The organism is Nostoc sp. CCY0012 (assembly GCF_963920855.1).
Classification (GTDB): Bacteria; Cyanobacteriota; Cyanobacteriia; order Cyanobacteriales; family Nostocaceae; genus Cyanocohniella.
The window spans coordinates 1-90,916 of record NZ_CAWUDM010000012.1 but is presented as its reverse complement, the minus strand read 5'-3'; the positions used below and the strand labels follow the sequence as shown (position 1 = coordinate 90,916).

44 protein-coding genes and 1 pseudogene are annotated in these 90,916 nt (G+C 40.6%); 31 read left to right on the top strand and 14 right to left on the bottom strand.

The features are described 5' to 3' along the window. On the top strand, positions 1-800 hold an 800-nt coding region (locus ACM0OS_RS05175), incomplete at its 5' end, for an HAD family hydrolase (protein ID WP_414542096.1). 3 nt (positions 801-803) lie between these two features. Here ACM0OS_RS05175 and ACM0OS_RS05170 read toward each other — a convergent pair. Beyond that, entirely contained in the window at positions 804-1,940 is a 1,137-nt protein-coding gene (locus ACM0OS_RS05170) for a substrate-binding domain-containing protein (RefSeq protein ID WP_414542095.1), read from the bottom strand. A 431-nt stretch (positions 1,941-2,371) separates the two neighbouring features. Here ACM0OS_RS05170 and ACM0OS_RS05165 point away from each other — a divergent pair, with 431 nt between their 5' ends. From ACM0OS_RS05165 to ACM0OS_RS05145, 5 genes are all read left to right on the top strand, one after another. Beyond that, positions 2,372-6,184 (top strand): GAF domain-containing protein, encoded by a 3,813-nt coding sequence (locus tag ACM0OS_RS05165; protein WP_414542094.1) that lies wholly within the window; start codon positions 2,372-2,374, stop codon positions 6,182-6,184. A gap of 636 nt (positions 6,185-6,820) precedes the next feature. Then, positions 6,821-8,944, top strand: a complete 2,124-nt coding sequence (locus ACM0OS_RS05160) for an acylase (RefSeq protein WP_414542093.1) — start codon at positions 6,821-6,823, stop codon at positions 8,942-8,944. Between the two features lie 72 nt (positions 8,945-9,016). After that, a complete protein-coding gene (locus tag ACM0OS_RS05155; RefSeq protein WP_414542092.1) occupies positions 9,017-10,048 on the top strand; it encodes a FecCD family ABC transporter permease in 1,032 nt (343 codons plus the stop codon). Continuing rightward, positions 10,045-11,085, top strand: coding sequence for a FecCD family ABC transporter permease (locus tag ACM0OS_RS05150; RefSeq protein ID WP_414542091.1), 1,041 nt, complete (start codon positions 10,045-10,047; stop codon positions 11,083-11,085). The genes ACM0OS_RS05155 and ACM0OS_RS05150 overlap by 4 nt, the downstream gene beginning before the upstream one ends. A gap of 18 nt (positions 11,086-11,103) precedes the next feature. Next, on the top strand, positions 11,104-11,955 hold the full coding sequence (locus tag ACM0OS_RS05145) for an ABC transporter ATP-binding protein (protein WP_414542090.1): 852 nt from the start codon (positions 11,104-11,106) through the stop codon (positions 11,953-11,955). A gap of 55 nt (positions 11,956-12,010) precedes the next feature. On the opposite strand, the gene ACM0OS_RS05140 is transcribed toward ACM0OS_RS05145, so the two are convergent. Further along, positions 12,011-12,937 carry an iron-siderophore ABC transporter substrate-binding protein gene (locus tag ACM0OS_RS05140; protein WP_414542089.1) on the bottom strand — a complete coding sequence of 309 codons (927 nt, stop codon included), beginning with the start codon at positions 12,935-12,937 and terminating at the stop codon, positions 12,011-12,013. A 225-nt stretch (positions 12,938-13,162) separates the two neighbouring features. Next, positions 13,163-15,880 carry a TonB-dependent siderophore receptor gene (locus ACM0OS_RS05135; protein WP_414542088.1) on the bottom strand — a complete coding sequence of 906 codons (2,718 nt, stop codon included), beginning with the start codon at positions 15,878-15,880 and terminating at the stop codon, positions 13,163-13,165. 617 nt (positions 15,881-16,497) lie between these two features. Here ACM0OS_RS05135 and ACM0OS_RS05130 point away from each other — a divergent pair. The 16 genes from ACM0OS_RS05130 (at position 16,498) to ACM0OS_RS05055 (ending at position 64,952) form a co-directional block, all read left to right on the top strand. After that, the gene (locus tag ACM0OS_RS05130; RefSeq protein WP_414542087.1) at positions 16,498-21,822 is read left to right on the top strand and encodes an amino acid adenylation domain-containing protein; all 5,325 of its coding nucleotides are present in this window, start codon (positions 16,498-16,500) and stop codon (positions 21,820-21,822) included. Positions 21,823-21,837: 15 nt separating this feature from the next. Beyond that, complete coding sequence (locus ACM0OS_RS05125) at positions 21,838-26,409, top strand: SDR family NAD(P)-dependent oxidoreductase (RefSeq protein ID WP_414542086.1); 4,572 nt, start codon at positions 21,838-21,840, stop codon at positions 26,407-26,409. Positions 26,410-26,495: 86 nt separating this feature from the next. Beyond that, entirely contained in the window at positions 26,496-27,584 is a 1,089-nt protein-coding gene (locus tag ACM0OS_RS05120) for an LLM class flavin-dependent oxidoreductase (RefSeq protein ID WP_414542085.1), read from the top strand. A gap of 6 nt (positions 27,585-27,590) precedes the next feature. After that, on the top strand, positions 27,591-32,309 hold the full coding sequence (locus tag ACM0OS_RS05115; RefSeq protein ID WP_414542084.1) for an amino acid adenylation domain-containing protein: 4,719 nt from the start codon (positions 27,591-27,593) through the stop codon (positions 32,307-32,309). Positions 32,310-32,323: 14 nt separating this feature from the next. Next, positions 32,324-33,334 carry a TauD/TfdA family dioxygenase gene (locus ACM0OS_RS05110; RefSeq protein WP_414542083.1) on the top strand — a complete coding sequence of 337 codons (1,011 nt, stop codon included), beginning with the start codon at positions 32,324-32,326 and terminating at the stop codon, positions 33,332-33,334. Between the two features lie 29 nt (positions 33,335-33,363). Continuing rightward, a complete protein-coding gene (locus ACM0OS_RS05105; protein WP_414542082.1) occupies positions 33,364-37,944 on the top strand; it encodes an amino acid adenylation domain-containing protein in 4,581 nt (1,526 codons plus the stop codon). Between the two features lie 5 nt (positions 37,945-37,949). Next, entirely contained in the window at positions 37,950-42,620 is a 4,671-nt protein-coding gene (locus ACM0OS_RS05100) for an amino acid adenylation domain-containing protein (protein WP_414542081.1), read from the top strand. A 17-nt stretch (positions 42,621-42,637) separates the two neighbouring features. Further along, complete coding sequence (locus ACM0OS_RS05095) at positions 42,638-45,898, top strand: amino acid adenylation domain-containing protein (protein WP_414542080.1); 3,261 nt, start codon at positions 42,638-42,640, stop codon at positions 45,896-45,898. Positions 45,899-45,909: 11 nt separating this feature from the next. Next, on the top strand, positions 45,910-50,544 hold the full coding sequence (locus ACM0OS_RS05090) for an SDR family oxidoreductase (protein WP_414542079.1): 4,635 nt from the start codon (positions 45,910-45,912) through the stop codon (positions 50,542-50,544). 81 nt (positions 50,545-50,625) lie between these two features. After that, entirely contained in the window at positions 50,626-55,500 is a 4,875-nt protein-coding gene (locus ACM0OS_RS05085) for an amino acid adenylation domain-containing protein (protein ID WP_414542078.1), read from the top strand. An 11-nt stretch (positions 55,501-55,511) separates the two neighbouring features. Continuing rightward, complete coding sequence (locus ACM0OS_RS05080) at positions 55,512-56,561, top strand: TauD/TfdA family dioxygenase (protein WP_414542077.1); 1,050 nt, start codon at positions 55,512-55,514, stop codon at positions 56,559-56,561. A gap of 33 nt (positions 56,562-56,594) precedes the next feature. Beyond that, positions 56,595-62,390 (top strand): amino acid adenylation domain-containing protein, encoded by a 5,796-nt coding sequence (locus ACM0OS_RS05075; RefSeq protein WP_414542076.1) that lies wholly within the window; start codon positions 56,595-56,597, stop codon positions 62,388-62,390. Between the two features lie 47 nt (positions 62,391-62,437). Beyond that, positions 62,438-63,868: an aspartate aminotransferase family protein gene (locus ACM0OS_RS05070; RefSeq protein WP_414542075.1), complete on the top strand. Its 1,431-nt coding sequence runs from the start codon at positions 62,438-62,440 to the stop codon at positions 63,866-63,868. 84 nt (positions 63,869-63,952) lie between these two features. Then, positions 63,953-64,249, top strand: a complete 297-nt coding sequence (locus ACM0OS_RS05065; protein ID WP_414542074.1) for a class I SAM-dependent methyltransferase — start codon at positions 63,953-63,955, stop codon at positions 64,247-64,249. Next, a complete protein-coding gene (locus ACM0OS_RS05060; RefSeq protein ID WP_414542073.1) occupies positions 64,250-64,708 on the top strand; it encodes a hypothetical protein in 459 nt (152 codons plus the stop codon). A gap of 25 nt (positions 64,709-64,733) precedes the next feature. Beyond that, a complete protein-coding gene (locus ACM0OS_RS05055) occupies positions 64,734-64,952 on the top strand; it encodes an MbtH family protein (RefSeq protein ID WP_414542072.1) in 219 nt (72 codons plus the stop codon). Here ACM0OS_RS05055 and ACM0OS_RS05050 read toward each other — a convergent pair whose 3' ends face one another. After that, on the bottom strand, positions 64,953-65,546 hold the full coding sequence (locus tag ACM0OS_RS05050) for a Uma2 family endonuclease (RefSeq protein WP_414542071.1): 594 nt from the start codon (positions 65,544-65,546) through the stop codon (positions 64,953-64,955). Between the two features lie 181 nt (positions 65,547-65,727). Between ACM0OS_RS05050 and glyS the strand changes: the two genes are divergently transcribed. From glyS to ACM0OS_RS05025, 5 genes are all read left to right on the top strand, one after another. Then, the gene (gene glyS, locus ACM0OS_RS05045) at positions 65,728-67,878 is read left to right on the top strand and encodes a glycine--tRNA ligase subunit beta (RefSeq protein ID WP_414542070.1); all 2,151 of its coding nucleotides are present in this window, start codon (positions 65,728-65,730) and stop codon (positions 67,876-67,878) included. An 83-nt stretch (positions 67,879-67,961) separates the two neighbouring features. Next, entirely contained in the window at positions 67,962-69,338 is a 1,377-nt protein-coding gene (gene murD, locus ACM0OS_RS05040; protein WP_414542069.1) for a UDP-N-acetylmuramoyl-L-alanine--D-glutamate ligase, read from the top strand. Positions 69,339-69,710: 372 nt separating this feature from the next. Beyond that, on the top strand, positions 69,711-71,309 hold the full coding sequence (locus tag ACM0OS_RS05035; RefSeq protein ID WP_414542068.1) for an ankyrin repeat domain-containing protein: 1,599 nt from the start codon (positions 69,711-69,713) through the stop codon (positions 71,307-71,309). A gap of 144 nt (positions 71,310-71,453) precedes the next feature. Continuing rightward, positions 71,454-74,627, top strand: coding sequence for a DEAD/DEAH box helicase (locus ACM0OS_RS05030; protein ID WP_414542067.1), 3,174 nt, complete (start codon positions 71,454-71,456; stop codon positions 74,625-74,627). Positions 74,628-74,653: 26 nt separating this feature from the next. After that, the gene (locus ACM0OS_RS05025) at positions 74,654-75,493 is read left to right on the top strand and encodes an SWIM zinc finger family protein (protein ID WP_414542066.1); all 840 of its coding nucleotides are present in this window, start codon (positions 74,654-74,656) and stop codon (positions 75,491-75,493) included. Between the two features lie 45 nt (positions 75,494-75,538). Here ACM0OS_RS05025 and ACM0OS_RS05020 read toward each other — a convergent pair whose 3' ends face one another. Next, positions 75,539-76,318 carry an MBL fold metallo-hydrolase gene (locus tag ACM0OS_RS05020; protein WP_414542065.1) on the bottom strand — a complete coding sequence of 260 codons (780 nt, stop codon included), beginning with the start codon at positions 76,316-76,318 and terminating at the stop codon, positions 75,539-75,541. Positions 76,319-76,444: 126 nt separating this feature from the next. On the opposite strand from ACM0OS_RS05020, the gene ACM0OS_RS05015 reads away from it, so the two are divergent. Then, positions 76,445-76,648, top strand: a complete 204-nt coding sequence (locus ACM0OS_RS05015; RefSeq protein WP_414542064.1) for an RNA-binding S4 domain-containing protein — start codon at positions 76,445-76,447, stop codon at positions 76,646-76,648. Positions 76,649-76,712: 64 nt separating this feature from the next. On the opposite strand, the gene ACM0OS_RS05010 is transcribed toward ACM0OS_RS05015, so the two are convergent. The 5 genes and pseudogenes from ACM0OS_RS05010 to ACM0OS_RS04990 all read right to left on the bottom strand — a co-directional run bounded on the left by ACM0OS_RS05010 (position 76,713) and on the right by ACM0OS_RS04990 (position 81,440). Continuing rightward, positions 76,713-77,720: a S66 peptidase family protein gene (locus tag ACM0OS_RS05010; RefSeq protein WP_414542063.1), complete on the bottom strand. Its 1,008-nt coding sequence runs from the start codon at positions 77,718-77,720 to the stop codon at positions 76,713-76,715. Between the two features lie 367 nt (positions 77,721-78,087). After that, positions 78,088-78,474 carry a nuclear transport factor 2 family protein gene (locus ACM0OS_RS05005; protein ID WP_414542062.1) on the bottom strand — a complete coding sequence of 129 codons (387 nt, stop codon included), beginning with the start codon at positions 78,472-78,474 and terminating at the stop codon, positions 78,088-78,090. A gap of 47 nt (positions 78,475-78,521) precedes the next feature. After that, positions 78,522-78,974, bottom strand: a pseudogene (locus ACM0OS_RS05000) (response regulator transcription factor); the annotation flags it as partial. A 150-nt stretch (positions 78,975-79,124) separates the two neighbouring features. Continuing rightward, positions 79,125-80,081 carry a GTPase Era gene (era, locus tag ACM0OS_RS04995; protein ID WP_414542061.1) on the bottom strand — a complete coding sequence of 319 codons (957 nt, stop codon included), beginning with the start codon at positions 80,079-80,081 and terminating at the stop codon, positions 79,125-79,127. Between the two features lie 231 nt (positions 80,082-80,312). Beyond that, positions 80,313-81,440 (bottom strand): succinylglutamate desuccinylase/aspartoacylase family protein, encoded by a 1,128-nt coding sequence (locus ACM0OS_RS04990; RefSeq protein WP_414542060.1) that lies wholly within the window; start codon positions 81,438-81,440, stop codon positions 80,313-80,315. A 256-nt stretch (positions 81,441-81,696) separates the two neighbouring features. Between ACM0OS_RS04990 and ACM0OS_RS04985 the strand changes: the two genes are divergently transcribed. Next, complete coding sequence (locus tag ACM0OS_RS04985) at positions 81,697-84,201, top strand: BsuBI/PstI family type II restriction endonuclease (protein ID WP_414542059.1); 2,505 nt, start codon at positions 81,697-81,699, stop codon at positions 84,199-84,201. A gap of 76 nt (positions 84,202-84,277) precedes the next feature. On the opposite strand, the gene ACM0OS_RS04980 is transcribed toward ACM0OS_RS04985, so the two are convergent. The 3 genes from ACM0OS_RS04980 to ACM0OS_RS04970 form a co-directional block, all read right to left on the bottom strand. Continuing rightward, positions 84,278-84,943, bottom strand: a complete 666-nt coding sequence (locus ACM0OS_RS04980) for a DUF2834 domain-containing protein (RefSeq protein WP_414542058.1) — start codon at positions 84,941-84,943, stop codon at positions 84,278-84,280. 12 nt (positions 84,944-84,955) lie between these two features. Continuing rightward, positions 84,956-86,053, bottom strand: a complete 1,098-nt coding sequence (gene hrcA, locus ACM0OS_RS04975; RefSeq protein ID WP_414542057.1) for a heat-inducible transcriptional repressor HrcA — start codon at positions 86,051-86,053, stop codon at positions 84,956-84,958. A gap of 409 nt (positions 86,054-86,462) precedes the next feature. After that, complete coding sequence (locus ACM0OS_RS04970; RefSeq protein ID WP_414542056.1) at positions 86,463-86,822, bottom strand: rhodanese-like domain-containing protein; 360 nt, start codon at positions 86,820-86,822, stop codon at positions 86,463-86,465. 219 nt (positions 86,823-87,041) lie between these two features. On the opposite strand from ACM0OS_RS04970, the gene ACM0OS_RS04965 reads away from it, so the two are divergent. Beyond that, positions 87,042-88,700 (top strand): DUF3352 domain-containing protein, encoded by a 1,659-nt coding sequence (locus ACM0OS_RS04965; protein ID WP_414542055.1) that lies wholly within the window; start codon positions 87,042-87,044, stop codon positions 88,698-88,700. Between the two features lie 401 nt (positions 88,701-89,101). Further along, on the top strand, positions 89,102-89,365 hold the full coding sequence (locus tag ACM0OS_RS04960; RefSeq protein WP_414542054.1) for a hypothetical protein: 264 nt from the start codon (positions 89,102-89,104) through the stop codon (positions 89,363-89,365). A gap of 1 nt (position 89,366) precedes the next feature. Here ACM0OS_RS04960 and ggt read toward each other — a convergent pair whose 3' ends face one another. Continuing rightward, entirely contained in the window at positions 89,367-90,863 is a 1,497-nt protein-coding gene (ggt, locus tag ACM0OS_RS04955) for a gamma-glutamyltransferase (protein WP_414542053.1), read from the bottom strand. Positions 90,864-90,916: the final 53 nt, after the last annotated feature.

Here is a 90,916-nt window from a genome sequence, read left to right as displayed (position 1 = left end):
GAAAGAGGCAGGGGGGCAGGGGGCAGGGAGCAGGGGGGAAATTTCTTCGTTACTCCCAACTCCCAACTCCCAACTCCTCATTCCCCACTCCCTACTCCCCATTCCCCACTCCCTACCAAATTAAAGGAATTAATGTGTTACCAAGTTTTCAAGCCGCAATTTTCGACATGGATGGTTTGCTTTTTGATACGGAAAGCATTGCTCGGTGGGCTTGGAAACAGGCTCTCAGTAATTATGGTTATATCATGAATGATGATTTATACCTAAAAATTGTCGGTCGGGATTTGTCATGGCGGGAAAAATTACTCAAAAAGAAATATGGGGATAGCTTACCTTTTAATTCTGTGACCGCAAAACGCATTGAAATAGGCGATGCACGAGAAATCCAAGAAGGTCTACCATTAAAGCCTGGTGTCTTAGATTTGCTGAAGCAACTCAGTAGCCTGAATGTCACTATTGGATTGGCAACCGGAACAGACCGTGTGAGAGCCATCCGCCGGTTGACAAATGCTGATATTCACCAATACTTCACTACCATTGTTACCAGTGAAGATGTTGCTGAGGGCAAACCTGCACCAGATATTTTTTTAGAAGTCAGCCGCCGGATGAATATTCCACCTATGGAGTGTGTAGTTTTTGAAGACTCATGTGTAGGTGTAAAAGCTGCCTTTCAAGCAGGTATGTGTCCTATTATGATTCCCGATATAGAACAGCCATCTTGGGAAATTACAAATTTGGCTTATCGCGTATTTAACTCTTTAGAACAAGTAAGCGAATTATTAGCAGAAATTAAAAATTAAAAATCAGTCCTCAATTGTAGCTACAACTTCCCCAGTTTGGCTAGTATTATAACCGCCTATGGCTTCTAACTGTGAGAGTACCCGGCGATGTCCTAAAGTGCCTAATAATTGTTGTACTGGAGCTTCGTCTAAGTATGACTTGAGAACCGCCAAATCATAGCGTGATTCTTGTAAAGGGATAAATCCTAACCCAAAGGCGGCGGCTACAGATGCAGTGCTGATACCAGATGTAACTTTTCCACTAGCCACTGCTTGGGCTACTTCTAGATGTCCGTGGACAATGTGGTCAAATCCCTTGACGGCTGTAAAAGGAATATTGGCATTGTTAAGCGATCGCTCTAAGACTTGGCGACTACCTGAACCTTCTTCGCGGTTGGCAATGGTCACACCAGGTTGTGCTAAGTCTGCAATAGTTTTCAAACCTAGAGGATTATTTGGCTGAGTTAATATTCCTTCCTCCCAAACCCCAAGATTAATTAGTACAGCCGCCGCGCCCTGAAGAACAGAACGCACAAAAGGAGTATTAAATTCTCCAGTGTGGGGATCGTACATATGCATCCCTGCAAAGTGAACTTCTCCCCGACGTAGGCGGTGCAATGCCGTCATACTATTATCTAAGGTCCAATGTACCCTCAAATTAGGATGCCAACGTTCCGCAGCCCGCGCCCACAAAGATAAAGCCGGCGCACAACCAGCTAAAATCACCGTCTGATGCAAATTTCCGGGATCATCTAAGAGTTGGACACGAATTGTCTTTGTCCCAGGCAGGCGATCGCCTTCACCATCAGCTGGTACCATCTCTGTACGGAAAGCATCTTGACCAATCAAGGGATGAGCAATCCATTGTTTGCCAACTTGAGCCAAAATTAACCGTAAACGCTGACCTAATGGCACATTGTAAGCGGGTACGGCTTCTATTTCTGGTAAATCTTGCTCTAACCAAAATAAATCTTCCACCTGACAACCCAGGGCCTTTGCCAACCGCAGGGCGATGGTGGTGGATGGTGCATATTGCCCTGATTCCACACCACTAATAGTTTGACGAGTCACGCTAGCCAAATTAGCCAAATCTTGCTGACTCATACCCAAGCGGATTCTCGTTTGCTTTAATTTGTTGCGAAGTTCGTCCTGTTTTACCACGTCTTAGTTTTGTGCGGTTATCCTTTTCTTTAAATTAGCGTGAATGGGAGTGCGGTTTATCGAATCCAGTGGGATCTTGGTCAGGCACTCTAGCCGCAGGTAATAATAAGATCATTCCCATTACCAAGAAGCAGAGGAGCAGGGGAAGCAGGGAGAGCAAGCCCTGCCCGTTCGCGCAGCGTCTCGCAGAGAAGCCGTGGAACAGAGCGGAACATAAGTATAAAGCCCCGCCCACTCCGGCAAGCTCACTGTGCCACCTGCGATGCCCTGAGCTTGCCGAAGGGTCGAACTGCTCAGTGCGCCGCTTCTGGGGCGCTCTTGCTGGGGCGAAGTAACAAGCTCCGTCTCAGCTTTCCCCCTTGCTCCCTGCCCCCTGCCCCCCTGCCTCTTTTGACTTTCCAGCCTTCTACTCGCCCATTGACTCAAAGTCCATGACTGAAACTTCCCCTAAACCCATTGCAACCACCACCCCTTTACCTGCAAATGAAGGAGAACGCTTAGAGGCACTGCGGCGATACAATATTCTCGACACCCCAGCGGAAGTTGCCTTTGATCGCATCACCTCTTTGGCAGCGCGTTTATTTAATATGCCGATGGCGCTGGTTTCCCTGGTTGACGAATCGAGAGGCTGGTTTAAATCTTCCTATGGCATTGATCTACGTGAGGTGCAGCGAGATGCAACTATTTGCAGCTTGACGCTGTTATCTAACGAGGTTTTAGTCATTCCCGACACCAGGCAAGACAATCGGCTCGCCTGTAATCCATTTGGACAAAATGAACCGGGTTTGCGGTTCTATGCCGGCGCACCATTGCTGACTCCAGATGGCTTCAACTTAGGCGCTCTTTGTTTGTTAGATACACAACCGCATGATGGCTTAACTAATGAACAAAAAGCTGCCCTGGCGGATTTTGCCGCAATGGTGATGGATGAACTAGAACTACGACTGGTAGCCAGTAAAATTGCTCAAATCGATGCAGCGTTGCTAGAAGTGACTCAAGGTGTTTCTGCTGTCACGGGTGAAGCATTTTTCTTGGCTTTGGTAGAACATTTGAGTCAAGTTTTGGGGGTTGATTATAGCTACATTGGTTTGGTGGACGCAGATCAGCAGGAAGCAATTCGGACGATCGCTGCCTGTGGACATGGGCAAATCATCGATAACTTTGAATACCTTCTGCATGACACCCCTTGCCGGGAAGTACTTCAGACAAAAAAATTGTGCTGCTATCCCCATCGAGTCCAAACTTTGTTTCCCAACGCGCCTTTGCTGAAACCTCTCAAGGTGGAAAGCTATGTAGCGCTTCCCTTTTTTGACACAACAGGCGTACCTATTGGACTACTGGGCGTGATGGATAGCAAGGCATTGACAAATGTACAGCTTGCCGAATCCCTATTAACCATCTTTGCTCTGCGGATTGCCACCGAACTGGAGCGACAACAAACAGAAACAGCACGGCAACAAGCCCAGCAGGAGTTGGAGCGTTTAGTTGCCCAACGAACGGCTGAATTATCCCAAGCAAACGAATTACTCCACTTGGAGATTGCGGAGCGCCAGCAAGCCGAAGCTGATTTGGAAACAGAACAGGAATTACTCAAAGTGCTGCTTGATAATGTGCAGGCAGGAATCGTAGCGTGTAATGCTGAGGGAATTTTAACTTTATTTAATCGAGCCGCCCGAAAATTTCATGGTTTGCCGGAGCAACCACTACCACCCGATGAATGGGCAGAATACTATGACTTGTATTTACCCGATGGCACAACGCTGATGCCCAAACACGAGATCCCGCTATTTCGAGCATTACAGGGCGAAATAGTTGAGAATGTGGAAATGGTGATTTCACCCACACAGGGAAAGGCAAAGACGCTGCTTGCCAGTGGACAGTCCATCGTTGATAGCCAGGGCAAAAAACAGGGGGCAGTCGTTGTCATGCATGACATCACCGAACGTAAACAGGCAGAAGCCGAACGCGCCGAATTGATCCGGCAGCAGGTTCACGAGCAAACTGCACGCATCAAAGCAGAAGCCGACCAGCAACTATCAGCATTTCTCGCAGAAGTCAGTACAGTACTAGCATCCTCATTGGATGATGAATGTACTCTCAAAAGTGTGGCCAATCTGGTGGTGCCATTCTTTGCGGACTGGTGTACCATCGACCTGCTGGAAGACAATCAATCCATTCATCGGGTTGCAGTGGCTCACTGTGATCCCACGAAAGTGGCATTGGGCTGGGAAATTCATCGTCGATATCCCAGACACATCGACGAAACAGAGGGATTACCCAAGGTACTGCGAACTGGGAAAACCGAAATAGTGTCAGAAATTCCCGATGCTGTATTGGAAATGGTGGCTCAAGATTCTGAACATTTACAAATATTACGCGAACTGGGCTTAAAATCTGGTGTGATCTCACCATTGATTGCCCGTGGACAGATTTTAGGGGCAATTACCTTTGTCACGGCTGAATCTCATCGCCGTTATAGTCCAGCAGATGTATCCTTAGCAGAAGACATCGCCCATCAAGCAGCGATCGCCATTGATAATGCTCGCCTCTACCTGGAGGCACAGCAGTCGCAACAAGCCGCAGAAGAATCGGCCGAGCGCATTACCCGGCTTCAGTCTGTAACGGCTGCTTTTTCGGAATCGCTGACTCCCATCCAGGTAGCAGATGTAATTGTAGATCAAGGAATTGCGGCTCTAGGCGCTAATTATGCCCTTGTGGCTTTAGTGAATGACCGTGGCACTGAACTCGAAGTCGTCCGCAATGTGGGCTGTAAACTAGAGCAACTCAACGGTAGTCAGCGTTTTTCACTCGATGCGCCTGTGCCTTTAGCAGAAGCCGTACGCACCGGACAGCCGATTTGGGCAGAATCATCACAAAAACGAGCAATGCGCTATCCGCATCTCAGGGAACAGTATCAGCAGTACAACTTTGAAGTCTGGATTTCCATTCCCCTGATGGTTGAAGGTCGAGCCATCGGAGGCATATCCTTTGGTTTTATGGAGCCGCAACAGTTGGATAGGGAGCAACAAGTGTTTATCTTATCCCTGACCCAACAATGCGCCCAGGCGATTATCCGTACCCGCCTCTACGAAGCAGAGCGAACAGCCAGAAATGCCGCCGAAACGGCCAACCGAGTCAAAGATGAATTTCTCGCAGTGCTGTCCCATGAGTTGCGATCGCCTCTCAATCCAATTTTAGGCTGGTCAAGGCTACTTCAGAACGGCAAGCTAGATCAAGCGAAGACGGCACAAGCCTTGGCAACTATCGAGCGCAATGCCAAGCTACAATCGGAACTGATTGAAGACTTGCTTGATATTTCCCGGATTTTGCAAGGAAAACTCAGTTTGAATGTCAGTCCAGTAAATTTAGCATCGACTATTCAAGCTGCCCTGGAAACCGTGCGACTGGCAGCAGAAGCTAAATCCATCACCATAGAAACAAGTTTGGCATCTCAGGTGAAACTTGTCTTAGGAGACTCTACTCGCTTGCAACAGGTAATGTGGAATCTGCTTGCCAATGCCGTTAAATTCACTCCCGCAGGCGGTAAGGTTGAGGTGCGACTAGAGCAGATAGATTATCATGCTCAAATCACCATCGGCGACAACGGCAAGGGCATTGCTTCAGATTTTTTGCCATACATCTTTGACTACTTTCGTCAAGCCGATAGTACTACAACACGTAAGTTTGGCGGATTGGGATTAGGATTGGCCATCGTACATCATCTTGTGGAATTACATGGTGGCACCGTTGAGGCAGATAGCCCCGGTGAAGGGCTAGGAGTCACTTTTACCGTCAGGTTACCACTCCAGCCCATAAGTTCAGCAGCAAATCAAAAGGAGCAATTTTCCCAGTCATCTGTCAATTTGCAAGGCGTTCAAGTGTTGGTGGTGGATGATGATACCGATACACGAGAGTTGATTGTGTTTTTGTTAGAGCAGGCTGAGGCCAGTGTCATTTCAGTAACTTCAGCCAGTGCAGCCTTGGCAGCATTAACACAATCCCCACCGGATATCCTCATCAGTGACATTGGAATGCCAGATATGGATGGCTATATGCTAATACGGCAAGTGAGAGCTTTGCCACCAGAACAGGGCGGGCAAATACCGGCGATCGCACTGACTGCTTACGCTGGCGACTTTAATGAAAAACAAGCTCTCGCTGCTGGCTTTCAACGTCATGTAGCAAAACCTGTGGAACCCAATGAGTTAATCAACGCGATCGTCACATTGCTCATGGAACAATAATTAGCCGGAATTGAGATGACAAGTCTGCAATTAACCTAGCTTTCCTGAGCAGGAATTTCCCAACTGTCTCTTCTCGATAAATAATCATTTTCAGGGTGAACGCTCATATCTGCATAAAGGTCATACTAAGGAGTCGCGCAAAAATAACTTGAACACTTTTAATTGGAAAGTAAGGCTCACAGCCTACTCCAGATTAAATTTGTACAACTTATTTTTACATGATGCCTAAGTTGCGTTCAAACATAATATTTCTACTCCCTACTCCCAGCCCAAGTTACTAGTTTGGCAGCTTTACTCAGATTTATTGATAGTATTTTGCTTTTATTCTTTAAAATAAAATCATCTGAAGCAAATTTAGAGCAATAAATATTTATGACATTGATTGTAGATTATAGCTAAAACCAGCTGTATTCTAGAATAGATAACAAACCTATTTACCCATAATAACAAAAGCTGGCAATTCATACTCGTATAATCTTGACACAGGTTCTGTTTTATTTTAGTGTTTATTAGTAATAACTTTCATTTAATTTCCAAGCCTTTGCATCTTGTACTGTTGCTGCCTGCATAATTTGCAAGAAAGTACCCCCTGGGCATATACGGGCGAGTAGCCTTTAATCTGTAACTATAAATAAAATGCTTTTTACGGCTAAAACTCAGCTTGATAGTCCTTTAAGCTGGCAGAAACAATTAAAAAGATTTTTACCTTTTCTACTCACCATCATATTTACGGTGGTAGTGAGTAGCCAAAGTATCAGCTCTGCACCCAAAAATACAGAAATTCTCTGGGATACCTACGGCATACCTCATATTTACGGTAAAAATACCCAAGGTGCTTTTCAAGCCTTTGGTTGGGCGCAAATGCAAAGTCACGGTAACTTGCTGCTACGCCTTTACGGACAAGCACGGGGACGGGCTGCGGAATATTGGGGAGAGGAATATCTAGATTCAGACAAATGGGTATTGACAATGGGCGTACCTAAAAGTGCGAGTGCTTGGTATCAAGCCCAAAGTTCTGCTTTTCGTAGTTACATAGATGCCTTTGCCAAGGGAATTAATACTTATGCCCAAGAGCATCCCGATTTAATTGATGATGAAGTAGAAGTAGTTTTACCTGTGACGCCAGAGGATGTATTAAGTCACCTGCAACGGGTACTGCTTTTTACTTTTATAGTCAATCCGGAGAGTGTTGCAGATCTCAGCCAGTCCCAGTCTCCAGGAGCCTCTAATGGTTGGGCGATCGCTCCAAAACGATCTGCTAGTGGTAAAGCGATGCTGCTAGCCAATCCTCATTTGCCTTGGGGAGATTTATTTTTGTGGTACGAAGCACAAATTACCGCCCCAGGTATTGATGCTTATGGGGCAACATTGGTGGGCATTCCAGTGTTAGCGATCGCCTTCAACGATAATTTAGGTTGGACTCATACTGTCAATACTCACGATGGCTGGGATGCCTACGAACTGAAATTAAAAAACAACGGTTATCTCTTTGATGGCAAAGTTCGCCCCTTTCAAACAGCAAACTTTCCATTAAAGGTAAAGCAAAAAAATGGCTCGTTGCAGGAGCAACTATTCTCAGTCAAAAGTTCTATTCACGGGCCAGTTATTACGCAGAAAAATGGTAAAACCGTGGCCCTGCGAGTTGTGGGACAAGACAGTCCGGGTGTTTTAGAACAGTGGTGGGATATGGCCAGATCTAAAAATTTCACCCAATTCCAAAAGGCACTGCAACGCTTACAACTACCGATGTTTACCGTCATGTATGCCGACCGTGAGGGGCATATTATGCATTTATTCAACGGTCTGGTTCCCGTGCGTCAAGCAGGAGACTTTGCATACTGGCAAGGTATAATTCCCGGCGATACATCCAAAACCTTGTGGACTAAAAATCACCCTTACCAAGATTTACCCAAAGTCATTGATCCTCCAAGCGGTTGGTTACAAAATGCCAATGATCCACCTTGGACTACTACTTTTCCCCCAGCTATCAAAGCAGACGACTACCCACCTTATATGGCTCCACGAGGGCCAATGTACTTCCGGGCCCAAAGTTCCGCTTTGATGTTAGCTGAAGATAAAAGCATTTCTTTTGCAGAAATGATTGCCTATAAGCATTCTACAAAGATGGAACTGGCGGAGCGGATTCTAGATGATTTAATTGCAGCCGCCCGACAGCAAAAGGATGAATTAACACTCCACGCCGCCGATATCTTAGCAGCATGGGATCGCAAAGCCGATGCTAATAGCCAAGGGGCTGTACTGTTTAATTTCTGGTTGGAAGATATAGATTTTGATACCTTGTTTAGCACTCCTTGGAACGAAAAATCGCCACACACAACACCTAAAGGCTTGGCTGACCCTAAAAATGCCGTAAAAGTACTGACAGAGGCGGCGAAAAAAGTAGAAAAAGCTTATGGAAAACTAGATGTCCCTTGGGGTGATGTCTTTCGGTTACAGTATGGCAATTTCGACTTACCTGCCAACGGCGGTGATGGTTATAACGGCATCTTCCGTGTAGTGAATTTCGCTCCAGCAGGTAATAGGCGCTTTCGACCAGTTGCTGGTGATTCTTATGTTGCAGCTGTTGAGTTTTCCCAACCAGTCAAAGCAATGGCTCTCACTAGCTATGGTAATGCCACTCAACCTCATTCACCCCATGTTGGCGATCAACTGGAATTTTTTGCGCGCCAGAAGTTACGTCCGGTATGGCGAACCCAAAAAGAAATAACCACTCACTTGGAGGAGCGCCAAGTATTTTAACTACAAGCTAGGAGGTTCCTGAAAATCCCAAAACTTCGGTTTTGATTAGATATAGACTCATCAAGGCTAAATATGGCAAAAGCAACCACAACTTTACCAAGAAAACTGAAACAGCCACAAATATCACCTTTAGTTGGTCTTGTTCTGGGACTAATTATCCTGCTCATCAGCTTGGTGTACAGTGTGACTCTAGGTGCAGCAGAAATACCTTTAAGGCAGATTTTGGCATCCTTTGTCACCTTTGACGGTTCCTATGATCACCTAGTGATTCAGACCGTGAGATTACCGCGATCGCTAGTTGCTCTTTTGGTAGGTGCAGCCTTAGCAGTATCTGGAGCCTTAATGCAAGGTTTGACGCGCAACCCTTTGGCAGATCCCGGTATTTTAGGCATTGAGTCGGGGGCTGCATTGGCTGTGGTTGCCACAATTTTTGTGTTTGGCAGCTCCTCCTTGGGGGTTTTGACCGTTGTGGCCTTTTTGGGTGCAGGCGTAACAGCAATGTTAGTCTACTTCCTGGGTTCTCTGGGGCGAGGAGGCCCGACACCACTGAATCTGACAGTTGCAGGTGCGGCGCTCACGGCTTTGATTTCTTCCCTCACCACGGCTATTCTGATTGTCAGTCAACGCACCTTAGAAGAAATTAGATTTTGGTTAGCTGGTTCTCTGGCAGGACGAGATTTTAATATTCTCTTGCAAGCATTACCTTTCGTTGTTATTGGCTTAGTAGTGGCCTTTGCCCTGGGGAGACAAATTACTACTATGAGTCTTGGTGAAGATGTGGCTAAAGGTTTAGGTCAACAGACAGCTTGGGTGAAAATCATGACAGCCATCAGCGTTGTTTTACTGGCGGGGAGTTCAGTATCTCTTGCTGGGCCCATTGGCTTTATTGGCTTAGTTGTTCCCCACATGGTGAGATTTTTCATCAAAGCTGATTATCGGTGGATTTTGCCTTATTCTGCCGTATTAGGGGCAACTTTACTTTTAATTGCAGATATTGCCGCCCGGATATTACTTAAACCCCAGGAATTACCTGTGGGAGTCATGACAGCACTGGTTGGTGCGCCCTTTTTTGTCTACTTGGCTAAATCAAAGGTGAAAAAATGAAGGTTGATTGGCTCGTCATCCGTTCTGAGACGATATCTTTTCGGATAGACCGACGCGTACCATTGATGCTGCTATGTCTGGTAGTAGTTATTGGGGTAGCGATGGTGATCAATGTGGGTAGGGGTGAATATCCAATTTCGCCCTTAGATATTATCAAAACTATATTAAATCTAGATACAGGCAACCCAGACCATGCTTTCGTGATTCACAACCTGCGTCTACCTCGTACCCTTGTCGCTTTTATGGTGGGAGTGGCACTAGCAATTTCTGGCACTATTTTTCAAGGACTGACACGCAACCCGTTGGCTGATCCCGGTATTATTGGCATCAATGCCGGTGCGAGTCTGGCAGCAGTGACAGTAATTATTTTATTTCCTTCAGCACCAATTTACACTTTGCCGCTATCAGCCTTTGCAGGCGCTCTATTGATGGCGATGCTCATTTACTCCTTAGCCTGGAACAATGGTAGTTCCCCCATTCTGTTAATTTTAATGGGTGTGGGGTTGTCTGCGATCGCCAGTGCTTTCACCAGCTTGATGATTACCTTTGGCGAAATCTACAGCGTCAGTGATGCCCTTGTATGGTTGGCTGGTAGTGTTTATGGACGCACCTGGGAGCAAGTCTTTTCTTTCTTACCTTGGTTAATTGTTTTCGTCCCGATGGCGTTGACATTGGCAAGACATTTGAACATTTTAAATTTAGGAGATGATGTTGCCAAAGGCTTAGGTACTCGTGTGGAATGGCAACGTGGTTTACTCGTGCTAGTGGGTGTAGCCTTAGCTGGTGCAGGGGTCGCCACTGCGGGAATGATTGGTTTTGTGGGTTTAATTGCACCCCATTTAGGCAGACAGTTGGTAGGGACAAATCATGAAGGCTTGATTCCTACTTCTGCATTGTTAGGGGGAGTGATTGTAGTGGCGGCAGATTTGCTAGGAAGAACCTTGTTTGCACCTATTGAAATTCCTTGTGGGGTGGTAACAGCTGCTATCGGCGCTCCTTATTTTTTGTATTTGTTAATTCGTAACCGTAAAAAATAAACCTGGGAAATATTAATTATGCAAGGATTATCAACCAAGAGTCTGTCTTTAGCTTACGATGGTGCGCCAATTATCCGTGACTTGAATTTAGCAATTCCTTCCGGAAAAATTAGTGCTTTAGTTGGTGCCAACGGTTGTGGTAAATCAACGTTATTACGAGGTTTAGCAAGATTGCTGAAACCTTGTAGCGGTAAAGTATATCTTGATGGCACTTCAATTTTCAATCTTTCTACCAAAGAAGTTGCACAGCAGTTAGGAATTTTACCCCAAAGTCCAGTTGCACCAGAAGGATTAACAGTCAGAGATTTAGTGGCACAAGGACGTTATCCTTATCAAAATTGGTTGCAGCAGTGGTCAGCAAAAGACGAACAAATTGTCCAACAATCACTAGAAATTACATATCTATTAGAGTTGGCAGATAGAGCATTAGATACTTTGTCTGGTGGACAACGCCAACGAGCTTGGATTGCAATGGCACTCGCTCAGGATACAGATATTTTACTATTGGATGAGCCAACTACTTTTTTAGATTTAGCCCATCAAATAGAGGTTTTGGATTTGTTAGATGAGTTAAACCATACTCAGGGAAGGACTATTGTCATGGTGTTGCATGACTTAAATCAGGCTTGTCGTTATGCAGATTATCTAGTTGCTGTCAAAGAAGGTCGAATTTTTACGGCTGGGGAACCGAATCAGGTAATGACTGAGGAGATGGTAAAAGAGGTTTTTGGGTTACAGTGTCGTGTTGTTCCTGATCCAGTTGTGGGAACCCCAATGTGTGTTCCCATAGGACGTAAGGGAGAAAGGACATTACAAATTCCGGTACATTCCCAAAGGAAATCCCACAACGGGAGCAACGCGATCAAGTGAGATCGTCGTGAAATTATCTGGGGGAGCGACAGGGTTGTTTTGTTCCCTCAAATAGTTAATAAGTCAGATATTTAAATAGGTCATCAAGTAGCTTATTTATTCCCAAAAATCCGTATGTCCACCATCTATTTTGTTGCACTTCATACACCCGATTTGTTTGAGCAGCATTAAGTGTAGACAAAAGCGGACTTTGCAAAAACGATAGTGCCGCATCCTGATTTCCACTTAGATTCATGACAAACAAAATATCAGCGTCATACTTGTTTAATACTTCGATACTTGATACTAAAGTCTGTTGTTGTTGGTTGGCTAGTTTAGGTATAAGTCTAATACCAAGGTCTTGAAAAACTTGATTATAAGTTTCATTTTCTGAATATGTAGCGATGACACTTTCGGAAAAAAGATTAATAACTGATACCTCTATTTTTTGTAGACGATCACCCATCAAATTTTGCAACTTTCTAACTCGTTCATAATATTCAGAAATAACTTCCTCTGCCTTTTCACTTTCACCTAGCACTTGAGCAATAAAACGCAGATTTTCTTTGAAAGAGTAATTCAGTCCTGGCAAATCTACGACAACGGTAGGCGCGATCGCCGATAACTGGTTATAAAAACTTTTCTGGTATTCACGCATCAAAATTAAATCGGGTTTGAGCTTGATAACTCTTTCTATATTAGGCTGATTTCCAGTACCAATTATCTCTATACCAGCCGCTTCATCATTAGTTACACCTCGGAATAAAAAGTCGTACTGTGGAAAATAACTTACTGTACCAATTGGTTTGACACCCAGAGATAGCACGGGATCTAAAAGCCCAATATCATTTAATACAATGATTCGCTGTGGTTTCACAGGAATTATTGTTTCACCCAAAGCGTGTTTGACTACTCTTGTGGCTACTGGTAGAGAAGATGTAGATAAGGTGTTATCAATTGCATTTGGCGAAATATTATGATGGCAAGCTAAAAGCAAAGCCATAGTCACAATTCCTAGCAAAAATGATTTTAAATAACGATACACTTTAATCTTTTTCCTCTTTCTATTGTGGTCAAAGCTTAAATACAACTCATCGTATAATTGTCAATAGTGTGCTGGAAATAACTGTATTTCTATTAGCGTTAAAATTTATGGCAATGACGGTAAGAGGAAGCCTCTACGTGTCTATAAGTTTAACGACAAACGTAGTGGCTCCTATAGTATTAACTACAATTCAAACGAAATTGTCCCAATAACTTTGAATGGCGCACCGGGAATAACTGTATTTCTGCCAAATTCAAATGTATCGAAATACCTGACACCAAACAGGTTTTCAATATTAATAGCAGCTCTCCAATTATTTCGTCTGTAATAAATTGCCGCATCAGTTCGCAAATAACTAGGTAATACGAAAGTATCGTCAAAATCGTTGCTAGGAATATCACCACCTACTCTATCGGAGAGGTAGTATAACCCCAAACCAAAACCTAAACCTTGCAAATTACCTTGGCGAAATTGATAAGTCGTCCAAAGACTGGCTTTGTGTTCGGGTACTCTTGGTATTCTAGAACCAACCCTCAAATCATTACTTTGAGTGACTTTGGCATCCGTATAACCGTAAGCAGCAACGATATTCCATCCAGGCAAAATTTCGCCAGATATATCTAGTTCAATTCCTCGACTTCTTTGTTCTCCAACAGGAATACTAAAACCATCAGGATCATTGGGATCGGGTGTAGCAACATTTGTTTTAGTAATTTCATAAGCCGCTAAAGTAGCTGACAGCCTCTCATTAAAATCAGCTTTGACACCCACTTCATATTGATTACCACGTTCAGGCGGCAAAAATGTCCCGTCAACACGTTGAGCAAAATTTGGTGCAAAGGAACGACTATAACTTGCATATAGCGAAATCGGTTGAATTGGCTGATATACAACACCAATTCTGGGTGTGAATGCTTCATCATACTGAAGGGTACGAGTATCTGTGAGTCGATCAAACTGATCTTGATCAACAATGTCAAAACGACCTCCTAACAGTAACTTAAAATTGTCTGAAAATGCTATTTGGTCTTGCAAATAAACGCCTAATGTCTCTACTGTAAACTTCCCATCTCGAACTACATTTGTGAATTCGGAAACAGCAGGACGGGGAATAGCATTGTAAACTGGGTTAAAGATGTTTATCGATGGAGTCAACCCTGCCGGTAGCCTTCTTTGGGAACCATCAAACTTTTGTCTAACAAGATCAAGTCCAAATAAGAGTGTATGTTCAATTGAACCTGTATTAAACTTACTAACAATATCTGTTAGTAGAGAGTATGTTTCACGGTAATCATCGTTGGAACGGAAGTTGCGTGGTAGTTCACCCGTTTCTTCGTCTACCTCAAAAACCTGGGCGCGGTAATCAAAGGCATCTTGTGAAGTGTAGCGAAACGCATTGCGGAGCGTTAATTTGTCGCTAAAACGATGCTCTAGGCGATAGCCTGTATTCGTCTCCTCTACTCTACGTTCATCTCCTGGTTCACCCAAGAATCTACTAGTAGGAATATTAGCAATACCTCTGCCAATAGCAACTATCCCAGTGTCAAATGTGCGCTTGTCATTAAGATAGCTGACATCAAACAAAAGGTTAGTTTGCTCACTTAGTTTCAAATCAAATACTGGTCCGAAAAAGAATCGCTCACTATTGACAAAATCTCGGAAACTTCCAGAATTTGTATAAGCAGCATTCAATCGATACAGCAATGTTTTATCTGGGTTGAGAGGGCCTGACAAATCAATAGCAGAACGATAGTAACTAAAGTTACCTACAGAAAATTCACCAGAATAATAAGGAATATTCAGAGGTTTTTTCGTGACTAAATTAATGATTCCTCCTGGTTCAGCATTTCCATATAACACAGAAGCTGGGCCTTTGAGGACTTCTATCTGCTCAAGATTGGCGAGTTCTCGCAATGAGTCAGGTGTTTCTTTTAAACCATCACGAAAAGTTGAACCAGAACCAGATTCAAAACCCCGAATATTAAAATTGTCAACTGACCCTGCAAAACCAACGCCCTCTACAATACCGCTTACGTTACGAATTGCGTCTGTCAGGCGAATAACTTGTTGGTCTTTTAAAACTTGTCTAGGGATTACCTGAATCGATTGGGGAATATCACGAATTGGGGTATCGGTTCTAGTAGCCCCTGATGCTTGTGGTACACGATATGTATCTTGTTCACCCGTCACCACCAATTCAATTGGTTCTTCATTTTCAGGTGTCTCGGCTGTGGGTTGTTCGGAAGGGGTTTCGCTGGTTGGTGGTGTTGGTTGGGTTTGGGGAGTCTCACTGGTTGGTTGTTCTGCTGGCGCAATCTGGCTAGTAGTGGATGTAGTTGGTGTCACCCCAAAAATTAAGCCTTCATCACCATCAAACAACTCGACTGTTGGCGCACCAGTTTCACCAATGACTGTCACCCGAATTGTATTGGTATCCAGGTTGGTTACAGTAATTGCTGTAATTCCCGCGAATGGTCTTTCTTGATTAAATGCATCACCACTAGATAGACGCAATTGAGCATTGGGAATATCTACAGTAAAATTATTACCCTCACTCTTATTTAAAGGTTGTAATTTTTCTCCTTGAGTCGTTTGTAAAATTATCTCCAGTTGTTGATCGACTGAATTTAGTTGGACTCCGGTCACTTGCACAACTTCTGGTGCTTGAACTAGTCTTGCAGAACTTGTGTGTGGAGACTCAACTTGACTTAGCCGCAATATCTTGTTTAAAGGCTCATGTAACTGATTTGACGTCTCTATAGAACTATTTTTTGTATCAGTTGATGTTCGTTCTGGTTGCTTTTGAGAAACTTTCACCTCTTCACTCCAAGCAGGAGTTGCTAACACCAAGGCAACTGAGCCTGTTAGTAACAGGCTTTTTAATAACATTTGTGGTTTCATGAATTTCCTCACACCTAACCAAGAGAATGAAAATAAACTGTTGGCGATTTTTACCTAGATACTTATTGCAATCTATTATTAGTAGATTGATTAAGCCAGAGTATTAGTTTATCAAAAATTAGTTCTATAAGATACATAGTTTTTGCCGAATATTGTCAATAAATGTAGATACTTTTAGTCTTCTCTGACATTAAAAGTATGTTTATATACAAATATGCCTTGAATAAATCTCACTGAAACTCAACCCTAAAATTCTTACTGTAATCATTTCAGGGCTGATATAACTCGTATGCTGCCTGTTTAAGCGTGTTTTTACAATAACATCTACCACAAGAAGTACTTTTGTCAACAAACCTGAGTGAGAAACCAAGACTCTAGGATGAAGTTTTGCTAAGTATAAAAATAAATAGGAATAACTAGCATTAATGTGATATGAATATATTGAGAATAAGTTGTAAGAAGAAATTTTTAACTACATGACCTGAGGAAATAGCTGAAATCGGGCGAAACCAAGACTTTGCGTGAATTTGATTTGGCAAAGAAGTCTACAAATCGCTAGTACAGCCTCGGATACATAACGGATGACAGTTACACTCCAGAAATAGGTATAGACGTTAATGCCTGAAAATAAGAATGCTCAGAACAGTAATGCCGGGAAAGGCATTTGCGAATTTTCTACTGTTGTTGAACTTTTGCGTTATAGAAGTAGCCTCCAGTCCGAACAACTGAGTTATACATTCTTAGGGGATGGGGAAACCCCAAGCGATCGCCTGACCTATCAAGAGTTAGATAGATGTAGTCGAGCGATCGCCTCGCAACTGCAAAGCTTAGGATTAAGTGGTGAACGGGCCCTGCTGCTTTATCCACCAGGAATCGATTACTTACCAGCCTTTTTTGGGTGCCTGTATGCCAACGTAGTGGCTGTTCCCGCTTATCCACCCCGCAATCACCGTAATACCCCCAGAATTTTAGCGATTTTAGAAGATGCTCAAGCAGCGGTCATTCTGACGACAACTACTATTTTGTCCCAGATGCAATCTCTGTTTGCCGATAAATTTGATATAGATAATATTCACTGGCTAGCCACCGATAATCTCACCCCTGACATAGAAGCAGACTGGCAAGAGCCTGTGATCAATACAGAAACTTTAGCCTTTTTGCAGTACACATCTGGCTCTACCGGCACACCTAAAGGTGTCATGCTCAGTCATGGCAACCTGCTACATAATGCCCTTGTGACTCGCCAATATATGGAACATTCTGCCAGTAGTAAGTTTGTCACCTGGCTACCTGTTTATCATGACATGGGTCTGATTGGCGGTGTACTGCAACCTCTATATGGCGGCTTCCCTTGTATTATGATGCCGCCAGCGGCTTTCCTCCAGCGTCCTTACCGTTGGTTAGAGGCCATTTCTCGTTACGGCGGGACTACTAGTGGCGCTCCCAACTTCGCCTACGAACTTTGTATTGAAAAAATTACCCCCGAACAACGCTCAACCTTAGATTTAAGCAGTTGGAGTGTTGCTTTTAACGGTGCTGAACCCATTCGTCAAGAAACTCTAGAGAAGTTTGCCGCCACCTTTGCTGAGTGTGGGTTTCGTCCAGAAGCTTTTTATCCTTGTTATGGCATGGCAGAGGCCACTTTGATGGTATCTGGTAGCATCAAGTCTGCGCTGCCAAGAAGTATATCTCTGCAAAAGACCGCTTTAGAGCGCAACCATGCAATAAATGCAGTTGCCAACAATGAGAATCCAATAGCATTAGTAGGTTGTGGTCAAGTTGTACCGCAACAACAGATTGTAATTGCCAACCCAGACACCTTAAACCGTTGTGACACCAACGAAGTGGGAGAAATCTGGGTATCTGGCCCTAGTATTGGTCATGGTTACTGGAACCGTCCACAAGAAACAGCCCAAACCTTTGGTGCTTACCTGCAAGACACAGGCGAAGGGCCATTTTTGCGGACTGGAGACTTAGGCTTTCTGCACAATGGCGAACTTTTCATTACAGGTAGAGCCAAAGATTTAATCATCATCAGGGGACGCAATCTTTACCCACAAGATATTGAACTAACCGCAGAATCTAGCCATAAAACATTACGTTCAGGAAGTGTAGCCGCCTTTGCTGTAGAGGTGGAAAAAGAAGAACGACTAGTAGTTGTACAAGAATTAGAATTTCGTGCCAAACCGAATATAGATGAAGTGACGGCTGCTATTCGGCAAGCGATCGCTCAAGAACATGAAATACAAGTTTATGCCGTAGTTTTGCTCAAAGGTGGTACGATTCCCAAGACTTCCAGTGGTAAAATTCAACGTCGGGCTACCAAAGCAGGATTTTTAGCAGGGACATTAGAGGTTGTTGGTAGCAGTATTTTGGAAATTACCCAGACAACCACAGCCAAAAATTGTCTGACACGCCCAGCATTACTAGCAGTAGCAGTAGAACAACGACAGCAATTATTAAATACCTATTTACAAGAGCTAGTAGCACAGGTAATCAGAGTCAAACCTTCTCAGGTAGACCGAAAACAACCTTTGAGTAGTTTAGGTCTAGACTCCCTCAAAGTTTTCGAGTTAAAGAACCGAATCGAGATTGATTTTGGTGTATCTATATCTGTAGCAGACTTCTTTGATGGTGCTGGTATTGCTGAGTTAACCACCCAAATACTAGACCAAGTTAATAACAATCTGACTAGTACATACCTACCTATATCTAAAGTAGAGACAGACACTAACCAACATCCATTGACCTTTACACAACAGCAGTTGTGGTTTATCAATCAACTCCAACCTGGGATGGCTACATATCACATTCCTGTAGCTATTCATCTCACAGGAAGGCTGGATGTGTCTACATTGATTCGTAGCCTCAACGAAATTATTCAAAGACACGACATCTTACGCACCAGTTTTGAGGTAGTTAATGGTGGACTCATCCAAAAAGTTGCAGATACAGTCACATTAACCTTGCCAGAAGTGGATTTGCGCCATTTGGCTGATGAACAGCAGCCGACGGAAGTCCAAAAATTATCCTTACAAGAGGTTCAATCATCTTTTGATTTAGGACAAGCACCGTTATTACGAGCAAAACTGCTGCACTTACAAGCAGAACAGTCAATATTAATTTTGACTCTACATCACTTGGTTGGTGATGGTTGGTCAATCAAAGTTTTAATTCAAGAATTAACGACAATTTATCAAGCTTTTGCTGATGGCAAGCCTGCACCATTACCTCAACTTCCTGTACAGTACAGCGATTTTGTGCATTGGCAACGTAACTCATTGCCAGATGAAGTTATAGAAAAGCATTTAGCTTATTGGCGGCAACAATTAGGCGGCAATCTCCCCATACTACAACTACCAACCGACCGTCCTAGACCGCCAATCCAGACTTTTAGAGGAGCGCAGCAGAAGTTTGTCTTATCCAAAGCTTTAACTGAGGCTATCAAACAGTTAAGCCAGCAGGAAGAAACTACTTTATTTATGACCTTGTTAGCAGTGTTTCAGACTTTGTTATACCGCTACACAGGTCAAAAAGACATTCTAGTTGGTTCACCAATAGCTAATCGTAATCGTGCTGAACTAGAACAGTTAATCGGTTGTTTTGTCAATACTTTAGTGTTACGTACCAATCTAGAGGGAAATCCCACCTTTACCGAATTGTTGGGACGAGTGCGAAAGGTAGCAATTGAGGCTTATACTCACCAAGATTTACCTTTTGAGAAGCTAGTAGAAGCATTACAGCCAAATCGAGACTTAAGCTATAACCCTTTGTTCCAGGTGATGTTTGTGCTTCAGAATCCTGCATCAAATAGTATTTGGAAAACTGAGGAAATAGCAACAGGAACAGCCAAGTTTGATGTCCTGCTCTCAATGATGGATACAAAAGAGGGATTGACAGGAACACTAGAATATAACACCGATTTATTTAATGTAGAGACTATAACCAGGATGGTAGGGCATTTCCAAACCATGCTAGAGAGTATAGTTGGTGATCCCTATCAGGGTATTTCTGAGTTACCAATATTGACACCTGCTGAACGTCAGATGCTATTGGTAGATTGGAACAACACTCAGATTGATTATCCCCAAGAAGCTTGTATACATCACTTATTTGAGGCGCAGGTAGAAAAAACACCGGATGCGATCGCCTTAATCTTCGCTAACCAAGAACTTACCTATGGTGAATTAAACATACGAGCCAATCAACTAGCTCACCACCTACAAAATCTCGGTGTGAAACCAGAAACTTTGGTTGGGATCTGCATGGAACGCTCTATGGAAATGGTAGTGGGAATCTTAGCTATCCTCAAAGCAGGTGGCGCATATTTGCCGCTAGATCCTAGCTATCCTCAAGAGCGTCTGGCGTTCATGTTAGAAGATGCTCAACTACCATTGTTGCTAGTACAACCGCATCTAGTTGATGAACTACCACCACACGCAGCCCAAACAATAACTATAGATGCCAATGCAGCAGTATTCGCTAACAACTACAGCCAAACTAACCCAGAGAGTAGTGTAGAGCTAGAAAACGCAGCTTATGTAATTTATACTTCTGGTTCGACAGGAAAACCTAAAGGAGCAATTAACACTCATCAGGGTTTATGTAACCGCTTACTGTGGATGCAAGATACTTATCAATTAACATCAAGCAATCGCGTTTTACAAAAAACACCCTTTAGTTTTGATGTCTCTGTCTGGGAATTTTTCTGGCCTCTATTTACTGGTGCAACTTTAGTCATAGCTAAACCAGGTGGCCATCAAGATGCAAGTTATTTAGTCCAACTCATCGCCCAACAGCAAATTACGACATTGCACTTTGTACCCTCAATGCTGCAAGTGTTTTTAGAGGAACCAGGATTAGAGAAGTGTGATAGTATCAAACGAGTAATTTGTAGTGGTGAAGCACTACCCTTAGAACTCCAAGAACGCTTCTTTGAGCGGTTGAACTCAGAATTACACAATCTTTACGGCCCAACAGAAGCTGCTATTGATGTGACAGCGTGGTGCTGCCAAGCAAACAACAATGAAAAAATTGTTCCTATAGGTCGCCCCATTGCCAACACACAGATATATATATTAGATCAACAATTCCAACCTGTGCCAATTGGGATTCCGGGTGAATTGTATATAGGTGGTTTAGGTTTGGCGCGGGGGTATTGGAATAGACCTGAATTAACTAACGAAAAGTTTATTTCTAATCCCTTTGCACCAGAGGAACGTCTTTACAAAACAGGAGATTTAGTGCGTTATCGTGCTGATGGAGCCATTGAATTTTTGGGAAGAATTGATCATCAAGTTAAACTGCGGGGTTTTCGGATTGAATTAGGAGAAATTGAGACGGTTATAGCACAACATTCTCATGTACGCGAAACAGTAGTTATTGCTCATGAAAATCGCCTGATCGCTTATGTAGCTACTAACCAAAAAACCAATTTATTTATTAATGAAATCAGGCATTTGCTCAAAGAAAAACTGCCTGAATATATGATACCTTCTGCCTTTGTAGTGTTAGAAGAATTACCTCTGACCCCCAATGGCAAAGTAGATCGTCGTGCTTTACCTGCACCAGATAAATTACGTCCAGAATTAGCCAATAATTATCAATCTCCCCAATCTGAGGTAGAAAAATCAATAGCTAAGGTTTGGAAACAGGTACTAAACCTAGAAAAAGTGGGTATTTATGATAATTTCTTTGACCTGGGTGGACATTCTTTATTGGTTGTCCAGGTAAACAACAAATTACGAGAAATTTTGCATCGAGATTTATCAGTTGTAGAAATTTTTCAGAATCCAACTATTAAGTCACTGGCGGAACATTTAAGCCAAAAATCATTAACACCCACAACTTTAGGGAAAATGCGCGAAAGAGTAGATCAACAAAGAGAAGCTCTCAATCAACGCAATTTAGTATTAATGAAACAACGGAATAATATTAAGTAATTTAAAAGGTGAGTTATGGAAAGCATTGCCATTATCGGCTTATCTGGGCGGTTTCCTGGCGCAAAAAATATTGCAGAATTTTGGCAAAATTTATGTAATGGAGTTGAGGCAATTTCTCAATTCAATGAAAAACAGTTAATTTCTGCCGGAGTAGAGTCATCATTATTCAATAATCCTAACTATATAAAAGCTGGTGCTGTATTAGAAGATATTGATTTATTTGATGCTGGTTTCTTTGGCTTAAATCCTAAAGAAGCAGAAATGACTGATCCGCAACATCGGTTATTTTTAGAATGTGCTTGGGAAGCTTTGGAAAATGCGGGTTATGACGTTCAAAGATGCGAAAGTCGGATTGGGGTTTATGCAGGTGCTAGTTTTAATAATTATTTGCCCTTTAAGTTAAATGTTGACCAAATTGGTTCAGCAAATAGTTTCCAAAAACTAATTGGAAATGATAAGGATTTTCTATCTACTCGCGTTTCCTATAAATTAAATTTGACTGGGCCGAGTCTGACAATACAAACGGCTTGTTCTACTTCCTTAGTCGCCACAACTTTAGCTTGTCAAAGCTTGCTCAATTATCAATGTGATATGGCTGTGGCTGGTGGGGCTTCGATTCGCGTACCCCAAAAAACAGGGTATTTACATCAAGAAGGAGGGATTTTATCACCCGACGGTCATTGTCGCGCCTTTGATGCCAAAGCAAAAGGGACAATTATTGGTAATGGCGTAGGAGTGGTGCTATTAAAGAGGTTATCGGATGCGATCGCCGACAGGGATCATATCTATGCTGTGATTAAAGGTAGTGCCATCAATAACGATGGTTCTGGTAAAGTGGGCTATACAGCACCCAGTGTCAACGGACAAGCAGAAGCGATCGCCGAAGCAATAGCCTTAGCTGACGTTGCACCTGAGACAATCACCTATATCGAAACTCACGGTACAGGAACAGCGTTAGGCGATCCCATTGAAATCTCTGCATTAACAAATGTTTTTCGGGCTGAAACTGAGAAAACAGGTTTTTGTGCAATTGGTTCTGTCAAAACCAATATTGGGCATTTAGACGCGGCGGCTGGGGTTACAGGTTTAATCAAAACCGCTTTGGCTTTGCAACATAAACTAATTCCTCCCAGCTTAAATTTTGAAGAACCTAATCCAGAAATTGACTTTGCCAATAGTCCTTTCTACGTCAATACTAAATTGACTGAGTGGAATACAACTTCCACCCCACGTCGTGCAGGAATTAGTTCTTTAGGTATTGGCGGAACTAATGCTCATGTAATTTTAGAAGAAGCACCATCTTTAAGAGAGCAGAGGAGCAAAAGCGCAGAGGCGCAGGGGAAAAATTATCAGTTGTTGCTACTTTCCGCTAAGACTGATTCAGCTTTAGAAACAGCTACTCAAAATCTGGCTCAACATCTCAAACAACATCCTGAGTTAAATTTGGCAGATGTCGCTTACACACTACAAGTAGGGCGTGGAGTTTTCAATTATCGCCGCATGGTAATTTGTCAAAATACTCAAGAAGCCATAAATATCCTCGAAAATCCAGACAATCAACAACTATTAACTCACTTTGAAGAACCCACTCAACGCTCCATAACCTTCATGTTTCCCGGACAGGGCGCTCAATATGTAGAAATGGGTAAAGAACTTTACCAAACTGAGCCGATATTCCGGGAACAGGTGGATAGTTGTTGTATGCTACTCAAACCCTATTTAGGTCTAGATTTACGTGCAGTTATTTATCCACAAGAGTCAGAAAAACCAGCAGCATCAGAACAACTAAAACAGACTTCACTCGCACAACCAGCATTGTTTGTAATTGAGTATGCTTTAGCTCAACTGTGGATGTCTTGGGGTATCTCACCACAGGCAATGATTGGCCACAGTATAGGAGAATATGTAGCGGCTTGTGTAGCTGGTGTCATGTCTTTAGAAGATGCCTTAGCTTTAGTTGCTGTGCGGGGAAAACTAATGCAGCAAATGTCTACTGGTGCAATGCTTTCTGCTTCTGCATCAGCCACAACAATTAAAGCTTTATTGCCTGAAAATATAGCTTTAGCTGCTAGTAATGCACCTTCTTTATGTGTAGTTTCTGGAAGCTATGATGCTATAGATGCTCTTCAACAAAAGTTAACTGCATTAGGTATAGAATATCGCCGTTTACATACGTCCCATGCTTTTCATTCCTCAATGATGGCACCGATGTTAGAACCATTCATGGCGGAAGTGAAAAAAGTCAAACTTCATCCTCCCCAAATTCCTTTTATTTCTAATTTAACGGGTACTTGGATTACAGCCCAACAGGCAACATCGCCAGATTATTGGGCGCAGCATTTGCGGCAAACAGTACAATTTTCCTCTGGTTTATCAGTTTTGTTGCAAGAAACTGAATGCATTCTGTTAGAAGTAGGGCCGGGAAGGACTTTATGTACTTTCGTCAAACAACATAGCCAAGAAGCCGCCGGACAGGTGATTTTACCTACATTACGACATCCCCAGGAAGAAAAATCAGATGTTAATTTTTTGCTCAACGTTTTAGGGAGGTTATGGTTAGCAGGAATTGAAATAACTTGGTCTAATTTTTATAATCATAAACAACATTATCGTGTACCTTTACCGACTTACCCATTTGAACGGCAGCGTTATTGGATTGAACCAGAAGTACAAACTCAAGTATCCGGTAAAGATGAAAGTAAACAGGGTAAAAAGCCTAACATTACTGATTGGTTTTATATTCCTTCTTGGAAACGAGTTCCTCTTGTTAAAACCAAGGAAATCACCTCTGACTATTCTCTAATTTTTGTAGATGAATATGGTTTAGGTTCACAAATTGTGCAACAATTACAACAACTTAAACAGGATGTCACCATTGTTAAAAAAGGAGAAAAATTTAATCAACTTAATAGCAATACCTACACCATTAACCCGGCTGAAGCAGATGATTATCATAACTTGCTGCGACAGTTACGAGAACAGGGAAAAACACCCAAAACAATCACCCATTTGTGGAGTTTTACCCAATCACAAACTTTATCTTGGGAAACTACTCAAAATTTAGGTTTTTACAGTCTTGTTTACCTAGCACAAGCCATCGGAAACCAACAAATAAGTGATCCAATTCAACTTTTTGTGATTGCGAATCATCTGCATGACATCACAGGTAATGAAGAATTATCCCCGGAAAAAACAACCATCTTGGGAGCTTGTAAAGTAATTCCTCAAGAATATCAGAATATAAATTGCCGTCTGGTTGATATCTTGCTACCATCATTAGCAAGCGAAAATTTTCTAGAGCAATTACTCACAGAATTAACTACAGAATCAGCAGACTCAATAATTGCCTACCGTAATGATTACCGTTGGGTACAAACATTTGAGCCTGTTGCATTAGAACCAGCAATTGCAGACAAAACCCGGTTGCGCCAAAAAGGGGTATATTTAATCACGGGCGGTATGGGAGGTATCGGTTTAGCTTTAGCTGAGTATTTAGCCAAAACCTTTCAAGCTAAATTGGTGCTATTAGGGCGTTCTCTACCATCTGCAAATGAAAAAATCAAGCAACTAGAGGCATTAGGCTCTGAAGTACTACTACTGACGGCTGATGTAACCAGTGAGCAACAAATGCAGAGTGCGATCGCACAATCTCTAGACCGTTTTGGTATAATTCACGGTGTCATTCACACTGCTGGTGTTCCTGGTGCTGGAATGATTCAACTCAAAACACCAGAAATTGCCGAAAATGTTTTTGCGCCAAAAGTTCAAGGAACACTAACTCTCAATCATGTTCTCAAAAACATCAATTTAGACTTTTTAGTTCTTTGTTCATCCTTAAGTTCAATTCAAGGAGGATTTGGACAGGTAGATTATTGTGCCGCCAATACATTTTTAGATACCTTTGCTCATTGGAACACAACAACAAATAACAGATTTACAGTTGCAATTAACTGGGATTCTTGGCAACAAGTGGGGATGGCAGTTAATACTACTGTTCCTGATGAAATTAAAAACTGGCGCGAAGCAACGTTAAAAAATGCTATTCTGCCAGCAGAAGGAATTAATGTCTTTAGCCGCATTTTAGCCAATTCTCTACCTCAAGTAATAGTTTCTACCCAAGATTTACAAACAGGTATTGAGCAACTTAATCAGTTAGTTTTATCTTTATCTCTTGCTCAAAAATCTGTAAATTCTTGTCAAGTATCTGCCAGCAGACATTCACGCACTCTGCAAGAAAATACTTATATAGCTCCTCGTAAAGAAATTGAACAAACTATTGCCAATATTTGGGAAGAACTCATCGGAATTGAAAAAGTAGGGATTCACGATAACTTCTTTGAATTAGGTGGACATTCTTTATTAGCCGTCCAAACTATTTCCCGCATCCGAGAAGCTTTTCGAGTCGAATTACCACTACGTACCCTGCTTTTTGATGCGCCTACAGTTAGTGAACTAGCGAATGTGATTGTCGAAAAACAACCACAATCAGAAGAACTTGACGAAATCGCCAAACTATTAGCAGAAGTAGAAAATCTTTCCTTTGAAGAACTACAAAAACAACTAAACCAACAATCACCAGTTAGTTGAATCAATTCTTTTGCGAAATTTTTCATGTACTTAACCCACACATTTAGTTCTTTCTTTGCGTCTTTGAGTGAAACTTTCATAAAAATATGGAATTTAGCATCTTATACTTTTCTGGTGATGGCTCAACAATTGAATCAGATAAATATAACCTGTTACTAGAAACAGCTAAGTTTGCCGATAAAAACGGGTTTACAGCAGTATGGACTCCCGAACGCCATTTTCATGCTTTTGGAGGTTTGTATCCCAATCCGTCTGTGATTAGTGCTGCCTTAGCAATGGTAACTGAGAAAATTCAACTTAGATCTGGTAGTATTGTGATGCCATTACAGCATCCTGTAAGAGTTGCCGAAGAATGGGCAGTAGTTGATAATTTATCTCACGGTAGAGTTGGTCTTTCCTTTGCACCGGGTTGGCACGCAGATGATTTTTTATTACGTCCAGAAAATTACGCTGAACGTAAAGAAGTTATGTGGCGTGACATTGAAATTATGCAGAAACTTTGGCAGGGTGAAGCAATTGAGTTTGTTAATGGTTCAGGTAATAAAGTTGAGATAAAAACATTTCCTCGATCGATACAATCTCAAGTACCTATTTGGATTACTTGCCAAGCCGATAATACATTTATTGGTGCCGGCAAAATAGGAGCTAATGTTTTAACTTCTTTGTTATATGCCACCATTGATGATTTAGCGCAACAAATATCTCTTTATCGTCGTACTTTAATTCAACACGGACATGATCCAAAAAGTTGCAAAGTCTCCCTCATGATGCATACTTATATAGGAGATAATGAACAATTAGTTAAGCAACAAGTAAAGCAGCCTTTTTGTAATTATCTCAAAACACATTTTGGCTTAGTTGAAAACTTAGCTAAACGCATCAACTTTCAATTCAATCCCGAAAGTTTCACAGAAGAAGACCGACAACAGCTTTTAGAATTTGCTTTTGAGCGATACTTTCAACAGGGTAGAGTTTTAATTGGTACACCAGAAACTTGCCGCGAAACAATCGCACATTTGAAAGAAATTGGTGTAGATGATATAGCTTGTCTGGTTGATTTTGGATTAGATTTCAATACAGTGATGACAAGCTTGAATAAATTAGCAGATTTTAAGCAAGACTATCAACTAAGAAAAGATACAAGCAGATATTCCAGTCTAAGTTTATTTGGGTGATTAGTTGTGAAAAATATAAATGACAGAATTGCCGCCTTATCTCCCGAACAACGTGCATTGTTTCAATTGCGGCTTCAACAGAAAAATTTACAAGTTAAAATATCAACATCAATTTCTAAAAGAACAGTATCAGATATTTTATCTTTATCATTAAGTCAAGAAAGGTTGTGGCTACTTCATCAGCTACAGCCAGATACACCTTTATATAATGAATCTAGTTTATTGCGGCTTACAGGTGTTCTCAACACTATAGCTTTAAAAAAAAGTATTAATGAAATTATTAAAAGGCATGAGATTCTCCGTACTAGTTTTCAGATTGTAGATGAGCAAACTTTACAAGTAATCGCTCCCCATCTAACATTTACCCTAACAATTATAGAATTACCAACATACTCAGAAGCAAAAGTAAACCAGATTGTCACAGAACAAGCTCGTCAAACTTTTGATTTAAGCCAAGCACCACTATTTAGAGGTACACTAATTCGTCTGAGTGAGCAAGAACATATTCTGCTACTCACTAAGCATCACATCATTTCTGATGGTTGGTCATGGCAAATCTTTCATCGAGAGTTAGCAGCACTATACCAAGGCTTCTGTCAGAATAGTTCAGCCACCTTGCCAGAATTACCCATTCAGTATGCAGACTTTGCACTCTGGCAAAGACAATATTTAAATGAAAAATCGCATCAGTTGACATACTGGAAACAACAACTAAAAGATGCGCCGCCAATTCTCAGCCTACCAACAGATTATCCCCGCCCTGCACAACAAAGTTTCCAAGGTGGGCGTGCAACTATTGTGATTGAGCAAGCCATCGCAGATGCACTTAAATCTTTCAGCCAACAAGAAGGCGTTACCATGTTCATGGTATTGCTTGCAGCGTTTAAAACCTTGCTTTACCGTTACACAGGACAAACAGACTTATTAGTTGGGACTCCCATTGCCAACCGTACTCACAGCGAAATTGAAAATTTACTTGGATGCTTCGTTAACACGTTAGTTCTGAGAACTGACGTATCTGGGGAACCAAGTTTTCGAGAGTTGGTAAAACGAGTCCGTGACACAGCCTTAACTGCTTACACTCATCAAAACTTTCCCTTTGAACAACTAGTCAAAGAACTGCAACCGGAACGGGCATTAAGCCATACTCCCCTGTTTCAAGTGATGTTCGTCTTCCAAGATGCGCCAATGTTAGCCCTACAACTGCCGAATTTAACCTTGGCTCCTTTATTGGTAGACAACGGGACTGCTAAGTTTGATTTGACTTTGTATGTGGAAGATACCAAGCAAGGATTAATCGGCTTTTTGGAATACAACAGTGACTTGTTTCATGCTGACACCATTAACAGGATGATGGGGCATTTTAAAACTATTTTAGAGGGGATAGTTGCAGATTGCGATCGCTCTATTTCTCGATTGCCACTATTAACATCCACTGAGCAACATCAGTTATTAGTAGAATTTAATCAAAATACTATAGAAATCCCTCATGGTCAGCTTGAAATATGCCTACATCAATTATTTGAAGAACAAGTAGAAAAGACACCAGACGCTATTGCAGTAGTTTTTGCAGATAAAAAGCTGACTTATCGAGAATTAAATAATCGTGCCAATCAATTAGCACATTACTTACAATTCTTAGGAGTTAAAACAGAGGAGCGTGTTTGTATTTGTTTAGAACGCTCCTTAGAAATGGTAATAGGGTTATTGGCAATATTAAAAGCTGGTGGTGCTTATATTCCTATAGATCCTAATTATCCTCTAGAGCGTTTAGCTTTCCTTTTAGAAGATTCTCAAGCATCACTATTATTAACACAGCAAAATATATTAACCAAACTGCCTAAATCTCAAGGTCAAGTTATCTGTTTAGATAATGATTGGGAAAACATAGCACAACATAGCACAGATAACCCAAATACAAAAATCACACCTGACAATTTGGCTTACATCATTTACACCTCTGGTTCTACAGGTAAACCAAAAGGAGCAATGAACACGCACCGAGGGATTTGTAATCGTCTCCTCTGGATGCAACAAGCCTATCAGCTAACAGCAAGTGAGGCTGTACTCCAGAAAACTCCTTTTAGTTTTGATGTTTCAGTCTGGGAATTTTTCTGGCCTCTTATCATAGGCGCTCGTCTGGTAATTGCAAAACCCGAAGGACATAAAGATAGTAAATATTTAGTAGACTTAATTGCTGAAGAAAATATTACAACTGTGCATTTTGTCCCTGCAATGCTTCAGGTATTCTTAGAAGCACCAGGAGTAGAAAAATTAAAATCTATTAAACGGATTATTTGTAGTGGTGAGGCTCTACCTTTCGCACTACAAAAACACTTTTTTAATATTTTCGATGCCGAGCTACATAATCTTTATGGCCCCACAGAAGCAGCAATTGATGTGACATTCTGGAAATGCCAAAAAGCAAGTGATAAATCTATAGTTCCGATTGGTCGCCCCATTGCCAACACCCAAATTTATTTATTAGATTCACATTTGCAACCAGTACCTATTGGCGTTGCTGGAGAATTGCATATTGGTGGAGTTGGAGTAGCTAGAGGTTATTTAAATCGCCTAGATTTAACAAATGAAAAATTTATTTCTCATCCTTTTAGTGAAGAACCACAAAGTCGGCTTTACAAAACCGGAGATTTAGCTCGATATTTACCAGATGGCAACATTGAATATTTAGGAAGAATAGATCATCAAGTCAAAATCCGCGGTTTTCGCATTGAATTAGGAGAAATTGAAACAGTATTGTCTCAACATCCATCTGTGAGAGAAGCTGTTGTGCTTGTACAGGAAAATCAATTTCTTGTAGCTTATACAATCTTTCATCAAAACGCTACAAATTCGATTAACGAACTGCGAAATTATCTACAACGACATTTGCCCGAATACATGATTCCTTCTGCATTTGTGCTGCTAGATAGTTTACCCTTAACACCTAATGGTAAAGTAGACCGTAAAGCGTTACCCGCACCAGAACAAACCCGGACTGAACTAGAACAAAAATTTGTGGCTCCTCGTAACCCAACTGAGGAAATGTTGGCAGGAATTTGGGTAAAAATTCTGGGAATAGAGCAAATAGGTATTCATGACAACTTTTTTGATTTAGGTGGACATTCTTTATTAGCTACTCAAGTAATTTCCCAAGTACGAAAAGCTTTTGGGTTAGAAATACCTCTACGTTACTTATTTGCATCACCGACAATAGCTAAACTTGCCAAAAATATAGAAAAGACTCAACCTGAATTTAATTCAGTTCCTTCTCTAGAACCTGTTGACCGAAATCAAGAATTACCATTGTCTTTTTCTCAACAAAGGCTGTGGTTCCTCCATCAATTAGACCCCGACTCAACAGCTTACAATGGCTCTGACTTGGTGCGACTACAAGGAAAATTAAATGTAGCAGCACTAGAAGAAAGTATTAACGAAATTGTCCAGCGACATGAAGTTTTGCGAACTTGCTTTGCATTTGTTGAGGGGCGACCAATTCAGAAGATTATTCCCGAATTAAGAGTACCGTTATCAATTGTAAATTTACAACATTTACCAGTAAGTGAACGAGAAAAAGAAATACAAAGGCTAGAGGTAGAAAATGCCCAGCAACCATTTGATTTAAAACAAGCACCGTTGATGCGGTTAGTGCTTTTGCGTCTAACTGAAGAAGAACATATCTTATTAGTCACAATGCACCATATTATCTCTGATGCTTGGTCAGGAGGAGTGTTTATCCGGGAGGTTTCAGCACTTTATGAAGCATTTTCAAATAACAAACCTTCTCTGCTACCAGAGTTACCAATTCAATATGCTGATTATGCAGTATGGCAACAGCAATGGTTACAAGGAAAAAGGCTTGATACTCAATTAACCTACTGGAAGCAACAGTTAGAAAATGCGAAGACAATATTAGAATTACCTACAGATAAACCGCGCACTCAACTACAAACTTCTTTAGGAAAAAAATACTCGTTTACCTTATCACCTACACTATCTAATAATCTCAAATCTCTCAGTCAGCAAGAAGGTGTCACTTTATTTATGACTCTGCTGGCAGCTTTCAATACTTTGCTTTATCACTATACAAAGCAAGAAGATATTCTTGTAGGTTCTCCCATCGCTAACCGTAACCGCAGCGAATTAGAAGGATTAATTGGCTTTTTTGTCAACACTCTCGTATTACGTACTAAACTTTCTCATAACCCCAGCTTTAAAGAATTATTGCAACAGGTACGAGAAATAGCTTTGGGAGCTTATGCACATCAAGATTTACCATTTGAGAAGTTAGTAGCAGAACTACAGTTAGAACGTACTTTAAATCATTCGCCGCTATTTCAGGTATGGTTTGTTTTGCAAAATGCTCCTAAATCAAATCTAGAACTAGAAGGGCTAAATCTCAGCATTTTAGAAGGTGACAGTGGCACAGTTCGTCATGATTTGAAACTGCAATTAACAGAAATACCAGAAGGAATAGAAGCTTTCTTTGAGTATAAAATAGATTTATTTCATGCCACTACTATTGTTCGCATGGCAGTTATTTTGGAAACATTACTAACAAAGGTTGTGGAACAGCCAGATATTCGGCTTGACCAATTAGTAACACTATTGCAGGAAACGGAAAAACAACAACAAAACATCCAAAATCAAGAATTACAGCAAGCTCGGATTCAGAAGTTGGGCAAAATCGGACGCAAGGCGATCGCAGGCAAAGTTGACTCATAGTTAGACCTAGAAAAATGAATTTAAAAACATTCAAGAGAAAATCAATTACTGTTTCTTCCGAAAACTTGGTTGCAACCAATTTATTAGAACCTAATCAAAAGCTACCTCTTGTTATTCAACCTGTTGTTGATGGGATTAATCTAGTCAATTGGGCTAGTAACAACCGTGGTTGGATAGAAAAGCAATTAATTCAATACGGGGGTCTGCTTTTTCGCAATTTTCCAGTTAATACTCATAGCGAATTTGCTAATTTCATGCAGGCTGTAGCAGGAGAATTAATCGAATATTCTTATCGTTCAACTCCGCGTAGTCAAGTTGATGGTAAGATATACACATCAACAGAATATCCACCTGATCAATCAATTCCTTTGCATAACGAAATGGCCTATTCTCTTAATTGGCCAATGAAAATTGCATTCTTTTGTGTAAAGGCAGCAGAGCAAGGTGGAGAAACACCAATTGCGGATAGTCGTAAAGTATTTCAACGAATAGATCCAAAAATCAAAGAGCGATTTATTCAGAAAACAATTATGTATGTCCGTAATTATGCACAAGGAATTGATTTACCTTGGGAAACTGTATTTCAAACTAACAATAAATCAGAAGTAGAAGCATATTGTCTATCTGCTGGTATTGACTTTACATGGCTAGATGGAAATAAACTGAGAACCCACCAAGTTTGTCAAGCTGTTGCAAATCATCCTCAGACTGGTGATTTGGTTTGGTTTAATCAAGCTCACTTATTTCATATCTCAAGCTTAAAAGCTGAAGTCCGCGAATCATTACTCGCTGTACTAAATGCTGAGGAATTACCACGCAATTCTTATTATGGAGATGGTTCAGAAATTGAAACATCTGTATTAGAAGAAATTCACAAAATTTATGAGCAAGAGAAAGTAATCTTTTCTTGGCAAGCAGGAGATATTTTATTACTAGATAATATGCTGGTTGCTCATGGACGTAAGCCCTTCACAGGTGCGAGAAAAGTTTTGGTAGGGATGGCACAACCGTATACAAGCAAATAATTTAAATATATAAGTACATAACAAACATCATGCAAACTATATCTATAGAAGGCTTTCAAATTTCACCTCAGCAAAAACGCTTATGGTTATTACAGCAAGAAAATAACCATCAGCCATATCGGGTTCAATGTGCAGTTTCAGTAGAGGGAACTATCGAATATAAAATTTTAGAAAAAGCCATACATCATGTTTGGGCTAAATATGAAATTTTACGTACTAGCTTTCCTACATTAACGGAAATGGCAGTTCCTTTACAAGTAATTGGAGAGGAGCCATCTATTAAGCTTAACTATTATGATTGGCAAGATTTAAATACAGAAAGCCAACAAATAAATATTGATAGATTTTTTCAAAAAAATAATGAATTATATTTTGAGTTAGAAAAAGGTTTTATTAGCCAAGTTGATATAATTAAAAAAGCTGATAATAAATATACTTTACTGATAGCAATATCATCTATTTGTTCAGATATAATATCCCTACATCATCTTTTAAACAATATTATTGCAACTTATGATGCTTATTTGCAAAAACGTGAGTTAGAAGAAACACCTTTACAATATGCAGATATTTCTGCTTGGCAAAATGAGTTGTTAACTGGAGAAGAAGCGGAAACAGCAAAAGATTATTGGCACACTCAAAAAGTGTCTAATTATCTAATAAATAAATTACCCAACGAAAAAGAAATTAATCAAAAGCCAAAGTTTGAACCCAAAGTTATCAGGATTAACTTTGATTCTGCTATCACAAATCATATTGCAGCGATCGCACAGACACACACTGTAGATATTTCAACAGTTTTAATGGCGTGCTGGCAAACCCTCCTATGGCGTTTGACTAATAAATCAGAAGTTATTTTAGGTTGGTGTAGTGATGGCAGAAATTACGAAGAATTACAGTCAGCAGTTGGTTTATTAGCTAAATCTTTACCTATTCGTATTCAACCACAAGAAGAACAGATACTCGCTGATATCTTAAAGCATTTAGATAAAACAATAAATGAAGTCTCTAAATTGCAAGACTTTTTTAATGCAGAAGAATTTTTTGCTGAAAATAAATATAATCAAGAATTATCATTTTTACCATTCGCTTTTGAATTTGTATCCCAACCCATTAAATATTTCACTGGTGACGTAACTTTCTCAATTCAAAAAATATATAGCTGTATTGAACGCTTCAAGGTAAAACTATTATGCTGGCAACAAGCTGATTCACTCACAGCAGAATTATATTATGATGCTAATTTATTTGAGCAAGAAAATATTGAACGTTTAGCGGCACAATTTCAAACTTTGTTAAGAAGTGCAATTAACAATCCAGAAATTGCGATCGCCCAGTTAGAAATCCTTACTACACAAGAACGCCAGCAACTCTTAGGAGAATTTAATAATACCAAAACCCTTACTCATCCATATTCTTGCATTCATCACTGGATTGAGGTGCAGGCTAACAGCACACCAAATAATATTGCAGTTATATTTGACAATCAAAAGTTAACTTATCAACAATTAAATGCCAAAGCTAACAACTTAGCTCATCATTTGGCATCATTAGGAGTCAAACCGGAAACTGTGGTTGCGCTTTGCGTTGAACGTTCCTTGGATATGATAGTTGGTATCCTTGGCATTCTCAAAGCAGGTGCAGCCTATTTACCTCTTGAACCTTCTTTACCCGAAGCAGCATTAGCCTTCAGATTGCAAGATGCTGAAGTATCGGTGTTGTTAACTCAAAAGCGCCTTGTAGAAAAAATGAATTTCCAGGCGCAGATAGTTTGTATTGACGCAGATATTAATGATGCACCGCAAAACAACATTCTCCAGTCTGCTACGCCAGAAAACTTGGCTTATATAATCTACACCTCTGGTTCAACAGGTAAACCCAAGGGTGTTGCCGTTGAACATCGGCAAATAGTCAATTATGTTAACGGTATATTAGAAAAACTGGATTTACCAGAGGCGGCTAGCTTTGCTACTGTTTCTACCTTCGCCGCAGACTTGGGTAACACAGCAATTTTCTCGGCGTTGTGTACAGGCGGATGCTTGCATATCATTGCAGAGGAATGTGCTACCGATCCAGTTGCATTTGCTGAATATTGCGATCGCAACACCATAGACTCTTTAAAGATAGTTCCTTCACACCTATCTGCTTTATTATCAGGTTCTCACCCCGAAAAACTTCTACCACGTCAACGCCTAATTCTTGGTGGTGAACCCGCAACCTGGGATTTAATTAAACCGGTACGTGAATTAGCACCAGAATGTAAGATTTTTAATCACTATGGCCCTACAGAAACTACCGTTGGTGTACTCACCCATCCTGTAGAAGAAATCTCTACTGATACACCATCAAATATAGTTCCTCTTGGTCGTCCTTTACCTAATACCCAAATCTATTTACTCGATAACTATTGCCAACCTGTACCCTTGGGTGTCACAGGCGAAATCTATATAAGCGGTGATAATGTAGCTAGAGGTTATATCAATCAACCAGAACTAACTAACGAGCGATTTATTCCTAATCCATTCAATAGTGAACCCAACGCAAGACTTTATAAAACTGGGGATTTAGGACGCTATCAACCTGATGGTAACTTAGAATTTTTAGGGCGAATTGATGACCAAGTTAAAATACATGGTTATCGCATTGAACTAGGAGAAATTGAAGCCGTACTTCGTCAATATTCACAAGTAAAAGAAGTAGTTGTAGTTGCAAAAGAAGCTCATCCAGGGAAAAAGCAGATTATAGCTTATATAGTTGGGCAAGAAGATTTAAAATCTGCTGCACTGCGCGATTTTGTTAAACAAAAACTGCCTGAATATATGCTGCCTTCGCAATTTGTATTCTTGAAGGCTTTACCGCTAACAGCGAATGGTAAAATCGACAAAAAAGCTTTGCCAGCAGCCGATGCAATTAAACCAGAATTACAAGCTGCTTTTGTTGCACCGCGTAATTCAGTAGAAATTACCCTAGCAAAAATTTGGGCAGAACTGCTTAATTTAGAGAAAGTTAGTATTCACGATAACTTCTTTGAATTGGGTGGAGATTCGATTATTAGTATTCAGGCGATCGCCAAAGCAAATCAAGTAGGTTTACGCCTCACTCCCAAGCAGATTTTTGAACACCAAAATATTGCGAAACTTGCGCTAGTTGCAGATACTTGTTCAAAGACAGAATCGGAACAAGGATTGGTAATTGGTACTGTACCTCTCACACCAATTCAACATAGCTTTTTTGCCCAAAATTTGCCAGAAGCGCATCATTGGAATCAATCATTTTTCCTGGAATTGCAGCAAGATATAGTACCTAATATCTTACAGCAAGCAATACAGCATTTACTGGCGCAGCATGACGCACTTCGCTTACGTTTTCGACCAACAGCTAATGCTTGGGAAGCGTTTAATGCTGGTGTTGAAGCAGAAGTACCATTGACCAAATTCGATTTTGCTGAAATTCCCCAAGAGCAACAAAAAGCGGCTATTGAAGCCAAAGCCACAGAATTACAAGCAAGTTTAGATTTATCAAATGCTTTACTGGTTCGGTTAGCGTTATTTGATTTAGGTTCTCAGCAAAATAACCGCTTACTAATCATCATTCATCATTTGGCTGTTGATGGCGTTTCATGGAGAATTTTATTATCTGATTTGCAAACATTTATAGAACAACTTCAGCAACATCAAGCAATTCAATTACCAGTTAAAACAACTTCTTTTAAACAATGGAGTCAACGTTTGCAAGAATATGCAAGCACAAAGACTCTGCACTCACAGTTAGATTTCTGGTGTTCTGAGTTAAGAAAACGAGTTTCTCCTTTACCAGTGGATTATGTAGGCGGACTAAATACTGTAGCGACAAGTAAAACTCTTTCAGTATTCCTCAATGAAACTGAGACACAAGCACTATTACAAGAAGTTCCAGCCAAGTACCATACACAAATAAATGATGTTTTGTTAACAGCACTAGCAAAAACTTTTGCAGAATGGACAGGAGAAAAAAAACTATTAGTTAACTTAGAGGGACATGGACGAGAAGACATTTTTACTGATGTTGATTTATCTCGTACAGTCGGTTGGTTTACTACTGTGTTTCCAGTTCTATTAAATTTAGAAAATAGAGCGATTGGGGATGCTTTAAAAGTTATTAAAGAACAGCTTCGTAGTATCCCAAATCGGGGTTTTGATTATGGTGTATTGCGGTATTTGTGCAGCGATACTGCTGAAAAGTTAGCCGCTATACCTCAAGCAGAAGTTTGTTTTAACTATTTAGGACAATTTGACCAAGTTTTACACGAATCTTCTTTATTCAAATTAGCATCAGAATCGAGTGGTACAGAACGTAGTCCTTTAGGAAGCCGTCGTCATCTCATAGATATTAGCGGGTTTGTGAGTAGAGGTCGCCTGCAACTGGATTGGACTTATAGCACCACAATTCATAAAGATGCTACTGTGTCAAGTCTAGCCGATAAATTTGTCCAAGCACTGCGGGAAATTATTAGCTATTGTCAAGCGGCTGATGCAGGAGGTTATACTCCTTCTGATTTCTCCAAAGCAAAGGTAAGTCAAAAAGACCTCGACTTTTTACTGGCAAAAATCAACCGTGGGAGTGGGAAGTAAAACATATGAAAGCTGAAAACATCCAAGATATTTATGAACTGTCACCACTACAAGAGGGCATTCTCTTTCATAGTTTATATGCTCCCGAATCGGCTGTTTATTTTGTTCAGTTATGTTACTCCCTGAAGGGCAATTTCAATGTTGTAGCTTTTGAAGAAGCTTGGCAAGAAGTAGTCAATCGCCATTCTGTTTTACGTACAGCTTTTTATTGGGAAGAACTAGAAAAAACCTTACAGGTTGTACATAAAGAAGTCAAAATAGCACTAATACAGCATGATTGGCGCGATATCAACCCCAATGAGCATTCGCAGAAATTACAGGGATTTTTGGAGAGCGATAGGCTACGCCCCGCCCAAGGCGATTGCGCGGAGCGCACTGCCGGAGGCAATCGCACTTGCAATTTCGACCTGACACAACCATGCTTAATGCGGCTGAATTTAATTCGCTGTAATGATGATTTTTATTACTTTGTTTGGAGTAAGCATCATCTTATTTTAGATGGTTGGTCAACAGCTTTAGTATTAAAACAAGTAGTAGAAAATTATCAATCAATTTGCCAAGGTAAAGATTTACTTTTAGTATTAGAAAGTTCCTTTGGTGATTATATTGGTTGGTTACAACAACAAGATTTAAATAAAGCAAAAGAATTTTGGCAACAGTCATTACAGGGCTTTACAGCACCCACACCCCTAATTAATTTAAATAGTGGAAACTCATCCAACCAACCAGAGAAATACAATCAGCAAGTAATTAAGCTTTCGCAAACAACCACCGCAGCACTACAATCTTTAGCCAGACAAAATCAACTTACACTCAACACCATTGTCCAAGGAGCTTACGCTTTACTGTTAAGCCGCTACAGTAGAGAAACAGATGTAGTTTATGGTGTAACAGTCTCCGGTCGTCCAGCCGATTTAGTCAACGCTGAGTCTATGGTGGGGATGTTTATTAATACCCTACCTGTACGAGTGAAAATTGATGCTGAAGAATCTTTGTTGTCTTGGTTGAGAAAATTGCAATCACTACTAGCAGAAATTCGGCAATATGAATATAGCCCACTAGTAGAAGTGCAGGGCTGGAGCGAAATACCGCGAGGTTTACCTTTATTTGAAAGTATATTAGTATTTGAAAATTACCCAGTAGACCGGATTTTAACAGAATGGCAAGGAAATTTAGAAATTCAAAGTATTAGTGCTGTTGATAACACTAACTATCCGTTAACTATTAGTGTTATTCCTGCTAAAAAATTAGAAATTGTGATAGATTATCAGAGCGATCGCTTCGATTTTGCCACCATCCACAGAATGTTAGGACATCTCCAAATATTGTTGCAAGGGATGGTGAATAATCCTCATAGTGAAATCAAAGATTTATCACTGTTAACAGATACAGAGAAACATCAACTATTAGTAGAGTGGAATAGTAACAAAGTTGAATATCCACAAAATATTTGTCTTCATCAGCTATTTGAAAGTATAGTTGAACAAACACCTGATGCCATAGCAGTAGAGTTTGCTGGAAAAAGTCTTACTTATCAACAATTAAATCAACAAGCTAATCAAGTAGCTCATTATCTACAGAAAATAGGAGTAATACCCGACCAATTAATAGGTATTTGTGTAGAACGCTCATTAGAAATGGCGATCGCACTTTTAGGTATTTTAAAAGCTGGTGGAGCTTATGTCCCACTAGACCCAGATCTACCACAGCAGCGCTTAGAGTTCATGTTGCAGGATGCAGAGTGTAGTATCCTACTCACTCAAAAGCAACTGATTGAAACTATTTCCACATATCAAGGAAAAGTCATATATTTAGATGCAGACTGGGAATTAATTGCCAAAGAAGACGAATCTAACCCAACCAGCAACGTACAACCAGAAAATTTAGCATACCTGATTTACACCTCTGGTTCTACAGGCCAACCCAAAGGTGTAATGATTCAACATCAGTCTCTGGTATGTTTTACTGAGGCAGCAAAAGTTAAATATGAAATTAGCTCAAGCGATCGCATACTACAATTTGCCTCTATTAGTTTTGATACCGCAGCAGAAGAAATTTATCCCTGCCTAACCTGTGGTGCAACTTTGATACTGCGTACAGATGAAATGTTGGATTCTGTATCCATATTCATGCAAAAGAGCAAGGATTTAAAACTAACAGTATTGGATTTGCCAACTGCGTATTGGCATCTAATAGTCTCTGAATTGGCAAATAGCAACTGTACATTACCAGAGTCATTGCGAATGGTGATTATTGGGGGAGAACAAGCACTCCCAGAAAAAGTTACAATTTGGCAAAAGCAAGTTGGCAGTAAAGTCCAGTTGATGAATACGTATGGGCCTACAGAAGCCACTATAGTTGCAACAATTTGTAATTTATCAACCACAAAATTATCCACCCAATTCGTGCCAATTGGTAGACCCTATGCTAACAGCAAACTTTATATATTAGATGCTCACTGGCAACCAGTACCTATCGGAGTTATCGGAGAACTTTATATTGGTGGTGAAGGTTTAGCCAGAGGCTATCATCAACGCCCAGATTTAACCCAAGAAAAGTTTATACTCCATAACTTCAATCAACAATCACCAGTGCGACTGTATAAAACAGGTGATTTAGTCCGCTATCTTCCAGACGGGAACATCGAGTTTTTGGGACGCATTGACAACCAAGTCAAACTTCGCGGTTTTCGGATTGAACTGGGAGAAATTGAGGCAGTACTGAGTAAATATACAGCCCTCCACGAGACTGTGGTTATAGTTAGAGAAGATAACCCTGGTGACAAACGTTTAGTAGCATATATTGTTCCTGCTACTGGGAATTTTGACTCAGCAAATAATAGTGAACTGATACCACAGTTACGACAATACTTGAAAGCAAGACTACCACAGTATATGGTACCTTCTGCTTTTGTACTCTTAGAAAAATTACCACTGACACCAAATGGTAAAATAGACCGCAAAGCCCTGCCTATACCAGATGCCGCTAGACCCGAATTACCAACGGTTTTCATCGCACCCCGCACTTCAATTGAGGAAACGCTGGTGCAGATATGGACTGAAACCCTGCGACTAAAGAAAGTTGGGATTAATGACAATTTTTTTGAGTTAGGTGGAGATTCGATACTGAGTCTGCAAATTATTGCTAAAGCGAAACAAGCTGGATTGCAGCTAACCCCTAAACAAATATTTGAATATCAGACAATTGCCGATTTAGCTGCTGTAGCAGGTACAATTACAAAAATTGAAACCGAACAAGGCCTTGTTACCGGTTCTCTACCTCTAACTCCCATTCAAAGTTGGTTTTTTGAACAGGTATTTGTTGATTCCTATCATTGGAATCAAGCGGTATTTCTAGAAGTAGATCAAAGTTGTAACCCAATTTTATTAGAGCAAGTTATCTGCCAATTACTGACTCACCACGATGCACTGCGTTTGCGCTTTATGCAAACTGAATCTGGTTGGGAGTCAATTATTGCTGCTTGTGATCAAATAACACCTTTTTCGATGATTGATTTATCAAGCCTACCCCAAAGTGAGCAGAAGCAGGCTATGGAGGCTAAAGCTACTGCTCTACAAGCCAGCTTAAATTTATCAAAAGGGCCATTAGTTCAAGTTGCTTTATTTGTAATGGGTGCAGAACAACCCAATAGATTATTATTTACTGTTCACCATCTCGCCATTGATGGAGTTTCTTGGCGAATTTTACTAGAAGATCTGCAAACTGCTTACCAACAACTCAGTCAGGATCAAGAGATACAACTACCAGCGAAAACTACTTCGATAAAACAGTGGGCTGAAAAACTTCAAGAATACGCTAACTCGGAAACTGTCAAAGCAGAAATAAATTATTGGTTGAGTCAGTCTTACCAAAATATTTATTCTTTGCCTATTGATTATCTAAATGGAGAAAATACTGTAGCTTCAGCTTGTACCGTTTCAGTTAGTCTTACCCAGGAAAAAACCGAATCTTTATTACATGAAGTACCAGTAGCCTATCAAACTCAAATTAATGATATTTTGCTAACTGCTCTTGTGCAGACATTTCATCAATGGACTGGTAATAGTTCACTTTTGATTAATTTGGAAGGACACGGACGAGAAGACATTTTAGAAAACGTGGATTTATCCCGCACTGTTGGCTGGTTTACTACTATCTTCCCGGTGTTGTTAGATATCACAGCCACTTTTGATACTGGAGAAGCATTAAAAATAGTAAAAGAACAATTACGTAATATTCCTTGTAAAGGTATTAACTATGGTGTATTGCGTTATCTCAGTGAAAAGTCAATTGCTGATAAACTACAAGCTTTGCCCCAAGCAGAGGTAACATTTAACTTCTTAGGCCAGTTTGACCAAGTAATTTCTGAAACCTCTATGTTTCGACCTACTGCTGAATCTGCTGGAGAAACACAAAGTCCTAGAGGAAACCGCGACTGTCTGCTAGAGGTAAGTGCATTAATTGTTTGTGGTCAACTGAATATAAATTGGACTTATAGCAAAGCATTACATCAACCAACCACGATTGAAAAACTAGCTCAGGGATATATTGAAGTGTTGCGATCGCTCATTGCTCACTGTCAGTTCCCCGAAACTGGAGGTTACACTCCTTCTGATTTTCCCCAGATGCAGTTTAGTCAACAAGAACTGGATCAATTAATGGCAGAAATTGGTTAGCCCTAAGGTAATTATTAATGAATAAGAAAAATATTGAAAATATCTATCCACTTTCACCTATCCAGCAGGGTCTGCTCTTTCATACGCTTTCCGCACCGGAATCCGGGGTTTATGTTGTTCAAAGTTGCTATACGTTTACTCAAACTCTTAACATTGTAGCTTTTAGACAAGGTTGGCAACAAGTCATCAATCAGCATCCAATTTTACGCACCTCTTTTTACTGGAAACAGCACAAAGAGCCGTTTCAGGTAGTGCATAGATATGTAGATTTACCTTGGCAAGAATATGACTGGCAATCCTTGTCAGTTGTTGAGCAGCAAGAATCCCTAGAAGCATTTTTGCAAGCAGACCGCCAAAAGGGATTTGATATTTCTCAAGCACCCCTGATGCGCTTGATTTTAATTCAGGTAGCTAAAGAGACTTATCATTTTATTTGGAGCAGCCACCATTTGCTTTTAGATGGGTGGTCTACAGCTTTAGTCCTTGAGCAAGTTTTTCAGGCTTATGAATCACTTTGTCAAGGGCAAGTTTTACCATTACCACGTTCTCGTCCTTATGCAGATTACATTGCTTGGCTGCAACAGCAGAATTTAGCTCAAGCTGAAACATTTTGGCGTAAGTTTCTGAAGGCTTTTACTGCTCCCACTCAGTTGAGAATTGGGAGTTTGTCAAATTCAGCCACAGGATCTGGGGAAGAATCAATAGAGCTATCACCAGTAACAACAGTCGCCCTGCAAACATTAGCGCGACAGCACAAGTTGACCTTAAATACTGTTGTGCAGGGAGCTTGGGCTATTCTCCTGAGCCGTTATAGCGGTGAAGAAGATATTGTTTTTGGAGCTACTTCTGCTGGTCGTCCACCTGCATTAGCTGGTTCGGAATCAATGGTAGGGCTGTTTATCAATACTTTACCAGTGCGGGCGCAGGTTTTTGGGAATGAGTTGCTGATTCCTTGGCTGCAAAAACTCCAGGCGCAACAACTCCAGACGCAACAATATGAATACAGCCCTCTAGTACAAGTACAAGGATGGAGTGAAGTTCGTAGAGATTTGCCCCTGTTTGAGAGTATTTTTGTATTTGAAAACTATCCTGTAGACGCTTCCTTAAAAGAGTGGGCTACACAAATGCAGATCCATAATATTCGGTCTGTAGAATCGACAAACTATCCCATCACCTTTTCCGTTGGGGTAAGTACAGAGTTATCCTTAAAGATTTTATATGATTGCAGCAGGTTTGATGTAGCCACCATCAGAGCGATGTTAGGCCATCTAAAAACTTTACTGGAGGGTATAGTTACAAATCCTAGTCGATCGCTCTCCTCACTACCTTTGTTAACAAAAACTGAGCAACAGCAATTACTAGTTGATTTTAACCATACTCAAGCTGAATATCCCCAAAATAAGTGTATTCACCATTTATTTGAGGAGCAAGTAAACCGTACACCAGATAACATTGCTGTTGTTTGTGAGAATCAGCAATTAACGTATAGTGAGGTTAATAACCGTGCTAACCAACTAGCCCATTACCTACAACAATTAGGAGTTAAGCCAGAAGTACCAGTGGGGATTTGTGTTGAACGCTCCCTAGAAATGGTCATCGGCTTATTAGGTATCCTCAAAGCAGGTGGAGCATATCTACCAATTGAGCCTACCCATCCTCAAGAACGTCTTGCATTTATCATCAAAGATGCTCAAACACCTGTACTACTGACTCAACAACATTTAGCAGCAAACTTAGCATTTACAGATGAAACCCAAGTAATTTGCTTAGATACTGATTGGGAAACTATTACTCAACAGCCAACAGATAACCCAGTCAGGGAGATTAAAACTCTCAATCTGGCTTACATCATTTACACTTCTGGTTCGACAGGCCAACCCAAAGGTACATTAATTCACCATCAAGGACTAGTTAACTACCTGAGTTGGTGTACCCAAGCTTATAATGTTGACCAAGGTACCGGAACAATCGTTCATTCTCCTTTAGGATTTGACCTGACAATTACCAGCTTGTTTTCTCCGTTACTAGTGGGGAATCAGGTAGAAATTCTCTCACAAGACCAAGGTATTGAAACTCTGGGTAATGCTTTACGTAGCCACTTTGACTTAAGTTTGGTGAAAATTACACCGGCTCACCTGAAGTTACTGTCTCAGATGTTATCACCGCAAGAAGCCGCAGGTCGCACCAGAGCCTTCATTATTGGTGGTGAGAATTTGTTGACTGAAGATATTGCTTTCTGGCGAGAGTTTGCACCAGAGACGATGTTGGTTAATGAATATGGCCCGACAGAAACAGTTGTAGGGTGTTGCATTTACCAAGTACCGATAGAAGGAAATCTTTCCACTTCAGTAGCAATTGGTAATCCTATTGCTAACACCCAGTTATATGTTCTTGACCAACACTATCAACCTGTACCGATTGGGGTGGTAGGTGAGTTGCACATTGGTGGCTTAGGATTAGCACGAGGTTATCTTAATCAGCCAGAATTGACAGCACAAAAGTTTATTCCCAACTCATTTTCTGATCAACCAGGGGAACGACTGTATAAAACAGGTGATTTAGCGCGTTACCGACCAGATGGGGTTTTGGAATGTCTCGGACGAATCGATGACCAAGTGAAAATTCGCGGTTTCCGCATCGAATTGGGAGAAATTGAAGCCACAATCAAACAACACCCATATGTATCTACGAGTGTGGTTGTCGTTCGGAAAGATGAATCAGTAAATCAAACTTTAGTAGCTTATATCACCCTACAACCGCAGCAGACACTAGCAATACCTGAACTGCGCCGCTTTTTGGAGTCTAAGCTGCCAAACTATATGATTCCCTCGGCTTTTGTGACTTTAGATATCCTACCTTTGACATCTAACGGTAAGGTAGACCACAAAGCACTACCCGCAGTTGAAAATTTCCGTCCAGAATTAGCAGTGGCTTATTTGCTACCACAAACAGAGGTAGAACAGACTATTGCAGATATTTGGCAAAAAGTATTGAAAATCGAGAAAATAGGTATTCACGATAATTTCTTTGAGCTTGGTGGGCATTCATTACTCTTAATTACAGTTCATAACCAATTACGAGAAATATTTAAAACTGACTTATCAATCCTCGATCTGTTCAGATACCCAACTATTAGTTATTTAGCAGATTATTTAACTTCATCTCAACAACAAACAATTTCTGTACAGGAAACTAATATTCCAACTGACAAAATCTTAGATGGAAAAGCGCAACAAAAAAAACGTTTACAAAAAATGAAATCCATTATAAATAATTGAGGATTAAAAAAATGAACGGTTCAGAAATAGCGATTATTGGATTATCAGGAAAATTTCCCGGTGCTAAAGATGTTGAGGAATTTTGGCAAAATCTCCAAAATGGTGTAAATTCAGTTTCTTTTTTCAGCGACGAAGAATTGTTGTCATCAGGAGTTGATCCAGATGTTTTGAAAAATCCTAACTATGTCAAAGCAGCATCTCTATTAGAAGATGTAGAATTGTTTGATGCTGCCTTTTTTGGCTTCAATCCTAGAGAAGCAGAAATAACCGACCCGCAACATCGGTTATTTTTAGAGTGTGCTTGGCAAGCACTGGAAAACGCGGGTTATAACTCAGACATATACAAAGGTGCTATAGGTGTTTTTGGAGGCTCTAGTCTCAGTAGCTACTTACTTAATGTTTATTTAAATCAAAATCTTAGTTTTAGTGGTCATCAACTCAGCATTGCTGGTGATAAAGATTACCTTACTACGCGCGTTTCTTATAAACTTAACTTAACTGGGCCGAGTTATACAGTCCAAACCGCCTGTTCAACTTCATTAGTAGCTGTACACCTAGCCTGTCAAAGCTTGCTGAATGGTGAATGTGATATGGCTTTGACTGGTGGTGTTTCCATCAATTCATCCAGAAAAGCTGGTTATTTCTACCAAGAAGGTAGCATTAGCTCACCAGATGGTTACTGCCGTGCCTTTGATGCTAAGGCACAGGGAACTATTGGCGGTGAAGGTGTGGGAATTGTGGTTTTGAAAAGGTTAGAAGATGCCCTCTCTGATAGAGATTGTATCCACGCTGTGATTAAAGGTTCTGCTATCAATAATGATGGCGCAAACAAAGTTAGCTACACTGCACCCCGTATCGGTGGTCAAGCAAAGGCAATTAAAATGGCTCAAGTTGTGGCAGAAGTTGAGCCAGAAACTATTACCTATATTGAAGCCCACGGTACAGGTACATCGTTAGGAGACCCGATTGAAATCGCAGCACTTACACAGGTTTTTCAAGCTAGCACTAAAAAGAAAGGTTTTTGTGCAATTGGCTCGGTGAAAACAAATATCGGACACTTGGATGCTGCCGCCGGAGTGACTGGCTTAATCAAAACTGTGTTAGCTCTCAAGCACAAGCAGATTCCACCCAGCTTACACTTTGAAAAACCTAATCCCCAAATTGATTTTGCCAACAGTCCTTTTTACGTTAATACTGCTCTTTCATCTTGGGAGGTAAGGGGTATTCCTCGCCGTGCTGGTGTCAGTTCCTTTGGTATTGGTGGGACTAATGCTCATGTAATTCTTGAAGAAGCACCTGTGATGGAGCAGGGGAGCAGGAGAGCAGGGAAGCAGGGGAGAAATTATCAGCTATTAGTGCTTTCAGCTAAAACTGAGTCTGCTCTAGAAACAGCTACGACAAATTTAGTTGATTATTTACAGCAAAACCATAATGCGAATTTTGCTGATATCGCTTATACCCTTGGTGTTGGTCGTAGAAGTTTTGACCATCGCCGGATGTTGGTATGCAAGAACATTGATGATGCACTCAAAGCATTGAAATCTCCAGGTTCACCAGGAGTATTCACCCACTATCAGGAACCAAAACATTGCCCAGTGGCGTTTATGTTTTCTGGACAAGGTACTCAGTATGTGGACATGGGTCGAGAACTCTATGAAACTGAGCCAATTTTTCGAGAACAGATTGATAATTGTTGTAGATTGCTCACACCGCATCTCGGAATAGATTTGCGAGATTTACTATATCCTGATGCGGCGCAAAATCAAGAAGTGGAAAAACAGCTAAAACAAACGGCGATGGCCCAACCTGCCCTGTTTGTGGTGGAATATGCCTTGGCACAATTGTGGATGGCTTGGGGCATACATCCACAAGTGATGATTGGTCACAGTATTGGCGAGTATGTTGCTGCTTGCTTGGCTGGGGTATTCTCGCTGGAAGATGCTTTGTTTGTGGTGGCAATGCGCGGGCGGCTGATGCAGCAGGTTCCGGCTGGGGCGATGTTGGCTGTACCGCTATCACAGGCGGAACTTCAACCTTTACTAACAGAAGAATTAACGATCGCAGTTTACAATACACCATCTCTATGTGTTGTAGCTGGCCCAGTATCTTCTATAGAACAGTTGCAACATCAACTGCGCGACAAAGGTGTGGAGTGTAGACTTTTACACACTTCTCATGCTTTTCACTCTCCGATGATGTCACCAATCGTTGAGCCGTTTAATCAACTGTTACAGACAGTTAAACTTAATCCTCCGAAAATTCCATTTTTATCTAATGTCAGTGGAACTTGGATTACCACAGCCGAAGCAACTGACCCTAATTATTGGGCGAAGCATCTCAGACAACCAGTGCGTTTTAGTGAAGGAGTGACTGAGTTAGTCAAACAGCCAGAACGAATTTTACTAGAAGTTGGCCCAGGACGAGCTTTGAGCAGCTTAATCAAGCAACACCAAGCAAATGAGCAGCTGGTACTAACCTCAATCCGCCATCCCCAAGAGCAAAAGCCAGATGTGGAATTTATACTCAACACCTTGGGTAGACTCTGGTTAGCTGGGGTGCAAGTGAATTGGTCAGGTTTTTACGCCGATCAACAATGCGTTAGCGTTCGCGCAGCGTCTCGTAGAGAAGCTTTCCGCAGGAATCGCCTACCCTTACCAACATATCCTTTTGAGCGTCAACGCTACTGGATTGAGGCAAACCCCATAGCTTCTGTGGCAAAGTCAACAGAAAAACTATTACAGAAAAAGTCAGATATTGCTGATTGGTTTTACATCCCTCGCTGGCAACAATCTATACCACTGGGAGTTTTGCAAACAGGTGAATTGACACAGGAAAATTTATGCTGGTTGGTCTTTGTGGATGGGTATGGAGTCGGAACAGAAGTAGCAAAACGACTAGAACAACATGGTCAAAATGTTATTACTGTCAAGATAGGCGAGCAGTTTGCTCAACTGGGCGATGGAAGTTATACAATCAATCCCGAACAACGCAAAGACTATCATGCGTTACTGCAAACACTACAAAAACAAGGTTTGATTCCACAAGCGATCGCTCATTTTTGGAGTGTCACACCTCACCATAGTTTGGTCAGTAGTAGTCTTAGTGAACAGACGCAATATTTCGATGATTGTCAGAAAGTCGGCTTCTACAGTCTACTTTTCTTAGCACAGGCGCTAGCAGAACAAAATCTAACTGAGCCAACAAAGCTGATAGTGATCACCAGTAATGTACAAGATGTCACTGGCGAAGAAAACATCTGCCCAAACAAAGCAACAGTGATTGGGTCTTGTAAGGTAATTCCCCAGGAATATCCGCATATTACCTGCTGCAATATTGATGTGGTAATTCCTGTTGCTGACACCAAACCACCAGAGAAACTGATAAACCAGTTAGTAGGAGAATTAACAGCACAACCAACAGAGAATGTCATTGCTTACCGCGGCCATCATCGCTGGGTTCAAACCTATGAAGCTGCACGCTTAGATCAAAGTGTGACTGACAAAATCAGCTTGAGGCAAGAAGGTGTCTACTTAATTACTGGTGGATTAGGTAGCATTGGTTTATCGTTGGCAGAATATTTAGCTGAAAAAGTACAGGCGAAGTTAATTCTGTTGGGACGAACAGATTTACCTGCAAAAGAGCAGTGGAGTGAATGGTTAGTGACTCATGATGAACAAGATATTGTGAGTTGCAAGCTGCGAAAATTACTAGCACTGGAAACATTAGGTGCTGAAGTTTTAGTTATCAGTGCTGATGTTGCTAACGAACAACAAATGCACAATGCGATCGCTACAGCTATTACACGCTTTGGTGCAATTCATGGTGTCATTCATGCAGCAGGAAACCCGAACAATTCTCATTACACTATTCAAGAAACTTCCATCACTGAAGCTCAATTACAATTCCATTCTAAGATCTACGGATTATTTGTCTTAGAAAAAGTTTTGCAAGAGCAAAAGCTAGATTTTTGTCTATTAACATCATCTTTATCATCAATTTTGGGAGGATTAGGATTTATTGCCTATTCCGCAGCCAACATCTTTATGGATGCTTTTGTTCATCAGCGTAACCAAGGAAATTCTTGCTTATGGCAGAGTATAAACTGGGATGGCTGGCAAACTAAAGAAGAACAGCAAGATACAAATTCTATGACATTACAGGAAGGGATAAAAGCCTGGGAACGTATTTTATCTATGCCTGGTGTCCCTCAAATAATTGTCTCAACAGGAGAATTGCAAACTAGAATCGACCGATGGATCAAGCTTGAATCCCTACGAAATACAAAAGCATCGATTGAGAAAAATTTATTTTCTAACCACCAAAGACCGAATTTAAACACAGTCTATGTTGCGCCTAGAAATGAAGTAGAACAAACCGTTGCCGACATTTGGCAAAAACTTCTTGGTGTTGAACAGATAGGACTTTATGACAACTTTTTTGAGTTGGGCGGACACTCCTTGTTAGGCACTCAGGTAATATCTCACTTGCGTAAAGCCTTCCTTGTAGATTTACCTTTGCGTCACCTATTTGATGAACCTACTATAGCTGGCATTTCAGAATGTATCGAAAAAATTCGTGGTACAGCTACAAAAATTCTAGTTTCTGCCAGTTCTAATTTAGGCGATCGCGAGGAAATAGAGTTGTGAACAAATGCCTGACTTAATTGTGATTAGCTGATTCTGAACAAACATGGCTTTAAGTGGGTTCGGTTACGAGGAGAAAGATTTATGAAAACCATCGATCAATTTTTGTCTTATATTGAAAGTCTAGACATCAAGCTCAGAGTTGATGGCGATCGCTTATACTGTAACGCTCCTCAAGGAACATTAACACCAGAATTGAGTGCCGAGTTGCGAGAACGCAAGATAGAAATCCTCAAGTTTCTATCTGCTGCTAACCTAGCCTCAAATTCGCTTACTATAAAGCCCATTACTAGAAATCTAAACCTACCCCTATCTTTTGCTCAACAACGGTTGTGGTTCCTGAATCAGTTTGATCTTCATGACCCTTCTTACAATCTTTCTTTTGCTCTGCGTCTGGTCGGTACACTCAATCTAGCAGCACTAAAACAGAGTTTTAACGAAATCGTGCAGCGTCACGAAATCTTGCGAACTACTTTTACAGTGATTAAGGAACAACCAGTTCAGGTAGTTGCTCCCAGCTTAACTTTGGAATTACCTGTAATTAACTTGGAAGGAATCACACAAACAGAACAACAAGCTGAAGTTTTACGACTGGTTGCTCAAGAAGCTAAGTTGCCTTTTGATTTAAAACAAGGGCCTTTACTACGCTTTACTTTGCTACGGTTAAGCACTCAAGAATGCGTAGCTTTGTTAACAATGCATCATATCATCACCGATGCTTGGTCATTCGAGATCCTCGTCCAAGAATTAACAGCACTTTACGCAGCCTATTCTCAAGAGCAACCATCTCTGAGAGAAGCTACGCGAACCGCGCTGCCAGAATTACCAATACAGTATGCAGACTTTGCCGCATGGCAACGGCAGTGGCTTGTGGGTGAAGTACTAGAATCCCAACTTGCTTATTGGCGACAGCAGTTGCAGGGTGCGCCAACAGGACTAGAGTTACCTACTGACTACCCACGCCCAGCGATTCAAACCTTCCGAGGTGCTACTCATTGTTTCCAGCTACCGCTAGAACTATCTGTTGCTTTGAAGAAGTTGAGTCAGCAAGAAGGTGCCACCTTGTTTATGACTTTGCTGGCAGCCTTCAAAACCTTGTTGTATCGCTACACAAACAGCACTGATATTGTGGTTGGTTCACCAATTGCCAATCGTAACCACAGTCAAATAGAAAGGTTAATTGGTTTTTTTGTTAATACCTTAGTATTGCGAACTAATCTAGAAGGTAATCCCAGTTTTCGAGAATTGCTGCGTCGAGTGCGCGAAGTTGCTTTAGGGGCTTATGCTCATCAAGATGTACCCTTTGAGCAACTTGTAGAACAATTGCAGCCACAACGGAGTTTAAGTCATTCGCCGCTATTTCAGGTGATGTTCATACTTCAGAATGCACAAAAGACACAGATAGAGTTGCCAGGTTTAATCTTGAATCCTCTTGAACGTGACAGTAGCACTGCGAAGTTTGATTTGACACTGGAGATGAGTGAAACAGCGTCACAACTTACTGGCAGTCTGGAATATAATACTGATTTATTTGCAGCAGATACTATACGCCGGATAGCAGGGCATTTGCAGACATTGCTCTGTGGAATTGTGGCTAATCCAGAGCAACAGCTTTCTGAATTACCCCTGTTAACTACAGATGAGCAACACCATCTGTTAATAGAGTGGAATCAAACTCAAGCTGACTATCCCCAGAATAAGTGCATTCATCAATTATTTGAAGAACAGGTAGAAAAAACACCAGATGCCATTGCAGTATTATTTGAAAATCAGCAACTCACCTATCGCCAACTCAACCAACGAGCCAATCAACTAGCCCATTATTTACAAAAATTGGGTGTTAGCCCAGAGGTATTAGTAGGGATTTGTGTCGAGCGTTCTCTAGAAATGGTAATTGGCATTTTAGGGATTCTCAAAGCCGGTGGTGCTTATGTCCCTATCGACCCAAGCTATCCCCAAGCGCGTTTAGCTTTCATGTTGGAAAACTCTCAAGCTCCGGTTTTATTATCCCAGCAGAACTTAGTTGCACAAGTAGGGGATTATGCAACCAAAGTCATCTGTTTAGATACCGATTGGGGAAAAATTGCTCAAGAGAGCCAAGAAAAACCATTAACTGATGTTAGTAGTCATAACTTAGCTTATGTAATTTACACCTCTGGCTCTACAGGTAAACCAAAGGGGGCAATGAATAGCCACCAAGGTATCTGCAATCGCTTACTGTGGATGCAAGACACTTATCAATTAACAACAGCAGATTGTGTATTGCAAAAGACACCTTTTAGCTTTGATGTGTCAGTTTGGGAATTTTTCTGGCCTTTGCTGACAGGTGCGCGTTTAGTAGTAGCTCGACCAGATGGTCATCGAGATCCTGCATACTTAGTTAATTTAATTAAACAAGAGCAACTTACCACCTTGCATTTTGTGCCTTCCATGCTACAAGCTTTTTTAGAAGCAGAAGGTCTAGAAAGTTGTAAATCTCTCAAACGAGTGATTTGCAGTGGTGAGGCGCTATCAGCCGAACTACAAAAACGCTTCTTTGCTCGTTTGTCAGCAGAACTACACAATCTTTATGGGCCAACAGAAGCTGCGGTTGATGTTACCTATTGGATGTGTTCGCTTGACAGTACACATCACCAGACAGTTCCCATTGGTCACCCTATTGCCAACACTCAAATTTATTTACTAGATAAATATTTCCACCCCGTACCTGTGGGAGTTATAGGTGAACTGTACATTGGTGGCGTGGGAGTTGCTAGAGGCTACTTAAATAATCCCGAACTCACAGCTGAGAAATTCATTCCTAACCCCTTATATACAGAGCAGGGGGAGCGCCTTTATAAAACTGGTGATTTAGCCCGTTATTTCCCCGATGGCAGTATTGAATTTTTGGGGCGAATTGATCATCAAGTAAAAATTCGTGGCTTCCGAATTGAATTAGGAGAAATCGAAGCCAAACTAATTCAGCATTCGGTTGTACAAGACAGTGTTGTTATAGTTAGGGAAGATAACCCTGGTGACAAGCGTTTAGTAGCATATATAGTTGCTAAGACTGACAATTTGGAATCAGTAAATAACAGTGAATTAATATCGAATTTACGCAAATACTTCAAAGAAAATGTACCAGAGTACATGATTCCTTCTGCTTTTGTATTACTGGAAAAATTACCACTTACACCAAATGGCAAAATAGACCGCAAAGCACTTCCTATACCTGATTTGACACAGTTTATACCCGAATCTGAGTTTGCGGCTCCTGTTACTCCAATGGAAGAAATGCTGGTTGGTATCTGGACACAGGTACTTGGTTTAGAAAAAGTTGGTGTCAACGACAATTTCTTTGAGTTGGGGGGACATTCTCTATTGGCGACACGTGTCATCTCCCAAATTCGCCAAGCCTTTAAAGTCGAGTTACCCTTGCGCCGTTTGTTTGAATCTCCAACTGTCGCGGAACTCGCTAAAGACGTTCAAACAGCGATTAACACTGGTAAAGGCTTAGAATTACCACCCATCAATCGTGTTTGGCGTGAGCAAGATTTACCTCTGTCTTTTGCTCAACAACGGCTGTGGCTACTCGATCAATTAGACCCAGGCAATCATACTTATACTATTCCTACGGCTGTGCGCTTAACTGGTTCCCTCAACATCACAGGCTTAGAGCAAAGTCTGAATGCAGTGATTAGTCGTCACGAAAGCTTACGCACAATTTTTACTACAGTTGAAGGTCAACCAGTCCAAAAAATTCAACCGATTACAGAGATTACTATACCGATAGTAGACCTCAGAGGAAATGAGCGATCGCAACGAGAGGCTGAAGCACAGCGCCTTGCACTCAAAGAAGCACAACGCCCATTCCACCTAGTTCAAGGGCCACTCATACGAGCCACGCTACTCCAGCTAGACAAAACAGAATATATATTACTGTTGACAATGCACCACATTATCTCCGATCTGTGGTCAATGGCGATACTCATTCGAGAACTAGCAGACTTTTACGCAGCCTTTAGCCAAGGTAAATCGCTGACACTCCCAGACTTGCCAATTCAGTATGCAGATTTTGCTGTTTGGCAGAGAGAATGGATGCAAGGAAAGGTGCTAGAAAACCAATTAAATTACTGGAAACAGCAACTCAAAGACGCACCGATAAAGCTAGAGTTACCTACAGACAAACCTCGACCTTTACAACCAACTTACACTGGTGCAATCCAATCGTTTCAGTTACCTAAAGACCTCAGCGATGCACTGAAATTACTTAGCAAGCAAGCAGATGTTACCCTCTCTATGACCTTGCTAACCATGTTCAACGTTTTGCTTCACTACTACAGCAAGCAAGAGGATATTGTTGTAGGTTCGCCTATTGCTAACCGCAACCGCAGTGAAATCGAGGGACTAATTGGCTTTTTTGTCAATAGTTTAGCTCTGCGGACAAACCTTTTCGGAAATCCTAGTTTTAGTGAATTGCTACGACGGACACGCGAAGTAACTTTAGGAGCTTATGCACATCAAGATTTGCCCTTTGAAAAGTTAGTTGGAGAATTACAGATAGAACGAGATTTGAATTATAACCCACTGTTTCAAGTGTGGTTTACTTTACAGAACATAGCCACACCTGATATTCAAAAACTTACTTTATTTTTACCCGATGTCACCCTTAGCCCATTCGATACCAACAAGCAGATATCTCCGTTTGATTTAGGACTCCTAGTTTCAGAACAAGCAGAAGGTATTAGTGGTTGCTTTGAATACAAAACAGATTTATTTGAATCCAGCACTATAGTCCGCATGGTAGAAGCATTAGAAATGATTTTGCGATGTGTGGTTACTCAACCAGAGATTCGGCTCAATCAATTAGTTGGAAAACTTGATGAATCAAATCAACAAAAACAACTAGTTAGGGAGCAGGAGTATAAAAATAGTATTCGCCAGAAATTAATGAAAATTAAGCAAAATTCAAACAGTTAATCAGCAAGGCTATGAATGAAATTAACAGACAAAAGAAACAAAGTCTCGGTAATTTGGGAACTATCCGGCGAAAAACCATTACGATGTCCCAAGCAGAATTAGTAGAAATCAAGCCTCTACTCCCAGGAAAAAACATCCCTGTGTTAATTCAACCTGTAGTGGAAGGAATCAATCTACTAGAATGGGCTAAAAATAATCGAGAATTAATTGATCAGCTGTTGTTACAGCATAGAGCCTTACTGTTCAGGAATTTTGGCATATCCCAAGCAGAACAATTCAATCAGTTTGTTCATGCAACTTCTAATGGGGAGTTACTAGAATACCGCGATCGCTCTTCGCCGCGTCATGAATTAAGTAATAAAATATATACTTCTACTGACTATCCTGCTCAACACAGCATCTTCTTGCATAATGAAGGTACATACTGGCTACGGTGGCCTTTAAAAATATACTTTTGCTGTTTGATAAATTCCCAGCATGGTGGAGAAACACCAATTGCCGATTGTCGAAATATTTTTGCCCGCATAGATCCAAAAATTAGAGAGTGTTTTATAGAAAAGAAAATCTTGTACGTTCGCAACTACAATGATGGGCTAGGACTGACATGGCAAACAGTTTTTCAAACCGAAGATAAAGCCAAAGTAGAAGAATATTGCCGTAATAACCAAATTGAGTATGAATGGAATGGCGATCGCTTGAGAACTCGTTTTTGTCGTCCAGCCGTTGCCCAACATCCTCAAACTGGCGAATTAGTATGGTTTAATCATGGTACGTTTTTCCATGTATCAACGCTAGAAACAGCAATGCGTGAAGCCTTATCCTTTTTAAAAGAGGAAGACTTACCTAACAATACATATTATGGTGATTGCTCACCAATAGAAGCTTCAGTCTTAGATGAATTACGCCATGCTTATTATCAAGAAAAAATAATCTTCTCATGGCAAAAAGGAGATATCTTGATGTTAGATAATATGTCGGTAGCACACGCAAGAGAACCATTTATTGGTGATAGAAAAGTTTTAGTAGGAATGGCAGAACCATTCAGCCCAAAAGACATTTAATATTTAATAATTTAAATCTGAGGTTCAGTGTCTATGCAAGCTCAAATTATTGAAGGTGTAAAACTTTCCCCACTACAAAAGCATTTATGGTTGTCGCAGCAACAAAGCAGTAATTTTTCCTTACGTGTCCAATGTACAGTTTTAATTGAGGGGAATTTAGACACCCATACTCTTCAAAAAGCTATTCATGATGTTATCAATCGTCATGAAATCTTGCGTACCCAATTTCAATGCTTACCAGGAATGCAAATTCCTGTTCAAGTTATCAATAATCAGAGTAAATTGAACAATCATGACTATGATTTGAGCAGTTTACAACCTCAGCAACAAAATACCAAGATTGATGAAATTTTTCAAGAAATGCTCCAGTCTCCTTTCAATTATGAACAGGGGGAACTTTTACACATCTGTTTGATTACTTTATCGCCTCATAAATATAAACTAATTCTCGGCTTACCTGCTCTGTGTGCAGATTCTATAACTCTCAGAAATTTGGTACGTGAAATTAGTAATTCTTATACAGCCTGCTTACATAACGAATCACTAACTAATGAAATCATGCAATATGCCGATATTGCTGAATGGCAAAATGAATTACTAGAAGCAGACGATACAGAAATAGGTAGAGAATATTGGCGCACACAGGATTTTTCTCATGTCCTGCACGTACATTTACCCTTAGAAAATCAATTCAAAGTTAATACGGAGTTTCAGCCTCAAATTGTTGGTTTAAAGATAGCACCTAATTTGACAAGTCAAATTGAAACTTTAGCACAAAAGTATGATATTTCTGTTTCTGTAATTTTATTGGCTTGCTGGCAAATTCTGCTCATGCGCCTAACTGAACAACCGGAAATGATTATTGGTACGGCTTACGATGGCCGTCAATATGAAGAGTTAGAAGAAATATTAGGACTATTTGCCAAATACTTACCATTAAATTGTAATTTATCAGAAACTAGCTTATTTAGCGATGTTGTCTGCCAAATTAATCAACGTATACAAGAACTTGACGAATGGCAAGCTAGTTTTGACTGGGAACAAGTTCAAGAAGGTAGCAATCAAGGGATAAGTTCGTCTTTCTTCCCGTTTTGTTTTGATTTTGAAGGACAAAAAGAGCAGTATTATACAGAAAGTATTTGCTTTTCAATAGAGAAGCAATATAACTGTATTGATAGGTTTAAAGTTAAATGCTCTTGTCGTGAGCAGTCAGACTTTTTAAATATAGAATTTTATTATGACTCTAACTTGTTTGATGCAGAAGATATCAACCGCTTGGCGGGAGAATTTGAAACTTTACTGCAAAGCATCTGCAATCAACCATCATCTGTAATTAGTGAGTTAGAGATATTAAAGCCTATTGAATTAAAAAAAATACTAGGAGATTTTAATTGTAGACAAAACAATTACCCCAAAAACCAATGTATTCATCATCTATTTGAAGAGCAAGTAAAATGCACACCAAATAATATTGCTGTTGCTTTTAAAAACCAGCAATTAACTTATTTTGAACTGAATAATCATGCAAATCAACTAGCACATCACCTCCAAAAATTAGGTATTAAACCAGATATGCTAGTGGGAATTTGCACAGAAAATTCTCTACAAATGTTTGTTGGTATTCTGGGGATTTTGAAAGCTGGTGCGGCTTATCTACCCTTAGATCCAACATATCCCCAAGAGCGTTTAGCATTTTTATTGTCAGATACTCAAACACCAATTTTATTAACTCAGCAGCACCTCGCGCCTAGTTTACCCCAACATCAAGCAAAAACTATTTATTTAGACTCTGAATGGGAAACTATTGCATCTCACAGTAGAGAAAATCCTGTTGTGGAAATGAGTCCTGAAAATTTGGCTTATGTGATTTACACATCTGGTTCTACGGGTAAACCTAAAGGTGTACAAATCACCCATGAAAACTTAGTTCACTCTACTAATACTCGGATTAATTACTATCAAGAACCTGTCAAGGGATTCTTGCTACTTTCATCGTTTGCTTTCGATAGTTCAATTGCAGGTATATTTTGGACTATTTGCCAAGGAGGAAGTCTTGTTCTTCCCCAAGCTGTTGGGGAGCAGGATTTGTCAGAATTGATTGAGCTAATTACCCAAAAACAAATCACACATATATTAAGCCTGCCTTCGTTCTACAACCTTCTTTTAGAATATGCACAACAAACACAGTTGGCATCACTTCATACAGTGATTGTTGCAGGTGAACCTTGTCCAAAAACTCTAGTGACGCGCCATTTAGAGTTACTGCCAAAAACTTTTCTGTTTAATGAATATGGCCCAACAGAAGGAACAGTTTGGAGTAGTGTATATAAGTGCGAAGCACTGCCATCAAGAACTCAAGTATCTATTGGTCATGCGATCGCTAATACACAAATATATATCCTGGATGCTTCTTTGCGTCCGGTTCCTATAGGTGTAGCTGGAGAACTATATATCAGTGGTGATGGTTTAGCACGCGGTTATCTCCACCAGCCACATTTGACTGCTGAAAAATTCATTCCCAACCCTTTTAGCAATCAACCAGGAAAACGGCTATACAAGACTGGAGATTTAGGCCGCTATTTACCAGATGGAAACATAGAGTTTTTGGGAAGGACTGACAACCAAGTAAAAATTCGCGGTTTCCGCATTGAATTAGGTGAGATTGAGGCGGTACTAAGTCAACATCCCCAAGTGCGATCGCTTGCAGTTATAGCCACAGATGAAGAATCAGGCAACAAGCGCCTCATAGCTTATTTAGTTCCACAATCTCAAAGCTTACCTAGCACCAGCGACCTGCGACAATTTCTAGAAGAAAAACTACCTTCATATATGGTGCCGTCTGCTTTTGTGCAGCTAGACAATCTACCGCGCCTTCCTAATGGCAAGGTGGATATCAAGGCATTGCCAGCACCAGAACAAATTAGAGCCAAGTCAGGTACTTTTGTCGCACCCAGTACGCCAACTGAAAAATTATTAGCAGACATTTGGACTCAAGTTTTGCGTGTGGAACGCTTGGGTATCCACGACAATTTCTTTGAGTTGGGTGGCGATTCTATCTTGAGTATTCAGATTATTGCTAAGGCCAATCAAGCTGGTTTGCAATTGGTTCCTAAACAGATTTTTGATAACCAGACAATTGCCAAGTTGGCAGCAGTGGCTGGTACAGTTCGCACTATCCAAGCAGAACAAGGATTAGTCACAGGCGAGGTATATCTCACCCCGATTCAACACTGGTTTTTTGAGCAAAATCAACCACAGCCACATCACTGGAATCAGGCATTCCTGCTGGAAATGCGGCAACATCTTGACACCGAAATTTTACAGCAGGTGATGCAGCAATTAATATTGCATCATGATGCACTTCGTTTGCATTTTGTCAAGAATATTTCTGGATGGCAGCAAGCGATGTCTAGCGACAAGCCGCTTTGCGTCTACGCTCCTCCCACAGATATTTTCCCAGTGACACGCTACGACTTTTCTACATTGTCACAGCAAGAACAAGAAAAGGCGATCGCCTCCACAGCCACAAAATTACAAGCTAGTTTCCACCTCTCACAAAGTCCCTTAGTCCAAGCGGCTATTTTTGACCGTGGGGCAAATCAGCCCAGCTACTTACTCATAGTCATTCACCATTTAGCTGTTGATGGTGTTTCTTGGCGGATTTTACTAGAGGATTTCCAAACCGTTTACACTCAACTACAAGCAGGTAAGACAATTAAATTACCAGCTAAAACAACGTCCTTCCAGCAGTGGGCGCAAAAACTGAGAAACTACGCCCAGTCAGCCGAACTGCAAACAGAACTAGAGTACTGGTGTGCAGAATCTCGTCAGCAGATTTCTCCCATCCCAGTAGATTTTCCCGCAGGTGAGAACACAGAAGCATCGGCTCGTACTATATCTGTTTCCTTGAGTGTGGCAGAAACTCAAGCTTTGTTGCAAAAAGTACCCGCAGCTTATGAAACTCAAATCAACGATGTCTTGCTTGCGGCGCTAGTGAGGACATTTGCAGAGTGGACTGGCAATTCTTACTTGCTGGTTAACCTAGAAGGACATGGGCGAGAAGAAATCTTTGATGATGTGGATTTATCGCGTACTGTAGGCTGGTTTACAACTATCTTTCCAGTGTCATTAAACTTGGGTGAGGTTTCTGACTTAGCAGAGGTATTGCAAACTGTCAAACACCAACTGCGTGCTATCCCAAATCGCGGTCTTGGCTATGGAGTGCTGCGTTATCTTAGCACCACTCAATTAATCAAAGAGCAACTGCAAAGCTTACCTGAAGCGGAAATACTTTTCAATTACTTGGGTCAAACAGACCAAATACTTGCGGAATCATCAGTATTTAGACCAAGCAATTCAGATATTGGCCCCAGCCATAGCCTCCGCGGAAGCCGTCGCTACTTACTAGATATCAACGCAATTGTTTCTCAAGGTCAATTGCAAGTGTCTTGGACTTACAGCGAGGCTATTCACCGCCAAGCTACTATTGAACATTTAGCTGCTCGTTTTATTGAAGCACTACAACAGATGATTGACCATTGTGTAACACTACCCGACGCGAAGCTTGTGGGTGGAACAGGTTACACTCCCAGTAAAGAATTACTGGCGACTTTAAGTGCCGATTCTATCTTAGATCCAACAATCCGTCCTGATGGAGTACCAGTTGATTATACGATTGCACCAGCTAGTATTTTGTTGACAGGAACAACAGGTTTTGTCGGAGCGTTTTTACTCCATGAACTTTTACAGAAGACCACAGCAGATATTTACTGCTTAGTACGTGCCTCTAATGTAGACTCAGCGAAGAAGAGAATTAAACAGAACCTGGAATCTTATCTACTCTGGAATGAATCTTTAAGCTCTAGAATTATTCCAGTTGCCGGAGATTTATCTTTACCACTTTTAGGACTTGATAATGAGCAGTTTCTAGAATTAGCAAAAACAATTGATCTTATTTATCACAATGCTGCATTCATTAATCTTGTCTATCCATATTCTGTAGTTAGGGCTGCCAATGTTCTTGGAACTCACGAAATTCTCAGATTAGCCAGTTTAACCAAAACAAAACCCCTACATTTTATGTCTACTCTCAGCGTTTTTGATTGCGTAGACTCTTCGGGAGGCAAACCAATAGAAGAAGTAGACAACCTGAATGATGTACCTGTGCCATATATTGGCTACGTTCAGAGTAAATGGGTCGCAGAAAAGTTAGTTGTAACTGCACGTGAACGAGGTCTACCTGTCGCTATTTACAGACTAGGAAGGATGTCAGGAAGCAGCCAAACTGGTGTTTCTAATACTAAAGATTTTCTACACAGAACAATTAAAGGTTTGATCCAACTTGGAAGTGTACCAGACGCAGATGCTATGGTAGACATGACACCTGTGGACTTTGTAAGCCAAGCAATTGTTCGTCTATCGCAGAAAAAAGCATCTTTAGGAAAAGCTTTTCATGTGTGTAATCCTCAGCCTATTGAGTTAAAAAATCTGATTAAATGGCTGTGTTCCTTTGGTTATTCTATTCAAGAAGTTTCTTATGACAAATGGCAATCAATATTGAAAGAAAAGTGGCAAGCAGATTTAAGAACTGAAACTGATTTTCATGCTGAAAGTCCCTTGCATTCACTGGTACTACTCTTTCCTGAAAAGCAATCTAAAGAGCAAAATGCTAACTCAGCAATGCAACAAATTGATTGTCAAAATATGCTTACAGGACTAGAAAATACCTCTATAATTTGTCCGCCAGTTGATAAAACTTTACTAGATACTTACTTTTCTTATCTAGTTAATACTGGCTTTCTTGATGCTCCACAACCAGCAGAATCATAACAAGTAAAAAAATCAATTAACAACAAGCCAAAAGGTAAATTAAAACAATGCCAACCATGCAAACAGAAACTACAAATCATCCCATATCTCGGCAGCAAGAACATCTAGAAACATTAATTAGGCGCTACACTCAGCGAACAAAAACCTCCAAACAAATTTCCCAAAATTATCGTCCAGTCTTAGCAGATATTCGCGCTACCGTAGGCTTTGATTTGGCCTTTAAAGAAATGGTTTATCCCATTGTGGGTAAGCGTTCTTTAGGCTCCAAAACTTGGGATGTTGATGATAACGAATATGTAGATTGCATGATGGGGTTTGGAGTCAATCTCTTTGGTCATAATCCTGCTTTTATTAAAGAAGCTTTAGTAGAACAACTAGAAAATGGCATCCAGTTAGGGCCGCAATCTGAGTTTGCTGGCGAAGTTGCTCAGTCGATTTGTGAAATGACAAACACCGAACGTGTTGCCTTTTCTAATACAGGCACAGAAGCGGTCATGACAGCAATACGTCTGGCACGAACAGTTACAGGTCGTAACAAAATTGCTTTGTTTTCAGGTTCTTATCACGGTCATTCTGATGCAACGTTAGTTGAAGCCCGGATTGTAGACGGAAATATCCGTACAGTACCAAGTGCGCTGGGAATACCACTAAATCTTGTTCAAGACGTTTTGGTATTAGATTATGATAATCCGCGATCGCTAGAAGCCATAAAAGAACACAAGCAGGAATTGGCAGCAGTTTTGGTTGTACCTGTGCAGACGACTCGCCCAGATTTACAACCTAAAATGTTTCTTCAAGAACTGCGCCAATTAACAACAGAATTGGGAATAACCTTAATCTTTGATGAAATGGTTACAGGTTTCCGCATTCATCCAGGAGGCGCTCAAGCGTATTTTGGCGTTCAAGCAGATATAGCAACCTATGGAAAGATTGTCGGTGGCGGTTTGCCCATCGGAATTATTGCTGGTAAAGCTGCTTATATGGATGCCATCGACGGCGGGATGTGGAATTATGGAGATGATTCCTACCCAAGTGCAAAAACAACATTTTTTGCCGGAACTTTTTGCAAACACCCATTAGCAATGGCTGCTGCACGAGTAGTCCTTCAACATCTCAAAACTCAGGGGCCAGCCCTTCAGCAGCAGTTGAATCAACGTACATCTCAATTCGTCACTACCTTAAATGCTTACTTTGAAGAAGATGAAGTGCCAATTAGGTTGGCAAATTTTGGCTCATTATTTGGGCCTGCTTCCTCAGATAATAATAGCTCCACGGCAAATGCTGCCGCTTCCCAGAGTATGAACTTGTTACGTTATCACCTGATGTACAGAGGTATTCTTCTTCTTGGTGCAGGTGGTTACTTATCCACAGCTCATACAGACGAAGATATCAATTACATAATTCAAGCGGTAAAAGATAGCGTCACAGAACTGCGAGAAGCAGGTTTTTTGCCTGAAAAATCAGCATTAATTAATTGAATTAATGCTTGAATTATAACAACTAATTTCAATTTTCTCTAATTGAGTAAGTACACATCTATTCCTAAAACAAGGAGAAACTTCATGTCTTTAGCAACTCGTTATTCCAGCTACGATCTTATTGCCGGCATATACAAAGAATACTTGGGTCAAAACCAAGTTCAAAAGGCACTGCTACCCATAGAAAAACTGCTGCTAGGAAATGTACCCAAGGACGCACACATTCTCGATCTGTGTTGCGGTTCAGGAGAACTAGTGCAAAATCTATTAACTAAAGGATACAAAGTGACTGGACTTGATGGTTCAGAAAGTATTTTGCGTCATGCTAGTGAGAATGCACCAGGCGGTGAATTTATCTGTGATGATGCTCGTTTTTTTTAATTGCCACCTACTTTTCATGGCATTGTTTCTATTTCTGGATCTCTCACTCATATCCTCAACCTTCAAGAATTGAAATCTGCGTTTGGTAATGTTTATGCCTCTCTGTTGGATAATGGGGTATTTGTGTTTAACATATATCTAGAAGCAGCTTTTCAATCAAGCTGGAACGGGAGTATTACCGGCGATGTTAAAGACGAAGATGCTTGGGCATTGAAAACAATATATTATCCAGAAGAAAAGATAAGTAGGCTTCATTTTACAATATTTCAATTGTTAGAAGGAAGTTGGCAACGCACAGACAATACTGTTGAGGAAAAATGTTATTCTGTTGCGGAAATTCGGTCTGCTTTAGAAGATGTGGGATTTACAGAAATTAGTGTCTATGATGCAGAACGTGATTTTGGAGTAGAGCGAGATCCAGGCAACGCTTATTTTATTTGTCGTAAAGCTCATATTTAAATGAAAATCAAGCAAGAAGAAACATATGTATAGAGACGAAAAAGAAGACACCACTATTTACAAAGTTGTAGTGAATCACGAAGAACAGTATTCTATTTGGCCGGCTGATCGAGAAAATGCTCTAGGTTGGAGAGATGCAGATAAACGTGGAGTCAAATCAGAATGTCTAGAATACATTAAGGAAGTTTGGACTGATATGAGGCCCCTAAGTTTGCGAAAGAAGATGGAGGAGTTATCTAGTTAACTATGGATTTAAAATAATCGTTAAATCTAAAACAAAACCAGGCAAAACTGATTCACCAGAAAGTTTAGGAGGTTGATTAAAAGCAAAGTTTAAAATTTCTACGTTTTGTCCTGGTCGATAAATTTCTACTAAGGGAGTTTGCGGGTCAATTAACCAACCTAAACGCGCACCATTTTCTTGATATTCCCGCATTTTAGCGCGTAGCTTATCTAGGTTATCAGTTTCTGAACGCAATTCAATCACAAAATCAGGACAAAGAGGTGGAAAACGTCGTCTTTCATCTTTTGTTAAAGCTTCCCAGCGTTCTAATTTTACCCAAGCAGCATCAGGACAGCGATAAGCACCATTGGGTAATTTAAATTCGGTGGAGGAGTCAAAGACTTTACCCGATTTGCTTTGACGGTTCCATAAATTTAACTCTGTTGTTAAATCAGAGTTTCTAATTCCGCTTTCTCCGCCTGTTGGGGGCATAATAATTAATTCTCCAGTGTGGGTGAGTTCTAATTGCCAAGGTTCGTTAGCAATGCAGAGTTGATAAAACTGCTCATCGGTTAAACCTACGGCTGGAGGTATATGTAAGGTGAGGGTTTCCATAAGAATTTTTTTGTAGGCATTGATTCTATATTATCGTGGGTAAAATTCGCGTAAATCATATTTTAGATATCAGCCGCAACGCCAAATAACTGTCGCCCATAGCATACGTCAGGCTGCCAACAAGGTAAACTGTGGAAGTTGACTGATAAAGTTGAGCTACGCAAAGTTAAAATATAGTCCTATGCCTGCGTTTTTATTGGAAGTTGGTACAGAAGAACTACCCGCAAGTTTTCTCAGTGATGCCATAGTACAATGGCGATCGCGCATTCCCCAAAGTTTAGAAGCCAATAGTCTCACTAGCACTGCTGTAGAGGTTTACGGTACTCCCAGGCGGTTGGCGGTACTAATTACAGGTCTTCCCTCCCAGCAACCAGACAGGGAAGAGGAAATTAAGGGGCCTCCCGCCCAAGCTGCTTTTAAGGATGGTAAACCGACACCAGCGGCTACAGGTTTTGCGAAAAAGCAAGGTGTAGAACTGTCAGCTTTGGAAATTCGCCCTACAGAAAAGGGAGATTTTGTCTTTGTTAAGAAAAGTATTGCTGGTCGTCCGGTGGCGGATATCTTCACAGAACTAGTACCGCAGTGGATTTCTGGTTTGGAAGGTAAGCGGTTAATGCGCTGGGGTGATGGCGATGTGCGGTTTTCTCGGCCCATTCGCTGGCTGGTGGCTTTATTAGATGAGCAAGTTTTACCGATTCAATTGGTCAATGGATCTGAGATAATTACAAGCGATCGCCTTTCTGAAGCTCATCGGGTTTTACATCCCGAAGCTGTGACCATTGCCCAAGCTACAGATTATGTGGAAACTCTGCGTTCTGCTTATGTGATCGTTGACCAGGAAGCACGCGCTAAGATTATTCAAGAGCAAGTGCAAGCAGCAGCCCAAAAATCCGGCGGTTCTACGGTTATTTACCCGGATTTGTTAGAAGAGGTCACCAATTTAGTTGAATACCCTTCTGCTGTAGTCGGTAATTTTGAATCGGAATTTTTACAGTTACCCACGGAAGTCATTACCGAAGTGATGGTGACTCACCAGCGTTATTTTCCGGTATTTAAGGCTGTTGAAAGCAAAGAATTATTACCTCATTTTATCACAGTTTCTAATGGTGATCCCAGTAAATCAGATATTATTGCTGTTGGGAATGAAAGAGTAATTCGTGCTAGATTGGCTGATGGTCAATTTTTCTACAAAGCTGATTTATCTAAATCTTTAGAAAGCTTTTTACCACAGTTAGAAACGGTTACTTTCCAAGAAGAATTAGGTTCGGTTCGTACCAAAATAGATAGAATCGTTAAGATTGCTGATTACATTAGCAGCCAATTACAACTAGAAGAAAATCAACGCCAGCAAAATCAACGAGCAGCTTTATTATGTAAAGCAGATTTGGTTAGCCAAATGGTGTATGAATTTCCAGAATTACAAGGTATTATGGGTGAAAAATATGCCTTGGCTAGTGGTGAAGATGCGGAAGTTGCTCAAGCGATTGTAGAACATTATTTGCCCACAGGTGCAGGTGATAATTTACCAGTAACTCTTACAGGTCAAGTTGTCGGTTTAGCTGATAGATTAGATACGTTAATTAGTATCTTTGGTATAGGTTTAATTCCTTCTGGTTCTTCAGATCCCTTTGCGTTGCGTCGGGCTGCTAATGCGGTAATTAATATTACTTGGCCTGCCAATTTGCAGATTAATTTATCGCAGTTATTAACCCAAATAGCAGGGGATTTTGCCGCAACATACAACAAAGACCAGAATGCTTTAACCAAAACCTTGCAAGAATTTTTCTTACAACGTATCCGCACCTTACTACAAGACGAAAAACAAATAGACTATGACCTAGTAAACGCTGTTTTGGGAGAAAATGACCCAGAATACACCCAAAGAGCATTAGAAGATTTACTAGATGTACGCGATCGCGCCTTATATCTGCAACAAATCCGCCGTGATGGTACTCTAGATAAAATCTACGAAACCGTCAACCGTTCCACCAAACTAGCCGCCCAAGGTGATTTAGATTTTCAGCAGCTAGAACCGCACAATTTAATTCAGCCAGAACTATTCCAAAAGTCGTCTGAATCGTCATTTTACAACGCCCTAGTAGAATTAGTACCACAAACCCAAGAAGCACAGCAGTCCCGCAATTATCAACTCTTAATAGCCGCCTTAGCCAAAATCGCTCCCACCGTGGCGAATTTCTTCGATGGCGAAGACAGCGTTTTAGTTATGGACTCCAATCCCGACATCAAACGCAATCGGCTACACTTACTAGGATTACTGCGGAATCATGCCCGTGTGTTGGCTGATTTTGGTGCCATCGTCAAAAATCTGTAGCCAAAAGCAACAAAAGGTGGTGTAATTTTTGCCAATAAGCGTTAGGATAATGAGTGCTTAACCAGGGAACTCTGCTACAGTCTATGCCTAGAGCTTCAGTAATTGGATTGGGAAAGTCCGGTGTTGCTACGGCGAGATTGTTGAAACGGGAAGGATGGGAGGTAGTGCTAAGTGATAGTAACACCTCCCCTGCCCTCCTCGAACAACAACAAGCACTCGCTACCGAGCAAATAACCGTAAAATTGGGGCATTCCCCTGATTTGAATAGTACTGATTCACCCGATTTAATTGTTGTCAGTCCTGGTGTTCCTTGGGATATTCCCCTGTTAGTTCAGGCGCGAGAACTAGGTATTGAAACCATTGGCGAAATGGAACTCGCCTGGCGATACTTACAATCTTCCCCGTGGGTGGGCATTACTGGGACTAATGGCAAAACTACCACCACGGCGTTAATTGCCGCCATATTTCAAGCAGCCGGATTAAATGCCCCTGCCTGTGGTAATATTGGCTATGCTGCCTGTGAAGTTGCTTTATCTGAAAAACTACCAGATTGGGTAATCGCAGAAATTAGTAGCTATCAAGTAGAATCTTCAGCAACTTTGTCCCCCCGCATTGGTATTTGGACGACCTTTACCCCAGACCACCTAGCCCGTCACAAGACGTTGGAAAATTACTACGATATTAAAGCCAAATTATTACGTCAGTCCCATTTTCAAGTATTTAATGGTGATGACCCCTATTTAAACAAAATGGGTATCAGTCATTGGCCTGATGCTTATTGGACAAGTGTCAAAGGGCAAGAATTTTTAGTTGGTGAACAAGGCTTTTATATTGAAGACGGCTGGGTTGTAGAAAAGTTAAAACCCAACTCTACACCAGAAAGAGTTTTATCAGCCTCGGCTTTGCGAATGGTAGGACAACATAACCTACAAAATCTCTTAATGGCCGTTGCAGCTGCGCGGTTAGCAGGAATTGCAGGCGATGCTATTGATACTGCAATTAGGAAATTTTCTGGTGTTCCCCATCGTTTAGAACACATTTGTACTTGGGAAGGGATTGACTTTATTAACGACAGCAAAGCCACTAACTACGATGCGGCGGAAGTTGGGTTAATATCTGTGGACAGTCCCGCGATTTTGATTGCTGGTGGGGAAGCCAAACCCGGTGAAGATACGGCTTGGTTAACCACAATTAAAGATAAAGCGGCGGCGGTATTATTAATTGGGAGTGCAGCACCAGTATTTGCTCAACGTTTGCAAGAAGTAGGTTATGCTAATTACGAAATTGTCGAAACAATGGAGAAAGCAATTCCCAGGTCAGCAGAATTAGCTAAACAGCATCAAGCACCTGTAGTTTTGTTATCTCCAGCTTGTGCAAGTTTCGACCAGTACCCCAACTTTGAAGTACGCGGCGACGATTTCCGCAACTTATGTCTTGCATGGGTGGCGAAGAGTTTGTGAGGACTTTAGTCCTCTATTATAATGGATTGGCATTACTGAGTGAAAGTATGAATCTGTCGGGCTTACGCCCCACTGCGCTAACATGCAGAGAGTAAGAGTGTGAGAAATAAAAATTTTGATATTCATACCTCAATTCAGCAACGCCGATTTTTTTAACCCTAAGTGCGCCAAAGAAGAGTTTTTTTGACTACACCACATCTTCAAGGTGCATAAAAAGAGAATTTACGACTATAAATAATTAGACGTAATTTGCTCAAAAATATGCACATCCACATCTATGCCAAACAGGGAAACATCGCCAAAGTAAAACAAGAAATTGCTAATGGTGTAGAAATTGATTGCGTAGATGAGTAGACCTCCCAAACACCATTAATGTGTGCAGTGGCTAGCCCCCATGCCAACATTGATATGCTACGCCTACTTATAGAAAATGGTGCTGATGTCAATGCTACTGAAGAAAAATATCAAACTACTGTACTGGGGTTAGCTGTACAATCAGGCAACCTCGATAAAATTAAATTTATTTTGGATGCTGGCGCAGATATTAACTACCAAACATCAAGTGGTTACGATGTATTAATCTATGCCATGTATGGGCGAGATATTGCTAAAGACGAAAATTTAATTGCCATTATCAATTTACTAATTCAAAGAGGTGCAAAACTAAACGGTGTTACCAGTTATGGTGAATCTGCACTGAGGGTTGCGTCAAATAAAGGCAGATTTGATGCAGTCAAAATATTATTAGCCGCAGGTGCAGACCCAGAACAATTGGAATGGACGGAATTAATGTCGGCTATTGCTTTTGGGAGTTTAGCCGATGTTCAGGTATTGCTGGATGCAGGTGCTGAATTATCTGACATTGATTATTGGGAAAGAACTCCTTGGCTATTAAGTCTTCAGGTAGGAGATTTAGCAAAAGTAAAATTACTCTTGTCATCAGGGGTTAATTGTAACGACTGTGGACGTTGTAAAAAGGCGGCGCTGATGTATGTCATAGAAAATAATCACGTCGAACTCTTAAAATGGTTAATTGACGAAGGATTTGATATAGAAGCTACTAATGAATTTGGTACTACTCCGTTAATGGTAGCGGTAGAATGCAATAATGTTGAGTGTGTCAAAATTCTTTTAGAAGCTGGTGCTAAACCTGGAAGAAAAGATAATTGTAATAGCACAGCTATTAATCTAGCAAGTAATATTCAAATTGTGAGAATGCTGCTGGATGCAGGTGAAGATTTAAATGATGTTAACGATGATGTACGGCGATTATTAACAGGTGTTGGTAATAGCGACTTACTCAATATATCAAAATCACAATACTTAGCAGGAAAACATCGGCAATTTGGTAAAAGTAATCCAGAAGTTATGGAAGTGGCTTTCTGGAAAGCAATGGTTAGTGGCGGTTTTGGGTCTTGGTACGCTAAAAAAACTTTCAATGATACAAATCTTTATAGCCCTCCACCAGTATGGTGCTTTGACAGATTTGGCAGAACAATTACACAATTACCGGATGGGAGAATAGTAGAAATTGGGGGCGAACATGAAGACTATTATGACCCTGATTTTTGTATTTATAATGATGTAGTCGTTTATCAAGGTGACGGTAGTTTCCAGATTCTTGGTTATCCCAAAGATATATTTCCTCCTACTGATTTCCATTCTGCTACCTTAGTTGGAGAATACATCTATATTATTGGTAGCGTGGGATATAGGGGTGAAAGAATATACAATCATACGCCAGTTTATCGGCTGCATACTGACACATTTAAAATCGAAAAAGTTAAAACTTCTGGAGGAAATCCAGGCTGGATTAGTCGCCACAAAGCCTATTATCAAGAGCCAGCCAAAATTTGTATTACTGGTGGTAAATTTTTTGACATAAATAATCAAGAACCCCAGTTAGTAGATAATTTAAGTAATTACACGTTAGATTTAACAAATCTTTATTGGACTCGTATTAATACTTAATATAAACACGAGTTGAGGTTTGTGGGTGTTTATCTCACGCAAAGACGCGAAGGCGCGGAGAGTAAGAGATAATTTTGTCACTGATCTTTGGTAAAGTAATAGTAAACTACCAGATTTTGTCAACAATCCAGAGGCGTCATTTTTATGAAAGTCCTGCATGGAACCTGGATACCAGATGCGTCTACTGATTTTATTCAGTCGGGGTCTTTTTGTTTGTGGGTGGAAACTCCTATTAATAAAAAAAACCGTAGTCATAGCCAAGGTATTCATCCTGGACATTTAACAAAGGTTGAATTAACTAATTTTTTAACGCAGGAATTGGGAATCAAAACCACAGGAAATCAATTAAGTCAACTGATATCTCCCAAATATTTTGCCTTACCAACTACTAATAATCAGCCTTTACCATCGCCAGAGTTAATTAAGTATCTGGAAGTGGAAATTACTGAAGATTATGAGGATTTTCAATATTGGCAGGTGGATTGCTATGAAACGCTAATTTCTACTAAGGCGGGAACAGCAATTAATGTAATTAAATTCCTCAATGATGTGCATTTTTTAGCCCTATATAATTCTGAGGAAGTTCAACTCGGTTCTGATTTGTTATTTTGGTATCACTACACTCAAGCTTTTAAACAAGTAATTCTGAAAGACCAGTATATTCCTGCACTGAAGTATCGGCAATTAGAGGCAACGAAAACTAAGAAAAGAAGCAAGCAATCGACTTCGCAGCCTTTTAAAATCTATGCCAATTGGGAAATTATTTCTGAGCAATACGAAATAAATATTCAAAAATATATTGACTATATGCCGCTGATTTGTGTGGCAGGTGCAATCAAATCAAGTGATAATGTCGAGTTCTACAATCCAGAAACTTTATTACGACATTTTTCTGAATCTGTACTTAATGATTTAGTTACGCACACACCCTCTACAGCAGCCTTTGATAAGCAAATTACAGATTCCCTAATTTACTATTGCCTTTATCCCCAACGTCATAACCCACTGACAACTAATACTGCTTTAGAAGTATACAAGCAATGGCAAGTTTGGAAAAGTAAAATTACCCGCAGCCAATCAGATTCACCTTTTTATCTCTGCTTTCAACTGCATTCTCCTACTAGGGAAAAAATAAATAATTGGCAAATGCAGTTTTTGGTAGCCAGCAAACAAGACCCTTCTTTAAAGTTGGATTTGGCTGATTATTGGGTCATGAATAAAACAGCTAAAACTGGCGTATACAAACAATTTGGCAAAAATTTTGAAACTAATTTGCTGCTAAATTTGGGTTATGCAGCACGGATGTATCCTCAATTATGGCAGGGGTTAGAAACAGACCAGCCTGTGGGAATGCAACTGACTTTAGATGAGGCCTTTGACTTCCTCAAAGAAAGTGCTTGGTTATTAGAAGATGCCGGATTTAAAGTAATTGTACCTGCTTGGTATACTCCGACTGGTCGCCGTCGTGCTAAAGTTCGCCTCAAAGCATCTGGTCGTAAACTTGCACCAACGAAGGGAGAAACAAAAAGTTATTTTGGTCTAAACTCGCTGGTAGAGTATCAATATGAATTAGCCATTGGTGACCAAGTTGTCACTCCCCAGGAATGGGAACAACTAATTAATGCTAAATCTCCCCTAGTGCATTTTCGCGGTCAGTGGATGGAGTTAGACCGGGATAAAATGCAGCAATTGCTGGAATTTTGGGAGTCTCACGGTGATGAACAACCCCAGATGAACTTGCTGGAGTTTCTGCAACGCAGTGCTGAAGTTGGGGAAGAGTGGGAAATTGAACATGATGAAGTGCTGTCGGAGATGATAGCGAAGTTGCAAGATAAAAGCCAATTAGAACCAATTTCGGAGACATTAAATCTGCAAGGAACTCTTCGAGAGTATCAAAAACGTGGTGTTTCTTGGCTGGAATATCTAGAACGCTTGGGTTTAAATGGTTGTCTCGCAGACGATATGGGTTTAGGTAAGTCGGTGCAGGTAATTGCTAGACTTGTGCAAGAAAAGGATGCGGTGGAGTCTGTTTTACCTACTTTATTAATTGCGCCTACTTCTGTTGTCGGTAATTGGCAAAAGGAAATTGCTAAGTTTGCACCCCATTTAAAAACTATGGTGCATCATGGAAGCGATCGCCTACAAAACTCTACAGATTTCAAAGCCGCCTGTCAACAGCATGATGTGGTGATTACTTCCTTTACTCTCGCCCGGAAAGATGAAAAGCTGTTAAATAGTGTGGCATGGCAACGCCTGGTTTTAGATGAGGCGCAAAATATTAAAAATCCCAAGGCGGCGCAAACTAAAGCTATCTTAAAACTTTCAGCCAAACACCGCCTAGCTTTGACGGGAACGCCGGTAGAAAACCGCTTGCTGGATTTATGGTCAATTTTTAATTTTCTTAATCCTGGTTATTTGGGTAAAGAAGCACAGTTTCGTAAGTCTTTTGAAATCCCCATCCAAAAGGACAATGACCGGGTGAAATCAACTACCCTCAAGAAATTGGTAGAACCGCTAATTTTACGCCGGGTGAAAACTGACCAATCAATTATTAGTGATTTACCAGATAAAGTTGAACAAAAACTCTACACTAATTTAACTAAAGAACAGGCATCACTGTATGAGGTGGTGGTAAAAGATGTAGAAGAAAAATTGCAAAATATAGAAGGTATTCAACGCAAGGGATTGATACTTTCAACATTGATGAAATTAAAACAAATTTGCAATCATCCAGCCCAATTCTTACAAGATAATAGCGAATTTTCCACCGAGCGATCGCACAAACTTAGTCGGTTAGCAGAAATGGTGGAGGAAGCAGTGGCTGAAGGGGAAAGTTTGCTGATATTTAGCCAATTTACGGAAGTTTGTGCAAGTGTCGAAAAGCATATTAAACAGAGTCTGCACTGCAATACTTACTATTTACATGGTGGCACAAGTCGCAACCGTCGGGAACAGATGATTACTGAGTTTCAAGACCCGGATACAGAACCATCTGTGTTTATCCTTTCTTTGAAAGCTGGTGGTGTGGGGATTACTTTGACTAAAGCCAATCACGTTTTCCATTTTGACCGTTGGTGGAATCCCGCAGTTGAGGATCAAGCAACTGACCGGGCTTTTCGGATTGGTCAAAAGAAGAATGTGTTTGTACATAAGTTTGTGACTATTGGTACCCTAGAGGAGAGAATTGACCAGATGATTGAAGATAAGAAAAAGCTTTCTTCGGCTGTGGTTGGGAGTGATGAATCTTGGTTGACGGAGTTAGATAATGAGGCTTTTAAGCAATTGATTTCGTTGAATAAGAGTGCGATTTTGGAGTGAATGTATAATAATAATGGGTTAGATTTATGGCTAAATTTAGTCGGACTTGGTGGGGCGATCGCTTTATTCAAGCGTTAGAACAATTCACTGATGATGGACGACTCCAACGTGGACGTTCTTATGCCCGTGGTGGTAAAGTATTAAATTTTGAAATCGATAAAAATCACATTACTGCTCAAGTTAAAGGTTCAATTAATCCCTACTTTGGTGTTTATAAAGAACCAACTTATCATATCTCAATTGAAATTAAACCTATTGCCAAATCAAGCTGGAATCAAGCGATTCAAAAGCTTTCTTCTAAAGCGAGTGTGGTTTCTCGAATGCTACTAAATGAAGTCCCAGAAAATATAGAAGATAATTTTTCTGCTTTAGGACTAAATTTATTACCCCACAGTAGTAAAGATTTCACCACAAGATGTTCTTGTCCAGATTACGCGAATCCCTGTAAGCACATCGCTGGGGTTTATTATCTAGTAGCTTCCCAATTAGATAACAATCCGTTTTTGTTATTTGAATTACGAGGTTTATCTAAAACCGAACTGCAAACAAAATTAGCTACTTCACCATTAGGTAAGGCATTATCTGAAGAATTAAATGCCAAGGAAATTGCTTTAGAATCTGCAACATCTTACTATACCAAAATAGAAAAACAATCAATTAAGCAAAAACCCACTGCTAGAGAATTTTGGTTAGGCAAAAAGCGGCTACCATCAACTATTGAAGTAGGCAATCAAAGCAGTGTATCAGCAATTTTGGTGAAGAAACAGGGCGATTTCCCGGCATTTTGGCCAAAAGATAATTCCTTTATTGAAACAATGGAGGAGTTTTATCAGCGAGTAAAAACAAAAAACCAAAATTCGATGTGACCTATTAGTGACACCAATTCCCCAAATATGGGCGACAATTAAGAATTAATTACATAATGCTCGCTTTTGTAATTGTAATTCCAAGCGATCGCCTGGCATTGTTTCCATCACCTGGGGGGCTAAATTATTCTGCTTGAGTAACAAACGAAACTCCTCAAGAGTACCTTCCACTTTCAGAAGTTTGTCCAGCAAACCTTCATATATCAAATCTCCACCAACTGCTGTGGGTAGCATTACTTGGGGTTGCAACCACTGGGCAATTTCCAAAGCTGTATTTCTGCCTTTGATAAATTGCCCCATTATAGGCAGTGTCATATCAATAAGTGGCACAATTAACACATCAACTGGGGCAAACTTTTTCAGTTCCGGGGAATGATTCCCGTGAGGCTCGTAGTAAAGTGTTAAGCCACTGGTCAAGTCCCTAATCAAATAACCATTTTCTACAAGGTTGTAGCCCACTGTGGAGCCACGCACAGCCTGAATTTCTACTTGGTTATTTAAAGTAAAACTTTCCCCAAAATTCAAAGATGTGATAGAAGTGTAACCCAAGTCCTGCACTACTTTTGCCGCCGTGGGAGAAGCCACAACTGGAATTTGGTGGTCAAGTTGCTGGAGGGTTGGTTTATGAGCATGGTCTGGTAACCCCTGAGACAGCAGAATCAAATCAATCTGGTTTGGAATAGGGTGTTCTTGTGGTCGGTAACCTTTGAAAAACCATTCTGCGTTGCCAAAAACTAAATTACCAACCAGCCAAGGGTCAAGAAGTATACGTTGATTACTGATTTCCAGTAGCCAACTATTAGCACCGAACCAAGTTAAATACATAGCTCAATAAAAAATAACACCTACCTTTATTATTAAACATTGTTGAGAGTAGGTTCTTATGGTGCCGATTAGCTTATCACCCTAAAATTAAGTTGTGGCGCAGCATCAAATAAGACAATTGACAGCATGATTAAACTCGACCAGTTTTTAAAGTTTGTGGGTATAACCTCAACTGGAGGACAAGCCAAAATAATGATTGTTGATGGTAACGTCAAAGTCAATGGCACAGTTGAAACCCGACGAGGACGTAAATTAGTATCAGGCGACCAAGTAACAATAGACGGGCGAACCTTTGATGTGGGAGAAATCTTAGAGTCAGATTCTCAATAAAAAAACATTTCATCGCAGGGAGATAAGGATGAATATTTTCCTACTCCCTACTCCCTCCCCACTCTTAACTCACCGCCGGCTCTAACATCTGTATTGTCCCAGCGTCGGCATCAATTTCAACTTCTGCACCGACAGGCAAGGTAAATTTATCTGGAATATGACCAATCATGGAACCATACCATGCAGGAATACCCAAAGGCAGGATGTGATCTTGTAATACTTGCGTTAAGCTCAACGATGGTTCATCCCCAAGACTGCAATTAGTACATTGCCCAAATATCAGCCCTGCAATGTGGTTAAGTATGCCAGCATTTTTCAACTGAGTAAACATCCGGTCTACCCGATAAATATCTTCGTTGATATCTTCGATAAATAAAATACTTTTATACCAGGAAGGTAAGTAAGGTGAACCCACCATTGCTGATAGTACCGACAAGTTACCACCAATCAGTTTACCCCTGGCTTTACCCGGTGCGATCGCCTGAATATGATCGAAATTTTCCATTGTCACGGCTTCCCCATTAAATAGGATGCGCTTGACGTAATCCACCGTAAACTCATTCCAAATAGAAATAGCATTGGGGCCATGAAAAGTCATCACGCGACTCCGTGCATAAATAGCCAACAGCAGAGAAGTTACATCGCTATACCCCAAAATGATTTTAGGATGGGCGCGAATCAGGCTGTAGTTGAGGAGGGGTAAAATCCGATTACAGCCCCAACCGCCCCGCATAGTGATCATCGCTTTCACAGATTTATCCAGAAACATATTATTGACATCTGCGGCGCGGTCAATATCTTTACCTGCCAAATAACCGTAACTGTCTAAAATATGCGCTCCCAGTTTGACATTTAATCCTAATTCCGTAATGGCTTGTGTTGCTGTGGCGATATTTTCAGCCTTAACAATACCCGCAGGCGCAATCAATCCTACTGTATCCCCCAGTTGTAACCGGCGTGGTTTCAAAATAGTATGGGGGGATACTTGACTTTGAGCAATTAGTGGCGGGAGTTGGGTAGCTAAGGTAGCTAGTCCACAGGTTGTAATAAATTGTCGGCGGTTGATGATCATGATGGCGAATCATTGTAACATTCGCCACTGGGGATTGGGGATACAAGTCTTTACGCCCCACTCCCTAATAATTAAGGGACTTCCAGAAAATAAATTATCCAATTTACTTAGATGAAATTTTTCTCCCCTGCCCCCTGCCCCCTTGCTGACAGGTGTAGGTATTTTACAAACGTGCCTGAAATGGAGTTTTTACGTTGGTTAACAACTCAAATTTTAGTTTCTGATTTCCCAACCAAGAACGAAATTTCGTTATTTGAACCACGTTTATCGCTCTGTTTGAGAGTGCCTACTCATACCCAAATAAAAAACCTACACTTGTGAGCTGCCCCCTTGCCCCCCTGCTTTTTCATGCCCCACTCCCTAATAATTAACCACGTAGCTGTGCCACCATTTGGGCAGGATTCCAGTAAGCGCGAGTTGTTTGAATTTTGCCAGCTGCGTTAATTTCAAAAATTGTAATTCCTTCAAATGTGACTGACTTACCAGTTTTACTTACACCATGCATTGTCCACTTCACCGCCGCCTCATTGCTAGCAACGAAAATATGCTCAGTTGTGGGTTCCAGTTTGGCAAAAAATGCTTGTAATTGCCCGATAAACTCCCGATATCCCTCATGAACTTTTGTTGGTGGTTCACCTACAGGATCATGACTAACTGCATCTTCGGCAAAGTTGTCTACCCAGCCTTCTGGATTCATACTTGCTATGTTGGCAAAGTAAGCGGCAATAATGGTTTCAATAGGTTCTGGTGACATGATTAGATTTTTTGTATGAGGTTATAAACGGTTTTAGATGATCGCTTTTCTGTGACTTGTCGCGCAATCTGAGGAGCGAGGTAGATTGCACCATCAATGGCAGATGCGATCGCACTTAATAACCGCTCTACACTCGCACCTTTGATACAATAGGCATCGGCACCACTAGATAGTGCGGCAATAATTTCTGTCTCTGTTTTGTGGGATGTCAACATCACCACATGAGTTTCTGGGAGTGCTGCTTTAATTTACTGTGTTGCGGCAATTCCATCAAGTTGCGGTAAGCCAATATCCATGATTACCAAATCAGGTTTTAATTTTAGAGCTGCTTGCACACCCAAATAACCATCTTCTGCTTGTCCTACAATCTCTAACTGAGGATGAGCCATTAATGACTGTTCTAGCCCCAGTTGCATCATTGGATCATCTTCGACAATTAATACCCGCAGTGGAGGAGTATCGGTAGGCCAATTTAAAGAATTAATAGTATATTCAGACATTTGAATATACTATCAAAAATTCAAAAAAAATCGTAATTCAATGTTTAATCCGAATTACGAATTACGAATTACGTTCGCGTAGCGTGCCGGAGGCTCTATTACGAATTACGAACTTGTACTGAGCGTAGCCGAAGTATTACGAATTATCCCCTATTCTTCCACCCGATAACCCAATTCAGACAATCTAATGCGAGATTGCCGCCATTTTGGTTGTACTTTCACAAATAGTTCTAGGTAGACTTTGCCAGCAATTAGTTTTTGAATTTGTTCACGGGCTGCACTACCAATAGCTTTGAGCATGGAACCACCTTTGCCGATGAGGATTCCTTTTTGGGAATCTCGTTCAACATGGATGGTTGCCAGTACACGGGTAATAGTGGGTGTTTCTTCTACTAGATCAATGGCGATCGCTACTGAATGGGGAACTTCTTCACGGGTTAATAGCAAAATTTGTTCACGAATCAATTCGCCCATAATAAAGCGTTCTGGTTGGTCAGTTACCAGATCCGGAGGATAATAAAACGGCCCCGTATCTAAATGTTCAATTAATAGCTGTTGGAGTTGCGGGATTTCTGCACCAGTTTTGGCAGAAAATTTAACTATCGGCCAATGATTAGGTTCAGCTAAGGCGTGGTAACTGTCGTCAATTACCTGGAAATTTGGCGATTGTTCGTCAATTTTGTTTAGCCCCAAAATCACTGGTGTTTGACTGCGAATCAGTAAATCGGCAATAAAGCGATCGCCTGCACCACAAGCTACTGTACCATCGACTACAAATAGCACTACATCTACTGAGTCGATGGCAATTCTGGCATTTTTCACCAGTACTTCCCCCAATTGATGATGGGGTTTATGAATCCCTGGTGTATCTACAAAAATTAACTGTGCTTCTGGTGTAGTTAAAATCCCTCGCAAACGATTGCGTGTAGTTTGTGCTACTGGAGATGTAATGGCGATTTTTTGCCCTACTAATTGATTCATTAAAGTAGATTTACCGACATTTGGGCGACCAATAATGCCGATAAAACCTGATTTAAACTCAGGAGGAGCCTGGGGGATAGATACTTCTCCTGAAAAAGAGAAGGTGTGATTTTCAATACTAGTCACCTTTAGCTCCGCCGTTATATTTTACAGATGGGATGAGTGGGGTTTTCTCGAAGATACACAACAAACATAATTTCACCCTGGCATTTGTGAGGGATTACCCTTGTTTAAGTTTAATCTACTATGACTTACCGATAAATATCTTCAAGCATCAGATACGGATTGTTGATATTTACCTATATTTTCTACCGAAGTAATATTTTTAATAACTAACATCTAGCTTTCAAAGAAAATTTACTGAAGAAGTCCTAAAACAAACTCACCTTGATTTACGGCTTGATTAGTAGCAATATCATAAACAAATCCATTTTCTTCAGCACAGATATCGATCACAGTTGGTAATTTATTTTCTTTATTAAAACGGAGAATTTGATACAATCGATCTCCGGCTTTAACGGTGCTGCCTAACTCTACTCTAGATTGAATCATACCGCCTGCGATCGCATAATACTTTTTTCTTTTACTACTAGTGGCAAAAGTCATTGCTGGAGATTTTGTTTGTAAAGGGAAGCCAGAAACTTTTAACACTCCTTTTTGCGCTAAATAATTTTTTAACCCTTGCACACCTTTAGCAACGGAATCTGGATTCATCTGCATTCCCGCTCCTAGTTCTAATGTCCAAGCTTCTAGATCAAATTTGATATCCCTACCTAACTGTTTGAAACAGGTTGTTAAAGCCAGCCAAGGTTTAATAAAAGCTTCATCAAAGGCATCTCCATCATATTTATCTAGCAAAACTCCCAACTCTAAGCGAAAAAATTTAGCACTTTCTTCCTGATTTGGAAAATAATATAGGTAATTTAATCCTTGATTTGTGGAACTATGTAAATCAATCAAGTAATCTGCATCTAAACTCAGAGATTGTAATTTGTAGCTAAACTGATCAGTGTAAGGTAAGCTACTAGGAAAATTAACTTTTTCGGAAACTTTCCTAAATTCTTGCTGAATTTTCGTTAAATAATTTTGCCGGACGACATCTTGATGAAGATGAAGTTGAGATTTAGTAAAAGCTATTAAATCATGAGTTTCTTTCTCGTAATCCCAAAAAATCCTATTCCAATCTCTAGCTTCGTAGACACAAAATCGCCCTGGGGAAAAAACATGAGAACGTTCGTTAGTTCCCATAGGATTACAAACTGGAACTAACCAAATTTCCCCAATTAACTCAGTCTCATTGAGGGTTAATAGAAATTCAATTAGTTGGTGAATAACGGCATTACCAGCAATTTCTGCTCCGTGTAAATTCGATTGAATATAAACCTTTTTTCCTGGTTGCTTGCCAATGAATTTGTACACTTGAAGAAATAAGCGATCGCCTGAAGCCATTTGGCGTAAAAAAACCGTTTCAATAATCGGAATCATACAAAAATAACTCCTTTGTTTTGCCAATAAATATTTAGTATATAATTAGTTAATCAAATACCAGGCTTTAGCTATCTGTATAATTAAATTGGTCACAATCAAAATTTACGCAATTGATTCATATAATATCATGCATTGAACATTTGATAAAGTTAATTTCTATTCCATAAATTGAACCTCAATGTGGCAATCAAGCAGTATAAAAATCACCAATAATAATCAAAATATATTGAATTTATTGAGTCTCACGAGATGTTTGTCCAGAGACTTACTCTATGAAGTAGACCTTCTAAGAATTGCTGCCAGTTTGAAGCAGGAGCAAAAGCAAAAAAAAACACTAGGACAGTTTTTAACTCCTGCTCCTGTAGCAGAATTAATGACGGGAATGTTTAACAAACTTAATCTATCTCAAATATCCTTAATTGATGCAGGAGCAGGATCTGGATCATTACTTGCAGCGTTTGTGGCTAAACTTTGTACTCAGCAGCAACGTCCAGATAATTTAGAAATTGTTGCTTATGAAATTGATCCTTTCCTAATTAGATATTTGCATCAAACATTGAAATTATGTGCAAGAGAATGTCAAAAAGTAGGTATTGCTTTAAATTACGAAATCCGAGAAAAAGACTTTATTGAGGATGCTGTCAGGCTTCTTCAGCCTAGTTTGTTTAATAATCCTGATAATTTAAGATTTACACACGCTATTATTAATCCCCCATATTTAAAAATTAACGCTCATTCTCAGGTTCGTACCTTGTTACGTTCTCTGGGTTTAGAAACTAGCAATCTCTACACAGGTTTTATAGCTGCTACATCTCAACTTCTTCAATCAGGTGGGGAACTTGTAGCTATTTCGCCACGTAGTTTTTGTAATGGGCCGTATTTTAAGGATTTCCGAAAAATGTTTTTGGCAATGATGGCTTTAGAACAGATACATCTTTTTGAATCTCGAAAAGAAGCTTTTAGTGATGATGAGGTTTTGCAGGAAACAATCATTATTCATGCCACAAAACAAAAACAGAAATCTGATACCGTACTCATTACGACAAGTAGGAGTACTGAGGATGATTTTATTATGTCTAATAACTTGGCTTATGATGAAGTAGTTCACTCCAACGACTCGCAACAATTCATTCGCATTATTCCAGATAAATTAAGTCAGCAGGTAGTTCAACAAATAGCAAATTTTACTTGCACCTTGAAAGACATCGGCTTAACAGTATCAACGGGACGTGTTGTAGATTTTCGCGTAAAAAAATATCTGCGTTTAAACCTAGAAGATAACAGTCTTCCTTTAATTTATCCAGTACATTTATTTAAAGGATACGTAGAATATCCTCAAACAACTAGGAAATATCAAGCCTTAATATATACACAAAAAACAGCTTCACTTTTAGTACCGAATGAACATTATGTTTTGACTAAACGCTTCTCTCCAAAAGAGGAAAAAAAACGAGTGGTGGCTGCTGTATATAATGCTAACCAAATGTGCTATTCCTGGGTAGGTTTTGAAAATCATCTGAATTATTTTCACCAGAAAGGAAAAGGACTTAATCTTACCCTAGCACGCGGTCTTGCTGCCTATCTTAACTCAACTCTCATCGATACATTTTTTCGATTATTTAATGGTCATACTCAAGTTAATGCAACTGATTTACAAAATTTAAAGTACCCTAAAATAGAACAACTTATGTCTCTCGGAGGACGAATTGGAGATAATTTTCCATCACAGAGGGAAATTGATGAACTTATTGAAGAGGAATTACTGAGTATGACAAATCAATCGGAAAATAATTTCTTAATAATCAAAACTCGTATTGATGAAGCACTGCAAATATTAGTTGAACTTGAGTTTCCCAGGGCCCAACTCAATGAACGTTCAGCGTTGACCCTTCTGGCTTTACTTGCTTTGAAGCCCACTGATTCATGGAAAACTGCTGCATCTCCGTTGATGGGAATCACACCAATGATGGAATTTATGGCACAGCACTATGGCAAAACATATAAACCGAATACTCGTGAAACTGTTCGTCGCCAAACAATTCATCAATTCTTAGACGCGACTTTAGTTATTGCAAATCCTGATGCTCCTGAACGTCCTATTAATAGTCCAAAGACAGTATATCAGATTGAAGAAAGTGCGCTGGAATTACTCCGCACTTATGGAACTAATGAGTGGAAAAAGAGCATTCGCACTTATCTTTCTTCAGTTGAAACTTTGAAAAAACAATATGCTCAAGAGCGTGAACTATTACGTATTCCTATAATAGTTGAAGGAGAGTTAAAAACTTTATCGCCAGGCGGTCAGAATATTCTGATTGAAAAGATTATTAAGGATTTTGCACAACGGTTTACACCTGGAGGAAAACTGATTTATGTTGGTGATACTGATGAAAAATTTGCGTATTTTAATCAAATTGCATTAGAAAATTTAGGTGTTACAATCGATTCTCATGGTAAAATGCCTGATGTGATTATCCATCACATAAACAATGATTGGCTAGTTTTAATTGAAGCTGTAACTTCTCATGGCCCAATTAATCCTAAGCGAAAGAAAGAACTTGCAACTCTCTTTGCTGGGACAAAAATTCCCCTTGTAATGGTAACTACATTTCTGAGCCGTAAAGCGATGGTTGAGTATTTAGCGGAAGTGGCGTGGGAAACAGATGTCTGGGTTGCGGAAAATGCTAGCCACCTGATTCATTTTAATGGCGAGTATTTGTTACAAGCTTATAAGGTAGATAAAAATTCCGACTCATAATAACCACAAATTGAATAATCTGATTGAAAGTTTCCCTCCAGTCCAACTTTTCAAGACGACTTCCAAGGCAGCGGTACTAGTCCAACTTACTAGGTGTCATTTCTACTTTTGCTGCTGATAGCGGTGGACGCAGACATAAATAAATTAAGGGGCCAAATAATGGAATTAAGGAGGTTAACCAGAAAATTGGCTGATTTTCCCAACCGCGACGTGCCATATCATCTCCTAGTAATGAGGGAAATAATAAACTCAGGAGACAGAAATCTAAACTCATGACATGGATGAAGCGGCTAGTTTGCCACTGCTGCACAAAATCGCCCCAATCACCTTGTAAACCGTAAGCAACTAGAATCGCTGCGGCTATAGTCAAGACAACGCCAGTAATACGAGAATCTAGGAATTTGAGCAAGAGATTTTTTTGCCCAACAAACTCTTGATTGGGATTGCGGAGAATCAAATAAGGCAAAAGGGCAAAAGCACCAACGGCAAAAGCAGCAGTAGCGAAGGGCCAAGCTAGTATTTTTTGACTTCTACCATCAATAAATAATACTGCGCTGTAGATGAGCGGCCAGATGCCCATGACATTGAATAAGGCAATGACTAGAGGGTTAATACCTTGCCATTCTCCCAGAGATAGGTTTTGGATCAACTCGAATGTATTTGGTTGATCGGGAGGTGCAAAAATAAATGCATAGGTAATAAATCCTAGCCATAGCACCCCAAAAGTAATTTTTCTGAGCATCTTCTCAACAAATTAACTAAAAGCTTCCGAGAGGTAATCAGCTGCTGCTGCTACCACTGCGATCGCACCTTCGTAATCTAGGCGTGTCGGCCCTAATACTCCCACACTTCCGACAGGTAGTAAACCCCGGCGATAGGTAGAAGAAATCAACGTACAGGTGCGTATCGGCTCTAGTGGGTTTTCTGCTCCAATGCGAACGGTTACCCTGGACTTACCAGCCTCTTCTATTTCTGGTTCCTCAAAGATTAATCGCCATAGTTGGTCTTGTTCTTCTTCCAGCAGGTGGATAATTGTCTGTACTTGCTGTAATTGAGAAAATTCTGGCTGACGTAACACTTCGGCTACACCCCGAACCATAATTTGGGTGGTATTTGGTGCTAGCGTGCGTCGGGTTAATTCGGCAACTGAACTTTTCAAAAATTCACCATAACGCTGGAACTCTTGATCTAATTCGCTCCAGTCTAGATTAGCTAATTCTAATAAACTCCTGCCCCGTAAGTGAGTATTCAAAAAGTTAGAGACAATTTGCAATTCATGATCTATCACCTCTGGATCTGGTTGTATTTCTACATTAATTGGTGATAAATCCATCAATCTAGAATGGGTTTCGTAAGCATCCGTCACCACAATCAGCATGATTCGTCCGACTTCAATTTGCATCAATTGCAAATGTCGCAAAGTTGCTGTGTTGGTTTGCGGCATGGTAATCAAACTAATACAACCACTCAAAGTTGCTAAAATCTGCGCGGCTCCTTGTAGTGTGGCTTCCAAACTCCAATCTTCCCATTGCAGACGCTGTTGCAGTGCTAGTTCTACTTCTTTAGTTAAAGTTTCCGTGCGCGTAACGTCTCGCAAAGAAGGTGTAATTAGCTGGTCAACATAAATGCGATAGCCTGAGTCCGAAGGTACTCTGCCGGCGGATGTGTGTGGTTGGTAAAGTAACCCAGATTTCTCTAAGACACCCATGACATTGCGAATTGTGGCTGAACTCACACCTAGGTCGTACTCCTCGACCAACGCTTTTGAACCAACCGGCTCTGCCGTAGCGATGTAGTGACGTACCGTTGCCCAAAGTATATTCTGTTGTCGATTTGTCAACTGGACTTCCATAGGATATGTTTTGCTGAACGCAAATTTTAATCAAACTTTAAAAAAATTTGGGATTTGAAAGCCAAAAAGTTAAATAATAGTTAATTAAGATAGCAACTTATGTAATTTTATTGTAGTTGCGAAAGGTAAAGTTCTGTGATTAGTGTTGCTATAGCTTGACTGTTGTTCACCAAGATAAGTTCGCTGGATCTAATGATTGGGAGTTTTTCCGTATTTTTGCAGCTTATTTTCCAAAAAGCTGTGTTTTATACTACTACTTTTTAGTAGAAGTTAATATATATAGCTTCAGTAAATGTACCCTGATATGCAGATTGAGGAATTTTAACCCTCATAATTTCCCGAAATATTAGTGTATCAAAGATAGCACTGTTGAGATGGTGTTACTATGACATCTCAACAATTTTGTCAGCTAATATTGGGGAACTGAAGAGTCAACTAATAGAGAATAGGCATCAATACCACCAGCAATATTTTTCACATTTGTGAAACCTTGCACCATTAACCACTGACACATTTGGGCAGAACGAATGCCGTGGTGACAAAGCACGAGGGTTTCCGCTTGGGGATTAAACATCGTCGGGACTTGATCGCCCCATTCCACAAATTCGCTCAGGGGTAAGTTAACAAAGCCTTCAATGCTAGCGATCGCTAATTCTTGCGGTTCGCGCACATCTACTAACTGAATAGTTGCATCATTAGAAGACAGACGTTGCGCCAGTTCCTCTACACTAATCTGAGTAATAGTTAGACCAGAAGGATTCCCTGTCATGCGTTTTTTGTAAACAACCTTATCTTCCTTATGGTGACAGAAAATTCGTACCCTAGCATGAGCATCTATTACTAGGGGAGTAGGGAGTAGGGAGTGGGGAGCAGGGGAGCAGGGGAGCAGGGGGGAAAGACTTTGCGGTATTACTGTAATCTTTTTTCCTTTCTTCCTAGCAACAAATGAGGCTTTCTGGTTAAATGGCTGTAAAACTGCTGGTTTAGTATGTCTAATGTAAATAGCCAACGTTCATTATTTGGTTTCTTGGTTGCAGGGGCGATCGCTTTGCTAGTTGCGATCGCAGGTTTTTGGTTTTTCGCTAGAAGTCCGGCTAAATTGGCTTCTAGTTCCCAGCCTGGTGCTGCCATATTTGTGTCGAAACTGGCTCCGGTGATGGTTTCTTTGCTGGCGAATCCTGATAAGTTACAGGCTTTGGAGCGTGAAGGGGAGTTATCTCAGATCAAAACTAGTTTATTTGCTAAGAGTGGCATCGATTACAAACAAGATATTCAACCCTGGCTAGGAAATGAAATTACTCTTTCTGTGACTACCTTGGATATTGACCGCGATGCGGAAAATGGTAAGCAACCAGGGTATCTCATGGCACTAGCCACTGATAAACCAGAGAAAAGCCGCGAGTTTTTAGATTTGTTGTTTTCTCGGCGGGTGTTATCTGGCGCCAACTTGGCTGTTGAACAATATGAAGGCGCAAAGCTGATTTATGACGATTCCCTCCCACAGCAGGATGCACTTGCAGGTGCAGTTGTGGATGGCTTTGTGTTGTTTGCCAATGATCCAAAGGTGCTGCGAGATGCGATTAATAATGTCCAAGCGCCTGATCTGAATTTGAGTAGTTCTCCTCAATACCAAAAAGCTGTCGAAAAATTGCCCCAGTCAGCTTTTGCTACGACTTTTTTTAATCTGCCGATTTTGGCAGAATGGCAAGGTTTAGAATTACCCGAAGCCACCTATGATAGTCAAATTATTTCTTTGTCGTTGAACTCCCAGGGAGTGCTAGCAGAAACTAACTTTTTGACGAACTCGGAAATTCTGCCTTTATCCCCAGCCCTAGATAAACCTGTAGGAGCATTAGAGTATGTTCCTGCGGCTGCAAGTATGGTAATTGCTAGTTCTGATTTACAAAATTTGGGTGCTAGTGATTTGGCTCAACTCTGGACACAAGCGAAAACAGCCGTATCTGGTTCTGGAACAGATATTATTTCCCGATTGGTACAACCATTGACAGAACTACAGAAAACCAAGGATATTAACTTGGCAGAAGATATATTTAGCTGGGTAAAAGGAGAATACGCCTTAGCATTGTTACCCCAGGAAGGACAAAGTAATCCTGATTGGCTTTTTGTGGTCGAAAGATTAGCAGATGTACCAGAAGGTATATCTCATTTAGATGCGATCGCTTCAGATCATGGGCTAAATATTAGTTCTTTTAACTTGAATCAACAAAAAATTTCTGCCTGGACGGAGTTAAAGGCGGCGACTCAACAAACCGATACCAAAAAACGTCCCACCTTCGCTATTGAGGCTAAAGTCCAAGGAGTACATACCACTCTGGGAAATTACGAAATTTTCGCATCCAACTTGGAAACGTTAAACGAAGTAATTACAGCCAAGAAAAATTCCTTGATTAACGATCGCAATTTCCAAGATAGTATCGCGGCTATTCCCCAACCCAATCAAGGATATATATATCTGGATTGGCAAAAAAGCCAAACTCTGTTAGAGCGTCAACTACCGATTCTCAAGTTAGTAGAAGTAGTTGGTAAACCAATTTTTAACAACCTGCGATCGCTTACTGTTAGCAGTTACGGTCATGAAACAGGATTACTCAAAGGCGGTGTGTTATTCCGATTCCATAACCGATAAATTTTCGTGGAGGGAAAAATACTAGAAATATTTTTAGGAACTGGAAAAGTAGCTAATATCAGGAATTTACACTCTTGTAGCCAGCAAAACAAGCTTACTCACCCTGAGCCATATACCTAAAACGTAGTTATTGCTACATACACTAGCAATAACCACATATACCATTAGAAAAAACTTGCACTCAAACTAAGTTCAGGACAAATACTTGTTCTGCTGGTTGGTCTTGGCATTTCATCACCAGACATGCAAATGATCTGTCACGAATTAAGTAATTGTGCTGTTTTACTTAGTAGTTCTGCTCACACATACTAGGGAGATAAAAAATTATCCCACAAGGCCGAGGCAGGTATTGACAAAAATCTGCCATTATGCAAAATAAGCGAAACGCAAAGGAGTTTGCTATGCAGCGACAAATGTGCTGGTTATCTAAGTCCGGCAGTGATGGAGAGAAAATTTTGCATTTGCAAGCCTCACCTAATCAGCCTTGGCGACCCTACACAGCTTTTCCTCAATTTGCAGTACCAGATTACCAAATTCCTGGTGGATCTAAAGGTTGGGCAACTTATCAAAAACTTCTGAAAGCAGGCTGGACTCTAGTACATAGCGCACGGGCAAACGAATTTGGTAGCAGCAGCTATGTCGAATCAAGACTGCAAAATTCATAATTTACCAACCTTTGGGGAAACCTTCACCGCGAGGATCGGCGGCACCTTCTAAATTGCCATCTTTGGTGACAACGATCGCGTTAGCATTACCCCAAGAATTAATCTCATTAATATTGTGTCCGCGACGGCGTAACTCTTGCAAAGTTAGTGCATCTAATCCCCAACGTTCCACACCTAAATTATCGGGTAACCACTGATGATGTATGCGGGAAACGGACACAGCGGCCCCAATATCCATTTCGTATTCCAGCACATTCAGGATAATTTGTAATACCTGAGTGATAATGGTGCTACCACCAGGAGTACCCACCGCCATCCGCAGGCGGCCATTCTCTGTGATTATTGTCGGAGTCATACTAGATAAAGGAGTTTTGCCAGGTGCGATCGCATTAGCTTCATTACCTATTAAACCAAAAGCGTTCGGCACTCCTGGTGCAACAGCGAAGTCATCCATTTCGTTGTTGAGAATAATCCCTGTCCCCGGTGTGACGACACTGGCACCAAAGCCTAAATTAATGGTGAATGTGAGACTGACCGCATTACGTTGTGCATCGACAACGGTTAAATGACTGGTTTCAGTAGATTCACTTTTAATGAGAGTGGGAATAGGGAATAGGGAGTGGGGAGTGGGGAAAGAGTTGAAATTTCCTGGCTGCACCTTGGATGCCGGTTTCGCCATTTCCATATCAATTTCTTGACGACGTTTTTGGGCATATTCTGGACTGATTAGTTGTTGTACAGGGACTTTGACAAAATCGGGATCACCTAAATGTACTGAGCGATCGGCATAAGCAATCTTCATGGCTTCAATCATTAAATGCAAAGCATCGGGATGACGCCAACCTAAAGACTTAAAATCAGTTTCACCAATAATATTTAACATCTGCAATAAATGAACACCCCCCGATGAAGGTGGTGGCATTGAGCAGATTTTTGCTTGACGGAACTTGCCACACACAGGAGTGCGCCAAATTGGTCTATAAGCTTTAAGGTCTTCTAGGGTAATTAAACCACCATTTTTGGCCATATCAGAGGCGATCGCCCAAGCAATACCACCTGTGTAAAAACTTTGGGGATTGCGGGCAATTTCTGTTAAAGTTCGAGCCAAGTCATGCTGTACCAGTCTTTCTCCTGGTTGATAAAATTCATCGTTACGAGTGAAAATTTCCCGCGCTGCTGGATTGTCGAAAATTGGGTGTCTGGAAGACTCACTGACTTGCAGATAACGAGGAGATAGAATCCGCCTGAGAATATAGCCATCCTTAGCTAAAGCGATCGCAGGTTTCATTACCTCTTGCCAAGGTAACTTACCATAACGACGATGCACTTCATACATACCTGCTACCGTCCCTGGTGTCGCCACCGCCAAATGACCATTGACACTTGCATTGGGACGTACCTTACCTGTTGCATCCAGGTACATATCTTTTGTGGCCTTGATGGGTGCGCGTTCCCGAAAATCTAGCGCTTTGATTTCACCAGTTTCCCCAGAATGCATCTAGGGTGTTGACTTTGAGAGCTTAAGGGTGGTAGCTTCTCAGGCAAGAACTA

Bases quoted from the DNA above. Each gene is read 5' to 3' on its own strand.
- ACM0OS_RS05165 (WP_414542094.1), top strand. From the start codon at position 2,372: ATGACTGAAACTTCCCCTAAACCCATTGCAACCACCACCCCTTTACCT.
- ACM0OS_RS05160 (WP_414542093.1), top strand. From the start codon at position 6,821: ATGCTTTTTACGGCTAAAACTCAGCTTGATAGTCCTTTAAGCTGGCAG.
- ACM0OS_RS05155 (WP_414542092.1), top strand. From the start codon at position 9,017: ATGGCAAAAGCAACCACAACTTTACCAAGAAAACTGAAACAGCCACAA.
- ACM0OS_RS05150 (WP_414542091.1), top strand. From the start codon at position 10,045: ATGAAGGTTGATTGGCTCGTCATCCGTTCTGAGACGATATCTTTTCGG.
- ACM0OS_RS05145 (WP_414542090.1), top strand. From the start codon at position 11,104: ATGCAAGGATTATCAACCAAGAGTCTGTCTTTAGCTTACGATGGTGCG.
- ACM0OS_RS05140 (WP_414542089.1), bottom strand. From the start codon at position 12,937: ATGGCTTTGCTTTTAGCTTGCCATCATAATATTTCGCCAAATGCAATT.
- ACM0OS_RS05135 (WP_414542088.1), bottom strand. From the start codon at position 15,880: ATGAAACCACAAATGTTATTAAAAAGCCTGTTACTAACAGGCTCAGTT.
- ACM0OS_RS05130 (WP_414542087.1), top strand. From the start codon at position 16,498: ATGCCTGAAAATAAGAATGCTCAGAACAGTAATGCCGGGAAAGGCATT.
- ACM0OS_RS05125 (WP_414542086.1), top strand. From the start codon at position 21,838: ATGGAAAGCATTGCCATTATCGGCTTATCTGGGCGGTTTCCTGGCGCA.
- ACM0OS_RS05120 (WP_414542085.1), top strand. From the start codon at position 26,496: ATGGAATTTAGCATCTTATACTTTTCTGGTGATGGCTCAACAATTGAA.
- ACM0OS_RS05110 (WP_414542083.1), top strand. From the start codon at position 32,324: ATGAATTTAAAAACATTCAAGAGAAAATCAATTACTGTTTCTTCCGAA.
- ACM0OS_RS05105 (WP_414542082.1), top strand. From the start codon at position 33,364: ATGCAAACTATATCTATAGAAGGCTTTCAAATTTCACCTCAGCAAAAA.
- ACM0OS_RS05100 (WP_414542081.1), top strand. From the start codon at position 37,950: ATGAAAGCTGAAAACATCCAAGATATTTATGAACTGTCACCACTACAA.
- ACM0OS_RS05095 (WP_414542080.1), top strand. From the start codon at position 42,638: ATGAATAAGAAAAATATTGAAAATATCTATCCACTTTCACCTATCCAG.
- ACM0OS_RS05090 (WP_414542079.1), top strand. From the start codon at position 45,910: ATGAACGGTTCAGAAATAGCGATTATTGGATTATCAGGAAAATTTCCC.
- ACM0OS_RS05085 (WP_414542078.1), top strand. From the start codon at position 50,626: ATGAAAACCATCGATCAATTTTTGTCTTATATTGAAAGTCTAGACATC.
- ACM0OS_RS05080 (WP_414542077.1), top strand. From the start codon at position 55,512: ATGAATGAAATTAACAGACAAAAGAAACAAAGTCTCGGTAATTTGGGA.
- ACM0OS_RS05075 (WP_414542076.1), top strand. From the start codon at position 56,595: ATGCAAGCTCAAATTATTGAAGGTGTAAAACTTTCCCCACTACAAAAG.
- ACM0OS_RS05070 (WP_414542075.1), top strand. From the start codon at position 62,438: ATGCCAACCATGCAAACAGAAACTACAAATCATCCCATATCTCGGCAG.
- ACM0OS_RS05065 (WP_414542074.1), top strand. From the start codon at position 63,953: ATGTCTTTAGCAACTCGTTATTCCAGCTACGATCTTATTGCCGGCATA.
- ACM0OS_RS05055 (WP_414542072.1), top strand. From the start codon at position 64,734: ATGTATAGAGACGAAAAAGAAGACACCACTATTTACAAAGTTGTAGTG.
- ACM0OS_RS05050 (WP_414542071.1), bottom strand. From the start codon at position 65,546: ATGGAAACCCTCACCTTACATATACCTCCAGCCGTAGGTTTAACCGAT.
- glyS (WP_414542070.1), top strand. From the start codon at position 65,728: ATGCCTGCGTTTTTATTGGAAGTTGGTACAGAAGAACTACCCGCAAGT.
- murD (WP_414542069.1), top strand. From the start codon at position 67,962: ATGCCTAGAGCTTCAGTAATTGGATTGGGAAAGTCCGGTGTTGCTACG.
- ACM0OS_RS05035 (WP_414542068.1), top strand. From the start codon at position 69,711: ATGTGTGCAGTGGCTAGCCCCCATGCCAACATTGATATGCTACGCCTA.
- ACM0OS_RS05030 (WP_414542067.1), top strand. From the start codon at position 71,454: ATGAAAGTCCTGCATGGAACCTGGATACCAGATGCGTCTACTGATTTT.
- ACM0OS_RS05025 (WP_414542066.1), top strand. From the start codon at position 74,654: ATGGCTAAATTTAGTCGGACTTGGTGGGGCGATCGCTTTATTCAAGCG.
- ACM0OS_RS05020 (WP_414542065.1), bottom strand. From the start codon at position 76,318: ATGTATTTAACTTGGTTCGGTGCTAATAGTTGGCTACTGGAAATCAGT.
- ACM0OS_RS05015 (WP_414542064.1), top strand. From the start codon at position 76,445: ATGATTAAACTCGACCAGTTTTTAAAGTTTGTGGGTATAACCTCAACT.
- ACM0OS_RS05010 (WP_414542063.1), bottom strand. From the start codon at position 77,720: ATGATCATCAACCGCCGACAATTTATTACAACCTGTGGACTAGCTACC.
- ACM0OS_RS05005 (WP_414542062.1), bottom strand. From the start codon at position 78,474: ATGTCACCAGAACCTATTGAAACCATTATTGCCGCTTACTTTGCCAAC.
- ACM0OS_RS04990 (WP_414542060.1), bottom strand. From the start codon at position 81,440: ATGATTCCGATTATTGAAACGGTTTTTTTACGCCAAATGGCTTCAGGC.
- ACM0OS_RS04980 (WP_414542058.1), bottom strand. From the start codon at position 84,943: ATGCTCAGAAAAATTACTTTTGGGGTGCTATGGCTAGGATTTATTACC.
- hrcA (WP_414542057.1), bottom strand. From the start codon at position 86,053: ATGGAAGTCCAGTTGACAAATCGACAACAGAATATACTTTGGGCAACG.
- ACM0OS_RS04970 (WP_414542056.1), bottom strand. From the start codon at position 86,822: ATGACAGGGAATCCTTCTGGTCTAACTATTACTCAGATTAGTGTAGAG.
- ACM0OS_RS04965 (WP_414542055.1), top strand. From the start codon at position 87,042: ATGTCTAATGTAAATAGCCAACGTTCATTATTTGGTTTCTTGGTTGCA.
- ACM0OS_RS04960 (WP_414542054.1), top strand. From the start codon at position 89,102: ATGCAGCGACAAATGTGCTGGTTATCTAAGTCCGGCAGTGATGGAGAG.
- ggt (WP_414542053.1), bottom strand. From the start codon at position 90,863: ATGCATTCTGGGGAAACTGGTGAAATCAAAGCGCTAGATTTTCGGGAA.